The following is a 115,343-nucleotide window of genomic DNA, read 5'->3' as shown; positions in this document are numbered from 1 at the left end:
AGCCGAACCGGCTTGGGATTGCCGCTGGTGCCGGAGGTGAAGATCAACATGAAGGGGTCCATCGGCCCCGGCTCGGAATGCGGAACCAGCTCGCCGGCGTCGGCGAGCAGCGATGTCCACTCGGGGCTGGACGTCTCGAACACCGTCACCCCGGGAAGCTCGAGGCCGTCGAGGAGCCCGCGGTGTTCGGCGTCGGTGAGCAGGATCTGACAATCGGCGCGGAGGATGTCGCCGGCCAGTGCCTCGCCGCGGCGGGTGTTGTTGATGCCGGCGGTCACGTACCCGCCGAGCGCGCCCGCAGCGATGGCGGTGAGCATGGTCGGGGTATTCCCGAGCAGCGTGCCGATGTGCATGGGCCGCTGCGGGTCGGCGGCGGCGAGGACGACCGACGCCATCCGGCGTGCGTCATCGAGATGCTCGCGCCAGGTCCGTTTGCTGCCCTGGTAGGTGATCGCGACGTGATCGTCGTCGGCGCGTTCGAGGAGGAGCTGGGTCACGGTGTCGGCCATGACCCAAATCTAGAACCTGTTCCAGAATTGCGTATACAGATTTCTGAAATTGTCTACTCTGCTCGATGGCGGCACAGACGACGATCGCCGACGGCCCCGGGTGGGGAGTCCATCGGCGATCGTGTGGTGTGAAGGAGAAACTCAGCGGTGCAGCGTCGCGGTGCCCGGCGTGAGGGTGAACGTATCGCCGCCCTTGCCGAGCACGGTGACCGTCAATTTCAGTGTGCCGGAACCGGTTTCCAGCGCCGGGCTCAGAGCGGGCTTGCCGTCCTGGCAGGCCGCGAAGGTCGTGTCGGCGGTCCGGTGAGTCGATGTGTTGGTCCAGGTGACCGCGACCATCGCATCACTCAGCGTGGTGGCGCAGGCGTCCTTGGGCATCGGCTCGAGCCAGATGACCGTGGCGTCGTCGGCGACCGCCGCGGCGGCCAGTGGCGCGACGAAACCGCCGGCGATCATCGCTCCCGAACGGCTCAGTCCGACGGTCGGGGTCTGCTGCGAAGCGTCGAGCGTCTTGGCGGCGGGGGTGGTCTGGGTGGTCTCCGGCGCGGTGGTCTCCGGCGCGGTGGTCTCCGGCGCGGCGAATGCGACGCCCGCTGCCAGTGGTGTGGCCAGTGCTCCCGCGGCCAGTCCGGCGGCGAGCATCATGCGTCGACCCGCGATTCGTTTCTGCAACATTGGTAACATCAGCCCCTTCCGTCTCACGACGCTAGCAGCCGGAGGTGCCCCGGTTCAACGTGGAGACGCTGTTCGTTATCGACGCGAAGCATGCGTCGGGGGTAAAGCTACCGCGCCCGAACGGGGTGCTCACCCGGTCGCGACCTGAATCACACAGTCGCGACCCGAATCACACAGTCGCGACCTGAATCACACATGGGCGTGCGTGGTGCTGCCCGCCCCGGCGGTCGGTGATAGGACTGCACAGGTGAGTGACGTGGTGGCGCGGACGGTGACAACAGAGGATTCGGCCAGGGCAGGGGAGCGGACCATGACAGGCGACAACACGGCCGGACGGAATCCAATGTCGGTGTTCCATATCGGTAACCTGACGGTCTCGGGAACCGCGGCCCGTGCGCAGCAGCAGCTGTGTGCGCAGTTCGTCGACCATCGTGGCCGCATCGACATGCCGGCCTACGGTGTGCTGTTCGACGATGTCGGCGGCATTCCGTTTCATCTCGCCGGCAAGGAGTCGGGGGCGTTGTCGATGCAGGCACGGCTGACCATGTCGGCTATGGGGTACGTGGCCCCCGACGACCGGCTAACCGCCGCGGCCGACGTCGAGATGTCCGACGAGCACACCGGCGTGACACCGGTGCGGATCACCACCGGCACCGGGCATCTGTGCTGCGTCGGGACCGCGCGCAACATGCGCGTCGGACGTGCCACCGCCGACGGGACCGAAGAGTCGCAGGCGGCAGTGGAGCTGCCCGACTGCGCCGACACCCACGGTGTGCGGCTCCCCGAACCGATACCCGCGGCCCTCGAGGGACGTGACGTGGTGGCGCAGATCGCGGCGCGGGTGCGGGAGGCGGGCCCCCTCGCCGACCTTCTCAACGGGCGCATCGAGATCCCCGATGCGTCGGCCGGGTTGCGGTTCGTCGTCGACACCGAACCGTGGATGGGCAACGTCTTCGGAACGATGCACGGCGGGGTGATCGCCACGATCGTCGGCCAGGCGTTCTCCTTCGCCGGCCAGGCCCATGCGGGCGCGGGACGCGACTACCACCTGGCCGACATGTCGCTCGGCTTCTTCCGGTCGCCCGCGGTGCACAGCACCCAGGTGATCGTCGACGTCGAGCCGGTCAAGGTGGGGCGTCGCATCGCGTCCTTCTCGGCGCGGATGATCGGCCACGACGGGACGCTGCTCAGCGAGGGCGTGGCCGACGTGCACTATCGCTGACGCCGCCCTGTCCGGGCCATGACCGGCAGGCGTTCGGAACAAAAACAATCATGCGTGCTTGATTCTTTTGATCGATTGTGTGACGCTGATCGCATGTCGATCGTGCACCAGGTCGTCGCCGACCTCGCCGCCACATCCGCCGAACTCGACGACCTCGTCGCCGGCCTCGCCGACGAACAGTGGGTCACACCCACACCTGCCGCCGGGTGGACCATCGCCCATCAGATCGCGCACCTCGCGTGGACCGACGAGGTGGCGGCGATCGCGGCCACCGATCCCGAGCGATTCGCCGAGATCACCAGGGAGGCGATGACCGATCCGTCCGGGTTCGTCGACGCCGCCGCGGAGGCGGGAGCGGGGCAACCACCGCGGCAACTCCTCGATCACTGGCGGGCGGTGCGGGCATCCCTGGAACGCGCACTCCTCGACGTCCCCGATGGCGCCAAGATCCCGTGGTTCGGCCCGCCGATGTCCGCGTCGTCGATGGCCACCGCCCGACTGATGGAGACGTGGGCGCACGGCCTCGACGTCGCCGACGCGCTCGGCGTGCGCCTGCCGGTCACCGACCGCATCAAGGCGGTCGTCCACATCGGGGTCCGCACAAGGGATTTCGCGTACGCCGTCAACGGGAAGACGCCGCCGGGCGCACCGTTTCGCTTCGAGATCACCGCACCGTCGGGCCAGGTGTGGACGTGGGGACCCGCCGACGCCACCGACGTGGTGGCCGGTCCGGCACTCGACTTCTGCGAACTGGTCACCCAGCGGCGCGCACTCGCCGACCTCGACCTGCAGATCGTCGGTGACGATGCGCGTGAATGGGCAACGATCGCACAATGTTTCGCCGGTCCCCCGGGCTCGGGGCGAGCGCCGAGCGGAACCGAGCACGCCGGGAAGGACAGCTAGATGACCGCCACAGTGGTGCGGATCGGCAATGCGTCGGGGTTCTACGGGGATCGCTTCGCGGCGATGCGGGAGATGCTCGAGGGGGGTGAACTGGACTACCTCACCGGCGACTACCTCGCCGAACTCACCATGCTGATCCTGGGCAAGGACCGCCTGAAGGACCCGACGACCGGATACGCCAAGACGTTCCTGCGGCAGATGGAGGAGTGCCTCGGACTCGCCGTCGACAAGGGCGTGCGCATCGTCGCCAACGCCGGCGGGCTCAATCCGCACGGACTGGCCGTCGCGCTGCGGGAACTCGCCGAGCGGGTGGGCGTCGACGTCGGTGTGGCATTCGTCGACGGAGACGATCTGCTCGACCGCGCCGACGAACTCGGACTCGGAAAACCGTTGACCGCCAACGCCTATCTCGGTGCCTTCGGCATCAAGACCGCACTCGACTCCGGGGCCGACCTCGTCGTCACCGGACGCGTCACCGATGCCTCGCTCACCGTCGGGCCCGCCGCGAGCGCCTTCGAGTGGGATTACGACGACCTCGATGCGCTGGCCGGTGCGGTGGTCGCCGGTCACGTCATCGAATGCGGTACCCAGGCCACCGGCGGCAACTACGCCTTCTTCACCGAACTCGACCTGACGAGCACCCCCGCCGCCGGACACCTCGGATTCCCGATCGCCGAGATCGCCGCCGACGGATCGTCGGTGATCACCAAACATGCCGGCACCGGCGGGGCGGTGACCGTGGGAACCGTGACCGCGCAACTGCTCTACGAGGTCGGCGGACCCCGATACCTCGGACCCGATGTGACCACCCGTCTCGACACCATCTCCCTGGCGTCGGACGGACCGGATCGTGTGTCGATCAGCGGTGTGACGGGTGAAGCGCCCCCGGAGACCACCAAGGTGTCACTGAATCACCTTGCCGGAGTGCGCAATGAGATCACCATGATCCTCACCGGACTCGACATCGAGAAGAAGGCCGAACTGTTCCGGTCACAGTTCCGCGCCGCACTGCCGAGCGAACCCGAACAACTCACCTGGGAACTGTCCCGCCTCGACCGCCCGGACGCGACCACCGAAGAGCAGGCCTCGGCACTGCTGCGGTGCGTGGCCCGCGACCCCGACGGCACCAAGGTCGGCCGCGCATTCTCCTCCACCGCAGTGGAATTGGCCCTGGCCAGCTATCCCGGCTTCAGCATGACCGCGCCCCCCGGACCGGGATCGCCCTACGGGGTCTTCGAACCCGGGTACGTCGACGCCGCGGCCGTCGAGCACCGCGTCGCGTTCGCCGACGGTGTGGTCGAACGCATCGAACCGTCGCCCCTGCGGGCACCGGTGCCCGCCGACGAGGTCGACCATCGCGCCGCGGGCGGTGCGGCCGCCGACCCCGAACCCACCGCCGTGCTGCCGCTGGGCACCATCGCCGGTGCCCGCAGCGGAGACAAGGGCGGAAGCGCGAACATCGGTGTGTGGGTGCGTGATCCGGACCATTTCGAATGGCTCGACACCACCCTGGACACCGACCTGCTGACCGAACTGCTGCCGGAGATCGACGGATTGACGGTGCGCCGCTACCGGCTTCCGAACCTGCTTGCGGTCAACTTCGTCATCGAGGGAGTGCTCGGACGCGGCGTCGCCGACAACGTCCGCTTCGACCCGCAGGCCAAGGGCATGGGGGAGTGGTTGCGCTCGCGGCCGGTACCCATCCCGCTGCGTTTCATCGAGAAAGTCACCGTCGCCGACGACAAGGACTGAGCCCGTGCCCATCACCAGTCCCATCTGGGACAGCCCCGAACGACTAGCCCTCCGCGAGACCGTACGCGGTTTCGTGAACCGACACATCCTGCCGCACGCGGCGGACTGGGAACGCGACGGGGAGATCCCGCGCGCTGTCCACCGGGAGGCCGCCAAACTCGGTCTCTTCGGACTCGGCATCCCCGAGGAGATCGGTGGATCGGGTGGCGACCTCGTCGACGCGTCGATCCTCGGCGAGGAACTGCATTACGCCGGCGCCCCCGGGGGGGTGTTCGCGTCACTGTTCACCCACGGCATCGCGCTACCGCACCTGATCGCCGCCGGCGACCCCGCACAGATCGACCGCTGGGTACGTCCCACCCTGGCCGGCGAGATGATCGGCAGCCTGGCCATCACCGAACCCGGCGGCGGTAGCGACGTCGGGCACCTGACCACGCGCGCCGACCGCGACGGGGACGAATTCGTCGTCAACGGCGCCAAGACCTACATCACCTCCGCGGTGCGCGCCGACTTCGTGGTGACCGCGGTGCGCACCGGCGGACCGGGTGCCTCCGGCGTGTCCCTGCTGGTGATCGAGAAGGGCACACCGGGTTTCACCGTCACCCGCAAACTCGACAAGATGGGATGGCGCAGTTCCGACACCGCCGAACTGTCCTTCGTCGACGTCCGGGTACCCGTCGCGAACCTGGTCGGCCGGGAGAACTCCGGATTCGCCCAGATCGCGGCGGCCTTCGTGACCGAACGGTCATCGCTCGCGGTCCAGGCGTACGCCAGTGCCCAGCGGTGCCTGGACCTCACCCTGGAGTGGGCGCGGCAGCGCGAGACCTTCGGCAAACCGCTCATCGCACGACAGTCGGTGCAGGACACGCTCACCGAGATGGCCCGGCGCATCGACCTCGCCCGCACCTACACCCGCGCGGTGGTCGAACGGAAGATCACCTCCGACGACGACCTCATCGCCGAGGTGTGCTTCGCCAAGAACACCGCGGTGGAAACCGGAGAATGGGTGGCCGACAGGGCCGTTCAACTCTTCGGTGGTCTCGGCTACATGACCGGAACCGAAGTGGAACGTCAATACCGCGACATGCGCATCATCGGCATCGGCGGGGGAACCACCGAGATCCTCACCGGTCTCGCGGCAAAACGATTGGGGTATCAGCAGTGACGGCAATCCGTTCCACCCTCGACGCGAACGACGAGCAGTTCGTGGGCAACCGCGAGTTGATGCTCGCCAAACTCGACGAACTGAACACCGAACTCGACAAGGCACTCGCCGGCGGTGGCGAGAAGTACGTTGCGCGGCACCGTAAGCGCGGCAAGATGACCGCCCGGGAGCGGATCGAACTGCTCGTCGACGAGGACTCCGCCTTTCTCGAACTGTGTCCGCTGGCCGCGTATGGTTCCGACTTCACCGTCGGGGCGTCGGTGGTGACGGGCATCGGGGTGGTCGAGGGTGTCGAATGCGTGATCGTCGCCAACGATCCCACCGTCAAAGGTGGCACCTCCAATCCCTGGACCCTCCGGAAGATCCTGCGCACCAACGACATCGCTTTGGCGAATCGGTTGCCGGTGATCTCGCTGGTGGAGTCCGGTGGTGCCGACCTGCCCACTCAGAAGGAGGTCTTCATCCCGGGTGGGCGGATGTTCCGGGATCTGACGCGACTGTCCGCGGCCGGCATCCCGACCATCGCGCTGGTGTTCGGCAACTCCACCGCCGGCGGCGCCTACGTCCCGGGGATGAGCGATCACGTCGTCATGATCGAGGGCGCCTCCAAGGTGTTCCTCGGTGGACCGCCGCTGGTGAAGATGGCCACCGGTGAGGAGAGCGACGACGAATCCCTCGGCGGCGCACAACTGCACGCCCGCCAGTCGGGTCTGGCCGACTACTACGCCGCCGACGAGCAGGATGCGGTGCGCATCGGCAGGCGGATCGTCGCGCGCCTCAACTGGCGCAAGCGCGGGCCGGCGCCGTCGGTCGACGTCGTCGAACCCCGCTACGACACCGAAGAACTGCTCGGCATCGTGCCCGGCGACCTGAAGATCCCGTTCGATCCGCGGGAGGTCATCGCCCGCATCGTCGACGGCAGTGACTTCGACGAGTTCAAACCCGAGTACGGCAACTCGCTGTGCACCGGGTGGGCGAACATCCACGGCTATCCGGTGGGCATCCTGGCCAATGCCCAGGGTGTGCTGTTCAGCGCCGAGGCCCAGAAGGCGGCGCAGTTCATCCAACTCGCCAACCGCTCGGATACGCCACTGCTGTTCCTGCACAACACCACCGGCTACATGGTCGGCAAGGAATACGAACGCGGTGGGATCATCAAACACGGTTCGATGATGATCAATGCCGTCTCGAATTCGACCGTGCCGCACATCTCGGTGCTGATGGGTGCAAGTTACGGGGCCGGTCACTACGGGATGTGCGGGCGGGCCTACGACCCGCGATTCCTGTTCGCCTGGCCCAGTGCGAAATCCGCGGTGATGGGTGCGGCGCAACTCGCGGGCGTCATCTCCATCGTGTCGCGCGCGGCCACCGAGGCGCGCGGCGGAGTTGTCGACGAGGCCGCCGACGCCGCCATGCGGCAGATGATCGAAGGACAGATCGAAGCCGAGTCGGTACCGGCTTTCCTGTCCGGGATGCTCTACGACGACGGGGTGATCGATCCCCGGGACACCCGCACGATCCTGGGTCTGACCCTGTCGGCGATCCACAGTGCGCCGGTCGAGGGGACGTCGAACTTCGGCGTCTTCCGGATGTGAGGGGAACACCGTGACCAACCTGATCACCAGAGTCCTCGTCGCCAACCGCGGCGAGATCGCCGCCCGGGTCTTCGCGACCTGCCGCCGGATGGGAATCGGCACCGTCGCAGTGTATTCCGACCCCGACGCCGGATCGCCACATGTGTCCGCCGCCGACGTCGCGGTACGTCTGCCCGGTTCGACGTCCGCCGACACCTACCTGCGGGGCGAACAGATCATCGCCGCCGCGCAGTCCGCGGGCGCCGATGCGATTCACCCCGGATACGGATTCCTGTCCGAGAACGCCGAATTCGCGCAGGCCGTGATCGACGCCGGACTGACCTGGGTCGGTCCGCCGCCGGCGGCGATCACCGCGATGGGCTCCAAGGTCAACGCCAAGAAGCTGATGGCCGACGCGGACGTACCGGTGCTGGGCGACATCGACCCGGCCGCGGTGACCGACGCCGATCTGCCGTTGCTGATCAAGGCGTCGGCCGGTGGTGGCGGCCGCGGTATGCGGATCGTGCGCGACCTCGCCGAACTCACCGACCAGGTGGATGCGGCCCGCCGGGAGGCCCAGGCGGCTTTCGGCGACCCGACGGTGTTCTGCGAACCGTATGTGGAGCGTGGGCATCACATCGAGGTGCAGGTGATGGCGGATGTGCACGGAGCGATCTGGGCCGTCGGCGAACGCGAATGTTCCATCCAGCGTCGACACCAGAAGGTCGTCGAGGAGGCGCCCGCGCCCCTGGTGGAAAGCATCGGTCAGCAGATGCGTGAAAAACTCTACGCCGCAGCGCGATCGGCGGTCGAGGCAATCGGCTACACCGGCGCCGGAACGGTGGAGTTCCTGGCCGACGAGAGCGGGCGATTCTACTTCCTGGAAACGAATACCCGTCTCCAGGTGGAGCATCCGGTGACCGAACTGACCACCGGCACCGACCTCGTCGAATGGCAGTTGCGGGTGGCGATGGGCGAGCACCTCGACGTGTCGGCACCGACGACGAACGGCGCGGCCATCGAGGTCCGGCTCTACGCCGAGGACCCGGCCGCCGACTGGCAACCGCAGTCGGGCACCGTCCACGCCATCGACATCCCCGCGGCAACACATTTCGACGGTCTGAGCCGGCCCGGGGTGCGTGTCGACTCGTCGATCGCCGACGGTTCGGAGATCTCCACGTTCTACGATCCGATGCTGGCCAAGGTCATCTCGTGGGCACCCACGCGGGACCGGGCGGCAGCCATGCTGGCGCAGGCCTTGGCGGATGCAACCCTGCACGGTCCTGTCACCAACCGGGACATGTTGGTGAACATTCTGCGGGAGAAGACCTTCCGCGCGGGGGAGACCGACACCGGATACCTCGACGAGGTCGGACTGGACACCCTTGCGGCGCCGCTCGCCGACGGCGAGGCGATCACCCTCGCGGGCATCGCCGCGGCGCTGTCGGATGCGGCGGTCAACCGGTCGCGTGCGCGGGTGCAGTCGACCCTGGCGCCGGGTTGGCGGAACATGGCGTCGGCTGCGCAGTCCAAGGGCTATCTGCTGCCCGATGACACCGAGGTGACGGTGCGTTACCGGCACACCCGCGACGGTATCGGTCTGCCGGATTCGCCGGAGCTGTCGGTCATCTCGGCTTCCGACGGCGAGGTGGTCGTGGTCGGCGCCGACGGGGTACGCCGACGCCTACGGGTGGCACGGTACGGCGGCGACGACATCTACGTGGACGGCCCGGGCTGGTCGTTGCATCTGCGTCGCAAGCCACGTTTCGTCGATCCGACCGCCGTCGCCCGACCGGGGTCGCTGCTGGCGCCGATGCCGGGGGCGGTGATCCGGGTGGCCGTCGCCGAAGGCGACCGGGTAACCGCGGGGCAGCCGCTGATCTGGCTGGAGGCGATGAAGATGGAACACACCATCTCGGCGCCCGCCGACGGCATCGTCGCCACGCTCGCCGTCGAGGCCGGCCGGCAGCTGGCGGTCGGCGACGTCCTGGCCGTCATCAGTGATCCCGATTCCGACACATCCGACGCACGATCCGAGTGAGACAGGACATCCCATGACCGAGAATCCTTTTGTCGAGACACCCGAACGGGCCGAACTGCGTGCCGCGGTCGCCGGTCTGGCGGCCAAGTATGGGCAGGATTACTTCCGCGAATGCGCACGCGAGGGCCGCAAGACCGACGAATTGTGGGAGGAGGCAGGAAAACTCGGCTTCATCGGGGTGAACCTGCCCGAGGAGTTCGGTGGCGGTGGCGCCGGCATGTACGAACTGTCCATCGTGATGGAGGAACTCGCCGCCGCCGGGACGAGCCTGCTGATGTTGGTGGTGTCGCCGGCGATTTGCGGAAACGTGATCGCCCGGTTCGGCACCGACGATCAGAAGCAGCGGTGGCTGCCCGGCCTGGCCGACGGGTCGATCACCATGGCGTTCGGGATCACCGAGCCCGACGCGGGTTCGAACTCGCACAACATCACCACCACCGCCAAGCGTGACGGTGACGAGTGGGTGCTCAATGGTCGCAAGATCTACATCTCCGGGGTCGACCAGGCGCAGGCGGTACTGATCGTGGCCCGCACCGAGGATGCGAAGACGGGGCGGCTCAAGCCGACGTTGTTCATCGTGCCCACCGACACACCGAATTTCGAGTACCGCCAGATCGAGATGGAACTGCAGAACCCGGAGAAGCAGTTCCTGCTGTTCTTCGACGACGTCCGGCTACCGGCCGATGCGTTGGTGGGTTCGGAGGATGCGGCGATCAGTCAACTGTTCGCCGGCCTCAACCCGGAGCGCATCATGGGTGCGGCGTCGGCGATCGGGATGGGCCGGTTCGCGCTGTCGCGGGCCGTCGAGTACGTCAACGACCGCACGGTCTGGAAGACGCCGATCGGCGCACATCAGGCGATCGCGCATCCGTTGGCGCAGGGCAAGATCGAACTCGAGATGGCCAAGCTGATGATGCAGAAGGCCGCCACACTGTATGACGCCGGCGATGATTGGGGTGCAGCCGAGCCGGCGAATATGGCGAAGTACGCCGCTGCGGAGGCGTGCGTCAAGATCGTCGATCAGGCCGTTCACTCACTCGGCGGCAACGGGTTGACGTCCGAGTACGGTTTGGCGCCGATGCTGTCGCTGGCACGGATCGCGCGGATCGCGCCGGTCAGTCGTGAGATGATTCTGAATTTCGTGGCTCAGACGAGTCTCGGGTTGCCCAAGTCGTACTGAGACGAGAGGTGGGGTGCATCATGGCCGACGGAACCGTTGAGGTTGTCCATTCGTCGACCGTCGACGGCATCACGACGTTGACGCTGGATTCACCGAAGAACCGGAATGCGTTGAGCACGAGCCTGGTGACGCAGTTGCTCGACGGGTTGGTCTCTGCAGCAGACGATCCCGAGGTGCGGGCAGTGGTGCTGACACATTCGGGTAACACGTTCTGTGCGGGGGCCGACCTGAGCGAGGCGTTGGCTCGTGGTGCGAGCGTCGAGGAGGCATCGGCGGCCGGGACGGAGGCGATGCTCGGACTCATTCGCTCGATCCTCGAATCGCCGAAGCCGGTGATCGCGCGGATCGACGGTCATGTTCGGGCAGGCGGACTCGGTCTGATCGGCGCATGCGACATGGTGTTCGCCGGTCCCGCATGCACGTTCGCGCTCACCGAGGCGCGGCTGGGATTGGCGCCGTCGGTGATCTCGTTGGTCTTGTTGCCCAAGATGTCCGCACGATCGTCGGGGCGGTACTACCTGACCGGTGAGACGTTCGACGCCGAGACCGCCGAACGGGTCGGGCTGGTGACGCAATCCGCTGGTGGTGTCGCAGATCTCGACGATTGCCTGGCGAGCGCGTTGACTGGAATCCGGAAGGCGTCGCCGCAGGGTTTGGCGGCCTCGAAGGCTCTCACCACGACGGCGGTCCTCGCAGCATTCGAGACGTATGGCCGTCGGCGTGCCGAGGAATCGGCAGCGTTGTTCGGTAGCGATGAGGCTCGGGAGGGGATGACGGCGTTCCTGTCGAAGCGTCGGCCGTCGTGGGATCTGGCATGACCACCGCACGATCGAGTGTCCCGCGCGAGCCGCAGCAGGAGCGATCCCGACTGACGCGAGAACGGTTGCTGCGGGCGACAATCGACACCTTGGCACGCGACGGTTGGGCCGCGGCGACGGTGTCCATCGTGGCGGAGCGGGCCGGTGTGTCGCGTGGGGCGGCGCAGCATCACTTCCCGACGCGGGAAGCCCTGATCACGGCCGCGCTCGAGCAGGTCTTCGAGGACATGACGGCGTCTGCGTCGACAGTGCAGGATGAGATGCCCGATGGTGACGATCGGGTGGCCGCAGCGATCGACCGGGCCGTCGCCCTCTACACGGGGGTGACGTTCAAGGCGGCACTGCAGGTGTGGGCCGCCGCAGCATCCGATCCCGCACTGCGCGAACTGATCTTGCCGCTCGAGGCGAAGTTCGCCCGCGCCGCACATCAGGTGACGGTGGCGATGCTCGATCCGTCGGGCGCGAACCCGAAGGTTCACCGGATCGCGCAGATCACCCTCGACCTCGCGCGTGGACTCGGCCTGGCCGACACACTGTCCGACGATTCGCACCGACGAGAACAGGTGGTGGCGTCGTGGACGGAGATGGTGTCGGACGCGCTGCGTACCGATCTCTGACGAGACGGCCGTCGAACGTGACGACACCGGGTGTCGGCGTTGATGTTTCACTGTGGAGGTTCCAAGGAACACTCCCGCTGGTCGAGCAGCCCGACAAGCTCGGCCCCGGCGGACTCGGACTTCGCTGGCGCTCCGTCCGGCTCGACCGGCGTGATGGGCCGACTCGACCGTAATCCCTGCGCTGTCAACGGGATGGAGGGCGTTGTCAACGGGATGGAGGGCGCTGTCACCGGGATGGAGCGCTGTCGGTGAAATGCGGAGCGCTGTTACAGAGCGCGAGGTGCTGTCGGCGGCCCCGGGCGCGGTGGGCCGAGCGCGTTCGGGAAGAAGTGGGTGCCGGCACAGTGCTGGCACACTGGTCGACGTGGATGTCCTTGCGGTGGTGTGTGTTCTCTTGCTGGTGATCGGCGGCTATCTCGCGTGGCGCGAACCCCGTCGACTGCTGCCCGCGGTGTTTCTGGCCACTGCCGTTTCGGTTCTGGTGGCGGATGTGAGTCTCGCACTGGTATCGGGAACCTCGCAATTGACTGCTGCGTGGCTTCTGCTCGGCGCCGGGATGGTGGCGCTGCTTGCTGTCGCCACACTCGGCGTTGCGTTGATCATCAACGGAATCAAGCTGATCGGCCGGGAGGGCTTCGGCGTGACGATGTCGCTGTCGGCTGCCCTGGGGACTGTTCTGGTCGTGTACGCGGTTTCGGTTGTCGTCGGCGTCGTCGTCGGATGGAGCGACTCCTCCGCGAGCAACACGATTCTGCTGATCCTGCTGGCCCTGGCCTTACCGGCCGGCTACCTCGGCTTCGTGTTCGCCATCGTCGTCGGCTGGTCATATGCCTACGTACGGTGGGGTGCGATCCGTGCGCGGCGGGAGCCGGTTGACGCCATCGTGGTCCTGGGTGCCGGACTGAAGAACGGCACCACCGTCGGACCACTGTTGGGCGCGCGACTGGACCGCGCGCTCGAGGTGGCGCGGCGCTCACGCGAGTTCGGCGCCGACCCCGTTATCGTCAGTTCCGGTGGACGTGGCTCGGATGAGGCGCGCTCCGAGGCGTCGGCGATGACTGAGTACCTGGCCCGGCGGGGCATGCCCACCGACAGGCTGCTGAGCGAGGACCGTTCGACCGATACTGCTGAGAATCTGCGCTTCTCGGCACAGATGCTGGCCGACAAAAACATCCGGGGAACCGCTGCGGTGGTGACGAATGACTACCACGTATTCCGTGCGGCAACCATGATGAGAGAGGCCGGTATTCGTGGCTTCGGCACCGGTGCACCGACGGCACCCTACTTCATGCCGAATGCCGAGATCCGCGAGTACGTTGCGATCCTGCGTGATCACCGGTGGGTGACCGCGGGCGCCCTGGTGCTCCTCTCGATGCCGTTGGTGCTCGTGCTCGTTGGGCTGATCGCCTGAACGGAAACTTGAGCGCTGTCAACGGAAACTTGAGCGCTGTCAACGAGCAACCGGGCGCTGTCACTGTGCGCATGGAACGGCCCGGGAACGACGGCGGGGCGGCGCGTCGTACCCGGGCCGGGTCTGGAACCGATCAGCGGCTGCCGATCAGCTGTCGTGGATGATTACGCCGCGAATGTTCTTGCCGTCGCGGAGATCCTGGTAACCGTCGTTGACCTGGTCGAGCGTGTAGGTCTGGGTGATCAGTTCATCGAGCTTGAGCTGTCCGGCGTCGTAGAGGCGCAGCAGTTTGACGATGTCGTACTGCGGGTTGGCCGAGCCGAACAGCGATCCCTTGATGGTCTTCTGGTTCAGCGTGAGATCGGTTCCCGAGACATGCACGGTGAGCTTGGTCGGGTCGGCGAGACCGGTGATGACGACGGTGCCGCCCTTCCCGACCACCGCGGTCGCGCTCTGCACCACCTGCTCGTCGACGGTGCCGACGAGAATCAAGGCCTGATCGGCACCCTGACCCCAGGTGAGCTCGTTCACCTTGGCGGCGGCCTCGTCGGCATCGGCGAAGGCGTGGGTGGCGCCGAACTTGATCGCGGTATCCCGCTTGAGAGCAATCGGATCGACGACCACGACGTACTTGGCGCCGGCCGATACCGCGCCCTGCACGGCGTTGATGCCGAGTCCACCGATGCCGTAGATCACCACGGTGTCACCGGCGCGCACACCGCCGGCGTAGACCGAGGTGCCCCATCCGGACGGCACGCCGCAACCGACCAGCACTGCCTTGTCCAACGGCAGCCAGTCGTCGACCTTCACCACCGAATGCTGGCTGATGGTGGCCCGCTCGGAGAATGTGCCAAGCATGCACATCGCGCCGAAATCGTCGCCACCGGAATGGAATCGGAACGAGCCGTCGGGCATCGAGCCTTCCAGGATGGTGGCGCCCATGTCGCAGAGGTTCTGGCGGCCGGTCGAGCAGTATCGGCAGGTGCCGCAGTTCGGGATGAAGCTGCAGACGACGTGATCGCCGACCTTGACCTTGGTGACGCCGGGCCCGATGGCCTCGATGATGCCGGAGCCCTCATGTCCGCCGACGATGGGATAGCGCGGCGGGAGGTCGCCGTCGGTGAGGTGCAGGTCGGAATGGCAGAGACCGGCCGCGGTGTACTTGATCAGGACCTCGCCTTCGCGGGGCTCGTCGAGATCGAGTTCGACGAGTTCGAACGGCTTGCCGGGTCCGGTGAGGACGGCGGCCTTGGTGGTGAGCGTCATGGATGACTCCTTCGGTGCAGAGTGATATCGAAAAGAACTGTCAGAGTGCGATGTTGACGGCCTTGGTCTGGGTGTAGAGGTCGATCGCGGACGAACCGAGTTCGCGTCCCCACCCGGACTGCTTGTAGCCGCCGAACGGCATCGCGGTGTCGAAGCCGTTGTACTGGTTGACCCACACCGAGCCGGCCTTGATCTGCCGTGCCGTCTTGTGGGCCTTCGACAGATCCTGGGTCCAGATGCCCGCGGCGAGACCGTAGATCGAGTCGTTGGCCGCGGCGGCCACACCGGTGTCGGCGTCGAACGGCATCGCTGCGACGACCGGACCGAAGATCTCCTCCTCGACGATCGAGAAATGGGGTTCGACGTCGACGAAGACGGTCGGTTCGATGAAGAAACCCTCATCGCCCCAACGCTTTCCGCCGGTCAGGGCGCGGGCGCCGTCGGCCAGGCCGGCCGAGAGATAGCCGGACACGCGGTCGAACTGTTCCTGGCTGACCAGCGGTCCGAGTTCGGTGGACGGGTCGAGTCCGGGTCCGATCTTCGCCTGCGAGGCGGCCTCGGCGACGGCGGCGGTGAAGTCGTCGAAGATGGGACGTTCGACGAACAGCCGGGTGCCGGCCACACAGCACTGCCCGTGGTTGAACATCCAGGCGGCGACGGATCCGGCGACGGCCTTCTCGAAGTCGGCGTCGGCGAACACGATGTTGGGGCTCTTGCCGCCGAGTTCCAGCGACACCTTCTTGAGGTTGCCCTTGGCGGCGTCGACGATCTTCTTGCCGACCTCGGTCGATCCGGTGAAGGCGATCTTGTCGACGTCGTCGTGCGCCGACAGTGCGGCTCCGGCGTCGCCGAATCCGGTCACGATGTTGACGACCCCGGGCGGGAATCCGGCCTCCTGGAAGACCTCGCCGAGCAGCAGTGCCGTGAGTGGGGTCTGCTCGGCCGGCTTGAGGATGACGGTGTTGCCCGCAGCGAGCGCCGGAGCCAGCTTGAACGCGGCCATCAACAGTGGGAAGTTCCACGGCACGATCAGGCCGCACACGCCGACCGGCTCACGCACGGTGTACGCGTGGAACTCGCCACCGGGGACGAAGGGCATCGACACGTCGACGGTGGAACCGGTGATCTTGGTGGCCAGGCCGGCGTTGTAGCGGAAGATGTCGGCCGACCAGGCGGTGTCGACGGCGGTGGCGATGGTCGCGGCCTTGCCGTTGTCGAGGGCCTCGAGCTGACCGAATTCCGCGGCCCGTTCGGTGAGGATGTCACCGACGCGCCACAGCAGCCGCTCGCGTTCGTTGGGCTTCATCCGCGACCACGGTCCGTCGAACGCCTCGCGCGCCGCGCGGACCGCACGGTCGACGTCCGCGGATCCGCCGTGGGCGACCGAGGTGATGGTGCGGCCGTTGGCCGGATCGATCGTCTCGAAGGTCTGCCCCGACTCGGCCCACACCCATTCACCCCCGATCAGCATCTGCCGGTCGGTGGAAATGAAGTCCCGAACGCGGGGGAGAAGTTCGGTGGCGACGGCGGTCATGTGGCCTCCTGCTCGAATCGGACGATCAGTGATATGGGTCATAGATGCGGACCCGCTTCTATTTCTGCCATCGCATGAGTCCGACGGCGTGTGCAGAAACTGAACACCCCTGGTGAACAGCACGTCGGTCAATCCCCGTCGCCGACACCTCCCGTGTGGGCGCCGACGGCCGCCTCGTTAGCGTGAGAAAGCCCCGAACCGCACACGCGAGGAGATCTCATGTCTCGAACGACTCGACGGGATGAGCGATTCATGAATCGCGTGCTGCGCGGATTGGGGCCCGCCAGTACGGCCGGATCGGTGCGGGAGGCACTGCGAGCCGGTGTGGGCGCCGTGCTCGGCCTTACCGTCGTCGGCGCCGCTCTGGTGACATCCGGCGTCTCCCCGACACTCGGGTTCTTTCTGATCGCACCCTTCGGTGCGACGACCGTGCTGGTCTTCGCGGCACCGAACAGCCCGCTCGCGCAACCGTGGCCGACGGTGGTGGGCAGCTCACTGTCGGCGCTGGTCGGGGTGGCGATCACCCTGCTGGTCGACCCGGTGGTGCCGAGGGTGGCGCTGGCGGTGGGCCTGGCCATCGCGGTGATGATCGTCTGCCGCGCGGTCCATCCGCCGGCCGGGGCGGTGGCGATGAGCGCGGCCCTCGCGCCGGACACGATCCACCAGATCGGATACCAATTCGCCCTGGCGCCGGTGGCTCTCGGCTGTGGCCTACTGGTGGTGGTCGCCGCGGTCTACGGCCGGCTGACGGGCCGTCCCTATCCGTTCCGCCAGTTCGATCCGGTCCACGAATCCGACGAACGCGTCGGCCTCGACGAAGGCGATCTCACCGAGATTCTCGAGCGCTACCAGCAGTCGTTGAACCTCAGCGTCGCCGATCTGGCCCGACTCGTCGGGGCGGCCGAACAGCGGGCCGCCGGACATCTCACCGAACCGGTGCATGCCGCCGACGTGATGTCGCGCGACCTCGTGACCGTCGCACCGGAGTCGCCGCACTCCGAACTCGCCGAACTGTTCCGCACGCACCGGTTCACCTCGCTGCCGGTGGTGCGCGCAGACGGCACTTTCGCCGGTGTCGTCTTCCAGATCGACCTCATCGAGTCCGTCGGTCTCGGCCCGCGCCGGACCGGATCACCGTTGCGCCCGCGCCGACGCGGTGGTCCCGTCACCGCTGCCGACGTCATGACGGCCCACCTCCCGGTGGTCACCGCCGACACGCCGATCGCCGCACTGCTGCCGCAGTTGTCCGATCACGGGGCGGATGCGGTCCCGGTCGTCGACGGTGACGAGATCGTCGGCATTGTGACCCAGACCGATCTGATCTCGGTGCTCGCCCGCCAGGCGATCGGCAACGGGTGAGGCGACTTCCGGGACGCGCTCAGATCCCGAGCGAGCGCATCCGGGCGTAGAGGGTGGTGCGGCTGATCCCGAGTTCCTTTGCCGCTCTGACCTTGTTGTGCTTGCACCGTTCCAGTGCCGCGATGATCGCCTGGCGTTCGGCCTGTTCCAATCCGGCCAGATGGGAAGCGCGGCTGATGGTTCGGTATCCGCGCGGCAGGTCGTTGAGTTCGACGGTGCGTGCCGACCGGGCGTGGCAGGCGGCCACCGCCTCGCCGAGGACGGTCACCAGTTCGGTCAGGTTGCCGGGCCACTCCTGACACAGCAGCGCGTCGGTGGCGGCGCTGGATAGTGTGGTCCCCGGCGCGAGATCGGTGACCATCCCCGAGGCGAGGGAGCCGAGTTCGGCGGTGCGTTGCCGCAGCGGTGGCAGCTCGATCCGTCGTGGACATTGGCCGAGCAATGCCGCCGCACCCGCGCCGATCTGCGAGGCGGGACCGGTCACCACGACGACCGGCGTGAGTGCCCGCCCGGCGGCGTGGCGTAGCAGCGACAACGAGCGGTCATCGAGCAACTCTGCACCATCGATGACCAGCGCGGTCCGACGTTCTCGTGCGCGGGCCAGCAGAACCGTGACATCGGGTGCCGCCCCCTCGATGAGTGACTCGGCGATATCGACGACGACCGGTGCGGACGAACCGCCGCCGAGTTCGGTTGCCACCGCGACCGCCTCGGTGCTGCGCCCCGTGCCGGGTTCCCCGGTGACCGCGACGGCGCCGCTCGTGTGCGGGCGGGTGTGCGTGACCCGGGTGGGCGCGTCACCGGCGAGATGCGGCCGCAGGAAGAACAGGGCCGCGCCGCGGGTTCCGGGCACCGGTTCGACCAGGATGTCGACGGCGGTACCGGCACTCAAAGTCAGCGCCAGGCTCGTCTCGTGCAGCGCCGGATCGGCCAGAACCGCCCGCAACGCGCCGATGTCGGCGGCCGAGAGCAGCTCGGCGGCAAGGGTGTTGGTGAGTTGCAGGTCGTCGCCGAGGGCCGCGACAGCGATGTCGCGGCGCGGCGCGGCGCGCTGAAAGGCATCGAGCACCCGGCGCTGGTGGGCGCGGGACCGGTCCAGCAGGCGGTCGGCGATATCGGCGACGATGCCGGTCACGAACGGAACGGCGAGCGGGTTGGCCTTCTCGTTGACCTCGGTCATGCACAGGCTGCCGACGAGGCGTCGGGTCGCCGGATGGATGATCGGCTGGCCGAAACAGCTGAGCCGTTTGAACTTCTCCAGATAGTGCTCGTAGCCGTTGATCATCACGCCGCGGCGTATCTCGGCGGGGGTGCCGAGTGCGGTGGTGCCGACCGATGATTCGGCGAACGGCACCCCGTGGGCCGCACCGGCATCGTCGAGCACCCGCTCGATCGTCGAGCCGGCGGTGACCCGGGAGATCATCCGGCACTCGTGGTCGACGAGCAACAGCGACATCTCGCTACCGGCGATCCGTCCCGCGGCCTCGTCGAGCACCGGTCGGGCCGCGTCGAGCAGCGGATCGGCCGAGGAGATGTCGACCGGGTCGGGAAGTGCATCGTTGTCGGGACGGATCCCGGACATGGCCGAACGGCGCCACGATGCGGCGATGACCTGGCGGCGGGGGGCGTGCGTGGACCCGGTTGATGTGTTGATGGTCACACGATGGCACAGATCCGGTGGTCGGCGAAAGTCTGCAGCCGGACTCGCCTGACCACGTGACATTCCGCGGTGCCGTGCGAAGCCGAGGCCATTCTTGTGCCGACATGTCGCGAACCTGTGCCCAGTTCTCGGCGAGTGACACGCGCTCGGCCGGACATCCGGTGGAATTGAATACGGCGTCCGCTCGGTCGGACACGAGATACCAAGAAAGAACGATGGGAGCATGCGGATGTGCACAGGAATCAGGGTTACCGCCACGAACGGGGACATCTTCTTCGGGCGGACGATGGATCTGGACATCCCGATGTTCGGCACGCCGGCCGGGATGCCCGCCGAGCTCGACAATCTGGTCACCATCGCGACCTTCCCGGCCAACATCGAGATGCAGAGCCCGCTGACGTCGTGGACCAGCAAGTACGCCACCATGGGGACGGGTGTCAAAGGCACAACCGTCCTCTTCGACGGCATCAACGAGAAGGGACTCGCCGGTGACCTCCAGGTCCTGATGGAGTGCACCAAGGGATCGGCCGACGACATCGCGGCGCGCGGGCAGACCGCAGTCCTCGGCGAGGAGTTCGTCAGCTACATCCTCTCCCAGTTCGCCTCCGTCGCGGAGATCCGGGACAAGTACGCCACGTTCGCGCTCGTTGATCAGCCTTTCGAAGCCCTTGGTCAGAAGATCGCCTTCCCGCTGCATTTCAGCTTCGTCGACACCACCGGTGACGGCATCGTGCTCGAGCCGGTCGACGACGGAGCATTGAAGATCTACGACTACGCGGGCGTCATGACCAACAGCCCCGAATACGACTGGCACCTGATCAACATCCGCAACTACCTCGGCCTGTCGAACGTCGACCCCACGGCCGCCACCACACTGCCCACCGGCTACGAACTGCAGCTCATCGAAGGCGGTACGGGTTTCGGGATGTTCGGTCTGCCCGGCGATTACACCTCACCGTCGCGGATGGTGCGCGCCTTGAACCTCGCCGCCTACCTCAAACCATTCGGCCGGGAGAAGGGAATCTCCCAGCTATATGCCGCCTTCCGCACCGTGATCATCCCGCCCGGACTCGAGCACAAGGGCGACATCAACACGTGGAGCGACTTCTCGCGGTACTGGTCCGGCTATGACCTCACCGAGCGAACCGTGTTCGTCCAGACCGGGGAGGGCCTGGCCATCACGTCCAAGAAACTGGATACCTCGGTGACCAGCCCCACCTATGACGCCATCGACACCTCGGATTACGTTCACACCGTGAACTGAGTCCGGCGCACGTTGTCGCACAGGCAATCACCAGCGCCGGCGGAGCAATGGTGATTTCGCGTTGACGCCGGTGATCGGTCAGCTGATCTTCACGGCGGTCATGTTCCAGGCGACCGTCCCATTGCACGGTCCGCCGCTGATCGTGGTCGTCCACCGGCCGGTCATGCTGGTGCCCGATTGTGGGGTGAAGTACTGCGTGGAACGTGCGGGCTTCCACACCTTGGCGGCACCGGGCTGGTAGCAGTCCCACTGCCAGGAGAAGTCGCGTTGCCAGCGGGAGCCGGTCCACCGGTACGACGGCGGCCAGGGCACCGTCGGATTGGACGATACGGGCCCGCCGGTGATGGTCGCGGTGCACCCGAACCACGAACATGACGTCGAGAAGGTGTAGGTGGCCGAGAAGTCGGGTTCGGCCTGACGGGCTGCGAGGCTGGTCCCCGTCTTGCCGGACGCCAGCGAGGTGATCTTCCAGGTCCCGGTCCAGCGCGGTGTCGCGGCGTCGGCGGCCGTGGGTGGTACCGCGAGGGCGAGGATCATCGCGGCCGCGATACCGACGAGGACGGACAGGGCTCCGCGATGAGTCCGAATCGAGATAGACATGTGACGAGTATCACACTTTATGAACCGCAATACTCGATTTTGTGACGGGTTGCCCTCACCAGGGAGATCGCCAGGTGCCCAGCCAGAACACCGCGAACGACAATCCGGCCATACCCACGAAGACGATCACGATCGACAAGGTCATCGAGAGATATCCCTGCGAGCGCGGGTCGATGAACGGGTACGGATACCAGTCGACAAAGGGGCCGCGAGTCAAGGTGTACACGCCGTAGACGAGGGGGATCAGCAGCCACGTCCACCAGCTGTGACCGGGAAGGCGACGCGGCCGGATCACCGCCCAGTCGAGGAGGAGAAGTACCGGTAGTAGCCGGTGCAGGACGTCGTTGATCCACTCGGTGTTGACGTTGACATCGATGTTGGACAACAGCAGCGCGTACACGATCCCGGTGATCGCCATGCAGGTGGTCACCGCACCCCGAATCCATTGCCATGCCGGCGAATCCGGTGCCGCGAGGGCACCGACGGCCAGGACTGCGACGGCCGCGACATTCGACAGCACCGTGAAATAGCTGAAGTAGTTGGCGAGGGTGAAACCGGGCACGTCGGCCTGCTCGAACGGCAGGATGATGAGCGCGGCGGCGCCGAGCCCGGCGGCGGCCAGACGCAGTAGGCGAACCCACCAGAGTTGGTCGGAGACACGGGACATGGCGTCGATCCTGCCATGGGTGGGAGCCGGGATCCGTGTCGCCTCAGCGTCGCGCGCCGTGCCGCGACGAGCGCCGCATCACCCCGGCCGCAATCGCCGCGAGGGCCGCGACCCCGGCCGCGCCGCCGACGATCCACAGTCCGGGTCCGACGGTCGTGGTGTCCAGCCACTGCGAATACGGCGCGATGTCCGGATCGGTCGAGGCGACCGCGGCCCACGGGTCGCCGACCGCCCGTGCGGTGACGAAGCCCGCCACCGCTGCGGCGACCACGCTCGCGATGGAGCCGAACAGGGAGATCGGCCGCACGCAGATCATCACCGCGGTCACGACCAGTACGGCCCCGCAGATGGCGGTGATCATGCCGGGTGCGGCGTAGTTGGCGGTGGCCAGCTCGTCGAGGCTGCCCGCGCTGTCGCCGACGGTCGCCGCGCCGTGTCCGGAGATCGCGTAGCTGCGGCGTAGCCCGGCTTGGTCGGTGAAGGCGACGCTCACCCACACGAGCCGACTCGCGACGATCATCGCCACACCGGCCAGCGCGACGATCGCCGCGAACACGATCGCGGCGACCGAAGAGCGCGCCGACGACGGGTTGGTCGGGGCCGGTGCATCGGGGACGGCGGGGGTCGGAGCGCTCGGGTTGCTCGACGCGGCGACGGTGTGGGCGTGCGCCGGGTCGCGGCGTGCGTCGGTGAGGGCGCTGTAGGCCTGCGAGGGGCCCGACCCCGGACCGGTGCCGAAGGCGTGTGCGGTGCGTTGGGGCGGAACGGGAGTCACCGGTCGGGACGGGCGCACCGGAGGTCGCGGTGGACCGCCCGCCGCCCGCCGGGTGGGGTCGGTGGTCGGCGGGGGCTCGGCGAACCCGGGCGCGCCGGTGACCGGAAAGGACTCCGGGTGCTGCGGCGCGCGGGACCAAAACTGTCCCGGGATCGGTTGTGTGCGTGACCGATTCGCCGCTGTGACCGGGTTTGTCGGTGGGGTGGGTGCCAGTGCCGTCGCCGCGGTATGCGGGTCGGGAACGGCGAGCACCGAGATGAATTCGTCCGCGAGAGTTCGGCAATCGGGATAGCGGCCGACAGGGGCCTTGGCCAGCGCGGTGGCGAACACCTGGTCGAAGGCGGCGAGTTCCGGACGTGTGTCGGCGATGCGTGGAATGGGTCGGCTCACATGGGCGAGCATCAGCGCCGGGATCGATCCGGCCGTGAATGGTGGTGTCCCGGTGAGGAGTTGGTAGGCGGTGCACGCGAGGGAGTACTGGTCGGAGCGGTCGGTCGCGGGAGCGCCCTCGATGATCTCCGGCGCGCAATAGGACAGCGTGCCCACCACCGCATTCGATGCGGTCAGCGAGGTTCCCGGCGAATTCGCCAGTTTCGCGATGCCGAAGTCGAGGACGACGACCCGGTCGATGACGCCGTCGGCGGTGCGGGTGAGCATGATGTTGGCGGGTTTGATGTCGCGGTGGACCACCCCGTGACCGTGCGCGTAGTCCAAGGCGTCGGCCACCCGGGAGACCACCTCGCCGACCTCCGGCGGGGTCAGATCCGCGGTGGTCAGATCGTCGCCGTCGATGTAGCTCATCGAGAACCACGGGGTGTCCTCGGCGATGCCGAAATCGTGGATGGTGATGATGGCCGGATGCTCGAGTGTCGCGGTGGTGCGGGCCTCGTTGGTGAATCGGCGGGCGAATTCCTCGTTGCCGGCTCCGGCCAGCGAGATCACCTTGAGGGCCTGCCGGCGCAGCAGATGCGGGTGTTCGACGAGGTACACCTGCCCCATTCCGCCCGCACCCAAGGTGGAGATGACGGTGTATCCGGCGAAGGTCGATCCGGCCCGCAGTGTCATGGCCACGCCCCTGGCTGTTCGGTGATGGCGGCGTCGGTGTTGGTGGCGTCGGTGTTGGTGGCTTCTGGCCAACCATGGCACATCGCCGATGGCGATGCCATCGACATTCATCTGTTTGACACCCACTGGCGGAATGGCTCGGCGACACGCCCTACTACCGTGGTGCCCATGCGTGTGGCCACCTGGAACGTCAACTCGGTCAAGCAACGGATCCCGCGACTGCTGCCGTGGCTCGACGAACGCGCACCCGACGTGGTGTGCCTGCAGGAGACGAAGCTCTCCGACGACGTCTTCGATACCGTCCTCGGACCCGAATTCACCGACCGAGGTTACGAATTCGCGCACGTCGGACAGGGGCAGTGGAACGGCGTGGCGATCCTGTCGCGGGTCGGCCTCGAGGATGTGCGTCGCGGTTTCGACGGTGCCCCCGGCTATCCGGAACCCGACTCGGCGCCGGAGGCGCGCGCGGTGTCGGCTGTCTGCGGGGGAGTGCGCATCTATTCCCTCTACGTGCCCAACGGCCGCGAGCCCGATTCCGATCACTATCACTACAAGCTCGCGTGGCTGGCCCGGCTGCGGGAGGTTGTCCGACCGGAGGCGGCCGGATCGGTGCTGTGCGGCGATATCAACATCGCCCCCGCCGACGCCGACGTCTACGACCCGCGGGCGTATGAGGGCCACACCCACGTCACCGTGCCGGAGCGGTCGGCGCTGGCCGATCTCGAGGCGGTCGGCCTCACCGACGTGGTCCGCGCGCGCTGGCCGCACGACCGCGTCTTCAGCTACTGGGATTACCGCGCCGGGATGTTCCACAAGGACCTCGGCATGCGGATCGACCTCATCCTCGCCGGCGCCGACACCGCCGACCGGGTGGCGGCGGCCTGGGTCGATCGCGCAGCGCGTAAGGGCACCAAACCCAGCGACCACGCGCCGGTCATCGTCGATCTCGATGACGCGCCCGACGGGGACATCGGTCCGATGGTGCCGCCGCCGTCGAATCCGGCGAAGCGGGGCGCGTCGAAGGTGAAGCTGCCGCAGTCGAAGGACTGACGATCTCCCACGACGGACCATCGTCGACGAGGTCGCACCAAGAGTTCATCGTCGTCGGATGGCCGGGTTCTCCGCTGGTCAGTACCCTCGCGGCATGACGGTGCGTGAGGGCGGCGAGACGACGCCGGACGTCGATTCCGACGGCGGGGCGCGGCGGCGCGAGTTGGCCCGGCTGCGTGATCGGCTCACCGCGCTTCACCACGACGCGAAAGCCGCGGAAGCGGCTGCATCCGAAGCGATTTCGGCGGTACATCCGTCCCATCGGGAAAGTGCGGCCAACATCGTGCACTACTGCGCACTGCGGGCCCACGATCTGCGCGATCTGCAGATGGATCTGTCGGCCCAGGGTCTGTCGTCGCTGGGCCGGATGGAGGCGGGGGTGCTACGCAACCTGGATGCGGTCATCCGCATCCTCGACGACGCACTGGGTGATTCGGGTCCGGCCGCCGGCGACGTCGAGCCGGGTGGCCACCATCCGCTCGCCGAGAACGCGGTGACCCTGCTGGGCCCGTCACCGGCCGGCCGGCCGACGCGCATCATGGTGACGATGCCGTCGGAGGCCGCGGCCGACGTCGACATCGCGGCGCGGTGCGCGACCGCCCGAATGGACCTGGCCCGCATCAACTGCGCCCACGACGATCCGGCCGACTGGCGGTCGATGGCCGCCCACGTGCGCGCCGCGCGCGCCGACATCCGGGTGGCGATGGACCTGGCCGGACCCAAGCTGCGCACCGGGCCCATCGCCGCGGGACCGCAGGTGCTCAAGGTGCGTCCGACGCGCAATCTGCTCGGCGAGGTCCTGGTACCGGCCAGGGTGTGGGTCGGCGACGCGCCCATCCGGTCGGAGGTCCGTGACGCGGTCCCGATCGGTGATCCGGCCTGGCTGGCGGCGCGGTCGGTCGATGACGAGGTGCGACTCATCGACGCCCGCGGCCGGCGCCGGGTGCTGCGGGTCGCCGAGATCACCTCGAGCGGCGTGCTGCTGGGCACCGATCGCACCATGTACCTGACCCCGGGACTGAGACTGTGGTCCGGCGACGGACCGACCACACAGATCGGGGCGTTGCCTCCGGTGCCGCAGGCCCTGCACGTCTTCGCCGGCGACACCATCACGCTGACCGCCGATCTGACCCCGGTGTCGCCCACCGACGACGGACACCACCGAATCGGCTGCACGTTGCCGGAGGTGTTCGCCTCGGTGTGTGAGGGGGATCGCATCTTTTTCGACGACGGCAAGATCGGCGGCCTCGTCTCGTCGACGTCGGATGCCTCGTCGAAATCTGGTGCCTTCCGGCCGGGGGAGGCCGCCGAGATCGTCGTCGAGGTGACGCGAGCCGGATTGAGCGGAACCAAACTGCGCGAGGCCAAGGGGATCAACCTGCCCGACACCGAACTGCCGACCACAGCCCTGACCGCCGACGATCTCGACGCTCTGACCACGGTCGTCGACATCGCGGATCTGGTGAATCTGTCCTTCGTGCGCAGCGCCGACGACGTCGCCGACATGCAGACGCATCTGGCCGAGCTCGACGCCGACGATCTCGGGCTGGTGGTCAAGATCGAGACGATGGCGTGCGTGAAGGCCCTGCCGTCGGTGTTGCTGCAACTGTTGCGTACCCGGCGGGTGGGCGTGATGATCGCGCGCGGCGATCTGGCGGTGGAGGCCGGTTTCGAGCGGCTCGCGGAGGTGCAGGAGGAGATCCTCTGGTTGTGTGAGGCCGCGCATGTGCCGGTCATCTGGGCCACCGAGGTGCTCGATCATCTCGCCGACACCGGATTGCCCACCCGCGCCGAGATCACCGACGCCGCCACCGGTAATCGGGCCGAATGCGTGATGCTCAACAAGGGGCCGCACATCGTCGAGGCGATCGGATCGCTGGACCGGATTCTGTCCCGGATGACCCGGCACATCGACAAGAAGCGACCGCTGCTCGGGCGGATGTCGGCGTGGGCGCCGCGGGTCGACTGAACGTCGCTTCTCCTACGATTCCGCCGATACCGAAGCCACCGACGCAGCTTGCGAGTGGGCGGTTGCCGACCGCGGATAATCGATCGATGAGGCGAGAGTGAAACCGACTGGGCAAGAACCGATCAGGCACCTGCCTTGGCATCGGCCGCGGTTGAGCTCGCCGTGTCGAGAGCTGTTCTCAATGCGTCATCGAGTGTGATCGTATCGGCCTGACAGAGCCGGACCAGCTTCTCCGGAGAGCTGGTGCCCACCACCACCGCACCAACGTGGGGTCGGTCGAGGAGCCAGGCGATCGACAGCACCGCAGGGTCCAACGAATACTCGCAGGCGATATCGGTGATCCGCTCGCCCAGCGATCGTTGGGTGGCGGTGAATCCGGAACCGCCCCAGCGTGATTCACCGGCGTACTCGGCCGTCATCGCCGCCTGCCCGGCCAAGAGACCCCCGGCCAGCGGAGAGTACGCGACCAGTGATCCCGAAAGTTGGTCGGCGGCGCTGCAGACCCCATTGGTCTCGACACCACGTGCGGCCAGGCTGTATCGCACCTGATTGCACATCGGCCGATGATGGGCGGCAGACGCCGCCGAGGTCCACTGTTGTCCGGAGTGATTGGAGACGGCCCACTCCCTGATGAGACCTTCGCGGACCAGATCATCGAAGGCCCCGGCGGTCTCGTCGACGGGCGTTCCCGGATCGGGATGGTGGGCATAGTACAGATCGATCCGGTCGGTCTGCAGTCGGCGCAGACTCTCGGTGAGCTGGGCACGGATGTGCGCCGGGCTCAGATTCGTGGTGAACGGTCCGCGGGCGCGTTGCTCGCCGAGGGGTTCACCCACCTTGCTGGCGATGCACACGCTGTCCCTGACCCCGTGCAGTGCGCGGCCGAGGATCTCCTCGGCCGAGGACCTCTCGAGGTGACCGGCGACCCCCGGGCGATCAAACTCGCGTTGGTTGCCGTAGGAATCGGCGGTATCGAAGACGGTGATGCCGAGATCGAGCGCGCGAGAGACCAGGGCGGTGGCCGCCTCGGCGGTCGGAGAGATTCCGAAAGTTGCGGTACCCAGGTGGATCCGGGAGGTCTCCTCGCCGAGAACGGTCCCCGTGGTCTTGTGCATATGTGGTGTTCCTTCTGCCGACGATGTCGAAGTATGCGCCGAGAATAGCCTCAGCCCAACATATTTCGCGATGCGGCAAGCAGGCTTGGGCCAAAGATACCCACAATGAGGGATTGGTGGGCCGGTGCGCGCGATGATGAACTCGCATAGTGGCGAACGAAACGATGGCGGCATGAATCCACCGTCGTCATGAATCCACTGTCGTCATGAATCTTCCGTCGGCCGGTGGCCGTTCCGCTGCATCTGTGGCCGTGCTCTGCGGTGCGGGGCTGGTGCCCTCCCTGCTGGCCACCGCCCCCATTCCGGTCCTGGCCGAGCTCGCCGCCGTGCTCGGCAGCGACAGTGACTCGGCCTCTTGGATTTTGACGGCCATGTTTGTCTCGGCCGCGGTGACCACTCCCATCGCCGGTCGTGCCGCCGACCTTTACGGGGGGCGCCGTGTACTGCTGGTCACCACGGCGCTGGTCACTCTCGGGTCGGTGATCTGTGCCGTTGCCGATGCCCTGCCGATGATGGCCGTCGGCCGGGCCATGACCGGTGCGGGTGCCGGCGCCATTCCGGTGGGTATCGGACTGATGCGGGTGGTGGTGGGCCCCGCGGCACTACGAATGGGAACGGCCGCCATGTCGGTCACGGTGGGCGTCGGTGGCGCCTTGGCGTTGCCGGTCTCGGCGGTACTTGCCCGATGTGGTGGACCGCAGCTGATCTTCTGGGTCGCGGCCGGGGTGGGGCTGTATCTGTTCTGCGGAATTGTCGGCTTGATCCCAGTTGATCCGCCCCGCCCGGTTCGCCGGCAGCGATTCGATGTCGCCGGTGCCCTCGGACTGGTGGTCACGCTGCCGCTCCTTCTGGTGGTGCCGGCACGGCTGCCCTACTGGGGAGTGCTCACGGTGCCGACTCTCGGCGGGGCGGGAGCCGGGGTGATGTGTGCCTGGTGGTGGATCAGGGCGCAGCGACGTCGGCGTGATCCGCTGGTGGATGTGCGGGCCGCCGCAGGCTCCCCGATGCGGTGGTTGCACCTCACCTCGCTACTGGTCGGGGTGATGCTGATGGTGTCGATGATTGCTTGTTCTCGCCTGTTGCAGGAGCCCGCCGCCGCGGGCGGCATCGGGTTGTCGGCGCTGGCGGCGGCCCTGCTGCTGACTCCGGGCGGTATCGCGATGCTGGCGACACCTCCGCTGGTATCGCGGCTCTCGCAGGTCTTGCGTGCCGAGTTGCTGCCCGCGGCGGGTGCGATGATTGCCCTGCTCGGATATCTGGGTTTGATCGTGCAGCGAGATCAGGTGTGGCACGTATGTGTGTGGGCGACGGTGGTCTGCGCCGGAGTCGGGACGGCGATGTCGGCTACTCCGATGCTGGTAACCGAACGGACCGCACCGGGATCGATGGCCTCCGCGCAGGCGGTCCACGCGCTCGCACGATTCTTCGGTACCGCCATCGCCTCGGCGACCGTCGGATTAGTGGTGGGCGCACCCGCGGCGCCGGGTGAGTTCTCGCTGATCTTCGGCGTCGGCGCGGGAGCAGCAGCGGCGGCCATCGCCTGCGGCGTGGTCATGGGCCGAGCGCGGCCATCGTCAGCGCCCTTCACCGTCTCGTAACACGCTGGGCGACAGTGATACACGGCCGTAACCGCACGTGATCGTTTGGCACACAAAAGCATCCCAATATGCTGCGGCTACCGCAAATGAGGTAGTCGCCAAAATGCCCGCGTAGCGGTATTTCGCGGGGTGCTCGGCGCTGATTGACTCATCGGCCATGAGCAGCTCTCATCCTCACCCCGATCCCGTCGTCCCCGCGTCGGCCCGGAATGTTCCCGCCTCGGCGCCGGCCGTCCCCGCGTTGGCACTGGACGGAATCGCCAAGCGATTCGGTAATGCGGTCGCGCTGGAGCAGGTGTCGATCGAGTTCGCCGCGGGCACCGTCACGGCGCTGACCGGTGAAAACGGTTCGGGCAAGTCCACCGTTGCGAAGATTATCGGTGGCCTGGTGGCGCCCGACCGCGGTCAGGTGCTCATCGACGGAAAACCGGTGCGTATCACCGACGCCAGTGTTGCCCGGCAGCACGGGATCGCGTTGATCAGCCAGGAACTGACCCTGGCCACCGATCTGACCGTTGCCGAGAACATCTTCATGGGTGCGCTGCCGCGTCGCGGGGTCGGTGTGGTGGCATGGCGCACCATGCGTTCGCGTGCGCGGGAGATCCTCGAGATGTGCGGTACCGCTGTCGATCCCAGGGCCGCGGTGGCCGACCTGTCGATCGAGATGGCGCAGCAGGTGGAGATCGCGCGGGCGTTGGCCGCGCAGCCCAGAATCCTCATCCTCGACGAGGCGACCAGTTCATTGTCGGAGAAGGCGGCCCAACGCCTGCTCGAGTTGGTGGAGGACAGGCGTGCCGAAGGCGTTGCGGTGGTGATGATCACGCATCGGATGAATGAGATCTTCCGGACAGCAGACACCGCGGCTGTCCTGCGTGATGGACGGATCATGGCCGCGCATCCGATCGCCGAGACCACCGAAAAAGAACTCGTGCAATTGATGGTCGGCCGGGAGCTCGGCGACTACTACGGAACTCGATCACCGCAGAGCAAGCCTGGTTCCGTCGTGCTTGCGGCCAACGGGATCTCGACTCCTACAGGAGAACTCGCACAGATCGACCTCACCGTGCGGGCGGGCGAAATCGTTGGTGTGGCGGGGCTGTCGGGATCGGGAAAGGAATCGCTGGGCCACGTACTCGGTGGTGCGGTCACCGGTGTCGGCGATCTGCGGGTCAACGAAAAGCCGATCCCGTTGGGCAGACCAGACAAGACGCTCGCCGGCGGAATAGGCTTTGTCCCCGAGGACCGCAAGGCGATGGGTCTGCTTCTGCAACGATCGGTTGCCGACAACTTCATCCTCGCATGGGGTGAGCGGGTATTTCGTCATGGTTTGCGCCGGTTGGGTATCCAACGGCGATCCGTCGGCGACGCGATCTCCCGGTTCGATGTTCGCACCACCTCGGCGTCGGCGCCGGTGGCCCAGCTGTCCGGCGGAAATCAGCAAAAGATCATCATCGGTCGACTGTTTGATCTCGGACTGCCGGTCTATGTGATGAGTGAACCCACCCGCGGTATCGATGTGGGAGCCAAGAGTGCGATCTATGCGCTGCTGCGTGAGCAGGTGGAGCAAGGGGCCGCGGTGGTGCTGATCTCGTCCGAACTCAACGAGCTGTGCGGGATGTCGGACAGGGTGATCACTCTCTACGCGGGCGAGGTGGTGGCCGAGTTCGTGGAGGCCGACATCACCGAGGAGAACATCACCGCGGCCATGGTCGCAGGTAAGGCAGGCCTTCACCATATCGTCACCGAATCCCCTCAGCCAGCAGTGCTGTCCCAGTGACAAAAAACATTCGAGCACAACAGCTTTCCGTCAACTCTTGAGGAGTCAGATGTGGCAACCCTAGACACCCCCTCCAGCCCGGCCACCCGGCCGCCGAGCACGACCCGAGTGGGCAACACTCGGATCGCGTTACCCGGACTCGGCGATACCGGAGGTGTGCTCGTAGCGCTACTTGCCCTGGTCATCGTCGCCGGTGTGGCGCTCCCGAGCTTCATGACGTGGGCCAATCTGATGAATATCGTCGGCGCCAACAGCGTGGCGCTGACCTTGGCAATCGGCTCGACCTTCGTCATCATCGCCGGTGGTATCGATCTGTCCATTGTGGCGATGACCGCCGCCGCGGGAATGGTGTTCGGATTGGTGCTGCAATCCGGTTGGCCGGCAATCGTATGCGTGATTGCCGCGCTGGCCGGTGGAACGCTACTGGGGATCGTCAACGGAGTCCTCATCTCGCGGGCCCGGATCTCCTTTCTCGTGGTGACTCTCGGAATGGCCTCGATCGCCGCGAGCATCGCGTTGCTGCTCAACAACGGCGCCACCGTCAACGTCTTCGACATCCCGGCATTCGCAGGGGTCAACAGCTTTGCCACCGCCGAGATCGGCCCCATTCCCATCATCTTGATCTTCGATGTGGTGATGATTCTCCTTGCGGCAGGAACGCTGGGGTACACCGCTTTTGGACGATCCGTGCTGGCAGTCGGCTCCAACTCCGATGCGGCGCGACTCAACGGGATCAACGTCAAGAATGTGACCGCCGCGGTCTACGCACTCGCCGGTCTCGCCGCCGGAGTCGGCGCACTCATCCAGGTGGGTCGCCTCACCGGAGCCTCGCCCCAGATCGATCCGGCGCTGCTCAACGGAGTCTTGGCGGCCGTGCTCATCGGCGGAACCTCGTTCAGCGGGGGTAAGGGCAGCATCTGGGGAACGGTCATCGGTGTGGCCTTTCTCGGGGTGGTCCAGAATGCGATGACCCTCGCCGACATCTCCAGCTTCTGGCGGCAGGCCGTCAACGGCGCCCTGCTGATCGCCGCGGTGGGACTCGGGGTGGCCCGCTCGGCCGCGCTGCGGGCTCGGCTCCGGTCGATGATGCCGGGCGCCTCGAGTACGGCGGCCCAGAGCCGATGACCGGCACGGATTCGACAGCCGAGTGGACGGTGGTCTGCGGTGTTGATGAACTCTCCGACGGTGAGGGCATCAAGGTCGCCGGGATCTGCCCGCCGATCGCGGTGTTCAACGTCGCGGGCGAGTTCTTCGCGATCGACGACACTTGTTCGCACTCTGACTATTCGCTGTCCGACGGTTACCTCGACGGGGACCAGATCGAGTGCGAACTCCACTACGCGACCTTCTCTGTGCGTACAGGTGAGGCGCTTACCGCGCCAGCCACAGATCCGGTCGGTACTTATCCGATACGCATCGACGGCGACAAGGTCTACGTCGCCGCGACACAGCGCTGTGTCATCGCCAAGTTCAGAATCTAAACCCCCTCAGTCACAAAGGAATCACATATGAAACTCGTCAGATCACTCGTGGCCACGGGGGCCGTGCTGGCCATTGGGACAGCCGTGGCGGCCTGCGGGAGGAGCGACGACAGCTCCACCTTCTTCGGCTTCTCCTCGCCCGTTCTGGCGCAGGAAGGTCAAAAGTTCACCTCCCAGGGCATCGAGGCCGCAGCCTCCTCCCTGGGATGGGAGTCGCAGGTCTATGACGCGAATCTCTCGGCCGATACTCAGGTCTCCAATATTCAGACAATGGTGGACCGCCCGGTGAGCGCGTTGGGATCGTGGGCGCTCGACGAAGGCGCCATCTCGGGTGCCTACTCGCGTGCCGAGTCTGCCGGAATCCCGGTCATCGGTGTCAATTCCGGTGGTACCGGCGTGGATTCGACGGTATGGACCGAAGCGACGACGTGTGAAACCGGTGGAGTCATCGAGAAGGTGGCCGACCTGTTTGCCACCGCCAAGCCGAACGGCAGGATCGCCGTCATGTCGGGCCCACCGGCTCCGTCGATCGTGACGATGACCGAGTGCTTCACCAAGGCCGCCGAGGCCAAGGGCCTGACAATCGTGGTGCGCCAGGACAACACCGCAGATACCTCCGCGGGCGCGTCGACACTTGCGCAGGACATTCTCTCGGCAAACCCCGATCTCGACGGTTTTTGGGCCTATAACGACGCCTCGGCGTTGGGAATCGCCTCGGCACTGTCGGCTCGCGGGCTCAAGGCCGCCTCGGGGACCAACCCGAACGGGGTTGTGGTGACCGGAAGCAACGGTGACGAATCGGCGATCGCCGCCGTGCGCAACGGGACGATCACCGCCACCGTCGACACCGACCCGGTGTGCACCGGGTGGGCGATCGTGGGTGCCGCCCGAGACGCGCTCGATGGCAAGGCGCAGAAGGAATATGTGGTCAAGAGCGACATCGTCTCCTCGTCGACGATCGCCGACTATGTGGCACCCGCAGACAAGACGTGCTCCCTGGAGCACCTGCCGCTCGTCGCGGCACAGTGACCGAGACGGAGACGATGATGCAACAGCGTGAACTGGCCGAACCGCAGGGCAAGCAGGTCTCGGTGGGACCACACACGATCCACTACATCGACATGGGGGAGGGCACCCCGACGGTCTTCCTGCACGGTGGTGGGCCGGGGTGTTCGAGTTGGACCGACTTCGGCACGGTCGCAGCGACTTTTGCAGAGAACCGGCGGCTGATCCTGATGGATATGCTGCACTTCGGGCGATCGAGCAAAGAGCCGTTCACCGCACCGCGGTGGAGCTACCACGCCCAGGTGATTGCCGGGGCACTGCATGCCATCGGGATTCACAAGGCCGATTTCATCTGCAATTCGATCGGTGGCTCGGCGGCGGTGGCGCTGGCCGCCGAACATCCAGACCTGGTGGACCAGCTGATCATCACCGGGAGCGAGCCGATCCCTGGCGCCGTTCCGCTCACCCCCGAACTGGGGCTGGCCGGCGCCGACGCCTGGACGATGTATTACGCCGACGGTGGGCCGACCAAGGAGAAGCTCTACTCGATCATGGCCGAACTCGAATGGCGGGGCGGTGAGGACATCCCCTCCTGGACATTCGATCTGCGGTGGGAGCTGAGTCAGGACCCCGAGCTGATCGCACTGGGGCCGGACTGGTCGATCGAGGGTGGTCGTGGGATACCCCAGGACCTTTCCCACCACCTTCCGATGGTCAAGGCGCGATCACTGCTGTTGTGGGGAGATCACGATGCCTTTGCCATTCCCGACTACGCCCTCGAACTGACCAAACGCATCCCCGATGCATCGCTCTATGTGATGGCCGGCGGGGCACACCACATGGAGGAGCAGCGTCCCGACGAGTTCGCGGCCATCGCCACGGCCTTCCTCGACTCGGGACCGGCGCGCTCGTGACCGGTGCCCTGGTGATGGGAACCCACGAGTCCGTGCGGAAGACAAACAAACCACGCCCCAATCGAGAAACGGAGTGGATGTGAGCAACGACATCAACGACCAGCTACAGGATCTCGTCGACTGGGAGAACGGACTCATCGGTCCGGAGATCTTCATCGACGACTCCATCTACCGACGCGAACTGGAGCAGATCTTCGGTCGGGCCTGGTTGTTCATCGCACATGATTCGATGATCGCCAAACCGGGTGATTTCGTGAACACCTATATGGGTGGTGATCCTGTGCTGGCCATCCGCCAGCGCGACAACAGCGTTCGAGTGTTCCTCAACGCCTGCCGGCATCGCGGGATGAAGATCTGCCGCGCCGAGGACGGCAACGCGAAGAACTTCATGTGCACCTATCACGGCTGGACGTACAACACCGCGGGTGAACTGATCAATGTGCCCAATCTGGACACCGCCTATTTCAACGAACTCGATCAGAAGCGATGGGGGCTGATCGAGGTCGCACAGGTCGACCAGTACAAGGGGATGTGGTTTGCCACTTTCGATCCGACGGCGCCGCCGCTGACCGACTTCCTCGGCGACATGACCTACTACATCGACAGTTGGATCGATCGGACCCCGGGCGGCATAGAGATCCTGCCCGGCGTCATCAAGTGGACCATCCACGGCAACTGGAAGCTGGGAGCCGAGCAGTTCGGCGGTGACGGCTACCACGCGATCATCACCCATGCTTCTTCGCTGGGCACCTTTGATCCGTCTTTCCTGCGAGATATCAAGGGCATCGAGTTCGCCTCCCGTCAGGGGCACGGGTATTCGATGATCTTCGATCGGATGACCCGATTTGCCGATGATCCACTCGGGCGATACAACCAGGCCGAGTTCGACAACCGGCTCGAACGGCTGGGTGAGGAGCGGGCCAATACCGTCGGTAACTTCACCGTCTTCCCGAATCTTTCGGGACTGCCCGGATCGGCGAATCTGCGCGTATGGCACCCCAAGGGGCCCAACGAATTCGAGATCTGGTCCTGGACCATCGTCGACAAGGATGCGCCGGCGGAGGTCAAGCGGGCGCAACGTACCTCGGCGGCCTTCACCGAGGGCGCGGCGGGCGTGGTCGAGACCGATGACGGCGAGAACTGGGACTTGATCGGGCAGATGCTCGAGCGAGGCGTGCAGACGCGGAAGATGACGTGGAACTACCAGATGGGCCACGGACATGAGACCGACAATGATCCGGTGTATCCGGGACGGGTGTTGCGCAACTACTTTGGGGAGGGACCGCAGCGTACCTTCTACCGGCGGTGGCTGGAGTTCATGACATCGCCCGAGTGGCCGGTGGCGCCGGCGGCCGAACCCGAACGCAGTGAACACGACCCCAAGCAGATCGCGGCCGGAATCGGTAATCGGGCTGCGGCGATCATGGAAGGAGTCAAGAATGCTGACCGCCGGTGAACACAGTGCGAAGGGGGCCTCGGCGCCGGGATTCACCTCGGCCGGAATGACTCTGGTCTCGGCCGCCGAGCAGTTCGAGATCGAACAGTTCCTGTACGCAGAGGTCGAGTTGCTCGACGACTGGAAGTGGCGGGCGTGGTATGAGCTGTTCACCGCTGATGCCCACTACCGCATGCCGATTCGTCGTAATCGGCTGCGCAGGCAGCGTAAGCAGGACGAGGCCGATGACCTCGATGGGTTGGAGGTGGCTCACTTCGATGACGACAGCGTCTCCTTGGAGCTTCGAATCCAGCAACTCGAGAGCGGGATGCACTGGGCCGAGGACCCGCCGTCGCGGTCCCGGCATCTGATCACCAATGTGCGGATCGCCCGGTCGCCGGTCGACGGTGAATACCATGTGCGTTCCAACTTCTTCATCTACCGCAACCGGTTGGAGGCAGAGGTTGATCTGTGGGCCGGTGAACGTCGAGATGTGCTGCGGCGAGAGGACAACGGGTTCAAGATCGCCGATCGGGTGATCTTGCTCGACCAGAACCTGGTGTTGGCCAAGAACCTCAGCGTCTTCTTCTGAGATATTCGAATTCTGACCCCTCGCCCCGATGCGTGGGTCACTGACCACATGTCCACGGATAAGGACGGTGTAGCCACTGTGAACAAGAAGTCCTATGTGATCGTCGGTGCCGGAATGGCCGGCGCCAAGGCGGCCGAGGCGTTGCGGGCGAAAGGATTCGACGATCGGATCTTCTTGGTCGGGGATGAGGGGCGGCTGCCCTACGAACGACCACCACTGTCCAAGGAATGCCTCGTCGGCTCGGCTCCGTTGGGCTCCACCACAATCCGGGAGTGGGAGGATTGGATGGAGCTGGCGGTACACCTCGTGCTCGACGATCCGGTGGAATCGGTCGACGCCGCCGCGGGTGCGGTCCGCTTGGCCAGTGGTATCCGCATCGAAGCCCAAAAGGTGTTGGTGGCCAGCGGCGGTCGAGCCCGAACGATGCCGGTCGGCGGTGCCGATCTCGATGGCATCCACACCCTGCGCACCGCCGACGATTCGGAGGTGCTCGGTGACAGGTTGCGGCGAGGCCGGCTTCGGGTGGTGATTGTCGGCGGCGGTCTCCTGGCAGCGGAGACCGCCGCGGCGGCCGCGAGTCTGGGTAACGAGGTGACGTGGCTGTGTCGATCCCGCCATCCGTTGACAGGCGCGGTCGGAGGGCATGCCGCCGATCATCTGGCGCAGGTGTATCGGGAGGCTCCGTTCGAGCTGCGTGCCCCGGTGTCGGTGGTGGGCTTTGTGGGAACCGATCGGGTGCGGGGTGTCGAGTTGGATGACGGCGACACCATCCCGGCCGATATCGTGATCACCGCGATCGGTCAGCAACCTGCGCTGGACATGCTCGACCGCAAGCAATTTCGGATTTCACACGGTGTGCCGGTGGACGGGCGGCTGCAGACGGCGGTTCCCAATGTCTTTGCCGCCGGGGATGTGGCGAGCTTTCCCGATCCGTTCATCGGTGCCACCGTGCGACATGGCACCTGGCTCAACGCCTCTGCACAAGGAGAATTCGCCGCAGGCGCGATGATCGGGGAGTCGGCGGCCTTCGCGGGGGTTCCCTGGTATTGGTCGGACCACCTGGGCCTCAATATCCAGGTGGCCGGCCACATCGCCGAATCGAAGACGATCGTGACCCGCAGGCATTCCGATGATTCGGTGAGCTGGTTCTATCTGTCCGGATCGACGTTGTTGGGCGCGGTCGGGATCAACGCCGCGCGGGATGTCCGGGCAGCGATGCTCCTGATGGAAGCGGGTGCACCGCTGGGGGCCGAGGATGTGGCCGATACCGGCGTTGATCTGCGCGCCCTGGCCCGTCGGGTGAGTGCGTCATGACTGCGGCGATCGAGAGTGTCCTCGTTGACCGGGCATTTCAGCGCAGCGTGCGGACCCCGGAGATGGAGGTCGGTTATGTGGATCGGGGCGCGGGAACGCCGCTGGTGATGATCCAGGCATGGGGTCCGCGTCCCGGGGCGACTGCGGCGTTGGTGTATCGCCGGGTGTGTGAACTGCTCGAGGACCGGTACCGGTGTGTGGTGGTCGATCTGCCGAACTACGGACTCACCGGGCCGGTCGAGTATCACGAACCGGTCCATGACGTCGCAGTTCGTGCGGTGCTGGCGGTGATGGAGCATCTCGGCATCGAGCACGCTCCCCTCATCGGCACGTCGATGGGCGCCACCACTGCGCTCGACCTGGCGTTGGCCCAGCCGGAACGGGTCGACGCGTTGCTCGTGGGAGCCTGCCACGCCTCGACCGGCGGCGATCCCTACCTGGTGACGCCCTTTCCGTCCGAGGTGTGGCGGCTGGCGATCGAACTCGACGAGTGTCCCGCCGACGAGGACCGGTTACGCCGAATGCTGCGGGCCCTGTGGTTCGACGAATCGCTGATCACCGACGAGGTGGTCGCGGCGATGATGCACATGCGCGCGGCACATGCCGATCATGGTGAGGCGGACCGCCGTTCGGTCAGCGTCGCGCACAGCAACATGGCAGATCTCGCCCGGCTGCGGATGCCGGTCGGCATCGTGCACGGGCGCAATGACCGGATGGTGCCCTTTGAACAGGCGCTGGCCATCGGGTCCTACATTCCCCACGCAGATATCCGCCTTCTCGGACAATGCGGTCATTGGCCGCCTTTTGAGCGTCCCGAGGCCTTTGTCGGGGCGATCGAGGCCCTGCTGGGTGTGACGTGGTGAACGCCGCCGCGCGCAACTCTTCTCGACTACCTAACATCTGAGGTCGGACAGATTCCACGCGCGATGGCGTCACCCGATGTCGTGTGGCCCGAAACCCGGACTCTCCTCCACCGGAGAGCCGTTGCGGGGCGGTGTGGCCAATTGTGGTGACATCGGGCGTCTCCTCGCCCGCTGCCAGTGTGTTTTGGAGTGGTATTGACATGGAACCAGTCCCCGTAGGCGGTGATGGCATCCGACCCGTGGGCGCGGTGGGTCGCCGTGGTGACACCCGATCGCGGTATGCAGCGCTGATCGAGTTGGCCACCGCATTGACCGAGGTGGACGATCTCGCGGAACTCGGTGAACTCTACTTCGAGAGCATCGGCGAGATCATGGATCTGCCGATGAAAGCGCTGTACCTGTTCGGCGACGAGCCGGGGACGCCGTCGTGGTATGAGTCGCGCAACGTCAGCGACCGTTTCATGACCACATACGAACAACTCGGCAGACCCATCGACGACGAACTGCGCCAGGTACTCACGCGCTTCACCCCGGTCTACAACCTGGCCGGGCGCAGCCTCGACGAATGGCGCCGAACCGAGATCTATCAGCGGGTTGATCGCCTGGAGAACATGCTGCACGTGCTCAAGGCGCCGATGGTGCACAACGGCGCGATTGTCGGGACCGTGGATTTTGCCTCCGACTCATTGCTGCTCGAGGTCGATCAGGTCGACATGGACCTGATATCGGCAATCGGCCAGATCGTCGGCGGAGCGGTGGCCAATCTGCGGAGTCGTACCGAGCTGCAACACCGACTCGATGTCTCACTCCTGGCAGTGAACTCGAGTGCCGCTGCGGTGGTCTACTTTGCGGCCTCATCCATCGAACCGACGATCAATCGATCGGCGGCCGGCCTGCTCGGTGATCTGCAAGAGGGCACCGACATCCTCTACCGCGTTCTGCGCGACGTCGGTGGCTCCGACTCACTGTTGCACCGGTCATATCTTGTCCGGCTCAAGAACGGAAGCAAGGACGTACTCGAATGCACCGCCCGTCCGGTACCCGGGGAGCCGGGGGCGCACTTGCTCGAACTCGAACTGGAATCGTCACGGGCCCAATATCGCAGCCATGCCCTCCAACGACTATCGGCCCGGGAATACGATGTGGCCGGGCTGGTGGCCGCGGGGTTCTCCGATCGCGAGATCGCCGATGAACTGGTGTTGAGCCTGCACACAGTACGTCAGCATGTGAAGAACATCTACGCCAAGCTGGGGGTGAGTTCTCGCGTGCACCTGACCCGCATGTACCACGGGATGACCCCGCGAACCGAGACCCGACGGGGATGAGCGGGCCCGACGCCGTTCATGTGTTCCGGCGGGCGCGACGGCACTGATCACGCGCCTGTCGTCGCGAGCCCCGGCGCCGTGCCACCATGGGTGATCATGGTGCGCAGTGGGGAGTCGAGGGGCACGCGGGCCGTCCCCGCGTGGTACGGCGTCCTGACCGAACGCAGGGGAGGGCCGCTGGCGCCGCGGCGTGCGGCGTCACGGCTGTCGGCCTACGTCTACGGCAACATCCTGGTGTTGGCCGCGGTGGTGCTGGCCTCGTCGTCGACGATCGACGAGGGGCATGCCCCGCTGATCGTCCTCGGGACCGGCGTGACCACATACATCGCGCACGTCTTCGCCGACCTGCTGGCGCACGCGAACGTCCCGGAGGCGCACGAGGAGGAACACGGCGGCGAGTTGAGCCGGGAGCAGGTTCGCGGGCTGGCCGTCGACGAACTGCGCGACGCGGTGCCGATCATGTCGTCGGCGGTGTGGCCGGCGATCGCGCTCACCCTCGGCTATCACGAGTTCATTCCCACCGAGGCGCCCCAGCTGATCGCCGGGGCGATCGTGGTGGCGCGCATCGCGTCGGTGCCGATCGTCACCGAGCGGGTGCGGGGAAACCGGCTCGACGCCCGGATGGTGGGCGCCGGGCTCATCGCGGCCGTGATGGCCGCGGTGATCGTGCTGCTCAAGACGCTGATCGGGCATTGATCGGGCGGGAATGCCGCAGGCACCGACGACGTTATGAGTGGTCAACAGATCGTCTGTTGATCATCTCGGGCTCGTTCCCGGTTGGTTTCCCGGATCCGATTTTTGACCTGTGCAAACCCGATCGGTAGAGTGGATCGTCGGTGCCTGGCGTACGTCGGGCCAGTCCGTGTGCCCTGCCGACGGAGCCGTGACGGTGATGTCGGACAGCGTGTCCCATGGGTACTCCCACCATGTGATGGGGTCACCGGGCTGACAAGCGAGACCGCTGTCGGGTGTCTGACACGCCCGACCTCGGGGTAGCGATAACTGTACTGACCAGGGCGAAAGCCTTGGTGGGGCGAGTTGTGGAGGTTCGTCGAAAACCCGGTTTCGGTCGGATTTCGGGGGACTTGCCCGGAGCACCAACCACGACGACAACGAAATGAAGCCGACCGCGTCTGCCGCGGCCGGATGTGCCGACAAAGGAAGAACTGAGCTCAGTGCCAACCATTAATCAGCTGGTCCGCAAGGGCCGTCATGACAAGGCTGCGAAGAAGAAGACCGCAGCCCTCAAGGGGAGCCCGCAGCGTCGCGGCGTGTGCACCCGCGTCTACACCACCACCCCGAAGAAGCCGAACTCCGCTCTCCGTAAGGTCGCCCGTGTGCGCCTGACGAGTGCCGTCGAGGTCACCGCGTACATCCCGGGTGAGGGCCACAACCTGCAGGAGCACTCGATGGTGCTCGTACGTGGTGGTCGTGTGAAGGACCTGCCGGGTGTGCGTTACCGCATCATCCGCGGCTCGCTGGACACCCAGGGTGTCAAGGACCGCAAGCAGGCCCGCAGCCGCTACGGCGCGAAGAAGGGGAACTGATAAGTCATGCCACGTAAAGGCCCCGCACCCAAGCGTCCTCTGATCAACGACCCCGTCTACGGATCGCCACTGGTCACCCAGCTGGTCAACAAGATCCTGCTGGACGGCAAGAAGTCGACCGCCGAGCGCATCGTCTACGGTGCCCTCGAGCAGGCCCGCGACAAGACCGGCACCGATCCGGTCATCACCCTCAAGCGCGCCCTCGACAACGTCAAGCCGACCCTCGAGGTCAAGAGCCGCCGCGTCGGTGGCGCCACCTACCAGGTGCCGATCGAGGTCAAGCCCGGCCGCGCCAACACCCTGGCGCTGCGCTGGCTGGTGACCTTCAGCCGGCAGCGCCGCGAGAAGACCATGGTCGAGCGTCTCGCCAACGAGCTGCTCGACGCGTCCAACGGTCTCGGCGCCTCGGTGAAGCGCCGCGAGGACACCCACAAGATGGCCGAGGCCAACCGGGCGTTCGCGCACTACCGCTGGTAACCCGAAGCTTGCTTCGGGTTGCGGCGGAGCCGCGGCTCCGACAAGACAGCCTTTAGTCCTTTGAGAATTCCCGGAGGGAATTAGATGGCACAGGAAGTGCTCAGCGACCTGAAGAAGGTCCGCAACATCGGCATCATGGCCCACATCGATGCCGGTAAGACCACCGCGACCGAGCGAATCCTCTACTACACCGGTGTGAACTACAAGATCGGTGAAACCCACGACGGTGCCTCGACCACCGACTGGATGGAGCAGGAGAAGGAGCGGGGTATCACCATCACCTCCGCTGCGGTGACCTGTTTCTGGAACAAGAACCAGATCAACATCATCGACACCCCCGGCCACGTCGACTTCACCGTCGAGGTGGAGCGCAGCCTGCGCGTGCTCGACGGTGCCGTTGCCGTGTTCGACGGCAAGGAGGGCGTCGAGCCCCAGTCCGAGCAGGTGTGGCGGCAGGCCGAGAAGTACGACGTTCCGCGTATCTGCTTCGTCAACAAGATGGACAAGCTGGGCGCCGACTTCTTCTTCACCGTCAAGACGATCGAGGATCGTCTCGGTGCCAAGCCGCTGGTTCTGCAGCTGCCGATCGGTGCCGAAGACAACTTCGACGGCGTCGTCGACCTGATCGAGCAGAAGGCGATCACTTGGCGTGGCACCGTCGAGATCGGTGCTGCGCCGACCATCGAGGAGATCCCCGCGGATCTGGTCGATCAGGCCGCCGAGTACCGCGAGAAGCTGCTCGAGACCGTCGCCGAGAGCGATGAGGCGTTGCTGGAGAAGTACTTCGGTGGCGAGGAACTCACCAGCGAGGAGATCAAGGGCGCCATCCGCAAGCTCACCATCGCGCGTGAGTTCTACCCGGTCATCTGCGGTTCGGCCTTCAAGAACAAGGGCGTGCAGCCGATGCTGGACGCGATCATCGACTACCTGCCGTCCCCGCTGGACGTGCCGAGCGTCGAGGGTCACGCGGTGGGCAACGAGGAGGAGATCCTCTCTCGTAAGCCCAGCGCGGATGAGCCGTTCTCGGCTCTGGCGTTCAAGATCGCCGCTCACCCGTTCTTCGGCAAGCTGACCTTCGTGCGTGTGTACTCCGGTCACATCAGCGCGGGCACCCAGGTGCTCAACGCCACCAAGGGCAAGAAGGAACGCATCGGCAAGCTCTTCCAGATGCATGCCAACAAGGAGAACCCGGTCGACGAGGCCTGGGCCGGACACATCTACGCGATGATCGGGCTCAAGGACACCACCACCGGTGACACCCTGTGCGATCCGAACGCGCCGATCGTGCTCGAGTCGATGAGCTTCCCGGACCCGGTCATCAACGTCTCCATCGAGCCGAAGACCAAGTCCGACCAGGAGAAGCTCGGCACCGCGATCCAGAAGCTCGCCGAAGAGGATCCGACCTTCTCGGTGAAGCTGGACGAGGAGACCGGCCAGACCGTCATCGGCGGCATGGGCGAGCTGCACCTCGACATCCTTGTCGACCGCATGAAGCGGGAGTTCAAGGTGGAGGCCAACGTGGGCAAGCCCCAGGTGGCCTACCGTGAGACGATCCGTCGTCCGGTTGAGAAGCACGAGTACACCCACAAGAAGCAGACCGGTGGTTCCGGCCAGTTCGCGAAGGTCATCATCAAGCTCGAGCCCCTGGTGGACGCCGAAGACGGTGCGACCTACGAGTTCGAGAACGCCGTGACCGGTGGTCGCGTCCCGCGCGAGTACATCCCGTCGGTGGATGCCGGTGCGCAGGACGCCATGCAGTACGGCGTGCTCGCCGGCTACCCGCTGGTGAACCTCAAGGTGACGCTGCTCGACGGTCAGTACCACGACGTCGACTCGTCGGAAATGGCCTTCAAGATCGCCGGTGCGCAGGCTCTCAAGGAGGCTGCCAAGATCGCGAACCCGGTGATCCTGGAACCGATCATGGCCGTCGAGGTCACGACGCCCGAGGATTACATGGGTGACGTGATCGGCGACCTGAACTCCCGCCGTGGCCAGATCCAGGCCATGGAGGAGCGCAGTGGTGCCCGTGTCGTCAAGGCGCAGGTCCCGCTGTCGGAGATGTTCGGCTACATCGGCGACCTCCGGTCGCGGACCCAGGGCCGGGCAAACTACTCCATGGTGTTCGACTCCTACGCCGAGGTTCCGGCGAACGTGTCGAAGGAAATCATCGCGAAGGCCACCGGCGAGTAATTCACTCGCGCAAGGGCTTTCACGACGCACTCCCTGGCCTATCGGCAGGGCGGGCGAGACAACCAAAGTAAAATCCCCTGCTGGGATCCGCCCAGCAGGCAACAAGTCCAGGAGGACAATCAAGTGGCGAAGGCGAAGTTCGAGCGGACCAAGCCGCACGTGAACATCGGCACCATCGGTCACGTCGACCACGGCAAGACCACCCTGACCGCGGCGATCACCAAGGTCCTGCACGACAAGTTCCCGGAGCTCAACAAGAGCTTCGCGTTCGATCAGATCGACAAGGCTCCCGAAGAGAAGGCTCGTGGTATCACGATCAACATCTCGCACGTGGAGTACGAGACCGATAAGCGTCACTACGCTCACGTCGACGCCCCGGGTCACGCGGACTACATCAAGAACATGATCACCGGTGCGGCTCAGATGGACGGCGCGATCCTCGTGGTCGCCGCCACCGACGGTCCGATGCCGCAGACTCGTGAGCACGTGCTGCTGGCCCGCCAGGTCGGTGTGCCCTACATCCTGGTCGCCCTGAACAAGGCCGACATGGTCGACGACGAAGAGATCATCGAACTCGTCGAGATGGAGGTCCGCGAACTGCTGGCCGCCCAGGAGTTCGACGAGGAAGCCCCGGTCGTCAAGGTCTCGGCCCTGAAGGCTCTCGAGGGTGACCCGGAGTGGGTCAAGTCCGTCGAGGAGCTCATGGACGCGGTCGACGAGTCGATCCCGGATCCGGTTCGCGAGACCGACAAGCCGTTCCTGATGCCCGTCGAGGACGTCTTCACCATCACCGGCCGCGGCACCGTGGTCACCGGTCGTGTGGAGCGCGGCGAGGTCAACGTGAACGAGGAAGTCGAGATCGTCGGCATCCGCGAGAAGTCGCAGAAGACCACCGTCACCGGTATCGAGATGTTCCACAAGCTCCTCGATTCGGCTCAGGCAGGCGACAACGCCGGTCTGCTGCTCCGCGGCCTCAAGCGTGAGGACGTCGAGCGTGGCCAGGTCATCGTGAAGCCGGGCACCACGACCCCGCACACCGAGTTCGAGGGACAGGCCTACATCCTGTCCAAGGACGAGGGCGGCCGTCACACCCCGTTCTTCAACAACTACCGTCCGCAGTTCTACTTCCGTACCACCGACGTGACCGGCGTCGTGACCCTCCCCGAGGGCACCGAAATGGTCATGCCGGGCGACAACACCGAGATGAGCGTCAAGCTCATCCAGCCGGTCGCCATGGACGAGGGCCTGCGTTTCGCCATCCGTGAGGGTGGCCGCACCGTCGGTGCGGGTCGAGTCACCAAGATCACCAAGTGATCGTCTGACTCACTGAGTCGAAAGGGCGCCCCAACCACGAAAGTGGTTGGGGCGCTTTCTCATTGTGTATGGCTGTGCGACATTCCCACGCACTCGGCCGTTTCCCGCGCAGCGAGATGAGTACGCGCGAAACGAATGGTTCCGCGGCAAGCGTGTCCGGTGCCGGGCTTGCCTGGCGGGGCCTGCTCAGGGCTTGTTGGCCGGCCAGTTGTAGATCAGGTCCAGCAGGCCGGTGCCGTTGCCCTTCGGGGTGGTGGCCGTGCTGTTGATCAGATAGTAGGTCTGCCCGACGCCCGACCACACGGCGCCGACCACCTGATGTTGCATACTCTCCGTGGTCGGGAGGACCTTGTTGAGCTCGTAGAACAGGTTGGGTAGAGCGCCGGTGTACTTGACGACACGGAACCATGCGTCCTTACGTCGCGGTGTCTTGTGCCGGTCGTTGATCCGCAGTTTGACGTTGGCCTGCGGGGTCATCCAACCGCTGATCTTGGTGACCGGCTGGATCTGCCGGAGGTCCTGCAACGTCGGGTAGTTGACCTGCGCCAGGTGGATGTGGAGCTGATCCTGGCCGCGTCTGTCCTTGGAGTTGACGCCGAGCGCGATCGGCGACGAGGGCTTCGCCGGGACATTGGCCACCGCCTCGCGCCAGGCGGCGGGCCACCAGTTCGGCGGTGAATGCAGTAGATAGCTGCATTCGATGCCGGAGATGCGGTTCGTCGGGATCAGCAGCATGTCGGTGTTGGAATGCGGATTGTCCCCGCCGTGACGAATCGCGTAGTACCGGTTGGGAGTCGACGAGATCTGCCGAACGTAGTCGTTGCTGCCGGCGTTGCCGGGGGTGCGTCCCTTCACCTGATCCCACAACCAGAATTCGCTCTTGCCGGTACCGGCCACCGAGTCGTTCGGGTCTCCGCATCCGGCCGGCGGAGCACCCCACGCGACGCCCGCGGCGCCGGTGCCGGCCACGGCACCGATACCGATGGCCGCCGACGTCGTCAGAAAGGTCCGTCGGCTGACGCCGCGTGGCTGGTTGTCGGATGTGATGTCCATGCTCGGCCCTCTCGCCGATGAGCCACCGGCGTGCTCGTCTGAGCCGTCAGTGTGCCACCGTCGCGGTGGCGGATTGCCGAGATTCGGGAAATCTTCCTCAGTGTTTACTCAGCTTCGTTTACTCAGCTTCGCCGGCTGCGGAGCGGTCGACTCAGGAACAATCGCCGCCGGCGACCGGCCACCGCCGGTGGCACCCAGGCGCCGACGGCGATCAGGTGCTCGGTGAACGCACCCGCCTCCTCGTCTCCCGGCCGTCGGGGCCGGCCCCGCGCCCACTCGACGAACAGCTCACCGAACCGGCATCCCAGTTCGGCCCGGGCCAGCGGCAGCCGGCGCGCCACCTCGCCGGCCCGTTTGCGCAGCAACGCCTCCTCGGTGATCCGCAGACGAGCCGCATCGATGCCCTCGGGTGCGGCGCCGCCCGCCACGAGGGCGCGCACCAACTCCTCCTGACGTTCGGCGAGCGTACGGCGGCCGTCGGCGCTCACGACGCCGCCCACCAGCCGCTGCCCACGGTGACCCGGTCCATCCCGGCGGCATCGGCGATCGCGTCCAACTCGGTGAGCAGTTCCCGCGCCGGGGGATAGGCGCCGTCACGTTCGAGCATGAACGCCGGGGCACGCCCGGTCGCGGCGATCCGGGCGACGAGGTCGAGGACGGGTGCCGGGACGGGGTCGGTGTGGGTGTCGTGATACACCGTCCCGTCCGACGATCCGCCGGCAACATGACAGTATGCGATGCGTTCGGTCGGAATCCGGGCCAGCTCCGTCGCCGGGTCGACTCCCGAATTGAGCGCGCACGCATACACATTGGCGACATCGAGGAGGAGGTACACCCCGGTGCGTTCGATGATCTCGGACACGAATTCCCCTTCGGTGTACTCGTCCTCGGGCCAGGAGAACAAGGCTGCTATGTTCTCCACCGCCAGTGGCACCGGGAGGCTCGCCTGGGTGCGGACGATGTTGGCACACAGCATGTCCAGCGCCTCGCGGGTGCGGGGAACGGGCAGCAGGTGCCCGGCCTCGAGGCCACCGGCGCGGACGAAGGCGATGTGCTCGCTCACCAGCGGGGAGCGCAGCCGCGCTGCGGCATCGGCCAACACCGCAATACGTCCATCCAATACCGGTTCGGCGCCACCCAACGACAATCCCACACCGTGTAGGATCACCGGGATAGAAAGTGCCACAAGCGGATCGATGTCGATGTGGGCGACCGTCTCGGCGATCACCTCGCAGAATCGCAGGCCGGGAAGGTCGGCGACGACGGCGGCGATCTCGGGCCGCCAGCCGATACCGACGCCGCCGATCGGATGTGGGTTCAGCGCCAGGTTCTGTCGGTCAGCCACCGCAACCACCTCCACCACCACCGCAACTGCTCGAACTACTGCTGCCGCCACCACAACTGCTGGAACCGCCACCGCATCCGAAGAATCCGCCACCGTCGGAGCCGCCGCCATTGCCGAGGAATCCCCAACTGGTGGTGCGCCGGTGGGCTCTCCGCTGTGCCGGGGCGGGTGCAACGTGGGTGATGGTCGGTCGCGGTGCGGTGGTCGCCGGGAACGCGGCCGGGTTCGCGGCCAGTCGTGCGTCCACCAGCGACATCGCCTCGACGCCGAAAAGCGCTGTGGCAAGCGCACAGTGACGCACCCCCATGGTGGTCAGGGCCGGTCGCCATCGTGGCTCGAGAAGGGTGTTCGCCCGGCGGTGGGCCGACAGTGTCGCCGCTCCCTGGGCGGTGAGGCGACGCGGGCGGATCAGGCAGTACGTGGCCACCGCGACGAGGCAGGCCACCATCAGTGCGAGGTAGCCTATCGGCTTGCGGTTGGCCGCGCCGGACACCATCCGCGCCGCGCCGAGAAGGATTGCGGGAGTGAGGATGCCGATCCCGAGTGCACGGGGCCGGGAGTACAGCAGGCCCTGCTGTGCCATCGTGAAACGCAGCTCCCGCAGGGCGATCGCCGCGTCGCGCACCGGGGCGGTCGTCGTCCGGGGTAGACGGAGGTGCACCGCGCGGACGAAAGTGTCGTGGTCCGCCTTGTCGGTCTCGCCGAGCCGGCGGGTCGCTCGCCCGGTGGAGTCGATCAGGCCGGTCACCCGCAGCTGGGTGACGGCGGCGAGGACGGCCCGATCGTCGGAGATGAGCATGCCGACATGCGCGGCAGTGAGGTCGTCGGTGTCGACGCGGGTGAGCTCTGCCGGCCGTCGGCGAATCACGACGACGCACACGGCCGTCGCGGCGACGATCGCGTAGATCGCCAGGAAGGTGGGACCGGGGATACCCCAGGTATCGGGTCGGGTCATGAGAGTGCACCGCTTTTCGGGTAGGGGGCAGGGCCGGGCGGCGACGCCGCCTCGGGGCAGGATCACGCCGGCAATCACGTCACGGGTTCAGGCCGGCGAACGGACCTGTCGATCGACGAGGTCGGGCAGATCAATGTGGTTGGTGCGCAGCGTGTTACGTGAACAGAGGTCAGACGTGGGTGACGCTGCGGGCCGCGACACCGGGGGCCTGATGATGGCCGAACTCGGTGTCGGCGGGTTGGCAATTCATCTTCTGGCCACCTCCTCGGTGTCGTGTGCCGTCTCCGCGTGGGAGACGTTGTCCGTCAGGTGATCTCAGTATCGGGACGATCGGCGGATTCACCACACCGGGATGGCGTTCGCGGCCGTTTCGTGACCGTTTCCACCGGAATCTCTCAGAATCGTGGAGCCGGGCGTAGGCTGGGCCGCATGTCGATGTTCGGCGTCGAGGGGACCGGGCCGAGATTTCCGAGCTATCTGCGCACGTTCCTGCCGACCTTCCTGTTCGTCATGGTGTGCGGCATCGTCGGGCCGATCTTTCTGCTCATGTACTTCGTGATCGACGAACCGGACACCGGATGGATGCTGTGGTCGGGTCTGGGCATCACCATCCTCGACGTCGTCATCGCGGTCGTGGTGTCCACGGCGGTGTCGCGGTCGCGGGTCCGGGCCACCCGACTCCGGGCGAGCGGGGTCGTCGCGGTGGCCCACATCCGGTCCATCGAGCAGACCCACGTCACCGTCAACGATCAACCGCTGATGCGGCTCGGATTACGGGTCGAGGGTCGTGGCGTGGTCGCCTTCGACAAGGTCATCACCGCCCGGGTGCCGATGTACCAGCAACCCCTGCTGCACGCCCGTCGCCTCGCGGTGCTCGTCGACCCCGAGACCCAGGACATCGAGGTCGACTGGCAGGGATCGGCACTGCTCGCCGGAACGGTACCCGCGGTGTTCTCCTCCAGCGCCGACGGTCGCACCTACGATCTCACCGGCAACGTCGATGCGCTGACCGAGATCGTCGCGATCTTGCACCGTCACGGCATCACGGTGCAGGGCTCGGTCGACCTACGGAGCGATCCGGTGGCACGCCGGGAGGTGATGGACGTGGTGATGCGATCGTCGGCTCCGGTGACGCCGAGCGGAAGTCGGCCGGTCGGCACAACGCCCTCGCTGTTGACTGCGCCGCCTCCGGCGCGCGGTCCCGAGCAGCGTCTCGCCGAACTCGACGCTCTGCGCGGGCGCGGCGTCATCACGGACGAGGAGTACGCTGCGGCGCGAAAACGGGTCATTGACGCACTCTGAGATACCTCAGGAGTCACACTAGTAACATTCAGTCACAATTGCCACTTGGGTAACTGACCGATCTCAATGTCGGCGCCGCATGGTCACAGCCCTGGTCGTCGGGGTGAGGGGCGGCTTAATGTTCGGCGGTGCGTTCAGTTCTGAGGCGGTCGGTCCACAAACGTAGGGGCCGACGAATAGTGGCTGCGGTCATCGCTCTTGCGGCCGTGGCGGTGACCATGGCCGGCGGTGTCGGCGACGCGGAGGCGTCGACCTTCAACCGGATCAGCGTCGGCGGATGCGGCATGCCCGCGAGTCCCGTCGACATCTGGAGCCGGGCCGGCAACTACAAGACGGTCATCGCCCTGGACGGTCTCCGCGCGACCAGCGACATGAGCGGGTGGCGGCACGAGACCCGGATTCAGCGCCTGGCCAATTCCGGCGTCAACGTCGTGGAACCGGTCGGCGGTCTGGCCAGCTTCTACACCAACTGGGAGAAGGCCAGCCCCGGCAACAAGGTCCGCTACCGCTACATGTGGACCTGCCGGCTGGACCGGATCGTGGCGGCCCTCGACGCGCGTGGCCTGGCGGTCGGTCCGTGGCGCAAGTACGCGATCATGGGCATCTCCATGGGCGGCGGATCGGCGATGATCTACGGCGCCTACCACCGGGCGCGCATCTCCCACGTCTTCTCGATGTCGGGATATGTGAACCTGTCCGCGCCGACGATGCGGGAGGCCATCCGGCTGGCGCTGATCGACGCCGGCGTCGAGGCGGGGGTCGGTCCGTTCGACGCCGATTCGATGTGGGGACCGCCGTGGAACGAGCGGTGGGGCAAGAACGACGCCCTGGTGCAGTTGCCGAGGATGCGTGGCATGAAGATCCGGGTGGCCGCCGGATCGGCGACCTGGGGGCCCTATAACACCGATGCGGTCAACTCGGTGAAGGGCACTCCCCTGGAGATGGTGTCCCTCGCGCAGTCACGGGCCTTCGAGGTGGCCGCGAGTCTGCAGGGCATCCCGCTCACGACGGACTTCCCCAACGTGGGGACACACACGTGGGGCTACTGGGAAGACATGGTCTGGCGGGCGAAGAACGCCGGATGGTTCAGGGACCGCTGATCGTGGACCAGGTGCCGACAGGGGATGCGGCACCTGGAACGGAAACGATGAGCGGCTGCGTTGCGGCACACCGTCGACGACGCGGCACCGGACCTCGCACGACGAGGGTCGGTACCGCGTCGTCGACGGTGCCGTGTGAAGCGGTTCACCAATCGTCGAGCGAGGCGTAGCCGTCCTGGATTGCGCGGGCGAACAACGCCGACTTGGTGGTGGCGGCCCGTCCGACGTTGTCGTACTTGGTGCGGATGCGCGCGACGTGGGTGCTGACCGTCGAGACACTGATGAACAGTGCCGCGGCGGCTTCCTGCTTAGACTCGGCGCGCAGCCAGGCGGTCAGGACCTCGATCTCCCGACGGGACAGCCGCGGCCGGACCGGGTCGGCCCGCTCGACCGCGTAGAGGTGACGGATGTGGACGTTGTGCCCGGGTCGGTCGGTGGATCGGGGGGTGTCGTGGGTGGTGATGTCGAGCTCCTTGTGATGCGACGTGCCTGACCCGACCCAAGCGGCAACGACGTGAGGTGTGGTAATCCCTGTTGTAGGTGATCCTCACCGTGGTCACCGACAACCGACGCCGCGAAACCGCCGTTCGCGGTAAGTCGATACATTTGTCGATACGTTGACCTGCGCGAATACGAACGAGCGCCGACGATGAGAGGACGTTCGCAAGCGATGGGGCCGGACGCCGTTTCGACCCGCGACGAGCTGGGCCGGGCGTTGACGGGGCTGCGTGAGCAGTCCGGACTCAGCGTCCGCGACGTCGCCGCCGAGGCCGACGCCCTGCTGGGAACGGTCGCCGGCTGGTTCGCCGGGCAACATGCACCGACGCGCGCCAGCCGGGACATGTTCGAGCGGGTGCTGGCGGCCTGCGGGGTCACCGATCCCGACGATGTGGCGCGGTGGTGGGCCGCCGCCGAACGATCGTCGCGACGGCAGCGGCGTAAGGCGTCGACGGTCGCGCCGTATCGGGGATTCGCGTCGTTCACCGCCGAGGACGGTGCGTGGTACTTCGGCCGTGGTGCACTCGTCGACAGGTTGGTGGCCATAGTGCGTGCTCGACTGCCCGACACCGCGCCTGCCGGGTCGGGCCAGTGGTTGTCGGCGGTCGTCGTCGTCGGTGCCTCCGGTGTCGGCAAGTCGTCTCTGGTGCGCGCCGGGCTGCTGCCGTGGGTCGGGGCCGACGGGGAGCTGACCCAGTGGCATGCGGCGCTGATGGTCCCGGGCAACGATCCCGTCGCCGCGCTCGACGAGGCTCTCGCCGAGTTGCCGCCGGCCACCGACGGCGGGCCGGTCCTGCTGGTCGTCGATCAGCTCGAGGAACTCTGGACACAGAGCAGCATCGAGGTCCGTCGCCACTTCGTCGAGCGACTGGATTCATCCTTCCGCGACCGCCGCTCGGTGATGGTCGGCGTGCTGCGTGCCGACTTCTACGGTCGCGCGGCGGCCAGTCCGTCGCTCGCCCCGGTTCTCGCCGACTCGCAGATCCTGGTACCTCCGATGACCCTCGACGAGCTCCGCGAGGCGATCGTGGCGCCGGCCGAGATCGCCGGTCTGGCCATCGACGACGACCTCGTGACGATGCTCCTCGACGACGTCGCACCGACCGGTGATGCCGGTGCGGGTGTGCTGCCCCTGATGTCGCACGCCTTGCGTTCGACGTGGGAGAAATCCGACAAGCGCAGGCTCACCGTCGGCGACTACCTGTCGACCGGGCGGATCTCCGGCGCGGTGGAGCAGACCGCGGAGTCGGTGTACGACTCCCTGAGCGAGACCGATCGGATTCATGCGCGGCACGTCCTGCTGGAGATGATCAACGTCGACGAGGACACGGTGACGCGGCGGACCGTCACGCTCTGCGGGCTCGGTGCCGATGGGGATGACCCGGATCCGGCGACCGCGCGGGTCCTCGACACCTTCGCCGCGGCCCGGCTGGTGACCGTCTCTTCGACGCACGCGCAGGTCGCCCACGAGGCGTTGTTGACGGCGTGGCCTCGCCTGCTGGGCTGGATCGACGCCGACCGTGAACGGCTGCTGTTGCGGCGTCGGCTGCGGTCGCTGGTGGAGCCGTGGGAGGCCCACGGTCGTCCCGATGATCTGCTTCCGGTGCGTGCACGCCTGGAACTCTTCCGTCCGCTGGCCGACGACGCGGTGTCACTGGACAGGTCGAGCCGGGACTTCCTGGAGGCCGGTGCCGCCCGCCTCGCGGCCCAGGAGCGTCGGGAGTTCCGGCGCACCCGGCAGTTGCGCCGATTCGCGGTGGCCGCCGGTGTCTTCGGTGTCGTCGCCGTCCTGGCCGCCGTCGCGGCGGCCGCCGCGGGCCTGCACATTCGTGATCAGCGGGAGCAGGCGCAACTGGCCACCAACCAGGCGTTGAGCCGTCAACTCGCGGTGCAATCAACCGTCCTCGCCGAGCGGGATCCGTCCCTGTCCGCGCAGCTGGCCATGGTGGCGTACCAGACCTCCCCGACGCTGGAGGCGCGATCGCGGCTCATCGATGCGTCCGCTCATCCGGTGCCGGCGCGGTTCCTCGGTGAGGCCGGGTCGGTGTTGCTGGCGCGGTCGGGGACACTGCTGGCCGCCGCCGGCGGTGGTGGCCAGGTTCGGATCTTCAGCGTGTCCGACGCGGGGATCGAGCACCAGCTCGCCGACTTCCGGGCACCCGGCGGAGGCGGGCGGCTCGGCGGTGTGGCATTCCTGCCGGGCACCTCGACGCTGCTCCTCGGCGGGCGGGGCACGCTGACCGCGTGGGACGTGTCCGATCCGCAACATCCGTTGCGGGGCATCGACTTTCCTGGGGTCCGCGGCGACGTCAACGCGCTCACCGTCAGCCCCGACGGCCGGTTCGTGGTGGCCTCGGTCCGCGATGTCGGAGTGCAGGCATGGGTGCGTGCGGCCGACCGCTGGCAACCGGTGACGTTGCCGGACAAAGTCTCCGGGGTTGCCGGTGCGGCGGCATTCCGCCCCGACGGGCGGGTGCTCGCGACCAGCAGCGCCAACAAACGGATCGACCTGTGGCGCATCGACGGGGATTCCCTCCTGCCGACCGGCGAGATTGCGTTGGACGCGTGGCGGGACAACGAACTCGCGCAGGGGATCACCTTCACCCCGGACGGATCGAGACTGCTTGCCGCGCTGCGAAGTCGGGTCATCGAGGTCATCGACGTCACCGATCTCGCCGCACCGAGAGATGTCGCATCGCTCGGCGGGTTCGATAGCTATGTCACCGCGGTGGCCGTCAACGCCGCGGGCACCCGGGTTGCCGGTGCGGGTGCCGACAACACCGTTCGCGTCTTCGACCTGACCAATCCGACGCTGCCGCTCCAGATCTTGAACGGATCGTCGAACCCGGTGTCGGTGAGTTATGCCGGTGACCACATCATCTCCTCCAGTGATGATGGTCGCGTGCAGGATTGGCCACCGACCTCGAATGCCACGCTCGTCGGCACCAACAGCGTGTATCAGATCCCGGTGAACGGGAATGCCACCCGGTTGCTCGCCGCCGACACCGGGATCGACGGCCGGATCACCCAGTGGCGCGTCGGTGCGGGCGGCCTGGAACGGGCCGGACCCGACCTCGTTCCGCCCGCGGGAGTGGTCTACTCGGGGGCCGTGACGATGTCGCCCTCGGGTCAGATCGCGACGATGGGAACCGTCACTGGGACGGTGCAGTTCGCCGACATGTCGGATCCGGCGCATGCACGGATCGTCGGTTCCGTCGACGCGCAGCAGACCCTCAACGAGACCGTCGACTACAGCGAGGTCTCCGGAGTGGCCGTCACCGGCGGCACCGACAGCACCTTCCTGACCGTCATCGACGCGTCGAACCGGTCGGCTCCCACCGTCGCCGCGCGGATCGACATCGGCGGTGGCGTGTGGTGGACGTCGCTGAGCCCGGACGGACGCACCCTGGCGGTGGCCACGTCCACCGGGGCGGTGAAGACCTACGACGTCACCAATCCCCGAGCGCCCCACGCCCATCCCGATCCGATCACCTTCGACGGGGCCGCGCTGGCGGTGCGGTTCAGTCCCGATGGCAGGAGGCTGGTCGCCACCTCGGAGGAACGTGACGTCGTCGTCGCCGACATCTCCGACCCGAACTCACCGCACACGGTGGCCCGGCTGTCGGGGCCGGCCGGGCAGCTCTACAGCGCCGGATTCTCCTCCGACGGCAACCGCGTGATCGCCGGTGGCGGGAACTCGGAGATCTGGGTGTGGAATCTCGACGACGGGGGTACACCCGAGGTGGTTCTGCGGTCCTTTCCCGGTCGGGTGTACGACGTCCGGTTCGTCTCCGGGAACCGGATCCTGGCAGCCGGGGAGGGCGGCGTGATCGAGTCGTGGACACTGGGTCCCGATCAGCTCATCGGCGCGCACTGTGCCCGCGAGGGTGCCCAGATCACCCCGGACGAGTGGGAGATCAACGTCCCGGGGATGGCGTACCGGGCCCCGTGTGACTGAAGGGGTGTGCGCGGTGGTTCGCACTCGCTGGTAGCTTGGGCGCGATGCGACTGCTGCACCGTGCCACGCAATCCGGTGACCTGGCGTTGGCTGTGGCCGCGGCCGGGGGCACGGCCGATCGCCGTCCGCCGGTCCTGCTGGTCCACGGGATGGGCGGTGATCACGGCACCTGGCGGTCATTCGCGGCGGCGTTGCGGCGAGCGGGACGGTCGGTCGTGGCGGTGGATCTGCGCGGGCACGGTCGCAGTGGGCGGGCCGACCAGTACGGTCTCGACACCTTCGCCGACGATCTCGGATTCATCCTCGACGAACTCGATGTGCCGCGCGTCGACGTGGTGGCCCATTCACTGGGTGCGCAGACGGCGCTGCGGCTGGCGATGGCGCAGCCGGATCGCGTCGGGTCGATGGTCCTCGAGGAATTGCCGCCGATGCCGCGCGATCAGGCCGATCTCGACGAGAAGATCGTCGTCGGCGCGGGCCTCGGGGAACGGCTGCGTGGCATCGGTTCGTTGTTGCTCAATCCGATGCCGGTGGTGCGGTTCGACCGCGCCGTCGGCGAGCAGGTCGGTGCCGAATTCGCGGTGGCACAACCCCGATGGTGGGATCGGCTGCCGGGGGTCTCGGCTCGCACGTTGATCATCTCTGGCGGAACCCGTAGTTTCCTTCCGCCGCAGCATCTTCGGACGGTCGCCGACACCCTGCCGAATGCGCGGTTCGAGGTGATCGATGCCGGGCACAGTGTGCATCGCGACCGTAAGGCCGACTTCGCCCGGGTGGCAGGGGGATTCCTCGACGCAGGGGCGACGCACCGATGAGTTCGGGCGAGCGCTGGGATGCTGCGTCCCGGAGCGTGGGGGAGTTCGCCGAGTGCGTGGCCGAGATCGGCCTGGGAGACCACGCCGCCGCGCCGAGTGCCCTGGCGCGTCCCGTCGGTCAGACTGATTCCTGCGCAAGGAGTCCCGGGCGTCGCGTCGCGGCTGGGCGGGCTGCCCGGCCTGCCCGACGGCCGAATGGACCCCGCCCTGGGAAACGTTCCGGCGGCCCGGGCATCCCGATCCCCTACGGCCCAGCCGTGTGAATACCGCCGGCCGGCGAGGTCTACGCAGCCGGCTTGTTGTGTAGTGGCCGCGGATCCACACCCACCTGCTGCCACGCCTCATACGCCCACGGCACGTACAGCGACTTCAGTGGCAGCCGGTTGACCACCGGATTGGCCGCCCGCATGAGTGCGGCGAATCGCTGGAAGCGCTTCTCTCGCTTGTCATCCCATTCGAGATCGCACACCTCGCGCATCTGCTGGGGCAGTGTGCCGACGATGACGGTGCGGATAAAGGCGTTCAGCGGCGCCGAGATCACCTTCCACACCGGTTTCGGGATGCGCTTGGGTGCCGGGAGTCCCTGGCGGATGTAGCCGGTCGCGTAGACGATGGTCTTGTGCGGAACGAACCGCTCGAGCATGTCGTCCCAGTACGCACAGAATTCGGCGTAGGTCTGTGGTTGACTGCGGGCGCTGACACCATACAACTCGTACCAGACCTTGCTCTCCTCGAAGATCTGTTCCTTCTCGGCCTGCGAGAGTCGTCGGATGAAGGAGTCGGTGATGTAGAGGACCTGGTCGACGAAGGTGGCGTGCGCCCAGTAGAACAGCTCCGGATTCAGTGCGTGATACCGCGATCCGTCGCTGATGGTGCCCTTGATGTCGCGGTGGAAGTCGCGGACCGTGCGGCCCCACTTGGCAGGTTCGAGGCTGTAGACGGTGCGCATCACCGGCGGGCCGGTCCGCCGCGCGCGACCAAGGAAATCGTTGAAGATCACCGAATGGTCCAACACGGCCTGCCCGAGCTGTTCGATGCAGTTCTCGGTGCCGGCGAGGCGTTGGAAGCCCAGGATGCCGCGGCTGTCGCCGTAGAACTTCCAGATGAGTGAGTCCGCGCCGAGACGCGGGGTGGGCAGCGCGTCGTCCAGGTCTGTCTCGTCGATGACGGGCTCCGCCTCGCGGATCGCCTCGTCGAAGCCCTGGTTGACTGTCATGACAGGACGATAACCCATGAAGAGACGGTTTTCCAGATCTGTTTCAAAGTCGTTCTTGTCGTCCACGTCCCGAGAGGAGAGTCCGGTGAGTCCCATGTCGTCGCCGACGTCGCTGCCGCCGGTGGCCGAACTGCTCGAATCGGCGATGGTGGTGCGTCTGCCGATGCGCACCCGGTTCCGGGGCATCACCGCACGCGAGGTGCTGATCTTCTGCGGGCCGGCCGGCTGGGGTGAGTTCGCACCGTTCGTCGAATACGACGACGTCGAGTCGGCCGCGTGGCTGGCCGCCGGGATCGAGGCCGCCTACCTCGGCCCGCCCGAACAGGTCCGGGATCGCGTGCCGGTGAACGCGACGGTGCCGGCCGTCGCCGCCGACGAGGTGGCCGCCATCCTGGCCCGATATCCCGGAGCCACCACCGCGAAGGTGAAGGTGGCCGAACCCGGGCAATCGCTGGACGACGACGTCGCCCGGGTGGCCGCGACGCGGGCGGTGGTCCCACGAGTCCGCGTCGACGCCAACGGGAAGTGGTCGGTGGATGAGGCGATCCGCGCCCTGCGCGCGATCGGCGACCTGGAATACGCCGAGCAACCCTGCGCGACGGTGGAGGAACTGGCCGCAGTACGCCGCGCCGTCGACGTACCCATCGCCGCCGACGAGTCGATCCGCAGGGCCTCCGACCCGATGCGGGTGCGTGCCGCCGACGCCGCCGACGTCGCCGTCATGAAGGTGGCGCCGCTGGGCGGGATGCGATCGGTGCTGCGCCTCGCGCAGCAGATCGGATTACCCGTCGTCATCTCCAGCGCTCTGGATTCCGCGGTCGGGATGACGGCCGGGGTCGCGGCGGCGGCGGCCCTGCGGCGGCTCGATCTGGCCTGCGGGCTCGGCACGGGATCCCTGTTCACCCATGACGTCGCGCCGCCGTTCACGCCCGTTGCCGGCGCGTTGACGCCGACGTGGTTCGGCCCCGACGACCTCGTTCGCGGCGACCTCGAGAACCCCGATGCCGCGACACTCGCCGACGACGAACGCCGCGCGTGGTGGTGTGCGCGTCTGAGGCGGTGTCATGCCGTTCTGAGCGCGGCGCGGTCCCGGCCCGATGATTCCGTTTCCTAGGAACACATGAGATGATCTGTTCCAATTGGCTGTGTGTCGACCCACATCGGCATCGTCGACGAAAGGGAAAACCGTGAGCGCGATCGTTGCACCGGCGCCCGCCGGAAGTGGGCTCACCGCCGTTCCGCGCGTGCAGCGCAACGGCATCCTGGAGATCATGGCGATGCGCCGCGATCCGTTCGCCTACGGTGCGGCCCGACGTGCCGAACTCGGACCGGTGTCCGGCCTGAACGCCCTCGGTATCCAGACGGTGACCGCCGCCGGAGCCGATGCCGCCGGTGAGGTCCTGATGAACAAGGACCGCGCCTTCGCCAGCGGCCCGGCATGGAGTTACTTCATCGGCCCGTTCTTCAATCGCGGTGTGATGCTGCTCGACTTCGAGGAACATCGCCACCATCGGCACATCATGCAAGAGGCGTTCACGCCTGCCGCGCTCAAAGGCTACATGCAGGAGATGTCCCCGCTGATCGCCGACGCGATGGGCCGATTCCCGACCGGCCGGGTGTTGATGCTCGACGAATTCAAGTCCCTGACACTCGATGTCGCGCTCGAGGTGTTCCTCGGCGTCGAACTGTCCCGGGATCGCGCCGAGCGCCTGAACAAGGCCTTCATCGACACCGTGCGCGCCGGGGTCGCCTATGTGCGCGCACCGGTTCCGGGTGGCCGATGGTGGAAAGGGTTGCGCAGCAGGAAGGTTCTCGAGGAGTTCTTCTTCGAGCAGATCCCGGCCAAACGTGCGCGGGCCACCCCCGACCTCTTCTCTGTGCTCTGTCACGCCGAAAGCGATGAGGGACATCGGTTCAGCGACGAGGACGTCGTCAATCACATGATCTTCGTGTTGATGGCCGCCCACGACACCTCGACGATCACGATATCGCAGATGGCCTACCGGATGGCGGCCGCGCCGACATGGCAGGAGGCCGCGCGAGCGCAATCGCAGGAACTCGATGGGCACCTCGGCTACGACGACCTCGCCCGACTCGACGTGCTGGACCGGGTGATGAAGGAGTCGCTGCGGTTGTGCCCGCCGGTTCCGGCACAACCCCGGATGGCGGTCAAGGACACCTCGGTGCAGGGGTTCTTCGTCCCCAAGGGGACAATCGTCTCCATTCCTCAACTGACCAATCACCGCGACCCGGAACTGTATTCCGATCCCGACACCTTCGACCCGGACCGGTTCGGTCCGGAGCGGGCCGAGGACAAGTCGCATCGGATGGCGTGGATCCCGTTCGGAGCGGGTGTCCACAAATGCATCGGTCTGTACTTTGGGCAGATGGAGATCAAGACGATCATGCATCACCTGCTGCGGGGGTATGAGTGGTCGGTGCCCGGCGGCTATGAGATGCCGATGGACTACAGCGCGCTACCGGTGCCCAAGGACAAACTGCCGGTGACGATGCGACGGCTCTCGGCGGCGGGACGATGACGATGGATGCCGACGTCGCAGCGGAGACCGTGCGCCGGCGTAAGGTCCGCAACACCGACAGTCCCGCCGATCAGAATGCGGCCATCCTCGCCGCCGCTGCCGCCGAGTTCACCGAGGTGGGAGTGCGGCGGGCCAACGTCGACGAAGTCGCGCGCCGGGCCGGTGTCTCCCGCTCCACCCTTTACCGGAGGTTCCCCAACAAGGAAGCACTGCTGATCGGCGTGGCGGAGGAACTGTACGAGAACGGGATGGTGCAGCTGGACTCCGCGGTGCGCGGGCTGGGACCGAAGGAAGCAGTCGTGGAGGCCTTCGCGGCGGGTGCGGCGATGATCTCCGACGACCCGCTGATGCGGCGGCTGGTGTTGACCGACCACGACATGGCGCCCATCACCGGAACGGTGACGGCGCTGTTCATCGACATCGCGACCGGCCGGGTCGCGTCGACGCTCCGCTCGGCGGGGGCGCAGATGCCCGACGAAGACCTTCTCGAGGCGGTGGAAATTCATGTGCGCCTGGTCATTTCGTTCCTCGAGACACCTGCGACTGATGAGTCCCGCCGCGAACCGGATCGGGTGCGAGCGTTCGCCGAGAAGTTCCTGGCACCGATGATCTGGTGATCCGGCCCTGTGCCGATCACGTTCGACCACGACATACCGACCGCACCGAGGGGGACTCCGCATGACCAGCCGCACCCGAGCATTCGGCAAGAGTGATCCGCAGGCGATCCGGGATCGACTGTCCGACAAAGTCATCGCGATCACCGGCGGTGCCCGGGGGATCGGCTTGGAAACCGCCACACAGCTTCTCGCCGCCGGTGCACGGGTGGCCATCGGTGACATCGACGGCGAGGTGCTCGGCAAGGCCGCCGCCGACCTCGGCGTCGAGGGCCTCGAGGTGGACGTGACCGACCGGGCGAGTTTCACCGCCTTCCTCGACGAGGTGGAAGAGCGACTCGGACCCGTCGACGTCCTGGTGAACAATGCCGGCATCATGCCGGTCGGCTCCTTCCTGGGCTTCGACGAGGCACTCATCCGGCGGACCTTCGACATCGACCTGGTCGGGGTGATCCTCGGCAGTCAGATCGCGGCGGCACGGATGGTGGCCCGACGCTCCGGGCAGATCGTCAACATCGCGTCCGTCGCGGGTCGTCTGCCGATGCCCGGGCTGACCGTCTACAACGCCGCGAAATCCGGCGTCATCGAATTCTCCGAGGCACTCGACGCCGAACTCTCCGGCGACGGTGTCCGGGTGAGCACGGTGATGCCGACATTCACCCGCACCGGTCTCATCTCCGGCCTGCAGACCAACCGCTTCATCCAGACCGTCGAGCCGGGCGTCGTGGCCGCGGCGGTCGTCGGGGTGATCGCCGAACCGAGGACCCGGGTGGCCGCGCCGCGGTCGATGCGCTGGGTCGACGCCAATCCCGTGTTTCCCCAGGCACTCAAGCGCCTGACCCGCCGACGCACCGGACTCGACCGCGTCTTCATCGACGTCGACGCCGCCGGCCGCGCCGATTACGACGCCCGTATGCGTCGCTGAGCGGGCCACCACCGGCCATTACCGGGGTAGCACCACCACCGGTACCGACGAGTGGCGGATCAACTTGGCCGACCGCGACCCGATGAACACCTGTGCCAGAACACCTTCGCGGGTGGAGCCGACCACCAGTACTTCGCCGTCGAGCCAGTCGATGGAATCGAAGGCCTGACGCCAGCCGCGGCCGGATGCGACGACGCACTCGACCCCGGACGGGATCGCCCCCTCGTCGATGAGTGTCTGGTGGTCGCGTTCGGACTGCGCCTTCCACTCGTCCAGTACCGCACTTTCGGTGGACAGGCCCACCAACGGGGGATACATCGCGCCGCCGCGGACGGCGAAGGTGACCACCCGGATCGGAACCCGGGTGTTCTCCCAGGCCTCTCGGGCGCGGGTGAGCACCGCTTGCGCCTCGGCGCCCGATCCGGAGATCGCCACGGTGATCCGGGTGAGTTGCCCGTCCTTGGGGGAGCGGTATCCGCGGGGCGCGATGGCCACCGGAACCGGGGATTTGTGCAGCAGCGCGTCGCCGGTGGAACCGATGACGATCTGGCCGAGCTGACCTTCGCTGGTGGAGCTGATCACCAACACGTCCGCCGACGACTCCTGTGCCCGGGCGATCAGCGCCGCCGACGCGGTCCGGTGATCGAGTCGGGTGAATGTCCACCGAAGGTCCGGCGGATAGATCTCCATATACTCGGCGACCTCGTTGCGGGCATCGGTGATGATCTGATCGGTCCACGCCGCGAACTCGGCGTCGACCTTGGCCATCGACGGTGTGGTCCACGGTCTGGGGACGACGGTCGCCACCTCGAGGTCGGTGCCGGCGGCCTCGGCGAGCATCGCGCCGAGTTGCACGCCGCCGGTGCCGCCTTCGCCCTGGGCATAGCCGACGAGGATGGTCACGGAAACCTCACCTCACTTCTTGCCGACGGAGATCACGCAGGGGCTCTCCACGTCGAGATCGACCTCGGCGGTCATGGTGTCCTCCGATGGGTACTGCCCGGAGTCACCGGTGTCCTGGGCGATGGTGAAGGAGGCCGTGTAGTGGTCGTCGCCCTTGTCGGCGGGAATGCCCTCGAGGCTGACGCTCGAACCGTTGTACGCGGTGGTGCCCAGGACGGTGGCCGTCGATCCCTGTTGGAGTTGATTCACCAGGGTTGCCGCCGGGCTGCCCGGGCAGGCGAGGGCACTCGCGTCCTCCCAGCTCTTGTCGCCGATGGCGGTGAAGTAGTCACTCAACAGCGCGGTGGCATCGGTCAGCGGGGCGCTCGCCTCGCTGCGATCCTGGTGGTTGTACCAGGCACCGAATACGAAGAAACCCAGCAGCAGCGCGGCGACCACCGCGGCCGCCGCCTTGAACCTCGAGGACAGTGGCGTACCCTCACCGACCGCCAGTTCCTCCGCCGTGAGGTCGTTGAGCCTGCTGTTGCGGCGGCCCCACAGCAGGTAGAACGCCACGAACACCAACACCCACGCCGCGAACGCCAGGTAGGTGACCAGGTGCAGGCCGGACAGAATCCACAGACACGCCGCGATGGACAGGATGGGGGTGACCGGATAGCCGGGCACCTTGAACGTGCGTTGCAGGTTCGGCATGGTGTTGCGCAGGATGATCACCCCGGCACTGACCACCATGAAGGCGACCAGCGTGCCGATGGACACCATGTCGATGAGTTTGCCGATCGGCAGCAGGCCGGCGAGGATGCCCACGACCACCGACACGATGACGGTGTTGGTCACCGGGGTCATCGTCTTCTGATTGACCTGCGAGAAGGCCTTGGGCAGCAGCCCATCTCGGCCCATCGCGAAGAGGATGCGGGTCTGACCGTAGATGACCACCAGGGTGACCGAGAAGATCGAGATCACCGCGCCGGCGGCCAGCACGGTGCCCGGCCAGGTGGAGTGTGTGATGTCCTCGACGATCACCGCCAGGCCGGCGTCCTGCTGTTCGGGGCTGGCGAACTTGGGCCAGGCCTGGGCCCCGATGCCCGAGATGGCGACGAGCAGATACACCGTGATGACCACGATGAGAGCGCCGATGATGGCGCGCGGCATGGCTTTCTGCGGGTTCTTGACCTCGTCGCCCGCGGTGGAAACCGCGTCCAGGCCGATGAAGGAGAAGAAGATGGCGCCGGCCGCGGCGGTGATACCGGCAGCTCCGAAGGGGGCGAAATCCGCGAAGTGGTCGGCCTGGAATGCGGTGAAACCGATGGCGGCGAACAGCATCAGGACGAAGAGCTTGATGCACACCATGATGGTGTTGGTGCGCGCGGATTCACTGGCTCCACGGATGAGCAGCAGGCAGCACAGCGTGACCAGAATGGCCGCCGGGAGGTTGAACCACCCCGGGTCGCCGGAATCGGGAAAGGGTGACTGCGACAAGAAGTTCGGGAACTGGAACCCGAACAGGTTGTCCAGCAACTTGTTCAGATAGCCACTCCAGCCGACCGCGGTGGCCGCCGCGGAGACGCCGTACTCGAGCAGCAGGCAGGCGCCCACGCCGATGGAGACGAGTTCGCCGAGCGTCGCATACGAGTAGGAGTAGCTGGAACCGGAGACCGGTACCGACGAGGCCATCTCGCCGTAGCAGATGGCGGCCAGTCCGGCGGCGATGCCCGCGATCAGGAACGAGATGATGACGGCCGGGCCGGCGTCGGGAACCGCCTCCGGCAGGACGAAGAAGATGCCGGTGCCGACGGTCGCGCCGACCCCGAACAGGGTCAGCTGAAAGGTGCCGATACTGCGCTCGAGGTGTGCCTCGCCCTCAGCCGTACCCGGCGCGCCCTCGCCCTGGACGGGTTTCCGTCGGAACAAGGTGGTCAACATCGACTGCTGTGGTTGTGTCATCGTCGGCGCTCCCGGTCAGGTGGTGCGTCAATTCTGCGGCGTATGCGGAGAATGCGCAGCGCAATGAACGGATTCGGGAACGGTTGTCAACCGTTCCGGTCGGTCCGGCTAGGGTGGGTTGCGCCCGCCAACGGGAGTTGGTGGGCCACAGAAGGCGGACGGCCATGGAAGGCGGACCGGCGATGCCGACGACGCGTATTCGGCGTGACCGCGAGGCACGCCGGGAACTGCGTCGTGCGCTCGACGATCTCGCCGATGCCCAACGCGACGCCGGTCTCGGCGCTCGAGCCCCACGGTGGTGGTGGATCTGTGCGGCGCTCGCCGTGATCACCGCGCTGATCGCCGCAACGGTTGGTGTGGTGGCCTGGGTTCGGGCCGCCGACGCCTACACCGATGACGACTTCGAGGCCACGGCGTCGCGGGTGGTGGGTCTGCTGCTCAGTCCCGATGCCACTGCGCCACAACGGGTTCGCGAGATTCTCGACGACGCCACCGGTGGATTCTACGACGAGTTCGCGCAATCGGCGGTTGCCTACACCGCCTTCGTGCGGCGCACCGGCACCGTCGCCGCCGCCACGATCGACGGCACCGGGGTGGCCACCCGGACCGCGTCGTCGGCGACGGTCCTGGTGGCGGCGACAGTGGGATATCGCAGCGACGGACAGGCCGACGCCGATCGCCGTTTCCGGCTGCGGGTCGGCGTCGCCGAAGACGCCGGACGGCTCAAAGTGGCGGCGGTGCAATACCTTCCATGAAGTCGATCTCGGCGGTCCGATCGCGTGGCGACGGTGTCATCTCACCGGCCGTCGCCCTGGTATCGGGTGGGGTGGCACTGGTCATCCTGCTGCTGTTGACCGCCTCGGTGACCTGGGGGGTGCGGGCGTACTCCGAGGACGTGGCCGTCGCCGACAACCGCACCACCCTGCGTGCCCAGGCCGGCGACATCGTCGCCACGGTGTTCTCCGTCGACGCCGCACACTGGGAATCCGATCGGGCCCGGGCGCGGTCGGTGATCGCCGGGGACTTCGCGAATTCCTATGCCGCGCAACTGCAACGGCCGCCGGCGTCGGGTGTTGCCGCCGTGCGGTGGCGGGCCGAGGCCGTCGCACTGGTCGATGTCGGCACGTCGACCGGAGCAACCCTGATCCGCGCGAGCGTGACCACACGCACCGACCGGGGAACCGAGACCACCGAACACAACAGTGTCCGTGCCGATTTCGCCTCGCATGAGGGGCGTTGGCTGCTCACGTCGGTGGAGGTGGTGCAGTGACGCCGAAAGGCACCGCGCAGTCCGTGCGGGTCTCCCGGGCCGCCGACCGGGTCGTCGCGGCCACCCGCACCGCGCGCCTCGCACGCATCGCGGCGGCCGACGACCTGCGCGCCCGCGCGCGCCGGCGATCGCGGATGTTCCGATACGGCATGATTCTCGCCGTGCTTGTCGCGGTGGCGCTGGCGATCACGACCATCGTGTATGCGACCCTCGATCATCGTGCCGATGGCCGCGCGGCCACCGATGACGCGGTGCTGACCGCGGCCGGCTCGGCGACGACCACCATGCTCAGCGCCGATCCGGCGCACGCGGAGACCTACGTGAATGCGGTGCTCGCGCTGAGTTCGGGCCCGCAGCGCGACCGGGTCGAGCGGTCGGCGAGAGCCCTCGCGGCGGCGGTGGCCGCGCAGCCGGTGGCGAGCACGGGCCGGGTGATCTCGTCGGGCCTGGTCACCGATCCCGACTCGGACGACACCGGGACACGGGCCGAGGTCCTGCTGGTGGCGCAGGCCTCCGATCCGCAACTCGTCGGCGGTGACCCCGACGCCGATCGGGTCACTCTGCGGTTGAGCATGATTCGCGGTGCGGATGGTTGGCTGGTGGATTCGGCGGTGGTGGCGTGATCGGCCGGCGGGGACGGATACGACCCCTGGTGCGCACCACACGACTGTCCCGGCGAGGCAGGCGGATCATGACGGGCTGCGTGGTCACCGTCGTGATCGCGCTCGTCGTCGCCGCGGTGAGCGCGGTCGTCGCCGTGAGCACCGCGCCGCGACCCGACGACGCCCAGCGCGACGACATCCGGCGGGCCGCAGCGGCGGCACTCACCGCGCTGATGACCGTCACCGACGGGGTGGCGTCCGATGTCCCGGCGGTGCGTCGGCAGCTCGCCGATCCGCTTCTCGGGCGCTACGACGCCGTCGGTGTCGACGTCGTTCTGCCCGGTGCCCTCGCCGCGTCGGTGACGATGTCGGTGACCGTCGTCGGTGTCGCGGTCAGCAGCTATGAGCGTGACCGGGCCCGAGTGCTCGCCTTCGTCGATCAGGTCGTGACCGTGCCCGATTCGTCGTCGGGGACGCCCACACCCGGCTCGACGACACCGTACGGCGGGCATACACCTTCCGAATATTGGATGGTCATGTCTAAGGTGGACGGAACCTGGCGGATGGCCGACCTGCACTCCGTCGGTGACATCACCCGTTGATCCTGTATGAACCCGAACAGATGAAGGATGTGGCCGCATTGAGAGGACATCGACGACGATGAGTGCACAGACCAATGGCGTGGTCGTGGTGGGCGCGGGTTTGGGTGCGATCCGGTTGGCGGAGAACCTGCGTAACGACGGCTACGAGGGCCCCATCACCCTCATCGGTGCCGAACCGTATGCGCCCTATGATCGTCCGCCGCTGTCGAAGTCGGTGCTGCTGGGCAAGGACGACCGCGTCGACCTCAAACCCGACGAGTTCTACGAATCCGCGAACATCACGTTACGGCTCGGCGCGCCGGTGACCGCGGTCGACCCGGGGGCCAAGACGGTCACCGTGGACGGTGAAACCGTCGGATACGACACGCTGGTGCTGGCCACGGGGCTGATTCCCCGGGCGTTCCCGGGTGCGGAGAACCTGGCGGGTGTCCACACGTTGCGAACCGTCGACGATGCCCACGCCCTGCGCGGTGAGATCGATGCCGCGACCACGGCGGTGGTGATCGGTGCCGGATTCATCGGATGTGAGGTGGCGGCGAGTCTGACCGATCGGGGTGTCGCCGTCGCGCTCGTCGAGCCTGCACCGACACCGCTCGCGGCGTCGCTGGGCACCGAGATCGGTGATCTGGTGACCCGAATGCACGCGGCCAACGGCGTCGACGTGCACCTCGGAGTGGGCGTCGCGGAGATCCTCGCCGACGACGGCCGGGTGCGCGGGGTTCGCCTGGCCGATGGCACCGAACTGCCCGCCGACATCGTTGTCGTGGGTATCGGGTCGATTCCGGTCACCGACTTCCTCGAGGGTTCGGGTATCGCGCTCGCCGGACGTTCGGACGGCGGCGGAATCGCCTGTGACGAGAACGGGCGGACCAGTGCACCCGATGTCTGGGCGATCGGTGACGTCGCCAATTGGCTTGATGCGCACGGGAAGCCGACACGAGTCGAGCATTGGAACAACACGGTGGAACAGGCGTCGGTGGCGGCCCGTGACATCACCGGAACACCCGGTGAACCGATCACCAGCGCGGTGCCGTACTTCTGGAGCGACCAGTTCGCGGTGAAGTTCCAGGTTCTCGGGCATCCACGTGCCGACGACACCGTGCACATCGTCAGCGACGACGGCACCAAATTCCTCGCCTACTACAGCCGCGACGGCATCCTGACCGCCGTGGTGGGGGCCGGCAAGGCCGGACCGGTGATGAAGTCGCGGCCCAGGCTGCAGACGCCGACACCTGTTGCAGACCTCCTCTGAACCGGGCGAGCTGACCGCGTCGGCCGCCGTCGACGCGGTGACCCGGATTGCCGATCCGCAACGTGCGCAACAGATGTCGAAGTACCTGCAGGCCGGGCCCGGCGGTTACGCCGAGGGCGACGAGTTCCTCGGAGTGTCGGTACCGGACCTGCGTGCGATCGCCCGGCGCTTCCGGGGGATCGCACGCGGCGAGGTTGCCGAACTCCTCACCTCGACGACCCACGAGATCCGGCACCTGGCCCTGATCATGATGGGTGACGCCTGCGCCCGTGCCGATGCGGCCGAGCACCGGGCGTGGGTTGCCGACTATCTCGAGGCGCTGCACGCCGGCCGGATCGACAACTGGGATCTGGTCGACGTCGCGGCCGGACCGGTGCTCGGCCACTGGTGCCTGCGCATCGGTGACATCTCCCTGCTGACGGATACCGCGGCAGCGCAACCGCTCTGGGTGCGCCGCGCCGGCATCGTCGGCGGTCAGGCCTTCCTGCGACACGGGGATGCAGTGGCGACCCTGGCGGTCGCGCCGCTGGTGGTCGGCGATCGGCGTGATCTGATCCAGAAGGCCTTCGGCTGGATGCTGCGGGAGATGGGAAAACGCGTCGACCCGCACCTGCTCAGCGAGTACCTGGACACGCACGCAGCCCAAATGGGCCGCACCGCACTGGGTTACGCGATCGAGCATCTCGATCGACCGACTCGTGTCCACTACCGCGGGCTTCGGTAGGGCGCTGTGCCCACTGGTCGAGTCGGGTCCCGATCGCCGGTTGAGCTGGGTTCCGACCGACGGGACGTGGGGTGCGGCCGGTGGAACGGGTGGCGCGGCAGACGGGACGGTCGGCGCGGCCGTCGTTCACACACCTTCGCCCTCACGGCCTTTCCACTGTGCCAGCATGCGTTCCCGCAGATCGTCGTAGATGGGCGGCGAGTTCAGCAGTTGCGACACGATCATCGCGGCGGCGCCACCGGCGAGCAGGGCCACCGCGATATTGGTGGTGGAGGTCATCTCCATCACCAGCACGGCGCCGGTGAACGGGGCGCGCACCACCGCGGTGAACAGCGTCGACATTCCGACGATCATCAGAGGAATCATCAGGTCGTGTCCGTAACCGGGGGCGAACAGGTCGATGATGCGGGCGGCGAGCAGGCCGCTGAGTCCGCCGAGGGCGATCATCGGGGCGAAGATGCCGCCGGGGGTGCCCGCCGAATAGGAGACGGGGCCGGCGAAGAACCGCACCGCGAGGTAGAGGACGATCACGCCGATCGCGAGTCGGTGACCACCGAACAGCGCCTGGGTCAGATCGTCACCACCGCCGCCGAGGTCGGGGTTGATCATGAGCATCGCACCGACGACGCCACCGACCACCGCGGCCTTGGCCGGTCCGGGAACCCGGTCGATGGCCTGAAATGTGGTGAGGCAGGCGCGAATCAGCCAGTTGTAGGCAACTCCGAGGACTCCGACGATCGCGCCGAAGACGACGAACACCGGGATCGACGCCAACGCCGGCGTGCTGATCGCCGGAACCGTGAAATCGGGGTGATTGCCGACGACGACGCGGCTGCACGCCGTGCCGACCGCCACCGATGCCATCGTCCACAGGACGTAGCGCAGTTTGACGGTCTTGGCGATCTCCTCGATGCAGAACAGGGCGCCACTGATGGGGGCGTTGAAGGCCACCGCGAGGCCGGTACCGGACAACACCGTCTGCAACACCCGGATCTCGTCGCGGGTGCACCGTGTGACTCGTCCCATGATCGTGCCGATCGCGGCACCCATGTGCACCGTCGGGCCCTCCCGGCCGAGCACCAGGCCACCGCAGCCGATGGCGATCAGGCCGCCGACGAACCGTGCGGGCACCACCCGCGGCGACGGCGGTTCCGCCTCGCCCCGCTCTACGGCCTCCACATGCTGGATACCGCTGCCGGCGGCCCGCGGTTCCCACCGGGTGATCGCGGTGGCGACGGCGGCCGCCGCCGCCGAGATCGCCACCGGCACCAGCAGGGCCGCGAAACCGTGATGATGAGCCCAGTCGCCGATGTCGAGGCGCATCTCGTCGGCGCGCACCAGCAACCAGCGGAAGGCTCCGCCGACGAATCCGGTGATGGCGCCGGCCACCGACGCCACGATCGTCAACCAGACGAGCACCCGCGCGCCGGCATGGGCGTCGTCATCGGCCGGCGTGAGGTCGGGATCGTCGGCGGAACTCATCGTCGAGAATCGGCAGGGGTCAGATCGTTACGGTTCCAGAACACCCTCCGACCCTAACGCCGTCGGGGTCAGGAGTTCCGATAGACCTTCAGCGCCGCCACGATCATCGGGAACTGCAGCGGCAGACGCGCGATGGCGATCGCCTTGTAGATCGCCGGCTTGTCCCACCACAGCCGCACCATGTTGATGTTCGCCGGGTAGACCGCGACGAACAGTGCCGCAGCGCCCGCCGCGGCCGGTTTGCGGGTCGCCGGCGCCAGCAATGCCGCGCCGAGTGCGACCTCGGCGACGCCGGAGGCGTAGGTCAGCATGCGTGGATCGGCGGGGATCTCCTCGGGGATGATCTCGTCGAAAGGCTTGGGCGCCAGAAAATGCAGCGTGCCGATGGTCAACAGCATCCCGGCAAGTGCGCGGGCGAGCTGCGTGGGGGAGAGGCGAGAAAGCATGTGTCAGAACTCGATTCGCAGTCGGTCGGAGGTGGGATGGGCCTGACAGCCGAGGATGTAACCGTCCTCGATGTCCTCGGGATCGAGGGCCCCGTCGTTGTCCATCTCGACCGTACCCTCGATGAGAGTGCAGGCGCACGAACCGCATTCACCCTCCTGGCAGGAATAGGGGGCGTCGATCCCGGCCTCGAGCATGATGTCGATGAGAGTGCGTTTGCGTGGCCAGGACAGTTCGTGGGTGTCGCCGTCGAGTTCCACCTCCACCGTCGCGGCGTCGGCCTGCTCCTCGTCGCTGACCTCGTCGAGGACGACGTCTGCGAACGGATCGCCCGACAGCGAGTTGTAGACCTCCGCGTGGACGTCGTGATGGGCGAATCCGGCGGTGTGCAGGCCCGCGTGCACCGCATCCATGAACGGGCCGGGCCCGCACATGTACGCGCTGTGACCGTGGAACGCGCCGAACACGGTGGCCAGGGTCTGCGCCGAGGGCAGGCCCTGCAGTGACTCGAGCCAATGGATGATCAGCAGGCGGTCGGGGTGAGTGGTCTGCAGTGCGCGCAGTTCGTCGGCGAAGATGACGTCGTCGGCGCTGCGATTGGCATAGAAGAACACCACCGGCTCCGAGCCGCGCTGCAGTGCGGTCTTGAGGATCGACATCACCGGGGTCACGCCGCTGCCCGCGGCGATCAGCAGCAGGGGTTCGTCGAAGGAACGGGGGGTGAACACCCCCGAGGGTGGGAGCACCTCGACCTGGGAACCGGCGGAGAGGTTGTCGCACACCCAGTTCGAGCCGTATCCGTCGGCGGTGCGCTTGACGGTCACCTTGGGCGGCTCACCGCCGACCGGGGAGGAGGCCAGTGAGTAGCATCGCGCCACGGACCCGGTCCGGTCGCTGGGGATGCGCAGGGTCAGGAACTGGCCCGCCTTGTACTCGGTGAACGCTTCCTTGGCGGTGTCGGGGATCTCGAAGACGATCGATCGGGAATCGTGCGTCTCGTCGATGACCTCGGCCACGGTGAGGATCACGCTGCGGGAGCCGTGGGGCGTCAGTTCGGTCATATCCGAGCCTCTCCTGGCGTCGTCAGGGGTGTTCCATCTGGAAAAATAGAACACGTTCTAATTTGAGCCTAGCCTAGATGCCGGGCCGTCGACACCGGCACCGGCGATAGGGTTTCAGGGTAGTGGGGGTGACGGCGTTCGCATCAGTGCAGCGCCGCGACGCCGTTCGCAAGGACCTCGCAGCCTGCGCGGATCAGCGATTCCAGGTCGGAATCCGGATCGTTGAGCCACTGCTCGTACGCGGCCAGAGCGGTGCCCAGGCACATCCAGCCGATCGTCTGCGGTAGGTGGTCGTCCTCGTCGAGTCCGAGTCGATGCGCACAGAACTCGGCGATGACGTGCCGCCAATCGGCGTACATGAGCATCGAATGTGCCTGCAGGCTGGGCACTCCGAGGAGTAACTGCATGCGCCGACGGTGACCGTCGGCGCCCTGTGGGGGCACCGTGTTGAAGGCGACGAGGGCGCGTGTCACCGCGTCGGCGATGGGCAGATCGTCGGGGATGTCGGCGAGGAGATGACGCAACTCGTCGAGGTGGGCGTCGAAGTCACCCCAGGCGATCGCGTTCTTCGACGGGAAGTAGCGGAAGAGGGTGCGACGGGCGATGCCGGCGGCGTCGGCGATGTCCTCGACGCTGGTCTCCTCGAATCCGATGGTGGTGAACAGATCGATGGCGGTGGCGCTGATCTGCGCGCGACTCGTCGACGGTCGTCGACCCGGTGCCGTCGCGTCGGTCGTCATCGGGGCGAATTCGTGCTGGTCATGGGCGCCCTTTCGTTCCGGGTTGCACCTGTCCACCTGGCTAGCTTTTCGCCAGGGGGTGCAATTCTGCACTCGGTGCCATTATAGTGATCGGTGATCCACATCACTACCCGATCAACTAGGAGGTTTGGATCATGGCCGATCAGGCAGCCAAGGCAGCTCAGGACTTGTCGGTTCCCGCCGACGTCGACACCGAGCTCGTGGGTGAGTCCCTCGTCGAAGAGGTCTCGATCGACGGGATGTGCGGGGTCTACTGATGTCCACCCCGACATCGGCTCCGGTTGCCGGCGATCGCTCCGATGCGATCGCCGGTGACCGGCGCGACTCCCCGGCCCCCACTTCCACCACCATCCGCAAGGCACTGTCCTTCGACGTCGGCGCCGCCTGGGAGCTCAATCCCAAGGTGGCGCTGCGCCCGGAACCGTTCGGTGCGCTCCTCTACCACTTCGGAACGCGCAAGCTGTCGTTCCTGAAAAACCTCACGGTCGTCGGGATCGTGCAGTCGCTGTCCGCGCACGAGTCCGCCGAAGCGGCATTCGTCGCCGCCGGTATCGGTACCGCCGAACGCCCGCTGTATCTGCAGGCGCTGTCGGCCCTCGCCGACTCCGGGATGATCGTCCGGCGCTGATCTCCCCTCCTCGTCCGTCCACATATCGCTCCTGAAAAGCCCAAGGAGACCCGCATGACCACACTCGAGATGCCGCCCACCGCAACCGGACTCGCCAGCGTCGCCCCGGTGGCGCAGACGGCGCCGCCCAAAGTCGGGCGCCTCGTCGACCAGTTCGAGAAGGGTCTCGACGCCCCGATCTGCCTGACCTGGGAGCTCACCTACGCGTGCAACCTCGCGTGTGTGCACTGCCTGTCGTCGTCGGGTAAACGTGACCCGCGGGAACTGTCGACCGAGCAGTGCAAGGCCATTATCGATGAGCTGCAGCGGATGCAGGTCTTCTACGTCAACATCGGTGGCGGCGAGCCGACCGTGCGGCCGGACTTCTGGGAACTGGTCGACTATGCGACCAGTCATCAGGTGGGAGTCAAGTTCTCCACCAACGGTTTACGGATCAACAAAGAGGTCGCGGCACGCCTGGCGGCCTCGGATTACGTCGACGTACAGATCTCGCTGGATGGTGCCACCGCCGAGGTGAACGACGCGGTGCGCGGACCGGGCTCCTTCGACATGGCCGTCCGCGCGCTGGAGAACCTGTCCGAGGCAGGCTTCCGCGACGCGAAGATATCGGTGGTGATGACGCGTCAGAACGTCGCCCAGCTCGACGAGTTCAAAGCGCTCGCCGACCGCTACAACGCCACCCTGCGGATCACCCGGCTGCGTCCGTCGGGGCGCGGCGCCGACGTGTGGGACGATCTGCATCCGCTGCCCGAGCAGCAGCTCGAACTCTACAATTGGCTTGTCGCACACGGGGACAACGTGCTCACCGGCGACTCCTTCTTCCATCTGTCGGCCTTCGGTGGGTCCGGAGGCGGTGGACTGCCGGGACTGAACCTGTGCGGTGCCGGTCGCGTGGTGTGCCTGATCGATCCGGTCGGCGACGTCTACGCCTGCCCGTTCGCCATCCACGAGAACTTCCTGGCCGGCAACATCACCACCGGCGGTGGATTCCAGCAGATCTGGCAGCAATCGGATCTGTTCCTCGAACTGCGTGAACCGCAGAACGCCGGAGCATGCACCAAATGCGCACACTTCGACGCCTGCCGTGGCGGCTGCATGGCCGCGAAGTTCTTCACCGGTCTGCCCCTGGCCGGCCCCGATCCGGAGTGCGTGCAGGGCTACGGCGAGCAATTGCTCGCCGGTGAACGCACCAAACCGACTGCAAACAAGGATCATTCGCGAGGGACACCTCTCACCTTGATGACCCGGCGGCCGGACGGGGAGATGACCCCGATCGGTGGCCCGCCCTCGAAGAGCTGTGATGAGAACCCCTTGGCGGGCTTCTCGCTGTAGTACCCACGCGGTGGATCACCGACGCTCGGCGTGTATGCCGGGCGGTTCGGTGGTGCCCGCACATGAGATGAAATAGGTAGGAACAAGAACAATGGTCACCAATCCCTGGGCCCGTAATCCCTGGTTCGAAACCGTCACCGAGGCGCAGCGCCGCGCGAAGAAGCGGCTGCCCAAGTCGGTGTACTCGTCACTGGTCGCCGGCACCCAGGCCGGGGTGACCGTCAACGACAACACCGACGCCTTCAAGGAACTCGGGTTCGCACCGCACGTCGTCGGTGTCCAGCCCGACCGTGAGATGACGACAACCGTGATGGGGCAAGAGCTCTCGTTTCCGGTGATGATCTCGCCGACCGGCGTGCAGGCCGTCGACCCCGACGGTGAGGTGGCCGTCGCCCGCGCCGCGGCCGCTCGCGGAACCGCGATGGGACTGTCGAGTTTCGCCAGCCATCCCATCGAGGAGGTGACGGCGGTCAACGACAAGATCTTCTTCCAGATCTACTGGCTCGGTAGCCGCGACGACATCCTCGCCCGCGTGGAGCGCGCCAAGGCGGCCGGTGCCAAGGGACTCATCGTCACCACCGACTGGGTGTTCAACATCGGTCGTGACTGGGGCAGCCCGGAGATCCCGGAGAAGGTCGACTTCAAGGCGCTGCTGCGGCTCGCCCCGGAGATCGCGACGAAGCCGCGGTATGCGCTGGACTGGATTCGCGACGGCAAGATCATCATTCCCGATCTGACCGCACCCAACCTGCCGCCGACCGTCGGCACCGCCGGACCGACCTTCTTCGGTGCGTACTACGAATGGATGAACACCGCACCGCCCACCTGGGAGGACCTGAAGTGGTTGCGGGAGCAGTGGGATGGCCCGTTCATGGTCAAGGGCATCACGCGCCTCGACGACGCCAAGCGTGCGGTCGACATCGGCGCCTCGGCGCTGTCGGTGTCCAATCACGGCGGCAACAACCTGGATGGCACACCGGCCACCATCCGGGTGCTCGGCCCGATCGCCGACGCCGTCGGCCATGACATCGAAGTGCTGCTCGACGGTGGTATCCGCCGCGGTAGCGACGTCGCCAAGGCGCTCGCCCTCGGCGCTCGTGCGGTGATGATCGGACGCGCCTACCTGTGGGGTCTGGCCGCGAACGGACAGCCGGGCGTCGAGAACGTGCTCGACCTGCTGCGCATGGGACTCGACGGAGTCCTGATGGGCTTGGGACGCAAGAGTGTTCACGAGCTGTCGCGCGATGATCTGATCATCCCGGAGGGCTTCGAACGGTCCTACGGCGAGGCCTGAGATCCGTTCGGAGAGCCCTGGCTCTCAGTGAGATGCCCACAACCGTCCCCGACAGGGATTCTGTTCGGAACTGTCCGTTCAGGGTCGCTGACGGGGACGTTTGTGGTCATTGAGCGCTTCGTCCCCTTGCTCGGGATGGTGCCGAGTACTGTTGGGCGGCAGCGTATTCAGTCGAGATCGATCAGACACCACGATCCGTCGGGCAGTTGGCGTGCTTCGCTGTCGGCTTCGACTCGTTCTCCGTTGTAGTCCCGTTCGATCACGCTGTAGGCGTGATCGGATCGGATGTCCACGCTGAGAACCTCGACGTCCAGGTCGAGCCCATCGAGTCCCTCCGCCTCGTACTCCCGGTGTTGCGCACGGAATGCCGACTCCTCGGGGCACGAGCGTTCGGCCGCATCGATGAAGTGCCCTCGCGCGAGGTCGTCGTAGTACCCGGTGATGAGTTCTTCGACGGCCTCTTCGTCGCTGATTCCGCCCGGTCGTACCACGATCACAACAGCGACGACACAACAGATCGCGATGGTGACCAGGCCTGCCGCGAGGAGGATCAGTCCTGTGCGGCCGAATCCATGGGGTGGCGGGGGAGGTCCCGGCGGAAGAGACGTGCTGGGCTGAGTCCACGCAGGCTGCGGCGCCGGGCTCAAGGGTGGCAGTCCCGCACCGGGATTCATGAACTGTTGTGGCCCAGGGTATCCGGGCATCTGGTGGAGCCCCGGTCGGGGGGGGTGGAGGCGGCGGCGATGACGGGCGCCACGGCGCTGCGGGCGGTGCCGGTACCGCCCGCTGATGTGGTTCGGGTCGACCGGCGGGCCCGGGGGAGGTCATGCGGCGATCGTAAGGTGCGAATCAGCCGTGGGCGTGCCCGTTTCGCGGTGGTCGCAGCGATTTCAGCCGACCGGACTACACCGTGGTCAGACCTTGGAATTACCCATGTCGATCTGAAATTGGGAGCCGGTGACGGCGCGGGCCTGGGGCGAGGTCAGGTAGAGCACGGCGTCGGAGATGTCGTCGAGGGAGGCCACCGGGAAGTGGTCCATCATCGAGACGAAATACCGTGTGTACTCACCCATGTCGAAGATCTTCATCGCCGAGCTGTCGGCGACTCCCATCGGCGTGTTCACCGCGTAGGGGTGGATCGAGTTGACGCGGATCCGTCGCGGTGCGAGTTCCTTCGCGGTCGTCTGAGCCAGTCCGGTGAGGGCGTACTTCGACGCCGAGTAGGCCGCCTGCACCGGCATCGCCTTGAGGCCCGCGACCGAGGCGATGATGACGATGGAGCGGTTGTCGGCGTCGGTGTCGAGGAGGGCGGGGATGGTGGCGCGCAACGTCTTCCAGGTGCCGGTCACGTTGACGTCGAGGACATCGGTGAATTCCTGCTCGGACAGTTCCCAGGTGAGTCCCCAGGAGAGGATGCCGGCGTTGGCGATCACGTGGTCGAGGCCGCCGAACTGCCGGACGCCGTCGGCGACCAACTCCTGCTGGAAGGCCAGGTCACGGGTATCGCCTTGGCGGGCAAGGATTTTACCGCCGGCCTCTTCGACGAGGCGGATGGTCTCGGCGAGGTCGTCGGCGGTGGCCGGCGGGTAGGTGATGTGATCGGCGACCGGTGCGGCGATGTCGAGGCCGATGATCGAGGCACCTTCGCGTGCAAATCGCAGTGCGTGGTTGCGTCCCTGACCACGTGCGATCCCGGTGATGTAGACGACCTTGCCGTCGAACTGTCCCATGCAAAAACTGTAACACGTTCTAGTTCGACGGCAGGGTCGGTATTCTCTCAGTCGTTCCAGACCGTCGCCGGGTCGGTGGCCTCGCGGGCCGGACCGGTCGGCGTCTCGGGGGAGGTGCGGGAGAAGCGCGGGGCGACCTGCGCCTGGGTGACGCCGTCGATCTCGACGAGGTTCGCGCGCGCGGCCATGTGCGGATCGTCGGGCGCTTCGGTGAAGGTCAGCACCGGGGACACGCAGGCATCGGTGCCCTCGAAGACCTTGGTCCATTCGTCGCGGGTGCGCGATGCGAAGGCGGCGGTGAAGGTCTTGCGGAGAGTGTCCCAGTGGGAGATGTCGCTCTGGGCCGGAAGATCGGCGTCGGCCAGGCCGAGACCGTTGATGAACGCGGCATAGAACTGCGGTTCGAGCGCACCGACCGCCATGTACTTGCCGTCGGAGGTCTCATACACGTCGTAGTACGGCGCGCCGGTGTCGAGCATGTTCACGCCGCGCTCATCCGACCACAGTCCGGTGCCACGGAACGCCCACATCATCTGTCCGAGAACGGAAGCGCCGTCGACCATGGCGGCGTCGACGACCTGTCCCTTACCGGAGGTCTGGCGTTCGATGAGTGCCGAGAGCACCCCGAGGACGAGGAACATCGACCCGCCGCCGAAGTCGCCGACGAGGTTCAGCGGGGGAACCGGACGTTCCCCGCGACGGCCGACGGCGTGCAGCATGCCGGTCAGCGAGATGTAGTTGATGTCGTGGCCGGCGAGTTCGGCGCGCGGCCCGTCCTGCCCCCAGCCGGTCATGCGGCCATAGACCAGGCCGGGATTGACCTCTGCGAGGGCGTCCGGTCCGAAGCCGAGGCGTTCCATCACGCCGGGGCGGAAGCCCTCGAGGATCACATCGGCCTTGCGGATGAGATTCAGGATGGTCTCGTGGTCGGCGGAGTCCTTGAGGTTGGCCTCGACGACCCGACGGCCGCGCAGCAGTGCGTCGGCCGAGGCTCCCTCACGCGGCAGGGAGCCGGGGCGTTGCACGCGGATCACGTCTGCACCGAGGTCCGACAGCAGCATCGCGGCATGCGGGCCGGGCCCGATGCCCGCGAATTCGATCACGCGAACACGGCTGAGCGGTCCGCTCTTACCGCTGGTGGATGCGGATTCTCCGGTCATGGTGGTCCTCCCTGATCTGGCACCCATATGTGGCGGGTGTCACGGCGATGCCGTCCAGGATTCCACAACCGACCGATCGCTCGGCAAGCGGGTCGGCGGCGTCGGGAATCGGTGAGGGAAATACCCGCCGACCGGTTACCCCTGGGCGCTTTGCGCACTAAACTTGGCCGAATGGTGCGACCGGCGACGTTGGGGCGATACGTGTGGCCGGAACTGACCGACTCGGCGATGACCGTACTGGTACCGGTGGGCTCATTCGAGCAACACGGACCGCATCTTCCGCTCGACACCGACACCCGCATCGCGGTGGCGGTGGCATCCGGTGCGCACGGGCGTCTGGCAACCGACGCTCCCTACTCCTGTGCTCCGGCAATTCCCTACGGGGCCAGCGGTGAGCACGAGGGATTCGCCGGCACCATCTCGCTGGGCGCGGAGGCGCTGGGCGCAGTGCTGCTGGAGTACGGGCGCAGCGCATGCCGGTGGGCGCAGCGGATCGCCTTCGTCAACGGACACGGAGGGAATGTGCCCACATTGACCACGGCGGTCGCACGGTTACGGTACGAGGCCCGGGATGTGGCGTGGTATCCGTGTATGTTCCCGGACGCTGACGCGCATGCGGGTCACACCGAAACCTCGGTCCTGCTTCATCTTTCACCCGATGTGGTGCGCTCGGATCGGCTCGAGGTGGGCAATCGGGAACCGATGGCCACCCTGATGGGCGCGCTGCGCACCGGCGGGGTCTCGGCGGTGAGTGCCAACGGGATTCTCGGCGACGCGTCGTCGTCGTCGGCCGAGGCGGGCGCGCTTCTGCTCGATCACGCGATCGGCGACCTCGCCCGGGCGTTGACCGAATGGACCGTCGATGACGGGGGGCGGCTGCGGTGACCACCGTCGAATCGACCACGGCCACAATCCGGGCGCAGGATTCCGGTCTGCCGGATGGATTCCAGGTGCAGATCGACATGCGTTGCGCCAGGGGCGGTGACCTTCGTTTCCTGGTCGGCGGATCGCCCACACGGATGATGCGGCTCAGCGACGCCGCGTTGGGGATGACCTCCGGCTACGGCCGCATCGAGGTCTGTGACCCGGCCACCCGTCGCCTCTCCCGCACCCTGCTCGAGGCGGGGATCGCTCATCCACGGCCGATGGCGGGTCCGTGCGTCGACGATGTCACCATCGTGATCCCGGTGCGCGACAACCAGTCCGGTGTGGACAGACTGGTAGCGGCGGTGGACGGTCGGCGCGTGATCGTCGTTGACGACGGGTCGGCCGAACCGATTGTCGCGTCCGGTCCGCTCGTGCAGGTCATCCGGTTCGACCGCAATCGTGGTCCGGCCGCGGCGCGCAATGCCGGAGCGGCCGCGGCGCAGACCGAGTTCGTCGCCTTCCTCGATTCGGATGTCGTGCCCGAACCCGAGTGGCTGATGATGCTGATGGCGCATTTCTCCGATCCGCTGGTGGCGCTGGCGGCACCACGCATCGTCGGGCTGTCCGGGCGTGAGGACGGGCCGACGATGCGTCGGCGTCCGTCGCTGGCCGAACGCTACGAGAACCGATATTCGTCACTCGACATGGGTCCCGGTGAGGCCGCGGTGGTTCCCGGAACCCCGGTGCCCTACGTTCCGAGTGCGGCGATGATCGTGCGGCGCAACGCTTTCTGCGGATTCGACGAGAAGCTGCGGGTGGCTGAGGACGTCGACCTGTGCTGGCGACTACACGAGGCGGGCTGGCGCATCCGATACGATCCCGTCGCGCGGGTTGCGCATGATCACCGGACGAGTATGCGGCAGGTCCTGTCGCGTCGCCGGTTCTACGGAACGGGAGCGGCGTTCCTCGCGCAGCGGCACGGAAGCACCGCGGCTCCGATGGTGATGACCGCCTCGATGGCGGTGGCCGTCGGTGCGCTGCTGTCCCGGACCAAGGTGGGTCTGGCGATCGCGTTCCTGGTGTTGACCCGGGTGGCCTACCGGCTGCGGACGCGGCTCGGCGATCTTCCCGATGCGCCGGTGGCCGCCGCGCAGATGACCGGCCGCGCCGCCGGGTTCGGGCTCTTGCAGGCCGCGGGTGCGATCTGTCGCCACTACTGGCCGGTGGCGCTGGTGCTGGCGTTGATCTCCAAGCGTTTCCGGGCTCTCGTCATCGAGGTGGCCGTCGTCGAGGGGGTCGTCGAGTGGATTCGGTCGGTGATTGCCGAACCCGGGGCCGCGCCGGCGATGGGTCCGATCGGTTACCTGGTGTGCCGTCGTCTCGACGACCTCGCGTATGGCACCGGTTTGTGGGAAGGCGTTGTGCGCGAGCGGGATCTGGGAGCGTTGCGGCCCATCGTCACCCGGTGAGGTGACCGGGGTGACCGAGCGCGTGCCCTCGACCGTCGACGTCGTCATCGTCGGTGCGGGCAGCGCGGGTTGCGTGTTGGCCGACAAACTCAGTCGCGACGGAGCCCGCTCGGTGCTGCTTCTCGAGCAGGGGCCCGGTTGGCCCGATGACTCCATCCGGGATCTGCGGCGACTGCCCATCGGGGCCGACTCGATCTACGCGACAACACTTCCGGAGGCATTGGGCCACGTGGTGGTGCGCGGGCGTGGGCTCGGCGGGTCGTCGGTGGTCAACGGGGGCTACTTTCTGCGGTGGCACGACACCGATTTCGCGTCCTGGCCGAGCGGATGGGGCCTCGCCGAGGTGGAAGCGGCCTACCGGGAACTCGATGATCCCGGTGGCAGAATGTCGGTCCGTCCGGCCGCCGACGGGGAGCTCAGTGCGGCGGCACGGGCTTTCGAGCGATATTGGGCATCGCGGGTACCGACGCGAGATCCGGTGCAGCGCTGGCCGATCGTCGGCCTGAACCGGGTACTCGGCAATCAGGTCGACGGGCTGAGGATGACAGCGGCGGAGGCGTACCTGCGTGCCGCGATCGGCCGGCCGAACCTGACTGTCCGGACGGATGCGCATGTCGAGGACCTCGCGGTCAGTGGTCGACGAATCATCGGCGTCCGCGTCGGTGGGGAGGCGGTGCGATGTGACGAAGTGATCCTGTGCGCCGGTACGTTGGGTACTGCCGGGCTGCTGCTGCGATCGCAACCGCAGGTGTTCGGTGTCGGCGACAGCGCGCGGATCGGTGAGCACCGCGAGGTGCTCGTCGGCTACGGGCGCACCGATGCCGAGGACCTGACACCGCTGCTACAGACCGTCGTTCATACCGAATCCGGAATCGAAATCCGCTGTTATTCTGACGATTTTGATCGCTATGTGACCGGTGGTCGGGGTGGGCGACCGGTGGTCGGAGTCTGCTCCATGCTTCACAGCGGTACCGGTTCGGTGGTCACCGCGTCCGGCGGCGGCGTCGAGGTGATCCTCGACCCGCCGTTGACCGACGACGCGGCCCGGATGTGGTCGGTCGCCGACGACGTGGTGGATATGTTGTCCTCCAAGGAGTTCGACGATCTCGTCGACCCTGGGTCGATCGTCATCGACCCGGTGGTCCGTACCTCCCAACACGCCTGGGGGAGTATGCCTATGGGCGATGCGGTCGACTGGTTGGGCGGTGTGCAGGGCGTGAAGGGCCTGCGCATCGTCGACGGTTCGATCCTGCCGAGTCCCGGACGCAGTGGCCCGCACGCCACGATCATGATGATGGCTTGCCGGATCGGTGATCTGCTCGCAGCGGGCTGACGCTCTCGCCGACCCGCCAGCTGGTCGAGCCGGTCCGGAGCGATAGCGGAGGACCGTGTCGAGACCTCCGCAGGCCGACGACGAAACCTGGCCACCACCAACCGAACCCACGCGCGATATAGCCGACAGCGTTCACCCCCACCAGATTCCGCGCGGAGAAGGTTGTCGGTGGTCGTCGTTACACTTGAGTCAGTTCAGTTGGAGCGACCGAGCAGAGGGGGTGAACATCATGGCCGACACCACAATTCGCACGACTACCGCGCCGGAACTGTCGATGACCGCCGCCGACGCCGCCATGATCGATCACCTCCCCGCCGAGCAGGCCACCGCCCTGGCCCGATCGTTGCAACGCCAAGAACGACAACTGATCGCCCGGAAGGTGCTCTCCGCAGCCCGGATCGGGCACACCGTGTACGACGAGATGCTGCTCTCGGGCCACATGACCAACGCGCACACCACCGGTGCCGTCGACAAAGCCGCCACCGGCAAGGTCTCGACCGCGCTGGGTGTGTCGGTACCGCACGCCACCGCGTGGATGACGCTGAGCTTCCTGCTGTCGACGCTCCCGACGGTGACCGCCGCCTTCTTGGCCGGTGACCAGTCGTTGGAGCGTATCCGCATCATCGCCGACGAGATCGTCGTGCTGTCCGATGACGATGTGCGCGCGTTCGCCGAAACCCGCGCACTGCAACTCGCTGGACGTAATCAGGCGGATACGACATTGCGGGATCAGGTCGCCGAGATGGTGATCGCGCTGGATCCCGACGGTGCCGCCGACCGTCGGGAGGAGGCCGCCGCGCGTGATCAGAACGTGCGGGTCCGTCGGGACACCAACGGGCATTGCAGTATCTCGGTGTACGCACCGGGGGAGGTGGGTGCGCATCTGGCGGCGCGGATCGCACAGATGATCAGTGAGCGGATCTGCCCGCGTGATCCGCGTCGCCGCGGTCAGGTGCAGGTCGCGGCGTTCGCCGAAATCCAGGGCCTGCCGGGTGCGTACCTGTCGTGTGAATGCGGGCGGGGTAACTGCTCGCGGGCGGTCCCGTTGCCGGAGGAGCCCTGTGGCCTGACCGACCTCGACATCGATGTCGACGGCGGCGCGGCTGATCCGTTCGATGTTGAAGCCGAGTGCGGTGAGGCTGACGAGATCACCGAACCCGAGACGACCGACGCTCCCGAGACGGTCACCGACGGCGACGCTGACGGTGCGGCAACGGATACCGTCGAGGCGCACCCCAACACCGAATCCGACACCGACACCGACACCGAACCCGAAAACGATTTGCAGTTGTCGCTGTCGTTGATCACCGACCCGTCCGGGCAGCGGGAAGCCCGGTTGGAGTACTTCGGCGTGGTGGACGAAGCTCATGCCAGGTCGTTGATCGGTTCGGGACAGTTGGTGACCGTCACCGAGTTTCCCACCCTGGACATACCCACCGTCAGCACCGCCACCTCGCTGGATCGGATACCGGCGGCGTGGCGTCGTCTCGACGATCCGTTCCCCGCGCCACCGGTCGACCCGACCGGGCACGGCGGCCATCTCCTCCCGCCGCCGGGTGCGTTGACGTATCGGATACCAGCGTGGTTGCGGGAGAAGATCATCGAGTTGGATGGCACCTGCCGGTACCCGCAGTGCGGGCGGCCGGCCAGTGACTGCCAGATCGATCACCTGGTGAAATTCGTGCACCAGGATCCGATCACCGGTGGCTGGACGGTGGAATTCAACCTGATGCCGCTGTGCACCCCGGACCACCAACGAAAACACATGGGCTTGTTGATCCCCACCATGCTCGCCGATCGGGCGGTCATCTGGCGCGACCCCGTCTCCGGGGAAACCATCACCACCTATCCGCGGTAGGCGGCCGGCTTCGGTCTGCCGTCGGGTGATGCTGCGCTGCAACCAGTTCCCAGCTCCACGTTGCGTGGTCTCGAGGATCGTCGTTTCGACGGAGCTCAACGCAAGGCGCCGGGGCTCACGCAAGGCCCTAAGGCTCCTCGCGACTCGGTCGGCTCAGATGAGTGTGGACCAGTAATCCCAGAACTGAATTCCGATGGCCACGATGACGATTGCGTACCAGAGGGGAAGTAGCACCCAGAGCCAGCCGCGAATGTCGCGGGCGCGGTAAGAATCTCCGAGGAGTCGTCCGGCCGAGAGGATCAGCAGGATCGGCGTGACGGTCCAGACCACCATGCAGTACGGGCACAGCGCGTTGATCCGGTACAGACTCTCGAACGCCAGCCAGTTGACGAAGACGAAACCCAGTGCCAGGCCGATGGTTTGACCCAGCCAGTACCACCGGGGCAACGACACGCGACCCGTCGCGAGGACACCGGTGACGATGATCACCGAGAACGCCGCGATACCGATCAGCGGGTTCGGGAAGCCGAACAGCCGGGCCTGCGGCGTCACCATCACCGAACCGCACGACAACACCGGATTGATGCTGCAACTCGGGCGGTACGACGGATTGATCAGCAGCTCAATGCGTTCGATCGTCAGCGTCGCCGACGCGATGAACCCGATGATCCCGAGCACCAGCACGGCGATGCCGGTGGCGGGGGAAACGTCGGGACGTTGCAGCCACCACGATCGGTCGTCGGTCGGATCGTCGGTGCTGTCATCGGATTCGAGGGAGTCCGCGTTGAGCGCCTTGTCGGGTTCGGTCTCAGATGTGATGCCGGCCATGATGTCGTTTCGTTCGATCATGCTGCTGGGCTGGGTCCTACTGCTGGGAGCCGGCAGCGGCATTAACCGCTGCCACGAAGGCCTCGGGGCCCTGTTGGATGTTGAAGTCCTGCCCGTTGATCTTCACGGTCGGTGTTCCGGTGACACCAGAGTCCTTGGTCTCTTGGGTGACCCAGTCCTCGTAGTCACCGCGCGTGATGCAGTCCTTGACATTCTGCGCACCGGCTTCGGTGGCGTAGGACGCCAACTGGTCATCGGTGAGGCCGGAACCGTTCTCGGCGGGCTGGTTCTCATAGAGCAGGGAGTGGAATTTCAGCCACACCTCGAAGTTGTTGGCGCCGCCGGTCGATTCGGCCACACACGCCGACGCGTTCGCCGCGCGGGTCGAGTAGTTCGTCGACGACATCCGGTCGAGGATGGCGACCGGCCGATAGTCGATCGCGACGTTCGGATTGGACTTCAGCTGGGTGAGCGCGTCGCCGAACACGGATTCAAACTGCTTGCACACCGGGCACTGGAAGTCCTCGAGGATCTCCACGACCGCCTTGGGGGTGGTACCGGCCGGAGCGGTGGTGATGCGGAAGGCCCCGTCGGTGGTGACCGTCGGCGGGGTACCGGCGGCGACCGAACTGTCGTCACTGAAAATCTTCCCGTTGGACCACAGGATGGAGACGGCGACGACGGCCGCGACGACGATGATCGCCACCACGGCCCCGATCCGCATGAACAGCGAGCGCCGACGCTCGGCGGCTCGTGGGTCGACGACTGGCTTCCGACGTTTGTCTGCCACGGGTTCCCTCACACTCCAAGTCAACGGTTCGCACGGCCGCAGCACCCCGGAATCTCGCCGCGAGGTCTCCACGCCGCTGTTCAGCGTACTTGGGCCCGCCTGAGTCGCGACTGAGCGGCCCGATCGGCGCCGAATCGGTCACACCGACGCAGCGTCGTAGACTTACTCCGACGCTGTCTCGCTGCAGCGTTGCTAGGAGACCTACATTCTGTGACCGCTCCCGACACACACTCGCCCGACGTACCGGGCACCGACGACACCACCGCCCCGACCCGACCGACCATCCGGACGGCTCGATGGCTGGCGGCGCTGGTCGGCATCGCGCTGGTCGGCATCGTCATCTACGGGGCCGCGAGCGGGTCGGCCCGCCACATCGAGCGCGGCGACCCCTACCCCGGGATGCCGATCGCCATTGCCGACGTCGCCGGGTACTTCCTCGGTACGGTGCTGGCCGCATTGTGTCTGGGTGCGTTGGCCTTCGTCGTCGCCGGAGCCCGGCCCGATTCCAACGGCATCATCGACGCGACCGTCTACCGCGCCCACCGCTTCGTCTCGTCGGCCGCGCCGGTGTGGGCGGTGCTGTCGTGGCTGATGGTGGGGGTCGCGGCCGCCGACGGCTACGGATTGCCGCTGGGCAAGGTGCTGTCCTCGGGCACGCTGTTCGACGCGATCGGGGTCAGCGAGGAGGCGGTGGCCTGGCTGGTGGTGGCGATCTTCGCAACGATCGTGGCAATCGCGATCCGGTTCTTCCTGTCCTGGATCGCGCACCTGGTGCTGCTGATCCCGACCGGCATCGCGGTGGCGGCCCTGCCGATGGCCGGCAACGGTGGTCAGGGCCCCAACCACGACTACACGACCAGCCTGGTCATCCTCTTCATCCTGGCCGCCGCTATCGGCATCGGCTACCGCGTCGCGTTCGCGACCGCGCCGGTGGTCACACCGGACTCGGATCGGGCGATCCTGGAACGCCGGCACGCGTGGATCCTGGCCATCGCCGACACCGTCGCGCTGCTCGCCGGAAGCGGGCTGGTGGCGTTCCTGCTGCCGGTGCGCTACCTGTTCTCCACCGCGTTCGGTCTGGCCGCAATGGTGATGCTCATCGCGCTGGCCGCGGTGCTGGTGTGCAGCATCGTCGCGCTGCGAGGATCGGGTGCCGACCGGATCTGGCGTCCACAGGTCCTCGCCGCGGTGCTGATGATCGTCGTCGTCGCGTGCTGGACGGTGATGGACACCCGCGTCGCCCCCGGGCTGCTGGCACACACCTTCACCGCGTGGGATGTGTTCCTCGGCTACGAACTGCCGGGCGCGCCCGACGCCTGGCGACTGGCCACCTTCTGGCGCTTCGACTTCGTGATGGGGACGGCATTCGTCGTCGCCGCGATCCTCTATGGCTTGGGAGCATGGCGGTTGTATCGACGGGGCGACGCCTGGCCCGTCGGACGCACCATCTCCTGGATACTCGGCTGCCTGTGCGTGATCATCGTCACCGGCTCGGGTATCCGGGCCTACGGATCGGCGATGTTCAGCGTCCACATGGCAGAACACATGGCGCTGAACATGTTTGCGCCCGTACTGCTGGTGCTCGGGGCACCCGCCACCCTCGCCTTGCGAGCCCTGCCGACCGCCGGTTCCCGCCGCCCACCCGGTCCGCGGGAATGGTTGCTGTGGGCGCTGCACTCCAAGGTCACCCGCTTCCTGTCGCATCCGGCGGTCGCTCTGGTGTTGTTCGTGCTGTCGCTGTACGCGGTGTACTTCACCGCGATCTTCGGGACATTCGCGCGGTACCACTGGGGCCACGTCCTATTGACCATTCACTTCATCTTCGTCGGCTACCTCTTCTACTGGGTGATCATCGGCATCGATCCGGGCCCGCGTCGCATCCCGTTCCTGGCACGGATCGGATTGTTGTTCGCGGTCATGCCCTTTCACGCGTTCTTCGGTATCGCACTGATGACGATGACCTCGGTGGTCGGCGACAAGTTCTACAGTCAGCTCGATCTGCCGTGGGTGACCGACCGGTTGCACGACCAATGGCTCGGCGGTGCGGTCGCCTGGGGTGCCAGTGAGGTGCCGGTCGTCCTCGTCGTCGTCGCGATCGTCTCGCAGTGGGCCAAATCCGATCGGCGGGCCGCCCGCCGCGCCGACCGGCACGCGGAGACCTACGAGGACACCGAACTCGACGATTACAACAAGATGCTCGAAGACCTCGCGAAGTCGCGGCGCTGAGAGGTCCGGCTTGACCCGATCGGGACAATCGATTCATGCGGTGTGAGGTGGCGCGAGAGGCGTTGTCGGCGCGTACCGACGGCGAACGGGAGACCGTTCCGTCGGTGCGGGTCGACGAGCACGTCGCCGGATGCGCCGACTGCACGGAGTTTGCCGCCGCGCTGGCCGCGATTGCGCTCCCGCAGATCCGCGAACCGCTGCGGGTGGTGGGTTCCGACACCGGGCCGGATCTGGTCGAACGGATGCTCGCCGCGCGTGCCGAGCAGCCCGCACCGTCGGAGTCGGACCGCGAATCGCGTTCGGGCGCATGGTGGATCGCCGCGGGCGGCGGGGCATTCGTCTCCGGTGCGCTGGCGGTGACACTTGTTCTCACGCACGGTTCCGTGATCGTGATCGCCCTGTTCGTGATTGCCGTCGTGGCCACCGTGGGGCTGACGGTGCGAGCACGCCGCTGACGCGGGACCAGGTCGGCCCGGCGGCTCGGCTCGGCGGGTGAGCTCGGCGGGTCAGCTCAGCGGCGTGACTCGCCGAAATGCTGCAGCCGCAGGCTGTTGGTGACGACGAACAGCGACGACAACGCCATCGCCGCCCCCGCGATCAGCGGGTTGAGCACTCCGAGCGCGGCGATCGGGATCGCGGCCACGTTGTAGCCGAACGCCCACACCAGGTTGGTGCGGATGGTCTTCTGCGTCGCTCCCGCGAGGCTCAGCGCCGCCGGCACCGCACGCAGGTCATCGCGCACCAGGATCACGTCGGCGGCGCCGATCGCGACGTCGGTGCCTGCACCGATGGCCAGGCTCAGATCCGCGGTCGCCAGGGCCGGACCGTCGTTGATGCCGTCGCCGACCATCGCCACCGAATGACCCTCGTCCTGCAGACGGCGGATCGTTTCCACCTTCTGGTCGGGCAGGACCTCGGCGATCACGTCGTCGACCTGCACCGCGTCGGCGACGGCACGGGCGGCACCCGCATTGTCTCCGGTCAGCAGGATTGTGCGGAGACCGGCGGCACGCAGCGCGGCGATGGCCGTGGGGGCGGACGCCTTGACGGTGTCGGCGACGCAGATCGCGGCGACCGGCTCGTCATCGACGACCACGTAGACGACGGTGGTGCCGGCCGCCTCGGCGTCGCGTCGGACGCGCGCGAGGTCGGCGGGGACGACGGTGTTCGCGGTGGCCCAGCGCGGCGATCCGACCCGCACCCGCCGGCCGTCGACGATGCCGAATACCCCGCGGCCGGGTTCGGCGTGGAAGTCGCTGACCGGGCGGCGGTCCGCCTCGGCGACGGCCGCGGCGATCGCCGCGCCGACGGCATGCTCGGAGGCGGATTCGACGGCGGCGGCCAGGGCGAGCACCTCGTCGGCATCGGCGTCGGCGACGGCGGTCACCGACTCCACCGACAGTGCGCCCTCGGTGACGGTGCCGGTCTTGTCGAAGACGACGGTGTCGATGAGCCGGGAAGTGTCCAGGGTCTGGTGGCCCTTGAGGAAGATGCCGAGCTGGGCGCCGCGGCCGGTCGCGACCATCACCGCGATCGGGGTGGCCAGGCCGAGTGCGCACGGGCAGGCGATGATCAGCACCGCCAGCGCCGCGGACACCGCACGGTCGGCGGGCTGCCCGAGGAGCAGCCAGGTGGCCAGCGTGACCAGCGACAACACGACGACGATCGGGACGAAGACACCGGCGATGCGGTCGGCGAGCCGTTGTGCGCGGGCCTTACCGGACTGGGCCTCCTCGACCAGGCGCATCATGCCTGCGAATGCGGTATCCGCACCGACCGCCGCGGCCTCCACGATGATCCGTCCGTTGAGGACCGTCGTGCCGCCGATCACCGGCTCGTCGACGGTGACCTCGACGGGCCGGGATTCGCCGGTCATCGCACTCATGTCGATGGCGGCGTGGCCCTCGATGACCAGGCCGTCGGTGCCGACCGTCTCCCCGGGACGCACGACGAAACGCTGCTGTTCCTTCAGCTCCTCGGCCGGGATCCGCATCTCGCGGCCGTCGGGCAGCAGGACGGCGACATCCTTGGCGCCGATCGCGGCCAGCGCGCGCAACGCACCGCCGGCCCGGGACCGGGCCCGCGCCTCGAAATACCGTCCGGCCAGCACCAGCACGGTGACGCCGGTGGCCACCTCGAGGTAGATCGAATCGCTACTCCAGATGGCATCCCACACGCCGGTGGTCGCCCGGGCGTCGGGGTCGGTGGTGAACATCGAGTACAACGACCAGCCGGTGGCGGCGAGCACACCGAGCGTCACCAGCGTCTCCATGGTCGCCGCGCCGGTGCGCAGATTCTTCGCGGCCACCTTGTAGAACGGCCACGCGCACCACGTCAGGATGGGTGCGGCCATCGCGATGAGCAGCCACTGCCAGCCGGGGAAGCGGGTCGTCGGCACCACCGCGAACACGATCGAGAGGTCGGCGAGCGGCACGAACAGCACCACCGCGACGGCGAGTCGGCGGAAGAGGCGGCGGGCCTCGGCGGCGTCGGTGTCGGGGATGGCGCGCGGGACGTCATCGCGGGGCGTCGCGCCGTAGCCGGCCTTGTTGACGACGTCGCACAGATCGTCGGTGGTGACCGTCGGTGCGGCATCGATGGTGGCGACCCGGGTGGCGTAGTTGACCGACGCCTTCACCCCGTCGACCTTGTTGAGTTTGCGTTCCACGCGGGCCGCACACGCCCCACACGTCATGCCGGTGAGATCGAGCTGGAGTCGCTGGGGCTCGGGCGGGCCGACGGATTCGGTATCCGAGCCGGTCACGGTCGTCACATCGGTGGTCACACGATCCTCTTGATTCCCGGCGCCGGGTCATCAGGGGCTGGTCACGCTGATGACGTCGGCGGCCGCATACGCACTCGTCCTCAGGATAGGTCGGATGCGCGGGGCCCAGAGTTCCCGGTGATCGTGGGTGATCTGGGTCACCGATGCGGATGTGGTCTGCCCACTCGACGGGAAAGGGTGCCCACTCGACGGGGAAGGGCTACACGCTGCGGCGATGAGCCGACGACGCGGCGACGAGGGATTCGCGGGCGCGGGCCACACGGGAACGTACGGTCCCGATCGGGCATCCGGTGACCTCGGCGACCTCCTGATACGACAGTCCGAGGATCTGAGTGAGCACCAGGGCTTCCCGACGTTCGGTCGGCAGGTCCGCGAGCAGCATGTTGACCTCGACGAGATCTTCCCAGCGCACGTAGGACCGGCCCGCATGGGCGGCGTCGGCGGCCGAGACCCAGTCGACGTCGGCGTTCACCCGGGGTCGGGACTGGGCGCGGCGCACCTCGTCGGCGCAGACGCGTCGGGCGATCGACAGCAGCCAGGTCTTCGCGCTCGCCTCGGCCCGGAACCGCGGCAACGACCGCATGGCCCGCAGGAAGGTTTCCTGGGTCAGGTCGTCGGCGGTGCTCGCATGGCCGAGGTGGGCGATGAATCGCCAGACATCGGTGTGGGTGGCCTCGATGAACGTCGTCAATGCGGCACGGTCGCCGGTGGCAGCCCGCAGCGCGGCACGGGTCAACGCAGCCTCGTGATCGGCTGGGTCGATGTCGACGGTGGGCTCCATGACGGTGAGCCTATCGGGTCCGCGGCTGCGGCCACACGCTCAGGTGTGATCGGGTGCGATCCCGAAACCCTCGAGCGTGCCGACGTAGCGTTTCGGCAGCGGCGGGGCGAACTCGCCGCTACTGGTCCCGGTGCGCAGGCCCATCGCGGCCATCGCCGCGAGCATGCCGACTCCCGCGGCGACGCCGTCGATGACCGGTGCGCCGATCTGCGCCGACATACGTCGCGCGAGATCGGCCATGCCGGCGCAGCCGAGGAGGATCGCGTCGGAACCGTCGGAGTGCAGGGCGTCGGCGCAGGCCTTGGCGAGGATGTCGGCGGTGTCGGGGTTGGATTCGAGTTCCAGCACCGGGATGTCGCAGGCGTGAATACCGTTGCACTGCTTCGAGAAACCGTAGTGGGCGACGAGGTCCTCGGCCCGGCCGATGGTGCGTGAGAGCGTGGTGACCACCGAGAAGCCGCGACCGAGTGGGGCGGCGAGATGCATGCCCGCCTCGGCGATCCCGAGGACCGGCGCGTCCGCGAGTTCGCGGGCCGCGTCGAGTCCCGGATCGCCGAAGCAGGCCAGCAGGTAACCGTCGGCGTCGGGGTGCGCGGCGATCGCGTCGAGCACCCCGGGCACGGCGAGCGCCTCATCGTAATGACTTTCGATGGACGCCGGTCCCATCGCCGAGGTGACCGCGATGATCTCTGCATCGGCGCGCACGACGGATCGTGCGGCTGCCGCGATCACCGCGGTCATCTCGGCGGTGGTGTTCGGGTTGATGACAACCAGCTTCATGAGATGGCGCTCAGACCTTCGCCATTCCGTCGCCCGCCATTCCGTCGCCCTGGGCGTCGCCGGCGGTGACAACGGTGGGGGTCTCGGCGACGGTGGTGGTGCCGTCGGCGGCCACCGAGATGTCGGTCGTTGTGGCGGCGCTCAGGCCGCGGCCGTAGATGAACGACTTCGGTGCGTAGCGCATGCCGAGGTAGTAGAAGACCAGACCCGCCGCGGCGCCCATGAACCAGGTGAAGCTGGCCTGGTAGGCGGTGCCGAAGAGCACGAAGCAGATCGGGATGATCGAGGCCGCGATCACCGATGCCACCGCGACCGGATTCCAGCCGTTGCGGTAGAAGTAGGTGCCGGTGGGCTTGGTGGAGAACAGGTCGTCGACCACGATCTGCTTGCGCTTGATCAGGTAGAAGTCGGCGATGAGGATGCCGAACAGCGGACCGATCACGGCACCGAGGGTGTCCATCGTGTAGTGGATCGCGCTGGCGTTGTTGAACAGATTCCACGGGGTGATCAGCACCGAACCGACCGCGGCGATCATGCCGCCCATCCGCCAGGTGATCTTGGTGGGCGCCACATTCGAGAAGTCGAAGGCGGGGGAGACGAAGTTCGCGACGATGTTGATGCCGATGGTGGCGATCGCGAAGGTCAGCACGCCCAGCACGGCGGCGGTGGTGTTGTCGATCTGGTCGACGATGTGCACCGGGTCGGTGACGATGGCGCCGTCCTCGTCACGGCCGATGACCGTGGCGCCCGCCGAGACGGTGCACACCACCAGCAGCGAGAAGAACAGGAAGTTGACCGGCAGACCCCAGAAGTTGCCCTTCTTGACCTCGCCGAAAGTCTTTCCGTAGCGCGAGAAGTCACCGAAGTTGAGCATCGGACCGGAGAAGTAGGAGACCACCAGGGCGAAGGCGGAGATCATCGCGGTAACCGAGGCCCATCCGGTGGTGCCGGAACCTTCGGAGAGATCGAAGTGCACATTGGACCAGCCGGCCTCGACGATCAGGTATCCGGCCAGCAGGATCATCACGACATACACAGCGGGACCGCAGAAGTCGATGAACTTGCGGATGGTGTCCATGCCGTTCCAGAACACCAGTGCCTGCAGCACCCACATCAGCATGAAGCCGGCCCAGCCCAGCGGCGCCAGACCGAGGAAGGAGTGGATGTCCGGGTCGGCGTACTGCTCGAGTGACGGCCAGAACTTGATGGCGAGCAGGCCGAAGGCCACCGACGCCAGATATGTCTGAATTCCGTACCAGACCACCGCGATCACGCCGCGGATGATGGCCGGGATGTTGGCGCCCTTGATGCCGAAGGAAATGCGCGTGGTGACCGGGTAGGGGACGCCGGCCTGCTGCGACGGCCGGGCGACCAGGTTGCACAGCAGATTGACCGCGACGATGCCGACGATCAGCGCCACCAGCACCTGCCACGCGGCGATGCCGAGCGCGAACAGGCTTCCGGCGAAGACGTATCCGCCGACGCTGTGCACATCCGACATCCAGAAGGCGAAGATGTTGTACCACGTCCACGTCTGCCGCTTCAGTGGCGCAAGGTCTTCGTTGGTCAGTGACGGGTCGTACTCGGGTTTGATGACACTTTCGCCAGCGGCGCTGTGATGCGTCGCGGCCTGGGGTGACTCAGCGGACATGAGGGGTTCTCCAATCGAGGAATTCGATGAAGAACACGCTAAGAACGTTGTGTTACCTGGTGATTAATCGGCGGATATATTCTCGGGCGCGAAACCCGATGCGCGACTTTAACATCTCTTTACTAATGCTTGCCTGATGCTCGCGGTCCCGCGTTGACGGCGCTCTCCTCGAGGTTGACAGCGCTGTCGGCAGTGGAGCCGGTATCCGAAGTGATTGTTGCGTAGTCGAATCCAAGGTCGGCAGAGCGCTGTCAGTGAAGAACCGGGCGCTGTCAGTGAGCAGGAGAGCGCTGTCGGTGAGGAGTCGGGCGCCGTCAACGGTGCGGTGAGCGCTGTCAGTCGGGGCCGATCTCACGGCGGTCGGCCGTCTCCAGAATGGCCGCCTCGAGCCGGGAATGGTGAACGCGGGCGACCTGGAGAACCGCGGCGGTGTCACGGTCGGCGAATGCCACGAGCATCGCCTCGTGATCGGCGTTGAGCAGCGTCTGCGTCGACGCGCTGACGCTGCGCATGACCTGGAACGGTTCGGTGAGATTCCAGGTCGATTCGAACATCGACAGGAGTCGCGGCATCCCGCACGGGTCGGTGAGGTGCGCGTGAAATCGCCGTGAGACGTCGTGAAAGGACTTCCCGTCGCCCCACTTGGTGGCGGTCAGCAGCTGCTCGTGGCACTCGCGGGCCGCGGCGACGTCGGCATCGGTCACCCGCTCCACCGACTGCGCCAGTGCGGCCTGCTCGAGGACGCCACGGACGAAGTAGATCTCCTTGAGTTCCTCGGTGGACAACTGGCTCACCCGGTAGCCGGCATTGCGCTGATGCACCACGAGGCCTTCGCCGACAAGGGTTTTCAGTGCCTCGCGCACCGGGATGGGGCTCACCCGGTAGGCGTCGGCGACCTCGCCGGGCGGGATCGCGGTACCGGGTGGTGCGCCGCCGGACAGGATGAGGCTGCGCAGTTCCTCCTCGATGGTCGAATGGTCACTGCGGGAACGGACCTCGACGAGCCGGGAGACGAGCGGGTTGGGTCGTCGGCGGTTCATGAGATGCCTCGCCCGAATCCGGAACCCGCGCCGTCCCAGCCGAATCCGGCCGCGCGTGCGTTCTGGGCCGACGCGGCGTGGGCTTCCCGGGCCGACGGATGCCGCCGCACCCAATCGGCGATCGCGTCGGTCATCCGCTGTTGATTGTCGCGGATGACGATCTCGTGGCCCTCGTCACCGAACATCAGCAGCTCGGCGGTCAGTCCACGGGCACGCAGTTCGTGCACGATCTGTTGGGATTCGCTGACCGGCACGTTGGTGTCGTGGGCGCCGTGGATCACCAGGAGGGGAGCGCGTACCTCGTCGATGCGGTGGATTGGCGACAGGTCCCGCAACAGCTCCCGATCCGATTCGGGGTGACCGTATTTGGTGTAGGCGGCCACCGCGATCCACGGTTCGGTGTTGCGGAAGAACGACTCCAGATCACTCATCCCGCAGATGGCGATCCCGGCTGCGAAGAGCTCCGGATGGAACGTCACACACGCCATGGTCAGATAGCCGCCGTAGGATCGGCCCGACACGTAAAGCGCATCGGGATCGGCAATATTGTTGTCGGACAGGTACAGTGCGCAGTCGGCGGCGTCGTCGATGCCGGCGTACCGGCCGTAGCGATCGTCGGCATGCGAGAACAGCCGCCCATACCCCGACGAGCCGCGGACATTCGGCGCGAACACGCCGATCCCGGCATCGACGAGGGGACCGAACAGGAAGTGGTAGTCGGGTCGGGTCTGGGCCTCGGGACCACCGTGGAAGTACAGCAGGTACGGGGTCGGCCCGGCATCGGGATCGGCGCTGGCGTCGACGCGTGGCCGAAAGAGCCAGCCGGACAATTCCATTCCGTCGCGGGCAGAAAAGGTGTGCAGTTCCGGGCGCAGTGCGTGTGACGGGCCGGTGCCGACGACGACGTCGTCGCGGACGGCGGTCACCTCCCGGGACGTGGTGTTGATGAGGTGCACCAGCGGCGAGTGTTGCGGGCTCGACACCGTCAGGGCGATCAGGGTGCCCGCCGCCGAGATGGACAGCTGCGAGCCCACCTCACCGGGTAGCGGGATCGGATCGTGCAGCGTCTGATCCGGCAGGGTCATGATCTGTAATTCGCTGCGGCCGTCCACATTCCACAGCATGGCGATGGTCGACTGATCGTGGCTGACCGCGAACCCGTCGAGGCCGACGTCGACGCGCTGCGCCAACACGCGTACCCGCGTGCCGTGGCGGCCGACCTCCACCCCGAGCAGTCGCGGGAACTTGGCGTCGAAGTCGCTGCGCACCACCGCCTGCACCGAGTCCAGGTCGCGTTCGACGTCCTGCGGCGGTCGGACGAACACCAGCGACGGATGGTTGAAACCCTGATCGAGGATGTACCCGTCATCGGTCACCGAGCCCGGGTCGTTGGGCAGCAGGGTGGTCATCTCGACCTCGGGATCGTCACCGTAACCGAGTTGCACCCGTGCCGCGGACCGCAGGCGGGGCGATGCGGTCGGCGAAAAGCCTTCTCCCGAGCCCGGATTCATTCCCGAGGGGTGCTGTGCTTCGGCTCTGTCGCGTCGTCGCAGCAGCAGCATGTCGTGATATCCGCGTGGTCCGACGCGCAGCAGTGTCGCGCCCTTCCACGAGTCGATGAGCGCGCCACCGACACGGACGTCGAGGGTCTGCGTGGTGCCGGTGCTCGGGTGGATCCGCAGGGAGTGGGCGGTGCCGCCGGTATCGGTGGCGGTGATCAGCACCCAGTCGGTATCCCAGCCGACGAGGGTCACGGTGCCGAAGGACCGTCCGCCCGGTGCGTACGGGTCGCCGTCGGAACGGGTCGCCGCGACCCGATGCGCGGTGTCGTCGTCGGGGTTGGTGGTCACCACCCAGACCTGATGATGCTCACCGCCGCCCGGCGCCAATTCGACGGCGAGCCACTGGCCGTCGCTGGAGTGCACGAGTTTGCGGACCGGCCCGGTGGCCGGCACCCGCACCCAGCGCAGTTCGCCGACTCCTTCCGGGGTCAGAATGCGTTGCGCGGCACGGGGATAGCCGGTGCCGTCGTCGACGATGTAGGCGAACGCCGATCCATCCGGTGACACCGACGGCGCATAGGTGTGCCAGCCGGTCTCGTCGAAGCGCACCGAATGTGCGGGATCGGTGGGGCCGGCCTCGATCCCGAAGGGCTCGGCCGGATCCGGAACGGACGCCGTCACGGTGCGGTGATGTCTTCCATCGACTGCAGCCACATCTCCAGCATGGCGACCTGCCACAGTTCGTTGCCGTCGAGGGTGGTGCGAATCCCGTTGGGATCGGCGAAGAGTCGATCCAGGGCGGCCGGACGGTACAGTCCGCGGTCGACCGCGGAGCGGGTCTTGAGGGCGTCGGCCACCAGATCGAAGACCGGACCCTCCAGATGCCGGATGCCGGGCACCGGGAAGTACCCCTTGGTGCGGTCGATGACCGCCGACGGCAGCAGCGCGCGGCTGGCCTCCTTGAGCACCCCCTTGCCGCCGTGGGCGAGTTTCAGGTCCGGCGGACAGGTGGCCGCCAACTCGACGAACTCGTGATCGAGGAACGGCACCCGCGCCTCCAGGCCCCACGCCATCGTCATGGTGTCCACCCGCTTGACCGGGTCGTCGACCAGCATGATCGTGGTGTCCAGCCGCAACGCGGCGTCCACGGCGGTGTTGGCGCCGGGTGCGGACTGATGGGCGTAGGCGAACTCCCAACTCGGGTCGTAGTCGGAGTCGCCGACGAGGTAGTCGTCGGCCAGGATCGCGGTGATGTCCTCATGCGACCGGTCGAAGAAGTACTCCCGGTAGGCCTTGGTGGTCTCCGGGCGCGCGATACCCGCCAGCGGCGGGTACCAGGAGTACCCGCCGAGGATCTCGTCGGCGCCCTGCCCGGACTGCACCACCTTGATCGATTTGCTGACCTCCTGGGAGAGCAGATAGAAGGCCACGCAGTCGTGGCTGACCATGGGTTCGTTCATCGCGGCGATCGTGTCGGGCACCGCGGGCAGCAGCCGGTCGGTACCGATGTGGATCTTGTGATGATTGGTCGCGAAGGTGTCGGCGATGAGATCGGAGTACGCATACTCGTCACCGGATTCACCTGCGGCGGAATCGAATCCGATGCTGAACGTGGCAAGGTCGTGTTGCCCCTGCTCGGCCAGCAGCGCCACCACCAGCGAGGAGTCGACGCCGCCGGACAACAGCACCCCGACCGGCACGTCGGCAACCATCCGGCGCCGTACCGAGGTCCGCAACGAGTCCAGGATCTCGTGCTGCCATCGCTTCTCGTCCCAGTCGAGACGATCGGGGTGCGGTTCGAACATCGGCTCCCAGTAGCGGCGTTCGGTGCTGCGACCGTCGCGGGTGATGATGCGCACGGTGGCCGGCGGCAGCTTCCGGATGCCGTTGTACATGGTGTGCGGCGCCGGGACGACCGCATGGAAGCTGAAGTAGTGGTGCAGCGCGATCCGGTCGATGGAGGTGTCGACGTCACCGGCACGCAGCAGGGCCTGCAGCGACGACGCGAACCGCAACCGGCCCGGCTTCTCGGCCAGGTAGAGCGGTTTGATGCCGAGGCGGTCGCGGGCGAGCGTGGTGGTCCCGGTGTCGGTGTCGGTGATCGCGAAGGCGAACATGCCGATCAGGCGGTCGACGCACTCCGACCCCCACGCATGGAACGACTTGAGGATGACCTCGGAGTCGGCGTGGGAGAAGAAGCGATACCCCATGCCCTCGAGTTCGGTCCGCAACTCCTGATAGTTGTAGATGCAGCCGTTGAACACCATCGCCAGGCCGAGTTCCGGATCGACCATCGGCTGGCTGCCCCGCTCGGACAGATCGATGATCTTCAGACGCCGATGTCCCAGCGCGACATTGCCTTTGAGGTACACGCCGGCGGCGTCGGGGCCACGTCGGGTCATCGCGCCGGTCATGGCCTCCACGGCGGCGACGTCGGGGACTGACCCGTCGAAGCGGATCTCACCGCAGACTCCACACATGTGATCAGGCCTTCCGTCGGTGCTGCGAGGTCATCGTCCCAGCCTATGTACTCGGGCGCGGTGCGTCAGTGCAAGACGTCGAGGTGGGCGGGTCGGCGCTGGTCAGCGCGGTGTCACCCACGTGGTGATGTCGGCGTGGACGACCTCGGTGCCGTGCGTGTCGAGGACGCGGACCGACACCACCACCTCGGTGCCCTCGGTGATCGACTCGACGTCGAGCGGGGCGGACAGGGTCGCCTCCGCCGTCAACCGGGTGGTGGCCTTCGCCAGATACTGCGTCGACATCGCCTTGGGCAGCCACCGGTGGCTGGTCGGCAGGGTCGCCTCCATCAACATGCCCATCGCGGTCTCGGCGAGGTTGCAGGCGGCGATCGCGTGGAAGGTGCCGATGTGATTGTGCACGCCGAACCATTTGGGGGCGATGACGCGACAGAACCCCGGACGCATGTCGTCGACGAGGGGCAGCACGGTGCCGAAGTAGGGGACGCGGGCGACCATTCCGACCGAGAACAGGACGTGCCCGAGGAGATTGTCGGGGAGGCGGCGACGCAGTGCGTACGTGGCGCTGACGGGGGCGGAGTCGACCATGGCGACAACCTTACCGGCCGGTCAGTTGGCCGATGCTCCCGGCGGCGCGGCTGCGCGTTGGCTGCCAGACACCCATCCGCAATGACGGCAAAGCGGGCAAACGGTACGCCTGTGCACAGGGTGTTCGCAGCGGTCATCCATGTAATCCCCACGAAATCGCTTGTAGCGTAAGCACTTAGAAGCGGCGCATCCGTCGACGCCGCTCATTCGAAAGGATCTGAGAACGATGTCGACTCTCACTCTCAAGCGCACGGCCGCCGGGGTCCTCGCCGCCGGAGCCATCGTGACCGGCGTCGGTGCGGGCGCCGGCCTGGCCGACGCCGCGCCGACGCAGCAGCAGGGGACCCACCAGAGCCAGCCGCAGCAGCAGCAGCCGCAGCGTCAGCAGCAGGCACAACCGCAGCAGCCCCGCCGCCAGCAGGCCCCGCAGCCGGCGCCGCGGCAGTCGACCCCGCACGGTTTCTGGTTCTTCGGATTCTGGATTCCGTTGCCCTGATCGGCTCGAGCGGGCGACCATGGATTCATGTCGCCCGTAGAGCCGCCCCCGGCCCCGGAGGGCTCCCCGGCCCCGAACTCCCCGGCCCCGAGCTCCCCGGCGCAGAACTCCCCGAGGCCGGGTTCACCGGAATCACCGGGACGCCGTCGCATTCCGTCGATCTGGTACACGGCATCGATCCCGGTGATCGTCGGTCTGATCATCTTCTTCATCCCCGCCCCCGACGGCGTCGACGCCAACGGCATGCGGATGCTGGGCATCTTCGTCGCCACCATCCTCGGCCTGATCCTGCAGCCGTTGCCCACCGGTTCGGTGGCGTTGGTGGGATTGGCCGTCGCGATGATCACCAAGACGATGTCGGCCGCCGACGCCCTCGCCGGCTTCTCCAACACCACGATCTGGCTGATCGTGGCGTCGTTCTTCATCGCCGAGGGATTCATCGTCACCGGCCTCGGTAAGCGGATCGCGCTGCTCTTCGTCCGGGCGATCGGCAGATCGAGTCTCGGACTGGCCTACGGCATGGCGGTCACCGATCTCATCCTGGCGCCGGCGACACCGTCGAACACCGCACGAGCCGGCGGCGTGGTGTACCCGATCGTCCGGTCACTGGCCATCCTGGAGGATTCGACCACCGAATCCGATGCCTCGCGCCGCAAACTGGGCGCCTACCTGTTGCTGACCGCGCTGCAGGTCAACGTGATCACCTCGGCGATGTTCGTCACCGCCATGGCCGGCAACCCGCTCGCCGTCGACGCCGCCAAGGACAAGGGCATCGAGATCAGTTGGGGGCAGTGGGCACTGGCCGCGCTGGTCCCGGGTCTGGTGAGCCTGATCGTGGTGCCGTGGGTGATGAGCAAGATCTACGCACCGACGCGGACGAAGACCCCGGAGGCCCCGGAGCTGGCGCGGCAGCAGCTGCGTGAGCAGGGCACGATGACGGTGCACGAGTGGATCATGGGCGCCACCTTCGTGCTCCTGCTCGTGCTGTGGTGCCTCAGCGATCAGCTCAACGTGGACGCGACGACGACCGCCTTCGTCGGCATCGCGATCCTGCTCGTCACCGGGGTGCTCACCTGGAAGAATCTGGTGACCGACACCGGGGCATGGCAGACGCTGATCTTCTTCGGTGTGCTCGTCGCCATGGCCGACGAACTACGCAAGCTCAAGGTGATCGACTGGGTCGGCGACAAGGTGGCCGACAGCGTCGGCGGGCTGCCCTGGTTGGCGGCCTTCGCGGTGCTCACCCTCGTCTACTTCTACGTCCACTACCTGTTCGCCTCCAACACCGCGCAGATCGTGGCCATGTATGCGGTGTTCCTCGGCGCGGCCATCACCGCCGGCGCCCCACCGTTGTTCGCGGCGTTGGTGTTCGGCTTCATCGGCAACCTGTTCGGCGGTCTCGCGCACTACTCGTCGGGGCCGGCGGGTGTGATGTACGGATCGGGCTACATCAAGACCACCGAATGGTTCCGTGTCGGATTCCTGATGTCCGTCGTGATCATCGTCGTCTGGACCGCGGTCGGTGCGCCGTGGATGAAACTCATCGGCGTGTGGTGAGGGGCTCGGCGAGCACCGAGGTGGTCAGCCGTAGGGGTCAATCGGCCTTGTGCCGGAACAAGAATCGCAGCGCCTCACGGTTGACACCGGCCACCGCGTCGAGCGGGATGCCGGCCGGGCACACCGTCGCGCATTCGCCGTAGGTGGAGCACGGCCCGAAGTCGGCCTCCATCTGGCCGGTGATGGCGCGGGCCCGCTTGCCGCGTTCGCGCTTGCCGTAGGTGAGGGCGGCCAGGTGCAGGAGTTTGGCACCGGTGAACAGGTGCGCCGCGCCGTTCGGGCAGGCCGCCACGCACGCGCCGCATCCGATGCACGCCGCATAATCCAGCGCCATCTCGCTGGTGTCGTGGTCGACGAGGTGGTCATCGGCGTCGGTGGCCTGCCCGGCGTTGACCGCGACGTGGCCGCCGGCCTCGATCACCCGGTCCAACGCCGAGCGGTCCACCACCAGATCGCGGATGACCGGAAAAGACTTGGCGCGCAACGGCTCCAACTTGAGGTGGGTGATATCACCGAAATGCCGCAAGTGCTGACGGCACGACGGCGTGTTCGGGGTCGGCCCGTGCGGCCGGTCGTTGACCATCATCCCGCACGACCCGCAGACGCCCTCCCGGCAGTCGGAGTCGAAGGCGATGGGTTCCCGGCCGTCGGCGACGAGGTGATCGTTGAGCCGGTCGAGGACATCGAGCAGTGACATCTCCGGGGTGGCGTCGTCGAGGGTGTAGGTCTCGAAGGTGCCGGGGGCATCCGCGTCGGGCTGGCGCCAGGCCTCGATGGTGATCTTCATCTGCGAGCCCTCACTTGTAATTGCGGGTCTGGAGCGGAACCGCGCTGAACGACAACGGTTCGGCATGACGGATGTGTGCCCCCTCCGGGGTGGTCTCCCACGCGGAGGCGAAGCAGAAGTTCTCGTCGTCGCGCATCGCCTCACCGCCGGGCGTCTGGTGATCGACACGGAAGTGAGCGCCGGCGGATTCGGCGCGGTCGAGGGCGTCGACGCACATCACCTCGGCGAGTTCGAGGAAGTCGGCGACCCGCCCGGCGCGTTCGAGCTCCTGATTGAACGCCCGCCCCGAACCGACCACCCGCACGTCGGACCAGAACTCCTCGCGCAGGGCGCGGATGTCACCGATCGCGGTGACCAGGCCGTCGACACTGCGGGCGACGCCGCAGCCGCGGTACAGGATCTCGCCGAGTCGGCGGTGAAAGCGGTCCGGGCCGGTGGTCCCGTCGACGGCAATCAGTCGGGAGATGCGGTCGCGCACCGCCTCGGCGGTCTCGAGCACCGCGTCATGGCCGAGATCGAGAGGCTCCTCGCCCAGCAGCGGCGCGAGGTAGTTCGGGACCGAGTACGGCAGGGTGAACCACCCGTCGACGCAGGCCGACAGCAACGAGTTGGCACCGAGCCGGTTGGCCCCGTGGTAACCCCAGCCGACCTCGCCGCCGACGAACAGTCCGGGGATCGACGTCATCTGATCGAAGTCCGACCACAGCCCGCCCATGGTGAAGTGTGCCGCCGGTGCGATCCGCATCGGCACCTCGTAGGGGTCCTCGCCGGTGGCGTCGCGATACATCGTGAACAGGTTGCCGTAGCGTTCGGCGATCGTCGGTTTGCCCAGTCGTGCCAGGGCGTCGGCGAAGTCGAGGTAGACGCTGTTGTGCAGGGGGCCGACGCCGTGGCCGGATTCGATCCGCTCGCGCGCGGCGCGCGAGGCCACATCACGCGGGGTGAGGTTGCCGTAGGTCGGGTACTTGCGTTCGAGGTAGTAGTCGCGTTCGGCGTCGGGGATGTCGCCCGGCGGGCGGTCGTCACCGGGCTTCTTCGGCACCCAGATCCGGCCGTCGTTGCGCAGCGACTCACTCATCAGGGTGGTCTTGGTCTGCCAGGGGGCGCTGACCGGCAGGGCCGTGGGATGGAACTGGATGAACGACGGTGAGGCCAGCAGCGCGCCGCGGCGGTGCGCGCGCCACGACGCCGTCGCATTGCAGTTGCGGGCGAGGGTCGACTGGAAATAGACGGTGCCGTAGCCGCCGGTGGCCAAGACCACCGCGTGGGCGGTTTCCGCGCCGATCTCGCCGGTCACCAGGTCGCGGGTGATGATGCCCTGGGCACGGCCGTCGACGACAATCAGGTCGAGCATCTCCTGGCGGGTGTGCAGGGTGACCGATCCGGCGCCCACCTGCCGCAGCAGTGCCTGTGATGCGGCCACCTGCAACTGCTGCCCGGTCTGGCCGCGGGTGTAGTAGGTGCGAGAGACCTGCACGCCACCGAAGCTGCGAGTGGCCAGCGCGCCCCCGTATTCGCGGGCGAAGGGCGCACCGATGGCGTTGAGGTGATCGATGACGCGCACCGATTCCTCGGCGAGCCGGAAGGCGTCGGCCTCGCGGCCGCGGAAGTCGCCGCCCTTGACGGTGTCGACGACGAAGCGGTGGATCGAATCGTTGTCGACCTTGCGGGCGCGGGCGGCGTTGATGCCGCCCTGCGCGGCGACGCTGTGGGCGCGGCGCGGGGCGTCGTGGAAGGTGAACGACGAGACGTGGTAGCCGAGTTCGCCCAATGCTGCGGCGCAGCCGGAACCGGCCAGTCCGGTGCCGACGACGATCACCCGGAACTTGCGCCGGTTCAGCGGACCGACGACGCGGTAGGCGTCTCTTCGGCGCTGCCAGGCGGTGGCCGGGTCGCCGTCGGGGGCGCCGGAACTCAGCTCGCCGCCGAGGGTGCGCAACGCGTCGAGGTCAAGAGCGGGTGCGGGTGCGGCATGGGTCATGTCAGTTCACCACTCCGGTCAGGACGGCCAGCGGGATCGTGATGTTGCCGAGCATGACGGCCGCGGCGATCAGCGCGCCCACCACCGCCCACACCTGGCGTAACCGCTTTCCGGTGCCACCGAGGTCGTTGATCACGCTCCACAGTCCGTGCAGCAGATGCAGTCCCAGGAGCACCATCACCAGGATGTAGAACAGCGCCATCGGCCAGCGGTGGAAACTGTCGATGACGTTGTTGTAGGCGTAGGAGCGGTCACGGGTGGCGGCCTCGTATCCGTCGGAGGCGACCGGTGTGGTGCCCGTCGTCAGATCCAGGATGTGGATGACGATGAAGACCAGCAGCACGATCCCGGTGTACGGCATGATCGTCGCCGGAATCCGCTTCCAGCTCATACCCTTTCGCCGGAATCGGCCCTTGGCCTTGTGGGAGCGTCCGATCAGCATGAACGACGCACCCACGTGTGCGATCAGGCACACCAGCAGCACTGCACGGAAGATCCACAGCGCGCCCTCGTAGGGGAGCAGCGGCTCGAGCAGGGTGCGCAACCAGTGCGCGTAGTCGTCGAAGTGCTGCGCGCCTGTATAGATCTTCAGGTTGCCGATCATGTGGACCAGCACGAACAACGCGAAGACCGTGCCGGTCAGGGCCATCGTCACCTTGAGCGTGACGTTCGACGGCCGCGGCCGAGGTGCGGTCGGCATCGGGGTGACCGCACGCGGGGTGGAGACCGCGGGCGCGTCGGCGCCGGAGGCTGGTGCGCCGGACTGCGGTGGGATGAGCGTGCTCATGTCAGGCCTTCCCAGTCGGCTCGGGGGCCGGCGAGCCGGATGACGGGTCCCTACCGAGCAACGGTAGGTGGATCGGTGCCGGGTTGCCGGGCGAATCGCCGCTTCGCTCGGCCTCGCCTGCACGCGCGCCCGCGTGAGACCGTCCGGCGGGGGGAGCCATCGCCCGAGCTCAGACCCGGATTTGAATCCCGACCCGCATGTGGTGCATACTTGTCGGGTTGCCTGACGGCGGACGCAGGGATTTCTTGCGGCCTTCTGCACCTCGGTGTGCCGGCGGGTGAATGACTCCCAGGCCCGGACAACGGGGACTGGGCGTGTAACGCGTGCTCCGAATTCGGTTCACGGCCACGACACGCCCGACCGCGGGTGCCGGAGCAACCAGGCTCGTCCCAGTGACGAGTCAACGTACAACGACAGATGAACAGCGTCGATCCCCGACTCTCACGCGAGGATCTCTGTGCCCATCGGCGATGTGTGTCGCCGCCTGAGCACGCGGTGTTTGTCTGTCGAGAACAACTGACGGAAGAGGACACAGCGTGGCGGGACAGAAGATCCGCATCAGGCTCAAGGCCTACGACCACGAGGCGATCGACGCTTCGGCGCGCAAGATCGTGGAGACCGTGACCCGTACGGGTGCACGTGTCGTCGGCCCGGTGCCGTTGCCCACCGAGAAGAACGTGTACTGCGTCATCCGTTCGCCGCACAAGTACAAGGACAGCCGCGAACACTTCGAGATGCGTACCCACAAGCGACTCATCGACATCCTCGACCCGACGCCGAAGACGGTCGACGCGCTGATGCGCATCGACCTGCCGGCCAGCGTCGACGTCAACATCCAGTAGGCGGGGGGCGAAGAGAATCATGAGCAATCAATCTGCGACCAAGGGCATTTTGGGCACCAAGCTCGGCATGACCCAGGTCTTCGACGAAAACAACCGTGTCGTTCCGGTCACCGTCATCGCGGCGGGCCCGAACGTCATCACCCAGCTGCGTACCGCGGACCGTGACGGCTACACCGCCGTCCAGCTCGCCTACGGCGCCATCGATCCCCGCAAGGTCAACAAGCCGGTCGCCGGTCAGTATGCGAAGGCCGGGGTCACCCCGCGCCGTCACCTGGCCGAGATCCGTGTTGCCGACGTCAGCGAACTCGAGATCGGTCAGGAACTGACCGCCGAGATCTTCGCCGATGGTGCGCTGGTGGATGTCACCGGCACCTCCAAGGGCAAGGGCTTCGCCGGCGCCATGAAGCGTCACGGCTTCTCCGGTCTGGGTGCCAGCCACGGCGCTCACCGCGTGCACCGCGCACCGGGCTCGATCGGTGGCTGTGCCACCCCGGGCCGCGTGTTCAAGGGCATGCGGATGGCCGGACGCATGGGTAACGACAAGGTGACCACGCAGAACCTCACCGTCCACAAGGTGGACGCCGAGGCCGGCCTGCTGCTGATCAAGGGAGCGATCCCGGGTCGCAAGGGCGGCGTCGTGGTGGTTCGCGATGCAGTGAAGGGTGGTTCCAAGTGAGCACCGCAACCAAGCTGACGCTCGACGTCAAGGCGGCCGACGGTTCGACCAACGGCACCGTCGACCTGCCCGCCGAGCTGTTCGACGCACCGGCCAACATCTCGTTGCTGCACCAGGTCGTGGTGGCCCAGCAGGCCGCCGCGCGTCAGGGCACGCACGCCACCAAGACCCGCGGCGACGTCCGCGGTGGTGGGGCCAAGCCGTACCGGCAGAAGGGCACCGGTCGCGCCCGTCAGGGTTCGACCCGCGCACCGCAGTTCGCCGGCGGTGGCACCGTGCACGGTCCGCAGCCGCGTGACTACAGCCAGCGCACCCCCAAGAAGATGAAGGCGGCCGCCCTGCGCGGCGCGCTGAGCGATCGTGCTCGCAACGAGCGCATCCACGTGATCACCGAACTGGTTGCCGGTCAGGTCCCTTCGACCAAGACCGCCCGCCAGTTCCTGGAGAGCCTGACCGACCGTCGCAAGTTCCTGGTCGTGCTGGGCCGCGAGGATCTGACCGCGTGGAAGAGCGTGGCGAACCTGGGCAACGTTCTGCCGATCGCCGCCGATCAGCTCAACACCTACGACGTCCTCGACGCCGACGATGTGGTGTTCAGCGTGGAGACGCTCAACGCGTTCATCGCCGCAAACACCAAGACCAACGCAGAGGAGGCGTGAGCATGGCTACCCAGGCCAACCCGCGCGACATCATCCTGGCGCCGGTGATCTCGGAGAAGTCCTACGGGCTCATGGAGGAGAACGTGTACACCTTCCTGGTGCACCCGGACTCCAACAAGACGCAGATCAAGATCGCCATCGAGGCGATCTTCGACGTGAGTGTCGACAGCGTCAACACCGCGAACCGGCAGGGCAAGCGTAAGCGGACCCGCTACGGCTTCGGCCAGCGCCGCTCGACCAAGCGTGCCTTCGTGACGCTGACGGCCGACAGCAAGCCCATCGAGATCTTCGGAGGCTCGGTCAGCTGACCGGGACTCTTGGAATAGAGGGACTTTCACATGGCTATTCGTAAGTACAAGCCGACGACCCCGGGTCGCCGCGGATCGAGTGGCTCGGATTTCGCCGAGATCACCCGCGACCACCCGGAGAAGTCGCTGGTGCGTCCGCTGCACGGCCGCGGTGGCCGTAACGCGCACGGTCGCATCACCACCCGTCACAAGGGCGGCGGTCACAAGCGCGCCTACCGTCTGATCGACTTCCGTCGCAACGACAAGGACGGCGTCAACGCCAAGGTCGCACACATCGAGTACGACCCCAACCGCACCGCGCGGATCGCGTTGCTGCACTACGTCGATGGCGAGAAGCGCTACATCATCGCGCCCAAGGGTCTGTCCCAGGGCGACGTGGTGGAGAGCGGTCCGACCGCCGACATCAAGCCCGGCAACAACCTGCCCCTGCGCAACATCCCGACCGGTACCCAGGTGCACGCCGTGGAGCTGCGTCCGGGTGGCGGCGCCAAGATGGCCCGCAGCGCCGGTGCGTCGATCCAGTTGCTCGGCAAGGAAGGCGCCTACGCCACCCTGCGTATGCCCTCCGGTGAGATCCGTCGCGTCGACGTGCGCTGCCGCGCCACCGTCGGCGAGGTGGGCAACGCCGAGCAGAGCAACATCAACTGGGGCAAGGCGGGCCGTATGCGCTGGAAGGGCAAGCGCCCGACCGTCCGCGGTGTCGTGATGAACCCGGTCGACCACCCGCACGGTGGCGGCGAGGGCAAGACCTCCGGTGGTCGCCACCCGGTCAGCCCGTGGGGTCAGCCGGAAGGCCGTACCCGTAAGAACAAGGCCAGCGACAAGCTCATCGTCCGTCGCCGGCGCACCGGTAAGAACAAGCGATAAGAAACAGGAGGAGGTAGAAGAATGCCACGCAGCCTCAAGAAGGGCCCGTTCGTCGACGACCACCTTCTGAAGAAGGTCGATGTTCAGAACGAGAAGGGCACCAAGCAGGTCATCAAGACCTGGTCGCGTCGTTCGACCATCATCCCGGACTTCATCGGTCACACCTTCGCCGTCCACGACGGTCGCAAGCACGTGCCGGTGTTCATCTCGGACAACATGGTCGGGCACAAGCTGGGTGAGTTCGCGCCCACCCGCACCTTCAAGGGTCACATCAAGGATGACCGGAAAGCGAAGCGCCGGTAATGACCACTCAGACCGATAACCCCACGGCACAGGCGACCGCGAAGTTCGTTCGCGTGACGCCGATGAAAGCGCGTCGCGTGATCGACCTGATCCGCGGCAAGAACGTCGACGAGGCACTCGACATCCTGCGGTTCGCCCCGCAGTCGGCTTCCGAGCCGGTGTACAAGGTCCTCGCCAGCGCCGTCGCCAACGCGGAGAACAACCAGGATCTGGATCGCCGGAGCCTGGTCGTCGCCACCGCGTTCGCCGACGAAGGCCCCACGATGAAGCGGTTCCAGCCGCGTGCGCAGGGTCGTGCGTTCCGTATCCGCAAGCGCACCAGCCACATCACCGTGGTCGTGGAGAGCTTGCCGGAGAAGGCCGGAGCGTCGCGCGGCCGTTCGCGTCAGCCGAAGAAGAAGGGAGCCTAGTAGTGGGCCAGAAAATCAACCCGCACGGCTTCCGTCTGGGCATCACCACCGACTGGAACAGCCGTTGGTATGCCGACAAGCAGTACGCGGACTACGTGAAAGAGGATGTCGCCATCCGCAAGCTCCTCTCGCAGGGGCTGGAGCGGGCCGGCATCGCCAAGGTGGAGATCGAGCGCACCCGTGACCGGGTCCGCGTCGACATCCACACCGCCCGCCCGGGCATCGTCATCGGTCGCCGCGGCGCCGAGGCCGATCGCATCCGCGGCGAGCTGGAGAAGCTGACCGGCAAGCAGGTGCAGCTGAACATCCTCGAGGTGAAGAACCCTGAGTCCGAGGCCCAGCTGGTGGCCCAGGGTGTCGCCGAGCAGCTGAGCAACCGTGTGGCGTTCCGCCGCGCGATGCGCAAGGCGATCCAGTCGGCGATGCGTCAGCCGAACGTCAAGGGCATCCGGGTGCAGTGCTCGGGTCGCCTGGGCGGCGCAGAGATGAGCCGTAGCGAGTTCTACCGCGAAGGTCGTGTGCCGCTGCACACCCTGCGCGCCGACATCGACTACGGCCTGCACGAGGCCAAGACCACCTTCGGCCGGATCGGCGTGAAGGTGTGGATCTACAAGGGCGACATCGTCGGTGGACGTCGCGAGCTGTCCGCAGCCGCACCGGCCGCCGAGGACCGTCGTCCGCGCCGCCCCAGTCGTCCCCGCCGCAGCGGTGCCTCGGGCACCACCGCCACGAGCACCGACGCAGGTCGCGCTGCCGAGGCACCTGCGGAGGCAACGGCCGGTGCCGGCGCCGAGAAGCAGGAGGGCTAGGCAATGTTGATCCCACGTCGGGTCAAGCACCGCAAGCAGCACCACCCGAGCCTGAAGGGTCAGGCCAAGGGCGGCACCAAGGTGACGTTCGGTGATTTCGGCATCCAGGCCATGGAGAGCGCCTACATCACCAACCGTCAGATCGAGTCCGCTCGTATCGCCATCAACCGGCACATCAAGCGTGGCGGCAAGGTCTGGATCAACATCTTCCCGGACCGTCCGCTCACCAAGAAGCCGGCCGAAACCCGCATGGGTTCGGGTAAGGGTTCGCCCGAATGGTGGGTCGCCCCGGTCAAGCCGGGTCGCGTGCTGTTCGAGATGACCTACCCGGACGAGCAGACCGCTCGCGAGGCATTGCGCCGCGCGCAGCACAAGCTGCCGATCAAGACCCGAATCGTGACCAGAGAGGAGAAGTTCTGATGGGACTCGGAGTTGCCGCAGCCGAGCTGCGTGACCTCAGTGACACCGATCTGGTCGACCGCTTGAAAGAGTCGAAGGAAGAGCTCTTCAACCTTCGGTTCCAGATGGCCACCGGTCAGCTCGACAACAACCGTCGCCTGCGTACCGTGCGTCGCGAGATCGCGCGCATCTACACGGTGATGCGTGAGCGGGAGCTGGGACTGGCGTCGGGACCGGAAGGCGATGACGCATGAGTGAGGACCAGAAGGTGACCGAAACCAACGAGACGACCCGGGCGCGCCGCAAGGAGCGCATCGGTTACGTCGTCAGCGACAAGATGCAGAAGACCATCGTGGTCGAGCTGGAAGATCGTACGCGGCATCCGCTGTACGGAAAGATCATCCGGACCACCAAGAAGGTCAAGGCCCACGACGAGAAGGGCGATGCCGGCATCGGCGACCGCGTGCGGATCATGGAGACCCGCCCGCTGTCGGCGACCAAGCACTGGCGTCTCGTCGAGGTGATGGAGAAGGCCAAGTAAGGCTTCTCCCAACGAGATTCATATCGAAGCGACCCGCTTCCGGCATTGTCCGGACGCGGGTCGCTTTGTTGCCGGCGACGAGGGTTCCGCGGAACGCTCCAATCGCCGCAGCGCTCACCGCAGACAGAGATCCATCCGCTGTCGGCGACCAAACGGTGCCTTGATCCGCGCATGACGGATGCGACCGTGCCCGTGCTGTGCCTGCCGGTACTGGTGTGGGCGGCTGTTGACGTGGCCCGATGTGACCGGGCCACTGCAGTTCGTGGTCGCGGGCTGCGCGCTGGGCAACCCGCACTGGCACATTCTGCCGATCAACGTAGATACGTCCGTGGTGCGGGCCGAGGGCATCACGCTGCGTGAGGCCGTGCAGGAACCGCTGCTCGGTGTCGGGAGCGGCATCGTGTGTTCGGTGCCACCCTGATCCCGATCGTCCCTCCCGTCATCGAGATCGGCGACATCGGCTGAGGGCGGCCTATGCGGCGCCGGCGCTCACCGTCCTCCGGATGCTCCCGGCGGCGCTCGCGCTGCTCGGCACTCGACTTTCGATGCGCGACGTGGCGCTCCTCCGCGCCGCATGACCGATCGCGCGCACGGGATTTGTGACGTCCCCGCATCAGATCGTGCCGAATCCGCCGAGGACGCAACCGCCTCGCCTGCGGTTCGTGATCAACGGGATTGACTTGTCCGGTGAGCGCTGACGCCGAGTTGAGTTCCCTGGCCGCCTCCGCGGATCGGTTGCGTGCGCTGGCCGCCGCATCCGAGTGGGGTGAGCGGTCGATCGCGCCGCTGGCCGAGGCGGCCGAGGAGATGATCACGGCCGCGAAGGCCGACGCCAACGGCGTCGGAGCGGCCGGCGCATCCGGGTACTGGGCCGGGCGGGCCCGTCGGCTCCTCGATGACGAGACGCCTCCGCCGGCCGCGTCGTCGGGTCCCACGGCCGCCGCGGACACCGTGATCGCCGTATCCGTCGCGCAGGCCGCACTGGCTCAGGCGGCACTCGTGGCGGCACACTCAACTCGGTCGGGCGACACCGACGAGGACGAGGGTCGTGAACTGATCGGCGGAATGCGTGACGCGTCGTCGCAGGTGCGGCGGCAGACGATCGGCGAACTCGGTCACGTGTTCGCCGACCGTCCGCACAAGATCTTGATCCGCCTCGCGATCACCCTGGGCGTGTCCATCGCGATCGTGGTGATCTATCGGGTCACCGGGCTCAGCGAGAAATACGACTCCTACAGCGCGTTGGCGTTGTTCCTGCTGTCGGCGGTCGTCGGCAGCAGCGTCTGCACCAATGCGCTGTGCGTCGACTCTCTCCGGGTGCGCGACGAGATCGAGGGCGGAGATCCGTTGTGGCGCATTCTGATCGGTAAGAATCTCGCCATGCTGGCGGTCACGCTGATCGCCGGTTCGATCGTCATCGGGGTGCTGTACCGGGTGGACGACGACGCCGGGGTGGGATCGATGTTCGATCAGCTGCTGACGATGACCTTCATCTGGCTGGGCGTCGGCAATGTGCTGTCGGTGGTGTATCCGCTGCGCGCCGAACCGCTGACGGCGCGGATCAAGGACGACACCTGGAAGGCCTACCTGCAGGGATTCGCGGTGTCCTATGTCGTGGGTCTCGCGGTGAACCTGATGATCTACTGGCGTCTGTGGGCCAAGGACGCGGCCTCGGACAACCTGGCCGGTGGGCAATGGGGCGCCTTGGCTGCCGTGCTGGCCAGTTCGGTCGGGGTGTGGGTGCTGCTGAGCGTGCTCGCCGTGGTGTGCGCGGAGTATCCGCCGATCCGTCGGGCGTTGTCGCGGGAGATGGCGGGACGGGGGTGATGACGCGGAGTTGGGCTCACACGGTGTCGGCGATGGCCGCGATCACGATGGCGATGTTCCAGAGCAGGCCGATGCCACCGAGTACCACGCCGGAGATCGCCACCCCACGAAACCGTGCCGACGGCGGAAGGTCCGGTCGGGCATTGGACATGCCGATGCTCTTGAGACCCAGGTAGATCGCGAGGCCGGCCGTCACGAATCCCGGGACGATCAGGCACACCGCGAAAAACGACACCAGACCACACACCAGCGCCCAGGTGGCGTAGTTCTTGATCTTGGGATCGGCCGGTGCGAATCCGGCGATGCCGGGCGCGGACGGATAGCCGGGAGGATAGGGGGCCGCCGCCGGGTGCGGAACGACATTCGGCGTCGCCGAGTAGGGCGCGGGTGTCACACCGGGCGACACCGGCGGCAGCGGGGAGTGTTCGGGCTGCTGTGGTGGCGCGTAGCCGGTGTGTGCGCCCGACGATGTGGACTGCGAACCGGGGTTCTTGGCGAGATTCGGGGCGGCTTGCGCGCCCGGAGCCGGGGCAGGCGGCGTGTATGCGGGCGGTGCCACGGTGGGCGGCGCCGCGTTCGCCGCCAGCGCGGCACGTAGATCGGCGGCGAAGTCCGAGCACGACGCGTAACGCCGGTCGGGCTGCTTGTCCATCGCACGTGCGAGTACCTGATCGACGCGGGACGGCAGGTCGGGGCGTCGGGCGGTGACCGGCGGAGGTGGCGTCGACAACTGCGACCGGATCAGGGCCGGTGCACTGCTGCTCTCGAAAGGTGTTGCACCACTGAGGAGTTGGTAGGTGGTGCAGGCGAGGGAGTACTGATCGGCGCGGCCGTCGAGGGTGTCGCCGGCGAGTTGTTCGGGAGACGAGTAGGCGAACGAGCCGACCGTGAGGTTGGTGGCGGTCAGCCGGGTGTTGTCGAAGATCGGGCGGGCGATGCCGAAGTCGGCGAGCAGGACGCGGCGTCGTCGCGACGGCCCCGACGGATCGCTGAGCAGGATGTTGGCGGGTTTGACGTCGCGGTGCAGCAGATTGCGTGCGTGGGCGTGGTCGAGGGCGTCGGCCACCGCCTCGGTGATCTGCTCGACATCGGCGACGGCCAGGCCCCGCGGATGGGGGGCGAGCAGTTCGGCGGCATCGGTGCCCTCGATGTAGCGCATGGTGATCCACAGCTGGCCGTCGAACTCGCCGCGATCGTAGACGTCGACGATGTTGGGGTGATCGAGCGAGGCCGCGAGATCGGCCTCGCGGGTGAAGCGGCGGCGGAACGACTCGTCGGCCGAGAGGTCCGCCGGGAGAACCTTCAGCGCGTCGCTGCGCGGTAGTCGCGGATGCTGCACGAGGTACACCTCACCCATGCCGCCCGCACCCAGCTTCCGGACGACCCGGTACCCGGCGAATTCCTGTCCCACGACCAAAGCCACGGCGCCAGTCTAGCGAGGTCGACCGACAGTCCGGACGAACCCGACATCCGTGCAGGCCGGCCCGAAACGCGACTCGGCCCGGGCCGCGCGGGGGGGGGGCGGGGGGGGGTGTGGTGGGGGGGGGCCGCGCGGGGGGGGGGGGGGGGGCGCCCGCACCAAC

The 115,343-nt window shown here is 66.9% G+C and carries 107 protein-coding genes and 1 pseudogene (1 of these 108 running past the window's edge); 70 read left to right on the top strand and 38 right to left on the bottom strand.

The genetic code is table 11. The features are described 5' to 3' along the window. A protein-coding gene (gene fadD1, locus ACWDPV_RS00540) for a fatty-acid--CoA ligase FadD1 (RefSeq protein WP_449741329.1) crosses the window boundary here: on the bottom strand, positions 1-509 show its start. Its footprint begins 1,081 nt before the window's first position; 509 of the gene's 1,590 nt are visible here — the first part of the coding sequence; its start codon is at positions 507-509; its stop codon lies off the left edge, out of view. A 141-nt stretch (positions 510-650) separates the two neighbouring features. Next, positions 651-1,184 (bottom strand): hypothetical protein, encoded by a 534-nt coding sequence (locus ACWDPV_RS00535; RefSeq protein WP_449741328.1) that lies wholly within the window; start codon positions 1,182-1,184, stop codon positions 651-653. A 310-nt stretch (positions 1,185-1,494) separates the two neighbouring features. Between ACWDPV_RS00535 and ACWDPV_RS00530 the strand changes: the two genes are divergently transcribed. From ACWDPV_RS00530 to ACWDPV_RS00485, 10 genes are all read left to right on the top strand, one after another. Continuing rightward, the gene (locus ACWDPV_RS00530) at positions 1,495-2,406 is read left to right on the top strand and encodes a PaaI family thioesterase (protein WP_449741327.1); all 912 of its coding nucleotides are present in this window, start codon (positions 1,495-1,497) and stop codon (positions 2,404-2,406) included. Between the two features lie 93 nt (positions 2,407-2,499). Next, positions 2,500-3,309 carry a TIGR03084 family metal-binding protein gene (locus ACWDPV_RS00525; protein ID WP_449741326.1) on the top strand — a complete coding sequence of 270 codons (810 nt, stop codon included), beginning with the start codon at positions 2,500-2,502 and terminating at the stop codon, positions 3,307-3,309. Continuing rightward, positions 3,310-5,061, top strand: a complete 1,752-nt coding sequence (locus ACWDPV_RS00520) for an acyclic terpene utilization AtuA family protein (protein ID WP_449741325.1) — start codon at positions 3,310-3,312, stop codon at positions 5,059-5,061. It begins immediately after the preceding gene. A 4-nt stretch (positions 5,062-5,065) separates the two neighbouring features. Further along, positions 5,066-6,226 (top strand): acyl-CoA dehydrogenase family protein, encoded by a 1,161-nt coding sequence (locus ACWDPV_RS00515; protein WP_449741324.1) that lies wholly within the window; start codon positions 5,066-5,068, stop codon positions 6,224-6,226. Next, entirely contained in the window at positions 6,223-7,821 is a 1,599-nt protein-coding gene (locus ACWDPV_RS00510; RefSeq protein ID WP_449741323.1) for an acyl-CoA carboxylase subunit beta, read from the top strand. Before ACWDPV_RS00515 ends, ACWDPV_RS00510 begins: the two co-directional genes overlap by 4 nt. Positions 7,822-7,831: 10 nt before the next feature. Beyond that, positions 7,832-9,841: an acetyl/propionyl/methylcrotonyl-CoA carboxylase subunit alpha gene (locus tag ACWDPV_RS00505; RefSeq protein ID WP_449741322.1), complete on the top strand. Its 2,010-nt coding sequence runs from the start codon at positions 7,832-7,834 to the stop codon at positions 9,839-9,841. Positions 9,842-9,854: 13 nt separating this feature from the next. Continuing rightward, the gene (locus ACWDPV_RS00500; RefSeq protein ID WP_449741321.1) at positions 9,855-11,021 is read left to right on the top strand and encodes an acyl-CoA dehydrogenase family protein; all 1,167 of its coding nucleotides are present in this window, start codon (positions 9,855-9,857) and stop codon (positions 11,019-11,021) included. Positions 11,022-11,041: 20 nt separating this feature from the next. Further along, entirely contained in the window at positions 11,042-11,839 is a 798-nt protein-coding gene (locus ACWDPV_RS00495) for an enoyl-CoA hydratase family protein (RefSeq protein WP_449741320.1), read from the top strand. Then, the gene (locus ACWDPV_RS00490; RefSeq protein WP_449741319.1) at positions 11,836-12,456 is read left to right on the top strand and encodes a TetR/AcrR family transcriptional regulator; all 621 of its coding nucleotides are present in this window, start codon (positions 11,836-11,838) and stop codon (positions 12,454-12,456) included. Before ACWDPV_RS00495 ends, ACWDPV_RS00490 begins: the two co-directional genes overlap by 4 nt. Positions 12,457-12,820: 364 nt before the next feature. Continuing rightward, complete coding sequence (locus tag ACWDPV_RS00485; protein ID WP_449741318.1) at positions 12,821-13,867, top strand: YdcF family protein; 1,047 nt, start codon at positions 12,821-12,823, stop codon at positions 13,865-13,867. Between the two features lie 147 nt (positions 13,868-14,014). Here the strand turns inward: ACWDPV_RS00485 and ACWDPV_RS00480 are convergent, their stop codons facing one another. Together ACWDPV_RS00480 and ACWDPV_RS00475 are read right to left on the bottom strand one after the other, a co-directional pair. Beyond that, positions 14,015-15,133 carry an NDMA-dependent alcohol dehydrogenase gene (locus ACWDPV_RS00480; protein ID WP_449741317.1) on the bottom strand — a complete coding sequence of 373 codons (1,119 nt, stop codon included), beginning with the start codon at positions 15,131-15,133 and terminating at the stop codon, positions 14,015-14,017. A gap of 40 nt (positions 15,134-15,173) precedes the next feature. Beyond that, positions 15,174-16,667 carry an aldehyde dehydrogenase family protein gene (locus ACWDPV_RS00475; RefSeq protein WP_449741316.1) on the bottom strand — a complete coding sequence of 498 codons (1,494 nt, stop codon included), beginning with the start codon at positions 16,665-16,667 and terminating at the stop codon, positions 15,174-15,176. Between the two features lie 252 nt (positions 16,668-16,919). Between ACWDPV_RS00475 and ACWDPV_RS00470 the strand changes: the two genes are divergently transcribed. Then, the gene (locus ACWDPV_RS00470; RefSeq protein WP_449741315.1) at positions 16,920-18,026 is read left to right on the top strand and encodes an HPP family protein; all 1,107 of its coding nucleotides are present in this window, start codon (positions 16,920-16,922) and stop codon (positions 18,024-18,026) included. 19 nt (positions 18,027-18,045) lie between these two features. On the opposite strand, the gene ACWDPV_RS00465 is transcribed toward ACWDPV_RS00470, so the two are convergent. Continuing rightward, a complete protein-coding gene (locus ACWDPV_RS00465; protein ID WP_449741314.1) occupies positions 18,046-19,608 on the bottom strand; it encodes a helix-turn-helix domain-containing protein in 1,563 nt (520 codons plus the stop codon). A gap of 307 nt (positions 19,609-19,915) precedes the next feature. Here ACWDPV_RS00465 and ACWDPV_RS00460 point away from each other — a divergent pair, with 307 nt between their 5' ends. Continuing rightward, a complete protein-coding gene (locus tag ACWDPV_RS00460) occupies positions 19,916-20,950 on the top strand; it encodes a linear amide C-N hydrolase (RefSeq protein WP_449741313.1) in 1,035 nt (344 codons plus the stop codon). 78 nt (positions 20,951-21,028) lie between these two features. Here the strand turns inward: ACWDPV_RS00460 and ACWDPV_RS00455 are convergent, their stop codons facing one another. From ACWDPV_RS00455 to ACWDPV_RS00445, 3 genes are read right to left on the bottom strand one after another with little or no spacing between them, the layout of a single operon-like run. Further along, positions 21,029-21,550, bottom strand: coding sequence for an Rv2253 family sensor-like surface protein (locus ACWDPV_RS00455; protein ID WP_449741312.1), 522 nt, complete (start codon positions 21,548-21,550; stop codon positions 21,029-21,031). Positions 21,551-21,605: 55 nt separating this feature from the next. Beyond that, a complete protein-coding gene (locus ACWDPV_RS00450) occupies positions 21,606-22,217 on the bottom strand; it encodes a Pr6Pr family membrane protein (RefSeq protein ID WP_449741311.1) in 612 nt (203 codons plus the stop codon). 43 nt (positions 22,218-22,260) lie between these two features. After that, positions 22,261-24,057 carry a protein kinase domain-containing protein gene (locus ACWDPV_RS00445; RefSeq protein ID WP_449741310.1) on the bottom strand — a complete coding sequence of 599 codons (1,797 nt, stop codon included), beginning with the start codon at positions 24,055-24,057 and terminating at the stop codon, positions 22,261-22,263. 168 nt (positions 24,058-24,225) lie between these two features. Between ACWDPV_RS00445 and ACWDPV_RS00440 the strand changes: the two genes are divergently transcribed. Further along, positions 24,226-25,107: an exodeoxyribonuclease III gene (locus ACWDPV_RS00440; RefSeq protein WP_449741309.1), complete on the top strand. Its 882-nt coding sequence runs from the start codon at positions 24,226-24,228 to the stop codon at positions 25,105-25,107. A gap of 94 nt (positions 25,108-25,201) precedes the next feature. Continuing rightward, a complete protein-coding gene (locus ACWDPV_RS00435; RefSeq protein ID WP_449741308.1) occupies positions 25,202-27,076 on the top strand; it encodes a pyruvate kinase in 1,875 nt (624 codons plus the stop codon). A gap of 122 nt (positions 27,077-27,198) precedes the next feature. Here ACWDPV_RS00435 and ACWDPV_RS00430 read toward each other — a convergent pair whose 3' ends face one another. Then, the gene (locus ACWDPV_RS00430; protein WP_449741307.1) at positions 27,199-28,191 is read right to left on the bottom strand and encodes an aldo/keto reductase; all 993 of its coding nucleotides are present in this window, start codon (positions 28,189-28,191) and stop codon (positions 27,199-27,201) included. Positions 28,192-28,397: 206 nt separating this feature from the next. On the opposite strand from ACWDPV_RS00430, the gene ACWDPV_RS00425 reads away from it, so the two are divergent. The 16 genes from ACWDPV_RS00425 to tuf all read left to right on the top strand — a co-directional run bounded on the left by ACWDPV_RS00425 (position 28,398) and on the right by tuf (position 46,023). Next, on the top strand, positions 28,398-29,789 hold the full coding sequence (locus ACWDPV_RS00425) for an MFS transporter (protein ID WP_449741306.1): 1,392 nt from the start codon (positions 28,398-28,400) through the stop codon (positions 29,787-29,789). Positions 29,790-29,946: 157 nt separating this feature from the next. Beyond that, entirely contained in the window at positions 29,947-31,566 is a 1,620-nt protein-coding gene (locus tag ACWDPV_RS00420; protein ID WP_449741305.1) for a sugar ABC transporter ATP-binding protein, read from the top strand. 51 nt (positions 31,567-31,617) lie between these two features. Continuing rightward, the gene (locus ACWDPV_RS00415) at positions 31,618-32,691 is read left to right on the top strand and encodes an ABC transporter permease (protein WP_449741304.1); all 1,074 of its coding nucleotides are present in this window, start codon (positions 31,618-31,620) and stop codon (positions 32,689-32,691) included. Further along, a complete protein-coding gene (locus ACWDPV_RS00410) occupies positions 32,688-33,047 on the top strand; it encodes a bifunctional 3-phenylpropionate/cinnamic acid dioxygenase ferredoxin subunit (RefSeq protein WP_449741303.1) in 360 nt (119 codons plus the stop codon). Before ACWDPV_RS00415 ends, ACWDPV_RS00410 begins: the two co-directional genes overlap by 4 nt. A 27-nt stretch (positions 33,048-33,074) precedes the next feature. Next, the gene (locus tag ACWDPV_RS00405) at positions 33,075-34,076 is read left to right on the top strand and encodes a sugar ABC transporter substrate-binding protein (protein ID WP_449741302.1); all 1,002 of its coding nucleotides are present in this window, start codon (positions 33,075-33,077) and stop codon (positions 34,074-34,076) included. A 14-nt stretch (positions 34,077-34,090) separates the two neighbouring features. Continuing rightward, the gene (locus tag ACWDPV_RS00400; RefSeq protein ID WP_449741301.1) at positions 34,091-34,966 is read left to right on the top strand and encodes an alpha/beta fold hydrolase; all 876 of its coding nucleotides are present in this window, start codon (positions 34,091-34,093) and stop codon (positions 34,964-34,966) included. 79 nt (positions 34,967-35,045) lie between these two features. Beyond that, complete coding sequence (locus tag ACWDPV_RS00395; RefSeq protein WP_449741300.1) at positions 35,046-36,422, top strand: aromatic ring-hydroxylating dioxygenase subunit alpha; 1,377 nt, start codon at positions 35,046-35,048, stop codon at positions 36,420-36,422. Then, on the top strand, positions 36,406-36,993 hold the full coding sequence (locus tag ACWDPV_RS00390; RefSeq protein WP_449741299.1) for an aromatic-ring-hydroxylating dioxygenase subunit beta: 588 nt from the start codon (positions 36,406-36,408) through the stop codon (positions 36,991-36,993). The genes ACWDPV_RS00395 and ACWDPV_RS00390 overlap by 17 nt, the downstream gene beginning before the upstream one ends. A 78-nt stretch (positions 36,994-37,071) precedes the next feature. Next, complete coding sequence (locus ACWDPV_RS00385; protein WP_449741298.1) at positions 37,072-38,307, top strand: NAD(P)/FAD-dependent oxidoreductase; 1,236 nt, start codon at positions 37,072-37,074, stop codon at positions 38,305-38,307. Continuing rightward, positions 38,304-39,170, top strand: a complete 867-nt coding sequence (locus tag ACWDPV_RS00380; RefSeq protein ID WP_449741297.1) for an alpha/beta fold hydrolase — start codon at positions 38,304-38,306, stop codon at positions 39,168-39,170. Before ACWDPV_RS00385 ends, ACWDPV_RS00380 begins: the two co-directional genes overlap by 4 nt. Before the next feature lie 239 nt (positions 39,171-39,409). Further along, entirely contained in the window at positions 39,410-40,495 is a 1,086-nt protein-coding gene (locus tag ACWDPV_RS00375) for a response regulator transcription factor (RefSeq protein WP_449741296.1), read from the top strand. A 96-nt stretch (positions 40,496-40,591) separates the two neighbouring features. Next, positions 40,592-41,191, top strand: a complete 600-nt coding sequence (locus ACWDPV_RS00370; RefSeq protein WP_449741295.1) for a hypothetical protein — start codon at positions 40,592-40,594, stop codon at positions 41,189-41,191. A 479-nt stretch (positions 41,192-41,670) separates the two neighbouring features. Continuing rightward, the gene (rpsL, locus tag ACWDPV_RS00365) at positions 41,671-42,042 is read left to right on the top strand and encodes a 30S ribosomal protein S12 (RefSeq protein ID WP_348805624.1); all 372 of its coding nucleotides are present in this window, start codon (positions 41,671-41,673) and stop codon (positions 42,040-42,042) included. Positions 42,043-42,048: 6 nt separating this feature from the next. Next, positions 42,049-42,519 (top strand): 30S ribosomal protein S7, encoded by a 471-nt coding sequence (gene rpsG / locus ACWDPV_RS00360; protein ID WP_419231157.1) that lies wholly within the window; start codon positions 42,049-42,051, stop codon positions 42,517-42,519. Between the two features lie 84 nt (positions 42,520-42,603). Further along, complete coding sequence (fusA, locus tag ACWDPV_RS00355) at positions 42,604-44,709, top strand: elongation factor G (protein ID WP_449741294.1); 2,106 nt, start codon at positions 42,604-42,606, stop codon at positions 44,707-44,709. Between the two features lie 123 nt (positions 44,710-44,832). Then, complete coding sequence (gene tuf, locus ACWDPV_RS00350; RefSeq protein WP_449741293.1) at positions 44,833-46,023, top strand: elongation factor Tu; 1,191 nt, start codon at positions 44,833-44,835, stop codon at positions 46,021-46,023. Between the two features lie 186 nt (positions 46,024-46,209). On the opposite strand, the gene ACWDPV_RS00345 is transcribed toward tuf, so the two are convergent. From ACWDPV_RS00345 to ACWDPV_RS00330, 4 genes are all read right to left on the bottom strand, one after another. After that, positions 46,210-47,076, bottom strand: a complete 867-nt coding sequence (locus ACWDPV_RS00345; protein ID WP_449741292.1) for a CDP-diacylglycerol diphosphatase — start codon at positions 47,074-47,076, stop codon at positions 46,210-46,212. A 122-nt stretch (positions 47,077-47,198) separates the two neighbouring features. Further along, positions 47,199-47,564, bottom strand: coding sequence for a hypothetical protein (locus ACWDPV_RS00340; protein WP_449741291.1), 366 nt, complete (start codon positions 47,562-47,564; stop codon positions 47,199-47,201). Next, positions 47,561-48,421: a DUF692 domain-containing protein gene (locus tag ACWDPV_RS00335; protein ID WP_449741290.1), complete on the bottom strand. Its 861-nt coding sequence runs from the start codon at positions 48,419-48,421 to the stop codon at positions 47,561-47,563. Before ACWDPV_RS00335 ends, ACWDPV_RS00340 begins: the two co-directional genes overlap by 4 nt. Next, positions 48,414-49,376, bottom strand: coding sequence for a TIGR04222 domain-containing membrane protein (locus ACWDPV_RS00330; RefSeq protein WP_449741289.1), 963 nt, complete (start codon positions 49,374-49,376; stop codon positions 48,414-48,416). The genes ACWDPV_RS00335 and ACWDPV_RS00330 overlap by 8 nt, the downstream gene beginning before the upstream one ends. Positions 49,377-49,551: 175 nt before the next feature. On the opposite strand from ACWDPV_RS00330, the gene ACWDPV_RS00325 reads away from it, so the two are divergent. From ACWDPV_RS00325 to ACWDPV_RS00315, 3 genes are all read left to right on the top strand, one after another. Next, complete coding sequence (locus tag ACWDPV_RS00325) at positions 49,552-49,689, top strand: hypothetical protein (RefSeq protein WP_449741288.1); 138 nt, start codon at positions 49,552-49,554, stop codon at positions 49,687-49,689. A gap of 116 nt (positions 49,690-49,805) precedes the next feature. After that, positions 49,806-50,678: an SHOCT domain-containing protein gene (locus ACWDPV_RS00320; protein WP_449741287.1), complete on the top strand. Its 873-nt coding sequence runs from the start codon at positions 49,806-49,808 to the stop codon at positions 50,676-50,678. A 218-nt stretch (positions 50,679-50,896) separates the two neighbouring features. Then, on the top strand, positions 50,897-51,778 hold the full coding sequence (locus tag ACWDPV_RS00315) for an alpha/beta hydrolase (RefSeq protein WP_449741867.1): 882 nt from the start codon (positions 50,897-50,899) through the stop codon (positions 51,776-51,778). A 145-nt stretch (positions 51,779-51,923) separates the two neighbouring features. Here ACWDPV_RS00315 and ACWDPV_RS00310 read toward each other — a convergent pair whose 3' ends face one another. After that, entirely contained in the window at positions 51,924-52,187 is a 264-nt protein-coding gene (locus ACWDPV_RS00310; protein WP_348805649.1) for a response regulator transcription factor, read from the bottom strand. Between the two features lie 261 nt (positions 52,188-52,448). Here ACWDPV_RS00310 and ACWDPV_RS00305 point away from each other — a divergent pair, with 261 nt between their 5' ends. Together ACWDPV_RS00305 and ACWDPV_RS00300 are read left to right on the top strand one after the other, a co-directional pair. Further along, complete coding sequence (locus ACWDPV_RS00305) at positions 52,449-56,234, top strand: nSTAND1 domain-containing NTPase (protein WP_449741286.1); 3,786 nt, start codon at positions 52,449-52,451, stop codon at positions 56,232-56,234. A gap of 44 nt (positions 56,235-56,278) precedes the next feature. Then, positions 56,279-57,049: an alpha/beta fold hydrolase gene (locus ACWDPV_RS00300; RefSeq protein ID WP_348805611.1), complete on the top strand. Its 771-nt coding sequence runs from the start codon at positions 56,279-56,281 to the stop codon at positions 57,047-57,049. 283 nt (positions 57,050-57,332) lie between these two features. Here ACWDPV_RS00300 and ACWDPV_RS00295 read toward each other — a convergent pair whose 3' ends face one another. Next, on the bottom strand, positions 57,333-58,265 hold the full coding sequence (locus ACWDPV_RS00295; protein WP_449741285.1) for an oxygenase MpaB family protein: 933 nt from the start codon (positions 58,263-58,265) through the stop codon (positions 57,333-57,335). A gap of 94 nt (positions 58,266-58,359) precedes the next feature. Between ACWDPV_RS00295 and ACWDPV_RS00290 the strand changes: the two genes are divergently transcribed. The 4 genes from ACWDPV_RS00290 to ACWDPV_RS00275 all read left to right on the top strand — a co-directional run bounded on the left by ACWDPV_RS00290 (position 58,360) and on the right by ACWDPV_RS00275 (position 62,344). Beyond that, a complete protein-coding gene (locus ACWDPV_RS00290) occupies positions 58,360-59,379 on the top strand; it encodes an o-succinylbenzoate synthase (RefSeq protein WP_348805648.1) in 1,020 nt (339 codons plus the stop codon). 73 nt (positions 59,380-59,452) lie between these two features. After that, complete coding sequence (locus ACWDPV_RS00285) at positions 59,453-60,805, top strand: cytochrome P450 (RefSeq protein WP_449741284.1); 1,353 nt, start codon at positions 59,453-59,455, stop codon at positions 60,803-60,805. Between the two features lie 2 nt (positions 60,806-60,807). Then, complete coding sequence (locus ACWDPV_RS00280; protein ID WP_348805605.1) at positions 60,808-61,422, top strand: TetR/AcrR family transcriptional regulator; 615 nt, start codon at positions 60,808-60,810, stop codon at positions 61,420-61,422. A gap of 61 nt (positions 61,423-61,483) precedes the next feature. Beyond that, positions 61,484-62,344, top strand: coding sequence for an SDR family oxidoreductase (locus ACWDPV_RS00275; protein ID WP_449741283.1), 861 nt, complete (start codon positions 61,484-61,486; stop codon positions 62,342-62,344). 18 nt (positions 62,345-62,362) lie between these two features. Here the strand turns inward: ACWDPV_RS00275 and ACWDPV_RS00270 are convergent, their stop codons facing one another. Both ACWDPV_RS00270 and ACWDPV_RS00265 read right to left on the bottom strand, forming a co-directional pair. Further along, entirely contained in the window at positions 62,363-63,247 is an 885-nt protein-coding gene (locus tag ACWDPV_RS00270) for a universal stress protein (RefSeq protein WP_449741282.1), read from the bottom strand. Positions 63,248-63,754: 507 nt separating this feature from the next. After that, positions 63,755-65,191, bottom strand: a pseudogene (locus tag ACWDPV_RS00265) (amino acid permease); the annotation flags it as partial. A gap of 164 nt (positions 65,192-65,355) precedes the next feature. On the opposite strand from ACWDPV_RS00265, the gene ACWDPV_RS00260 reads away from it, so the two are divergent. The 6 genes from ACWDPV_RS00260 to ACWDPV_RS00235 all read left to right on the top strand — a co-directional run bounded on the left by ACWDPV_RS00260 (position 65,356) and on the right by ACWDPV_RS00235 (position 69,641). Beyond that, the gene (locus ACWDPV_RS00260; protein WP_449741281.1) at positions 65,356-65,946 is read left to right on the top strand and encodes a hypothetical protein; all 591 of its coding nucleotides are present in this window, start codon (positions 65,356-65,358) and stop codon (positions 65,944-65,946) included. Continuing rightward, positions 65,943-66,461, top strand: a complete 519-nt coding sequence (locus ACWDPV_RS00255) for a hypothetical protein (RefSeq protein WP_449741280.1) — start codon at positions 65,943-65,945, stop codon at positions 66,459-66,461. The genes ACWDPV_RS00260 and ACWDPV_RS00255 overlap by 4 nt, the downstream gene beginning before the upstream one ends. Further along, positions 66,458-67,084 carry a hypothetical protein gene (locus tag ACWDPV_RS00250; protein ID WP_449741279.1) on the top strand — a complete coding sequence of 209 codons (627 nt, stop codon included), beginning with the start codon at positions 66,458-66,460 and terminating at the stop codon, positions 67,082-67,084. The genes ACWDPV_RS00255 and ACWDPV_RS00250 overlap by 4 nt, the downstream gene beginning before the upstream one ends. A gap of 68 nt (positions 67,085-67,152) precedes the next feature. Further along, complete coding sequence (locus tag ACWDPV_RS00245) at positions 67,153-67,665, top strand: hypothetical protein (protein ID WP_348805596.1); 513 nt, start codon at positions 67,153-67,155, stop codon at positions 67,663-67,665. Between the two features lie 58 nt (positions 67,666-67,723). Then, positions 67,724-68,917 (top strand): NAD(P)/FAD-dependent oxidoreductase, encoded by a 1,194-nt coding sequence (locus tag ACWDPV_RS00240; RefSeq protein WP_348809140.1) that lies wholly within the window; start codon positions 67,724-67,726, stop codon positions 68,915-68,917. Further along, positions 68,901-69,641 (top strand): DNA alkylation repair protein, encoded by a 741-nt coding sequence (locus ACWDPV_RS00235; protein WP_449741278.1) that lies wholly within the window; start codon positions 68,901-68,903, stop codon positions 69,639-69,641. Before ACWDPV_RS00240 ends, ACWDPV_RS00235 begins: the two co-directional genes overlap by 17 nt. 126 nt (positions 69,642-69,767) lie before the next feature. Here ACWDPV_RS00235 and ACWDPV_RS00230 read toward each other — a convergent pair whose 3' ends face one another. The 4 genes from ACWDPV_RS00230 to mftR all read right to left on the bottom strand — a co-directional run bounded on the left by ACWDPV_RS00230 (position 69,768) and on the right by mftR (position 73,368). Then, positions 69,768-71,123, bottom strand: a complete 1,356-nt coding sequence (locus ACWDPV_RS00230) for a ClC family H(+)/Cl(-) exchange transporter (protein ID WP_348809141.1) — start codon at positions 71,121-71,123, stop codon at positions 69,768-69,770. 68 nt (positions 71,124-71,191) lie between these two features. Beyond that, positions 71,192-71,569, bottom strand: a complete 378-nt coding sequence (locus ACWDPV_RS00225) for a DoxX family protein (RefSeq protein ID WP_348809142.1) — start codon at positions 71,567-71,569, stop codon at positions 71,192-71,194. A gap of 3 nt (positions 71,570-71,572) precedes the next feature. After that, the gene (locus ACWDPV_RS00220; protein WP_348809143.1) at positions 71,573-72,628 is read right to left on the bottom strand and encodes a ferredoxin--NADP reductase; all 1,056 of its coding nucleotides are present in this window, start codon (positions 72,626-72,628) and stop codon (positions 71,573-71,575) included. A gap of 143 nt (positions 72,629-72,771) precedes the next feature. Beyond that, complete coding sequence (mftR, locus tag ACWDPV_RS00215; RefSeq protein WP_348809144.1) at positions 72,772-73,368, bottom strand: mycofactocin system transcriptional regulator; 597 nt, start codon at positions 73,366-73,368, stop codon at positions 72,772-72,774. 155 nt (positions 73,369-73,523) lie between these two features. Here mftR and mftA point away from each other — a divergent pair, with 155 nt between their 5' ends. The 4 genes from mftA to mftD all read left to right on the top strand — a co-directional run bounded on the left by mftA (position 73,524) and on the right by mftD (position 76,643). After that, the gene (mftA, locus tag ACWDPV_RS00210) at positions 73,524-73,646 is read left to right on the top strand and encodes a mycofactocin precursor MftA (RefSeq protein WP_348805587.1); all 123 of its coding nucleotides are present in this window, start codon (positions 73,524-73,526) and stop codon (positions 73,644-73,646) included. Then, positions 73,646-74,017 (top strand): mycofactocin biosynthesis chaperone MftB, encoded by a 372-nt coding sequence (gene mftB / locus ACWDPV_RS00205; RefSeq protein WP_348805586.1) that lies wholly within the window; start codon positions 73,646-73,648, stop codon positions 74,015-74,017. The genes mftA and mftB overlap by 1 nt, the downstream gene beginning before the upstream one ends. Positions 74,018-74,071: 54 nt before the next feature. Beyond that, a complete protein-coding gene (mftC, locus tag ACWDPV_RS00200; RefSeq protein ID WP_348805585.1) occupies positions 74,072-75,349 on the top strand; it encodes a mycofactocin radical SAM maturase in 1,278 nt (425 codons plus the stop codon). Positions 75,350-75,440: 91 nt separating this feature from the next. Continuing rightward, entirely contained in the window at positions 75,441-76,643 is a 1,203-nt protein-coding gene (gene mftD, locus ACWDPV_RS00195) for a pre-mycofactocin synthase MftD (RefSeq protein WP_348805584.1), read from the top strand. Between the two features lie 167 nt (positions 76,644-76,810). On the opposite strand, the gene ACWDPV_RS00190 is transcribed toward mftD, so the two are convergent. The 3 genes from ACWDPV_RS00190 to ACWDPV_RS00180 all read right to left on the bottom strand — a co-directional run bounded on the left by ACWDPV_RS00190 (position 76,811) and on the right by ACWDPV_RS00180 (position 79,533). Further along, positions 76,811-77,140, bottom strand: coding sequence for a hypothetical protein (locus tag ACWDPV_RS00190; RefSeq protein WP_348805583.1), 330 nt, complete (start codon positions 77,138-77,140; stop codon positions 76,811-76,813). A gap of 417 nt (positions 77,141-77,557) precedes the next feature. Beyond that, complete coding sequence (locus ACWDPV_RS00185; RefSeq protein WP_348809145.1) at positions 77,558-78,373, bottom strand: mycofactocin-coupled SDR family oxidoreductase; 816 nt, start codon at positions 78,371-78,373, stop codon at positions 77,558-77,560. 47 nt (positions 78,374-78,420) lie between these two features. Next, positions 78,421-79,533, bottom strand: a complete 1,113-nt coding sequence (locus ACWDPV_RS00180) for a CaiB/BaiF CoA transferase family protein (RefSeq protein WP_348805581.1) — start codon at positions 79,531-79,533, stop codon at positions 78,421-78,423. A gap of 171 nt (positions 79,534-79,704) precedes the next feature. Between ACWDPV_RS00180 and mftE the strand changes: the two genes are divergently transcribed. From mftE to ACWDPV_RS00160, 4 genes are all read left to right on the top strand, one after another. Further along, on the top strand, positions 79,705-80,418 hold the full coding sequence (gene mftE, locus ACWDPV_RS00175; protein ID WP_348805580.1) for a mycofactocin biosynthesis peptidyl-dipeptidase MftE: 714 nt from the start codon (positions 79,705-79,707) through the stop codon (positions 80,416-80,418). After that, positions 80,415-81,869, top strand: a complete 1,455-nt coding sequence (mftF, locus tag ACWDPV_RS00170) for a mycofactocin biosynthesis glycosyltransferase MftF (protein ID WP_348809146.1) — start codon at positions 80,415-80,417, stop codon at positions 81,867-81,869. Before mftE ends, mftF begins: the two co-directional genes overlap by 4 nt. A gap of 10 nt (positions 81,870-81,879) precedes the next feature. After that, positions 81,880-83,202: a mycofactocin system GMC family oxidoreductase MftG gene (gene mftG / locus ACWDPV_RS00165; RefSeq protein WP_348805578.1), complete on the top strand. Its 1,323-nt coding sequence runs from the start codon at positions 81,880-81,882 to the stop codon at positions 83,200-83,202. Positions 83,203-83,431: 229 nt separating this feature from the next. Beyond that, positions 83,432-85,060, top strand: a complete 1,629-nt coding sequence (locus ACWDPV_RS00160; RefSeq protein ID WP_348809147.1) for an HNH endonuclease signature motif containing protein — start codon at positions 83,432-83,434, stop codon at positions 85,058-85,060. Between the two features lie 153 nt (positions 85,061-85,213). Here the strand turns inward: ACWDPV_RS00160 and ACWDPV_RS00155 are convergent, their stop codons facing one another. After that, entirely contained in the window at positions 85,214-85,909 is a 696-nt protein-coding gene (locus ACWDPV_RS00155) for a vitamin K epoxide reductase family protein (RefSeq protein ID WP_425476209.1), read from the bottom strand. Positions 85,910-85,925: 16 nt separating this feature from the next. Beyond that, entirely contained in the window at positions 85,926-86,678 is a 753-nt protein-coding gene (locus ACWDPV_RS00150; RefSeq protein ID WP_348805575.1) for a DsbA family protein, read from the bottom strand. Between the two features lie 210 nt (positions 86,679-86,888). Between ACWDPV_RS00150 and ACWDPV_RS00145 the strand changes: the two genes are divergently transcribed. Further along, on the top strand, positions 86,889-88,904 hold the full coding sequence (locus tag ACWDPV_RS00145) for a cytochrome c oxidase assembly protein (protein WP_449741277.1): 2,016 nt from the start codon (positions 86,889-86,891) through the stop codon (positions 88,902-88,904). A 35-nt stretch (positions 88,905-88,939) separates the two neighbouring features. Continuing rightward, entirely contained in the window at positions 88,940-89,359 is a 420-nt protein-coding gene (locus ACWDPV_RS00140) for a zf-HC2 domain-containing protein (protein ID WP_425476211.1), read from the top strand. 56 nt (positions 89,360-89,415) lie between these two features. On the opposite strand, the gene ACWDPV_RS00135 is transcribed toward ACWDPV_RS00140, so the two are convergent. The 8 genes from ACWDPV_RS00135 to ACWDPV_RS00100 all read right to left on the bottom strand — a co-directional run bounded on the left by ACWDPV_RS00135 (position 89,416) and on the right by ACWDPV_RS00100 (position 100,511). Then, positions 89,416-91,689, bottom strand: coding sequence for a heavy metal translocating P-type ATPase (locus tag ACWDPV_RS00135; protein WP_425476212.1), 2,274 nt, complete (start codon positions 91,687-91,689; stop codon positions 89,416-89,418). A gap of 199 nt (positions 91,690-91,888) precedes the next feature. Further along, positions 91,889-92,470, bottom strand: coding sequence for a sigma-70 family RNA polymerase sigma factor (locus ACWDPV_RS00130; protein ID WP_449741276.1), 582 nt, complete (start codon positions 92,468-92,470; stop codon positions 91,889-91,891). Between the two features lie 39 nt (positions 92,471-92,509). Further along, a complete protein-coding gene (locus ACWDPV_RS00125; protein ID WP_348809150.1) occupies positions 92,510-93,250 on the bottom strand; it encodes an aspartate/glutamate racemase family protein in 741 nt (246 codons plus the stop codon). A gap of 10 nt (positions 93,251-93,260) precedes the next feature. After that, entirely contained in the window at positions 93,261-94,901 is a 1,641-nt protein-coding gene (locus tag ACWDPV_RS00120; RefSeq protein WP_449741275.1) for an NCS1 family nucleobase:cation symporter-1, read from the bottom strand. A 335-nt stretch (positions 94,902-95,236) separates the two neighbouring features. Then, positions 95,237-95,941: a GntR family transcriptional regulator gene (locus tag ACWDPV_RS00115; protein WP_449741274.1), complete on the bottom strand. Its 705-nt coding sequence runs from the start codon at positions 95,939-95,941 to the stop codon at positions 95,237-95,239. After that, positions 95,938-98,124, bottom strand: coding sequence for a prolyl oligopeptidase family serine peptidase (locus tag ACWDPV_RS00110; protein ID WP_449741273.1), 2,187 nt, complete (start codon positions 98,122-98,124; stop codon positions 95,938-95,940). Before ACWDPV_RS00110 ends, ACWDPV_RS00115 begins: the two co-directional genes overlap by 4 nt. Beyond that, the gene (locus ACWDPV_RS00105) at positions 98,121-99,923 is read right to left on the bottom strand and encodes an N-acetylglutaminylglutamine amidotransferase (protein ID WP_449741272.1); all 1,803 of its coding nucleotides are present in this window, start codon (positions 99,921-99,923) and stop codon (positions 98,121-98,123) included. The genes ACWDPV_RS00110 and ACWDPV_RS00105 overlap by 4 nt, the downstream gene beginning before the upstream one ends. A gap of 102 nt (positions 99,924-100,025) precedes the next feature. Further along, the gene (locus tag ACWDPV_RS00100) at positions 100,026-100,511 is read right to left on the bottom strand and encodes a hotdog fold domain-containing protein (RefSeq protein ID WP_449741271.1); all 486 of its coding nucleotides are present in this window, start codon (positions 100,509-100,511) and stop codon (positions 100,026-100,028) included. Between the two features lie 226 nt (positions 100,512-100,737). Between ACWDPV_RS00100 and ACWDPV_RS00095 the strand changes: the two genes are divergently transcribed. Beyond that, positions 100,738-101,007 (top strand): hypothetical protein, encoded by a 270-nt coding sequence (locus ACWDPV_RS00095; RefSeq protein ID WP_449741270.1) that lies wholly within the window; start codon positions 100,738-100,740, stop codon positions 101,005-101,007. Between the two features lie 27 nt (positions 101,008-101,034). Further along, entirely contained in the window at positions 101,035-102,564 is a 1,530-nt protein-coding gene (locus tag ACWDPV_RS00090) for an anion permease (protein WP_449741269.1), read from the top strand. A gap of 37 nt (positions 102,565-102,601) precedes the next feature. On the opposite strand, the gene ACWDPV_RS00085 is transcribed toward ACWDPV_RS00090, so the two are convergent. Genes ACWDPV_RS00085 through ACWDPV_RS00075 form a run of 3 tightly spaced genes read right to left on the bottom strand, consistent with a single transcriptional unit; the run spans position 102,602 to position 106,119 of the window. Next, positions 102,602-103,351 (bottom strand): succinate dehydrogenase/fumarate reductase iron-sulfur subunit, encoded by a 750-nt coding sequence (locus ACWDPV_RS00085; RefSeq protein ID WP_449741268.1) that lies wholly within the window; start codon positions 103,349-103,351, stop codon positions 102,602-102,604. A gap of 10 nt (positions 103,352-103,361) precedes the next feature. Then, entirely contained in the window at positions 103,362-105,332 is a 1,971-nt protein-coding gene (locus ACWDPV_RS00080; protein ID WP_449741267.1) for a fumarate reductase/succinate dehydrogenase flavoprotein subunit, read from the bottom strand. 1 nt (position 105,333) lies between these two features. Next, positions 105,334-106,119 (bottom strand): succinate dehydrogenase cytochrome b subunit, encoded by a 786-nt coding sequence (locus ACWDPV_RS00075; RefSeq protein ID WP_348805562.1) that lies wholly within the window; start codon positions 106,117-106,119, stop codon positions 105,334-105,336. Positions 106,120-106,655: 536 nt separating this feature from the next. Here ACWDPV_RS00075 and rpsJ point away from each other — a divergent pair. The 13 genes from rpsJ (at position 106,656) to ACWDPV_RS00010 (ending at position 113,760) form a co-directional block, all read left to right on the top strand. Further along, entirely contained in the window at positions 106,656-106,961 is a 306-nt protein-coding gene (gene rpsJ, locus ACWDPV_RS00070) for a 30S ribosomal protein S10 (protein WP_003938093.1), read from the top strand. Between the two features lie 19 nt (positions 106,962-106,980). After that, on the top strand, positions 106,981-107,637 hold the full coding sequence (gene rplC / locus ACWDPV_RS00065) for a 50S ribosomal protein L3 (protein WP_348805561.1): 657 nt from the start codon (positions 106,981-106,983) through the stop codon (positions 107,635-107,637). Then, positions 107,634-108,296, top strand: a complete 663-nt coding sequence (rplD, locus tag ACWDPV_RS00060) for a 50S ribosomal protein L4 (RefSeq protein WP_348805560.1) — start codon at positions 107,634-107,636, stop codon at positions 108,294-108,296. The genes rplC and rplD overlap by 4 nt, the downstream gene beginning before the upstream one ends. Positions 108,297-108,298: 2 nt before the next feature. Next, positions 108,299-108,604: a 50S ribosomal protein L23 gene (rplW, locus tag ACWDPV_RS00055; RefSeq protein ID WP_348805559.1), complete on the top strand. Its 306-nt coding sequence runs from the start codon at positions 108,299-108,301 to the stop codon at positions 108,602-108,604. 30 nt (positions 108,605-108,634) lie between these two features. Beyond that, positions 108,635-109,471: a 50S ribosomal protein L2 gene (gene rplB, locus ACWDPV_RS00050; RefSeq protein WP_348805558.1), complete on the top strand. Its 837-nt coding sequence runs from the start codon at positions 108,635-108,637 to the stop codon at positions 109,469-109,471. 21 nt (positions 109,472-109,492) lie between these two features. Beyond that, positions 109,493-109,774, top strand: a complete 282-nt coding sequence (gene rpsS / locus ACWDPV_RS00045) for a 30S ribosomal protein S19 (protein ID WP_348805557.1) — start codon at positions 109,493-109,495, stop codon at positions 109,772-109,774. Beyond that, on the top strand, positions 109,774-110,184 hold the full coding sequence (gene rplV, locus ACWDPV_RS00040) for a 50S ribosomal protein L22 (protein ID WP_348805556.1): 411 nt from the start codon (positions 109,774-109,776) through the stop codon (positions 110,182-110,184). Before rpsS ends, rplV begins: the two co-directional genes overlap by 1 nt. A 2-nt stretch (positions 110,185-110,186) precedes the next feature. Further along, positions 110,187-110,993: a 30S ribosomal protein S3 gene (rpsC, locus tag ACWDPV_RS00035; RefSeq protein ID WP_348805555.1), complete on the top strand. Its 807-nt coding sequence runs from the start codon at positions 110,187-110,189 to the stop codon at positions 110,991-110,993. Positions 110,994-110,996: 3 nt separating this feature from the next. Further along, positions 110,997-111,413 (top strand): 50S ribosomal protein L16, encoded by a 417-nt coding sequence (gene rplP, locus ACWDPV_RS00030; RefSeq protein WP_348805554.1) that lies wholly within the window; start codon positions 110,997-110,999, stop codon positions 111,411-111,413. Then, positions 111,413-111,646 carry a 50S ribosomal protein L29 gene (rpmC, locus tag ACWDPV_RS00025; protein ID WP_094600886.1) on the top strand — a complete coding sequence of 78 codons (234 nt, stop codon included), beginning with the start codon at positions 111,413-111,415 and terminating at the stop codon, positions 111,644-111,646. The genes rplP and rpmC overlap by 1 nt, the downstream gene beginning before the upstream one ends. Then, positions 111,643-111,933, top strand: a complete 291-nt coding sequence (rpsQ, locus tag ACWDPV_RS00020; protein ID WP_348805553.1) for a 30S ribosomal protein S17 — start codon at positions 111,643-111,645, stop codon at positions 111,931-111,933. Before rpmC ends, rpsQ begins: the two co-directional genes overlap by 4 nt. A 241-nt stretch (positions 111,934-112,174) precedes the next feature. After that, positions 112,175-112,354: a hypothetical protein gene (locus tag ACWDPV_RS00015; RefSeq protein WP_348805552.1), complete on the top strand. Its 180-nt coding sequence runs from the start codon at positions 112,175-112,177 to the stop codon at positions 112,352-112,354. Between the two features lie 266 nt (positions 112,355-112,620). Further along, on the top strand, positions 112,621-113,760 hold the full coding sequence (locus ACWDPV_RS00010; RefSeq protein WP_348809158.1) for an ABC transporter permease: 1,140 nt from the start codon (positions 112,621-112,623) through the stop codon (positions 113,758-113,760). 16 nt (positions 113,761-113,776) lie between these two features. On the opposite strand, the gene ACWDPV_RS00005 is transcribed toward ACWDPV_RS00010, so the two are convergent. Beyond that, the gene (locus ACWDPV_RS00005; protein WP_348805550.1) at positions 113,777-115,183 is read right to left on the bottom strand and encodes a protein kinase domain-containing protein; all 1,407 of its coding nucleotides are present in this window, start codon (positions 115,181-115,183) and stop codon (positions 113,777-113,779) included. Positions 115,184-115,343: the final 160 nt, after the last annotated feature.

Source organism: Gordonia sp. NPDC003504 (assembly GCF_053587995.1).
This window is presented reverse-complemented; position numbering and strand designations above follow the sequence as displayed.

Excerpts from the sequence above, each read along its gene's own strand:
- ACWDPV_RS00535 (WP_449741328.1), bottom strand. The coding sequence starts at position 1,184 with ATGTTGCAGAAACGAATCGCGGGTCGACGCATGATGCTCGCCGCCGGA.
- ACWDPV_RS00530 (WP_449741327.1), top strand. The coding sequence starts at position 1,495 with ATGACAGGCGACAACACGGCCGGACGGAATCCAATGTCGGTGTTCCAT.
- ACWDPV_RS00525 (WP_449741326.1), top strand. The coding sequence starts at position 2,500 with ATGTCGATCGTGCACCAGGTCGTCGCCGACCTCGCCGCCACATCCGCC.
- ACWDPV_RS00520 (WP_449741325.1), top strand. The coding sequence starts at position 3,310 with ATGACCGCCACAGTGGTGCGGATCGGCAATGCGTCGGGGTTCTACGGG.
- ACWDPV_RS00500 (WP_449741321.1), top strand. The coding sequence starts at position 9,855 with ATGACCGAGAATCCTTTTGTCGAGACACCCGAACGGGCCGAACTGCGT.
- ACWDPV_RS00495 (WP_449741320.1), top strand. The coding sequence starts at position 11,042 with ATGGCCGACGGAACCGTTGAGGTTGTCCATTCGTCGACCGTCGACGGC.
- ACWDPV_RS00490 (WP_449741319.1), top strand. The coding sequence starts at position 11,836 with ATGACCACCGCACGATCGAGTGTCCCGCGCGAGCCGCAGCAGGAGCGA.
- ACWDPV_RS00480 (WP_449741317.1), bottom strand. The coding sequence starts at position 15,133 with ATGACGCTCACCACCAAGGCCGCCGTCCTCACCGGACCCGGCAAGCCG.
- ACWDPV_RS00475 (WP_449741316.1), bottom strand. The coding sequence starts at position 16,667 with ATGACCGCCGTCGCCACCGAACTTCTCCCCCGCGTTCGGGACTTCATT.
- ACWDPV_RS00470 (WP_449741315.1), top strand. The coding sequence starts at position 16,920 with ATGAATCGCGTGCTGCGCGGATTGGGGCCCGCCAGTACGGCCGGATCG.
- ACWDPV_RS00465 (WP_449741314.1), bottom strand. The coding sequence starts at position 19,608 with ATGTCCGGGATCCGTCCCGACAACGATGCACTTCCCGACCCGGTCGAC.
- ACWDPV_RS00460 (WP_449741313.1), top strand. The coding sequence starts at position 19,916 with ATGTGCACAGGAATCAGGGTTACCGCCACGAACGGGGACATCTTCTTC.
- ACWDPV_RS00455 (WP_449741312.1), bottom strand. The coding sequence starts at position 21,550 with ATGTCTATCTCGATTCGGACTCATCGCGGAGCCCTGTCCGTCCTCGTC.
- ACWDPV_RS00450 (WP_449741311.1), bottom strand. The coding sequence starts at position 22,217 with ATGTCCCGTGTCTCCGACCAACTCTGGTGGGTTCGCCTACTGCGTCTG.
- ACWDPV_RS00445 (WP_449741310.1), bottom strand. The coding sequence starts at position 24,057 with ATGACACTGCGGGCCGGATCGACCTTCGCCGGATACACCGTCATCTCC.
- ACWDPV_RS00440 (WP_449741309.1), top strand. The coding sequence starts at position 24,226 with ATGCGTGTGGCCACCTGGAACGTCAACTCGGTCAAGCAACGGATCCCG.
- ACWDPV_RS00435 (WP_449741308.1), top strand. The coding sequence starts at position 25,202 with ATGACGGTGCGTGAGGGCGGCGAGACGACGCCGGACGTCGATTCCGAC.
- ACWDPV_RS00430 (WP_449741307.1), bottom strand. The coding sequence starts at position 28,191 with ATGCACAAGACCACGGGGACCGTTCTCGGCGAGGAGACCTCCCGGATC.
- ACWDPV_RS00425 (WP_449741306.1), top strand. The coding sequence starts at position 28,398 with ATGAATCTTCCGTCGGCCGGTGGCCGTTCCGCTGCATCTGTGGCCGTG.
- ACWDPV_RS00420 (WP_449741305.1), top strand. The coding sequence starts at position 29,947 with ATGAGCAGCTCTCATCCTCACCCCGATCCCGTCGTCCCCGCGTCGGCC.
- ACWDPV_RS00410 (WP_449741303.1), top strand. The coding sequence starts at position 32,688 with ATGACCGGCACGGATTCGACAGCCGAGTGGACGGTGGTCTGCGGTGTT.
- ACWDPV_RS00405 (WP_449741302.1), top strand. The coding sequence starts at position 33,075 with ATGAAACTCGTCAGATCACTCGTGGCCACGGGGGCCGTGCTGGCCATT.
- ACWDPV_RS00400 (WP_449741301.1), top strand. The coding sequence starts at position 34,091 with ATGATGCAACAGCGTGAACTGGCCGAACCGCAGGGCAAGCAGGTCTCG.
- ACWDPV_RS00390 (WP_449741299.1), top strand. The coding sequence starts at position 36,406 with ATGCTGACCGCCGGTGAACACAGTGCGAAGGGGGCCTCGGCGCCGGGA.
- ACWDPV_RS00380 (WP_449741297.1), top strand. The coding sequence starts at position 38,304 with ATGACTGCGGCGATCGAGAGTGTCCTCGTTGACCGGGCATTTCAGCGC.
- ACWDPV_RS00370 (WP_449741295.1), top strand. The coding sequence starts at position 40,592 with ATGGTGCGCAGTGGGGAGTCGAGGGGCACGCGGGCCGTCCCCGCGTGG.
- rpsG (WP_419231157.1), top strand. The coding sequence starts at position 42,049 with ATGCCACGTAAAGGCCCCGCACCCAAGCGTCCTCTGATCAACGACCCC.
- fusA (WP_449741294.1), top strand. The coding sequence starts at position 42,604 with ATGGCACAGGAAGTGCTCAGCGACCTGAAGAAGGTCCGCAACATCGGC.
- ACWDPV_RS00345 (WP_449741292.1), bottom strand. The coding sequence starts at position 47,076 with ATGGACATCACATCCGACAACCAGCCACGCGGCGTCAGCCGACGGACC.
- ACWDPV_RS00330 (WP_449741289.1), bottom strand. The coding sequence starts at position 49,376 with ATGACCCGACCCGATACCTGGGGTATCCCCGGTCCCACCTTCCTGGCG.
- ACWDPV_RS00320 (WP_449741287.1), top strand. The coding sequence starts at position 49,806 with ATGTCGATGTTCGGCGTCGAGGGGACCGGGCCGAGATTTCCGAGCTAT.
- ACWDPV_RS00315 (WP_449741867.1), top strand. The coding sequence starts at position 50,897 with ATGGCCGGCGGTGTCGGCGACGCGGAGGCGTCGACCTTCAACCGGATC.
- ACWDPV_RS00305 (WP_449741286.1), top strand. The coding sequence starts at position 52,449 with ATGGGGCCGGACGCCGTTTCGACCCGCGACGAGCTGGGCCGGGCGTTG.
- ACWDPV_RS00300 (WP_348805611.1), top strand. The coding sequence starts at position 56,279 with ATGCGACTGCTGCACCGTGCCACGCAATCCGGTGACCTGGCGTTGGCT.
- ACWDPV_RS00295 (WP_449741285.1), bottom strand. The coding sequence starts at position 58,265 with ATGACAGTCAACCAGGGCTTCGACGAGGCGATCCGCGAGGCGGAGCCC.
- ACWDPV_RS00290 (WP_348805648.1), top strand. The coding sequence starts at position 58,360 with ATGTCGTCGCCGACGTCGCTGCCGCCGGTGGCCGAACTGCTCGAATCG.
- ACWDPV_RS00280 (WP_348805605.1), top strand. The coding sequence starts at position 60,808 with ATGGATGCCGACGTCGCAGCGGAGACCGTGCGCCGGCGTAAGGTCCGC.
- ACWDPV_RS00275 (WP_449741283.1), top strand. The coding sequence starts at position 61,484 with ATGACCAGCCGCACCCGAGCATTCGGCAAGAGTGATCCGCAGGCGATC.
- ACWDPV_RS00260 (WP_449741281.1), top strand. The coding sequence starts at position 65,356 with ATGGAAGGCGGACCGGCGATGCCGACGACGCGTATTCGGCGTGACCGC.
- ACWDPV_RS00255 (WP_449741280.1), top strand. The coding sequence starts at position 65,943 with ATGAAGTCGATCTCGGCGGTCCGATCGCGTGGCGACGGTGTCATCTCA.
- ACWDPV_RS00245 (WP_348805596.1), top strand. The coding sequence starts at position 67,153 with ATGACGGGCTGCGTGGTCACCGTCGTGATCGCGCTCGTCGTCGCCGCG.
- ACWDPV_RS00240 (WP_348809140.1), top strand. The coding sequence starts at position 67,724 with ATGAGTGCACAGACCAATGGCGTGGTCGTGGTGGGCGCGGGTTTGGGT.
- ACWDPV_RS00230 (WP_348809141.1), bottom strand. The coding sequence starts at position 71,123 with ATGAGTTCCGCCGACGATCCCGACCTCACGCCGGCCGATGACGACGCC.
- ACWDPV_RS00225 (WP_348809142.1), bottom strand. The coding sequence starts at position 71,569 with ATGCTTTCTCGCCTCTCCCCCACGCAGCTCGCCCGCGCACTTGCCGGG.
- ACWDPV_RS00220 (WP_348809143.1), bottom strand. The coding sequence starts at position 72,628 with ATGACCGAACTGACGCCCCACGGCTCCCGCAGCGTGATCCTCACCGTG.
- mftR (WP_348809144.1), bottom strand. The coding sequence starts at position 73,368 with ATGACGACCGACGCGACGGCACCGGGTCGACGACCGTCGACGAGTCGC.
- mftA (WP_348805587.1), top strand. The coding sequence starts at position 73,524 with ATGGCCGATCAGGCAGCCAAGGCAGCTCAGGACTTGTCGGTTCCCGCC.
- mftB (WP_348805586.1), top strand. The coding sequence starts at position 73,646 with ATGTCCACCCCGACATCGGCTCCGGTTGCCGGCGATCGCTCCGATGCG.
- mftC (WP_348805585.1), top strand. The coding sequence starts at position 74,072 with ATGACCACACTCGAGATGCCGCCCACCGCAACCGGACTCGCCAGCGTC.
- mftD (WP_348805584.1), top strand. The coding sequence starts at position 75,441 with ATGGTCACCAATCCCTGGGCCCGTAATCCCTGGTTCGAAACCGTCACC.
- ACWDPV_RS00185 (WP_348809145.1), bottom strand. The coding sequence starts at position 78,373 with ATGGGACAGTTCGACGGCAAGGTCGTCTACATCACCGGGATCGCACGT.
- ACWDPV_RS00180 (WP_348805581.1), bottom strand. The coding sequence starts at position 79,533 with ATGACCGGAGAATCCGCATCCACCAGCGGTAAGAGCGGACCGCTCAGC.
- mftE (WP_348805580.1), top strand. The coding sequence starts at position 79,705 with ATGGTGCGACCGGCGACGTTGGGGCGATACGTGTGGCCGGAACTGACC.
- ACWDPV_RS00160 (WP_348809147.1), top strand. The coding sequence starts at position 83,432 with ATGGCCGACACCACAATTCGCACGACTACCGCGCCGGAACTGTCGATG.
- ACWDPV_RS00155 (WP_425476209.1), bottom strand. The coding sequence starts at position 85,909 with ATGATCGAACGAAACGACATCATGGCCGGCATCACATCTGAGACCGAA.
- ACWDPV_RS00140 (WP_425476211.1), top strand. The coding sequence starts at position 88,940 with ATGCGGTGTGAGGTGGCGCGAGAGGCGTTGTCGGCGCGTACCGACGGC.
- ACWDPV_RS00130 (WP_449741276.1), bottom strand. The coding sequence starts at position 92,470 with ATGGAGCCCACCGTCGACATCGACCCAGCCGATCACGAGGCTGCGTTG.
- ACWDPV_RS00125 (WP_348809150.1), bottom strand. The coding sequence starts at position 93,250 with ATGAAGCTGGTTGTCATCAACCCGAACACCACCGCCGAGATGACCGCG.
- ACWDPV_RS00120 (WP_449741275.1), bottom strand. The coding sequence starts at position 94,901 with ATGTCCGCTGAGTCACCCCAGGCCGCGACGCATCACAGCGCCGCTGGC.
- ACWDPV_RS00115 (WP_449741274.1), bottom strand. The coding sequence starts at position 95,941 with ATGAACCGCCGACGACCCAACCCGCTCGTCTCCCGGCTCGTCGAGGTC.
- ACWDPV_RS00105 (WP_449741272.1), bottom strand. The coding sequence starts at position 99,923 with ATGTGTGGAGTCTGCGGTGAGATCCGCTTCGACGGGTCAGTCCCCGAC.
- ACWDPV_RS00100 (WP_449741271.1), bottom strand. The coding sequence starts at position 100,511 with ATGGTCGACTCCGCCCCCGTCAGCGCCACGTACGCACTGCGTCGCCGC.
- ACWDPV_RS00095 (WP_449741270.1), top strand. The coding sequence starts at position 100,738 with ATGTCGACTCTCACTCTCAAGCGCACGGCCGCCGGGGTCCTCGCCGCC.
- ACWDPV_RS00090 (WP_449741269.1), top strand. The coding sequence starts at position 101,035 with ATGTCGCCCGTAGAGCCGCCCCCGGCCCCGGAGGGCTCCCCGGCCCCG.
- ACWDPV_RS00085 (WP_449741268.1), bottom strand. The coding sequence starts at position 103,351 with ATGAAGATCACCATCGAGGCCTGGCGCCAGCCCGACGCGGATGCCCCC.
- ACWDPV_RS00080 (WP_449741267.1), bottom strand. The coding sequence starts at position 105,332 with ATGACCCATGCCGCACCCGCACCCGCTCTTGACCTCGACGCGTTGCGC.
- ACWDPV_RS00075 (WP_348805562.1), bottom strand. The coding sequence starts at position 106,119 with ATGAGCACGCTCATCCCACCGCAGTCCGGCGCACCAGCCTCCGGCGCC.
- rplC (WP_348805561.1), top strand. The coding sequence starts at position 106,981 with ATGAGCAATCAATCTGCGACCAAGGGCATTTTGGGCACCAAGCTCGGC.
- rplW (WP_348805559.1), top strand. The coding sequence starts at position 108,299 with ATGGCTACCCAGGCCAACCCGCGCGACATCATCCTGGCGCCGGTGATC.
- rplB (WP_348805558.1), top strand. The coding sequence starts at position 108,635 with ATGGCTATTCGTAAGTACAAGCCGACGACCCCGGGTCGCCGCGGATCG.
- rpsS (WP_348805557.1), top strand. The coding sequence starts at position 109,493 with ATGCCACGCAGCCTCAAGAAGGGCCCGTTCGTCGACGACCACCTTCTG.
- rplV (WP_348805556.1), top strand. The coding sequence starts at position 109,774 with ATGACCACTCAGACCGATAACCCCACGGCACAGGCGACCGCGAAGTTC.
- rplP (WP_348805554.1), top strand. The coding sequence starts at position 110,997 with ATGTTGATCCCACGTCGGGTCAAGCACCGCAAGCAGCACCACCCGAGC.
- rpmC (WP_094600886.1), top strand. The coding sequence starts at position 111,413 with ATGGGACTCGGAGTTGCCGCAGCCGAGCTGCGTGACCTCAGTGACACC.
- rpsQ (WP_348805553.1), top strand. The coding sequence starts at position 111,643 with ATGAGTGAGGACCAGAAGGTGACCGAAACCAACGAGACGACCCGGGCG.